This window comes from Limnohabitans sp. Rim8 (assembly GCF_943326455.1).
Classification (GTDB): domain Bacteria; phylum Pseudomonadota; class Gammaproteobacteria; order Burkholderiales; family Burkholderiaceae_C; genus Limnohabitans_A.
Window position 1 is genome coordinate 1 of sequence record NZ_CALPTI020000005.1, and the last position, 113,727, is coordinate 113,727.

108 protein-coding genes and 2 tRNA genes (1 of these 110 only partly in view) are annotated in these 113,727 nt (G+C 56.2%); 35 read left to right on the plus strand and 75 right to left on the minus strand.

The window, feature by feature from the left end:
• Nucleotides 1–106: 106 nt before the first annotated feature.
• The 3 genes from Q1M54_RS04785 to recD are packed head-to-tail and all read left to right on the plus strand — an operon-like array spanning nt 107 to nt 6,824.
• Nucleotides 107–1,078 (plus strand): hypothetical protein, encoded by a 972-nt coding sequence (locus tag Q1M54_RS04785; RefSeq protein ID WP_300554591.1) that lies wholly within the window; start codon nt 107–109, stop codon nt 1,076–1,078.
• Nucleotides 1,075–4,752: an exodeoxyribonuclease V subunit beta gene (gene recB / locus Q1M54_RS04790; protein ID WP_300554593.1), complete on the plus strand. Its 3,678-nt coding sequence runs from the start codon at nt 1,075–1,077 to the stop codon at nt 4,750–4,752. The genes Q1M54_RS04785 and recB overlap by 4 nt, the downstream gene beginning before the upstream one ends.
• The gene (gene recD, locus Q1M54_RS04795; protein WP_300554595.1) at nt 4,752–6,824 is read left to right on the plus strand and encodes an exodeoxyribonuclease V subunit alpha; all 2,073 of its coding nucleotides are present in this window, start codon (nt 4,752–4,754) and stop codon (nt 6,822–6,824) included. Before recB ends, recD begins: the two co-directional genes overlap by 1 nt.
• Nucleotides 6,825–6,863: 39 nt before the next feature.
• Here recD and Q1M54_RS04800 read toward each other — a convergent pair whose 3' ends face one another.
• Entirely contained in the window at nt 6,864–7,130 is a 267-nt protein-coding gene (locus tag Q1M54_RS04800; protein ID WP_300554597.1) for a hypothetical protein, read from the minus strand.
• 134 nt (nt 7,131–7,264) lie between these two features.
• Here Q1M54_RS04800 and Q1M54_RS04805 point away from each other — a divergent pair, with 134 nt between their 5' ends.
• Both Q1M54_RS04805 and Q1M54_RS04810 read left to right on the plus strand, forming a co-directional pair.
• Entirely contained in the window at nt 7,265–8,461 is a 1,197-nt protein-coding gene (locus tag Q1M54_RS04805; protein ID WP_300554600.1) for a pyridoxal phosphate-dependent aminotransferase, read from the plus strand.
• Nucleotides 8,462–8,560: 99 nt separating this feature from the next.
• Entirely contained in the window at nt 8,561–9,760 is a 1,200-nt protein-coding gene (locus tag Q1M54_RS04810) for an ABC transporter substrate-binding protein (RefSeq protein WP_300554603.1), read from the plus strand.
• A gap of 4 nt (nt 9,761–9,764) precedes the next feature.
• Here Q1M54_RS04810 and Q1M54_RS04815 read toward each other — a convergent pair whose 3' ends face one another.
• The 3 genes from Q1M54_RS04815 to Q1M54_RS04825 all read right to left on the minus strand — a co-directional run bounded on the left by Q1M54_RS04815 (nt 9,765) and on the right by Q1M54_RS04825 (nt 12,954).
• Nucleotides 9,765–11,378: an FMN-binding glutamate synthase family protein gene (locus Q1M54_RS04815; RefSeq protein WP_300554605.1), complete on the minus strand. Its 1,614-nt coding sequence runs from the start codon at nt 11,376–11,378 to the stop codon at nt 9,765–9,767.
• An 82-nt stretch (nt 11,379–11,460) separates the two neighbouring features.
• Nucleotides 11,461–12,642, minus strand: coding sequence for an FAD-dependent 5-carboxymethylaminomethyl-2-thiouridine(34) oxidoreductase MnmC (gene mnmC, locus Q1M54_RS04820; RefSeq protein ID WP_300554607.1), 1,182 nt, complete (start codon nt 12,640–12,642; stop codon nt 11,461–11,463).
• A gap of 36 nt (nt 12,643–12,678) precedes the next feature.
• Nucleotides 12,679–12,954, minus strand: coding sequence for an oxidative damage protection protein (locus Q1M54_RS04825; RefSeq protein WP_300554610.1), 276 nt, complete (start codon nt 12,952–12,954; stop codon nt 12,679–12,681).
• 200 nt (nt 12,955–13,154) lie between these two features.
• Between Q1M54_RS04825 and Q1M54_RS04830 the strand changes: the two genes are divergently transcribed.
• A complete protein-coding gene (locus Q1M54_RS04830; RefSeq protein ID WP_300554613.1) occupies nt 13,155–13,931 on the plus strand; it encodes a ferredoxin--NADP reductase in 777 nt (258 codons plus the stop codon).
• Nucleotides 13,932–14,016: 85 nt separating this feature from the next.
• On the plus strand, nt 14,017–14,514 hold the full coding sequence (locus tag Q1M54_RS04835) for a disulfide bond formation protein B (RefSeq protein ID WP_300554616.1): 498 nt from the start codon (nt 14,017–14,019) through the stop codon (nt 14,512–14,514).
• Between the two features lies 1 nt (nt 14,515).
• Here the strand turns inward: Q1M54_RS04835 and argA are convergent, their stop codons facing one another.
• Nucleotides 14,516–15,862: an amino-acid N-acetyltransferase gene (argA, locus tag Q1M54_RS04840; protein ID WP_300554619.1), complete on the minus strand. Its 1,347-nt coding sequence runs from the start codon at nt 15,860–15,862 to the stop codon at nt 14,516–14,518.
• Between the two features lie 89 nt (nt 15,863–15,951).
• Between argA and hrpA the strand changes: the two genes are divergently transcribed.
• On the plus strand, nt 15,952–19,911 hold the full coding sequence (gene hrpA / locus Q1M54_RS04845; protein WP_300554620.1) for an ATP-dependent RNA helicase HrpA: 3,960 nt from the start codon (nt 15,952–15,954) through the stop codon (nt 19,909–19,911).
• A 70-nt stretch (nt 19,912–19,981) separates the two neighbouring features.
• On the opposite strand, the gene Q1M54_RS04850 is transcribed toward hrpA, so the two are convergent.
• Together Q1M54_RS04850 and Q1M54_RS04855 are read right to left on the minus strand one after the other, a co-directional pair.
• On the minus strand, nt 19,982–20,287 hold the full coding sequence (locus Q1M54_RS04850) for an addiction module antidote protein (protein ID WP_300554623.1): 306 nt from the start codon (nt 20,285–20,287) through the stop codon (nt 19,982–19,984).
• A 6-nt stretch (nt 20,288–20,293) separates the two neighbouring features.
• On the minus strand, nt 20,294–20,590 hold the full coding sequence (locus Q1M54_RS04855; protein WP_300554626.1) for a type II toxin-antitoxin system RelE/ParE family toxin: 297 nt from the start codon (nt 20,588–20,590) through the stop codon (nt 20,294–20,296).
• Nucleotides 20,591–20,827: 237 nt separating this feature from the next.
• Here Q1M54_RS04855 and Q1M54_RS04860 point away from each other — a divergent pair, with 237 nt between their 5' ends.
• Nucleotides 20,828–23,038 (plus strand): OsmC domain/YcaO domain-containing protein, encoded by a 2,211-nt coding sequence (locus Q1M54_RS04860; protein WP_300554628.1) that lies wholly within the window; start codon nt 20,828–20,830, stop codon nt 23,036–23,038.
• 64 nt (nt 23,039–23,102) lie between these two features.
• Here Q1M54_RS04860 and Q1M54_RS04865 read toward each other — a convergent pair whose 3' ends face one another.
• The 5 genes from Q1M54_RS04865 to pobA form a co-directional block, all read right to left on the minus strand.
• A complete protein-coding gene (locus Q1M54_RS04865; RefSeq protein WP_300554631.1) occupies nt 23,103–23,654 on the minus strand; it encodes a hypothetical protein in 552 nt (183 codons plus the stop codon).
• A 140-nt stretch (nt 23,655–23,794) separates the two neighbouring features.
• A complete protein-coding gene (locus Q1M54_RS04870; RefSeq protein WP_300554634.1) occupies nt 23,795–24,331 on the minus strand; it encodes a DUF1003 domain-containing protein in 537 nt (178 codons plus the stop codon).
• Between the two features lie 70 nt (nt 24,332–24,401).
• Nucleotides 24,402–26,522: an alpha/beta hydrolase domain-containing protein gene (locus Q1M54_RS04875; RefSeq protein ID WP_300554638.1), complete on the minus strand. Its 2,121-nt coding sequence runs from the start codon at nt 26,520–26,522 to the stop codon at nt 24,402–24,404.
• A 147-nt stretch (nt 26,523–26,669) separates the two neighbouring features.
• Nucleotides 26,670–27,539: a CoA transferase gene (locus Q1M54_RS04880; RefSeq protein WP_300554641.1), complete on the minus strand. Its 870-nt coding sequence runs from the start codon at nt 27,537–27,539 to the stop codon at nt 26,670–26,672.
• A gap of 100 nt (nt 27,540–27,639) precedes the next feature.
• Nucleotides 27,640–28,833 carry a 4-hydroxybenzoate 3-monooxygenase gene (gene pobA, locus Q1M54_RS04885; protein ID WP_300554644.1) on the minus strand — a complete coding sequence of 398 codons (1,194 nt, stop codon included), beginning with the start codon at nt 28,831–28,833 and terminating at the stop codon, nt 27,640–27,642.
• Nucleotides 28,834–29,017: 184 nt separating this feature from the next.
• On the opposite strand from pobA, the gene Q1M54_RS04890 reads away from it, so the two are divergent.
• Nucleotides 29,018–29,788: an IclR family transcriptional regulator C-terminal domain-containing protein gene (locus tag Q1M54_RS04890; RefSeq protein WP_300554647.1), complete on the plus strand. Its 771-nt coding sequence runs from the start codon at nt 29,018–29,020 to the stop codon at nt 29,786–29,788.
• 6 nt (nt 29,789–29,794) lie between these two features.
• Here Q1M54_RS04890 and Q1M54_RS04895 read toward each other — a convergent pair whose 3' ends face one another.
• From Q1M54_RS04895 to Q1M54_RS04960, 14 genes are all read right to left on the minus strand, one after another.
• Complete coding sequence (locus Q1M54_RS04895; protein ID WP_300554650.1) at nt 29,795–30,508, minus strand: ABC transporter ATP-binding protein; 714 nt, start codon at nt 30,506–30,508, stop codon at nt 29,795–29,797.
• Nucleotide 30,509: 1 nt separating this feature from the next.
• The gene (locus tag Q1M54_RS04900; RefSeq protein WP_300554653.1) at nt 30,510–31,277 is read right to left on the minus strand and encodes an ABC transporter ATP-binding protein; all 768 of its coding nucleotides are present in this window, start codon (nt 31,275–31,277) and stop codon (nt 30,510–30,512) included.
• Nucleotides 31,270–32,283, minus strand: a complete 1,014-nt coding sequence (locus Q1M54_RS04905; RefSeq protein ID WP_300554656.1) for a branched-chain amino acid ABC transporter permease — start codon at nt 32,281–32,283, stop codon at nt 31,270–31,272. Before Q1M54_RS04905 ends, Q1M54_RS04900 begins: the two co-directional genes overlap by 8 nt.
• 16 nt (nt 32,284–32,299) lie before the next feature.
• Complete coding sequence (locus Q1M54_RS04910; protein ID WP_300554659.1) at nt 32,300–33,163, minus strand: branched-chain amino acid ABC transporter permease; 864 nt, start codon at nt 33,161–33,163, stop codon at nt 32,300–32,302.
• Nucleotides 33,164–33,271: 108 nt separating this feature from the next.
• Complete coding sequence (locus Q1M54_RS04915; RefSeq protein WP_300554662.1) at nt 33,272–34,465, minus strand: ABC transporter substrate-binding protein; 1,194 nt, start codon at nt 34,463–34,465, stop codon at nt 33,272–33,274.
• 132 nt (nt 34,466–34,597) lie between these two features.
• On the minus strand, nt 34,598–35,047 hold the full coding sequence (locus Q1M54_RS04920; RefSeq protein ID WP_300554665.1) for a flagellar FliJ family protein: 450 nt from the start codon (nt 35,045–35,047) through the stop codon (nt 34,598–34,600).
• Between the two features lie 17 nt (nt 35,048–35,064).
• Complete coding sequence (locus Q1M54_RS04925) at nt 35,065–36,384, minus strand: FliI/YscN family ATPase (RefSeq protein ID WP_300554668.1); 1,320 nt, start codon at nt 36,382–36,384, stop codon at nt 35,065–35,067.
• Complete coding sequence (locus tag Q1M54_RS04930) at nt 36,381–37,313, minus strand: FliH/SctL family protein (RefSeq protein WP_300554671.1); 933 nt, start codon at nt 37,311–37,313, stop codon at nt 36,381–36,383. Before Q1M54_RS04930 ends, Q1M54_RS04925 begins: the two co-directional genes overlap by 4 nt.
• Nucleotides 37,300–38,391, minus strand: coding sequence for a flagellar motor switch protein FliG (gene fliG, locus Q1M54_RS04935; RefSeq protein ID WP_300554674.1), 1,092 nt, complete (start codon nt 38,389–38,391; stop codon nt 37,300–37,302). The genes Q1M54_RS04930 and fliG overlap by 14 nt, the downstream gene beginning before the upstream one ends.
• Before the next feature lie 20 nt (nt 38,392–38,411).
• A complete protein-coding gene (gene fliF / locus Q1M54_RS04940; protein ID WP_300554677.1) occupies nt 38,412–40,268 on the minus strand; it encodes a flagellar basal-body MS-ring/collar protein FliF in 1,857 nt (618 codons plus the stop codon).
• A 21-nt stretch (nt 40,269–40,289) separates the two neighbouring features.
• Nucleotides 40,290–40,634 (minus strand): flagellar hook-basal body complex protein FliE, encoded by a 345-nt coding sequence (gene fliE / locus Q1M54_RS04945; RefSeq protein ID WP_019426021.1) that lies wholly within the window; start codon nt 40,632–40,634, stop codon nt 40,290–40,292.
• 11 nt (nt 40,635–40,645) lie between these two features.
• A complete protein-coding gene (locus Q1M54_RS04950; protein ID WP_300554681.1) occupies nt 40,646–42,109 on the minus strand; it encodes a sigma-54 dependent transcriptional regulator in 1,464 nt (487 codons plus the stop codon).
• A gap of 172 nt (nt 42,110–42,281) precedes the next feature.
• The gene (locus tag Q1M54_RS04955; RefSeq protein ID WP_300554684.1) at nt 42,282–42,560 is read right to left on the minus strand and encodes a hypothetical protein; all 279 of its coding nucleotides are present in this window, start codon (nt 42,558–42,560) and stop codon (nt 42,282–42,284) included.
• Between the two features lie 167 nt (nt 42,561–42,727).
• Nucleotides 42,728–44,791, minus strand: coding sequence for a flagellin (locus Q1M54_RS04960; RefSeq protein WP_366146250.1), 2,064 nt, complete (start codon nt 44,789–44,791; stop codon nt 42,728–42,730).
• Between the two features lie 625 nt (nt 44,792–45,416).
• Between Q1M54_RS04960 and pseB the strand changes: the two genes are divergently transcribed.
• The 12 genes from pseB to Q1M54_RS05020 all read left to right on the plus strand — a co-directional run bounded on the left by pseB (nt 45,417) and on the right by Q1M54_RS05020 (nt 56,514).
• Nucleotides 45,417–46,415 (plus strand): UDP-N-acetylglucosamine 4,6-dehydratase (inverting), encoded by a 999-nt coding sequence (pseB, locus tag Q1M54_RS04965; RefSeq protein ID WP_300554689.1) that lies wholly within the window; start codon nt 45,417–45,419, stop codon nt 46,413–46,415.
• A 3-nt stretch (nt 46,416–46,418) separates the two neighbouring features.
• Entirely contained in the window at nt 46,419–47,579 is a 1,161-nt protein-coding gene (pseC, locus tag Q1M54_RS04970; protein WP_300554692.1) for a UDP-4-amino-4,6-dideoxy-N-acetyl-beta-L-altrosamine transaminase, read from the plus strand.
• Nucleotides 47,576–48,262, plus strand: a complete 687-nt coding sequence (gene pseF, locus Q1M54_RS04975; RefSeq protein WP_300554695.1) for a pseudaminic acid cytidylyltransferase — start codon at nt 47,576–47,578, stop codon at nt 48,260–48,262. The genes pseC and pseF overlap by 4 nt, the downstream gene beginning before the upstream one ends.
• A 24-nt stretch (nt 48,263–48,286) precedes the next feature.
• Nucleotides 48,287–48,898 (plus strand): pseudaminic acid biosynthesis-associated methylase, encoded by a 612-nt coding sequence (locus tag Q1M54_RS04980; protein ID WP_300554698.1) that lies wholly within the window; start codon nt 48,287–48,289, stop codon nt 48,896–48,898.
• A 14-nt stretch (nt 48,899–48,912) separates the two neighbouring features.
• Complete coding sequence (gene pseG, locus Q1M54_RS04985) at nt 48,913–50,004, plus strand: UDP-2,4-diacetamido-2,4,6-trideoxy-beta-L-altropyranose hydrolase (RefSeq protein WP_300554701.1); 1,092 nt, start codon at nt 48,913–48,915, stop codon at nt 50,002–50,004.
• Nucleotides 49,997–50,536 carry a UDP-4-amino-4,6-dideoxy-N-acetyl-beta-L-altrosamine N-acetyltransferase gene (gene pseH, locus Q1M54_RS04990; protein WP_300554704.1) on the plus strand — a complete coding sequence of 180 codons (540 nt, stop codon included), beginning with the start codon at nt 49,997–49,999 and terminating at the stop codon, nt 50,534–50,536. The genes pseG and pseH overlap by 8 nt, the downstream gene beginning before the upstream one ends.
• Nucleotides 50,523–51,569 (plus strand): pseudaminic acid synthase, encoded by a 1,047-nt coding sequence (gene pseI, locus Q1M54_RS04995; RefSeq protein ID WP_300554707.1) that lies wholly within the window; start codon nt 50,523–50,525, stop codon nt 51,567–51,569. Before pseH ends, pseI begins: the two co-directional genes overlap by 14 nt.
• A gap of 173 nt (nt 51,570–51,742) precedes the next feature.
• Complete coding sequence (locus Q1M54_RS05000; protein WP_300554710.1) at nt 51,743–52,753, plus strand: class I SAM-dependent methyltransferase; 1,011 nt, start codon at nt 51,743–51,745, stop codon at nt 52,751–52,753.
• Nucleotides 52,754–52,765: 12 nt separating this feature from the next.
• Nucleotides 52,766–53,893 (plus strand): N-acetyl sugar amidotransferase, encoded by a 1,128-nt coding sequence (locus Q1M54_RS05005; RefSeq protein WP_300554713.1) that lies wholly within the window; start codon nt 52,766–52,768, stop codon nt 53,891–53,893.
• Nucleotides 53,890–54,510 (plus strand): imidazole glycerol phosphate synthase subunit HisH, encoded by a 621-nt coding sequence (gene hisH, locus Q1M54_RS05010; RefSeq protein ID WP_300554715.1) that lies wholly within the window; start codon nt 53,890–53,892, stop codon nt 54,508–54,510. The genes Q1M54_RS05005 and hisH overlap by 4 nt, the downstream gene beginning before the upstream one ends.
• Nucleotides 54,503–55,273 (plus strand): HisA/HisF-related TIM barrel protein, encoded by a 771-nt coding sequence (locus Q1M54_RS05015; protein ID WP_300554717.1) that lies wholly within the window; start codon nt 54,503–54,505, stop codon nt 55,271–55,273. The genes hisH and Q1M54_RS05015 overlap by 8 nt, the downstream gene beginning before the upstream one ends.
• A gap of 2 nt (nt 55,274–55,275) precedes the next feature.
• Nucleotides 55,276–56,514: an N-acetyl sugar amidotransferase gene (locus Q1M54_RS05020; RefSeq protein ID WP_300554719.1), complete on the plus strand. Its 1,239-nt coding sequence runs from the start codon at nt 55,276–55,278 to the stop codon at nt 56,512–56,514.
• A 213-nt stretch (nt 56,515–56,727) separates the two neighbouring features.
• On the opposite strand, the gene Q1M54_RS05025 is transcribed toward Q1M54_RS05020, so the two are convergent.
• The 16 genes from Q1M54_RS05025 to Q1M54_RS05100 form a co-directional block, all read right to left on the minus strand.
• The gene (locus Q1M54_RS05025; protein ID WP_300554722.1) at nt 56,728–58,359 is read right to left on the minus strand and encodes a tetratricopeptide repeat protein; all 1,632 of its coding nucleotides are present in this window, start codon (nt 58,357–58,359) and stop codon (nt 56,728–56,730) included.
• Nucleotides 58,360–58,496: 137 nt separating this feature from the next.
• Nucleotides 58,497–60,560 (minus strand): flagellin, encoded by a 2,064-nt coding sequence (locus tag Q1M54_RS05030; RefSeq protein ID WP_300554724.1) that lies wholly within the window; start codon nt 60,558–60,560, stop codon nt 58,497–58,499.
• Nucleotides 60,561–61,037: 477 nt separating this feature from the next.
• Nucleotides 61,038–61,445, minus strand: coding sequence for a flagellar protein FlaG (locus Q1M54_RS05035; RefSeq protein ID WP_300554727.1), 408 nt, complete (start codon nt 61,443–61,445; stop codon nt 61,038–61,040).
• 102 nt (nt 61,446–61,547) lie between these two features.
• Entirely contained in the window at nt 61,548–62,981 is a 1,434-nt protein-coding gene (gene fliD, locus Q1M54_RS05040) for a flagellar filament capping protein FliD (RefSeq protein ID WP_300554730.1), read from the minus strand.
• An 80-nt stretch (nt 62,982–63,061) separates the two neighbouring features.
• On the minus strand, nt 63,062–63,976 hold the full coding sequence (gene flgL / locus Q1M54_RS05045) for a flagellar hook-associated protein FlgL (protein WP_300554733.1): 915 nt from the start codon (nt 63,974–63,976) through the stop codon (nt 63,062–63,064).
• An 11-nt stretch (nt 63,977–63,987) separates the two neighbouring features.
• Nucleotides 63,988–66,498, minus strand: coding sequence for a flagellar hook-associated protein FlgK (gene flgK, locus Q1M54_RS05050; protein WP_300554736.1), 2,511 nt, complete (start codon nt 66,496–66,498; stop codon nt 63,988–63,990).
• The gene (locus Q1M54_RS05055; protein WP_300554739.1) at nt 66,495–66,959 is read right to left on the minus strand and encodes a rod-binding protein; all 465 of its coding nucleotides are present in this window, start codon (nt 66,957–66,959) and stop codon (nt 66,495–66,497) included. Before Q1M54_RS05055 ends, flgK begins: the two co-directional genes overlap by 4 nt.
• Before the next feature lie 18 nt (nt 66,960–66,977).
• Complete coding sequence (locus Q1M54_RS05060; protein WP_300554742.1) at nt 66,978–68,102, minus strand: flagellar basal body P-ring protein FlgI; 1,125 nt, start codon at nt 68,100–68,102, stop codon at nt 66,978–66,980.
• Between the two features lie 15 nt (nt 68,103–68,117).
• Nucleotides 68,118–68,840 (minus strand): flagellar basal body L-ring protein FlgH, encoded by a 723-nt coding sequence (locus Q1M54_RS05065; protein ID WP_300554745.1) that lies wholly within the window; start codon nt 68,838–68,840, stop codon nt 68,118–68,120.
• A gap of 8 nt (nt 68,841–68,848) precedes the next feature.
• Nucleotides 68,849–69,634, minus strand: coding sequence for a flagellar basal-body rod protein FlgG (gene flgG, locus Q1M54_RS05070; RefSeq protein ID WP_300554748.1), 786 nt, complete (start codon nt 69,632–69,634; stop codon nt 68,849–68,851).
• A 25-nt stretch (nt 69,635–69,659) separates the two neighbouring features.
• Nucleotides 69,660–70,421, minus strand: a complete 762-nt coding sequence (locus tag Q1M54_RS05075; RefSeq protein WP_300554750.1) for a flagellar basal body rod C-terminal domain-containing protein — start codon at nt 70,419–70,421, stop codon at nt 69,660–69,662.
• A gap of 41 nt (nt 70,422–70,462) precedes the next feature.
• Nucleotides 70,463–72,793 carry a flagellar hook-basal body complex protein gene (locus Q1M54_RS05080; RefSeq protein ID WP_300554753.1) on the minus strand — a complete coding sequence of 777 codons (2,331 nt, stop codon included), beginning with the start codon at nt 72,791–72,793 and terminating at the stop codon, nt 70,463–70,465.
• Nucleotides 72,794–72,871: 78 nt separating this feature from the next.
• Nucleotides 72,872–73,561: a flagellar hook capping FlgD N-terminal domain-containing protein gene (locus Q1M54_RS05085; protein WP_300554756.1), complete on the minus strand. Its 690-nt coding sequence runs from the start codon at nt 73,559–73,561 to the stop codon at nt 72,872–72,874.
• Between the two features lie 14 nt (nt 73,562–73,575).
• Nucleotides 73,576–74,001 carry a flagellar basal body rod protein FlgC gene (gene flgC, locus Q1M54_RS05090; protein WP_300554757.1) on the minus strand — a complete coding sequence of 142 codons (426 nt, stop codon included), beginning with the start codon at nt 73,999–74,001 and terminating at the stop codon, nt 73,576–73,578.
• A 2-nt stretch (nt 74,002–74,003) separates the two neighbouring features.
• The gene (gene flgB, locus Q1M54_RS05095; RefSeq protein ID WP_300554759.1) at nt 74,004–74,390 is read right to left on the minus strand and encodes a flagellar basal body rod protein FlgB; all 387 of its coding nucleotides are present in this window, start codon (nt 74,388–74,390) and stop codon (nt 74,004–74,006) included.
• A gap of 210 nt (nt 74,391–74,600) precedes the next feature.
• Nucleotides 74,601–75,728: a hypothetical protein gene (locus Q1M54_RS05100; RefSeq protein ID WP_300554760.1), complete on the minus strand. Its 1,128-nt coding sequence runs from the start codon at nt 75,726–75,728 to the stop codon at nt 74,601–74,603.
• A 74-nt stretch (nt 75,729–75,802) separates the two neighbouring features.
• Here Q1M54_RS05100 and flgA point away from each other — a divergent pair, with 74 nt between their 5' ends.
• From flgA to Q1M54_RS05115, 3 genes are all read left to right on the plus strand, one after another.
• Nucleotides 75,803–76,651, plus strand: coding sequence for a flagellar basal body P-ring formation chaperone FlgA (gene flgA / locus Q1M54_RS05105; protein WP_300554761.1), 849 nt, complete (start codon nt 75,803–75,805; stop codon nt 76,649–76,651).
• A 125-nt stretch (nt 76,652–76,776) separates the two neighbouring features.
• A complete protein-coding gene (gene flgM, locus Q1M54_RS05110; RefSeq protein ID WP_300554762.1) occupies nt 76,777–77,079 on the plus strand; it encodes a flagellar biosynthesis anti-sigma factor FlgM in 303 nt (100 codons plus the stop codon).
• 16 nt (nt 77,080–77,095) lie between these two features.
• The gene (locus Q1M54_RS05115; RefSeq protein ID WP_300554764.1) at nt 77,096–77,524 is read left to right on the plus strand and encodes a flagellar protein FlgN; all 429 of its coding nucleotides are present in this window, start codon (nt 77,096–77,098) and stop codon (nt 77,522–77,524) included.
• An 82-nt stretch (nt 77,525–77,606) separates the two neighbouring features.
• Here Q1M54_RS05115 and Q1M54_RS05120 read toward each other — a convergent pair whose 3' ends face one another.
• From Q1M54_RS05120 to Q1M54_RS05140, 5 genes are read right to left on the minus strand one after another with little or no spacing between them, the layout of a single operon-like run.
• Nucleotides 77,607–77,888: an EscU/YscU/HrcU family type III secretion system export apparatus switch protein gene (locus Q1M54_RS05120; RefSeq protein ID WP_300554766.1), complete on the minus strand. Its 282-nt coding sequence runs from the start codon at nt 77,886–77,888 to the stop codon at nt 77,607–77,609.
• Nucleotides 77,885–79,003: a hypothetical protein gene (locus Q1M54_RS05125; protein ID WP_300554768.1), complete on the minus strand. Its 1,119-nt coding sequence runs from the start codon at nt 79,001–79,003 to the stop codon at nt 77,885–77,887. Before Q1M54_RS05125 ends, Q1M54_RS05120 begins: the two co-directional genes overlap by 4 nt.
• A gap of 19 nt (nt 79,004–79,022) precedes the next feature.
• Nucleotides 79,023–79,529, minus strand: a complete 507-nt coding sequence (locus tag Q1M54_RS05130) for a hypothetical protein (RefSeq protein WP_300554770.1) — start codon at nt 79,527–79,529, stop codon at nt 79,023–79,025.
• Nucleotides 79,530–79,560: 31 nt separating this feature from the next.
• Nucleotides 79,561–80,841, minus strand: coding sequence for a hypothetical protein (locus Q1M54_RS05135; RefSeq protein ID WP_300554772.1), 1,281 nt, complete (start codon nt 80,839–80,841; stop codon nt 79,561–79,563).
• Between the two features lie 34 nt (nt 80,842–80,875).
• A complete protein-coding gene (locus Q1M54_RS05140) occupies nt 80,876–81,370 on the minus strand; it encodes an LPP20 family lipoprotein (protein ID WP_300554774.1) in 495 nt (164 codons plus the stop codon).
• Between the two features lie 328 nt (nt 81,371–81,698).
• Between Q1M54_RS05140 and Q1M54_RS05145 the strand changes: the two genes are divergently transcribed.
• Nucleotides 81,699–82,970 carry a sigma-54 dependent transcriptional regulator gene (locus Q1M54_RS05145; protein ID WP_300554776.1) on the plus strand — a complete coding sequence of 424 codons (1,272 nt, stop codon included), beginning with the start codon at nt 81,699–81,701 and terminating at the stop codon, nt 82,968–82,970.
• A 34-nt stretch (nt 82,971–83,004) separates the two neighbouring features.
• On the opposite strand, the gene Q1M54_RS05150 is transcribed toward Q1M54_RS05145, so the two are convergent.
• From Q1M54_RS05150 to Q1M54_RS05165, 4 genes are all read right to left on the minus strand, one after another.
• A complete protein-coding gene (locus tag Q1M54_RS05150; RefSeq protein WP_300554778.1) occupies nt 83,005–83,508 on the minus strand; it encodes a hypothetical protein in 504 nt (167 codons plus the stop codon).
• A gap of 82 nt (nt 83,509–83,590) precedes the next feature.
• A complete protein-coding gene (locus Q1M54_RS05155) occupies nt 83,591–84,580 on the minus strand; it encodes a flagellar motor protein MotB (RefSeq protein WP_300554780.1) in 990 nt (329 codons plus the stop codon).
• Complete coding sequence (motA, locus tag Q1M54_RS05160) at nt 84,580–85,443, minus strand: flagellar motor stator protein MotA (RefSeq protein ID WP_019428380.1); 864 nt, start codon at nt 85,441–85,443, stop codon at nt 84,580–84,582. Before motA ends, Q1M54_RS05155 begins: the two co-directional genes overlap by 1 nt.
• Before the next feature lie 15 nt (nt 85,444–85,458).
• Entirely contained in the window at nt 85,459–85,641 is a 183-nt protein-coding gene (locus tag Q1M54_RS05165; RefSeq protein WP_300554784.1) for a hypothetical protein, read from the minus strand.
• Between the two features lie 86 nt (nt 85,642–85,727).
• Between Q1M54_RS05165 and Q1M54_RS05170 the strand changes: the two genes are divergently transcribed.
• Together Q1M54_RS05170 and Q1M54_RS05175 are read left to right on the plus strand one after the other, a co-directional pair.
• Nucleotides 85,728–86,654: a GNAT family N-acetyltransferase gene (locus Q1M54_RS05170; protein ID WP_300554786.1), complete on the plus strand. Its 927-nt coding sequence runs from the start codon at nt 85,728–85,730 to the stop codon at nt 86,652–86,654.
• A gap of 8 nt (nt 86,655–86,662) precedes the next feature.
• The gene (locus Q1M54_RS05175) at nt 86,663–87,073 is read left to right on the plus strand and encodes a surface-adhesin E family protein (RefSeq protein ID WP_300554787.1); all 411 of its coding nucleotides are present in this window, start codon (nt 86,663–86,665) and stop codon (nt 87,071–87,073) included.
• Nucleotides 87,074–87,097: 24 nt separating this feature from the next.
• Here Q1M54_RS05175 and Q1M54_RS05180 read toward each other — a convergent pair whose 3' ends face one another.
• Genes Q1M54_RS05180 through Q1M54_RS05235 form a run of 12 tightly spaced genes read right to left on the minus strand, consistent with a single transcriptional unit; the run spans nt 87,098 to nt 96,425 of the window.
• On the minus strand, nt 87,098–88,057 hold the full coding sequence (locus Q1M54_RS05180; protein WP_300554790.1) for a hypothetical protein: 960 nt from the start codon (nt 88,055–88,057) through the stop codon (nt 87,098–87,100).
• Nucleotides 88,054–88,557 carry a hypothetical protein gene (locus Q1M54_RS05185; protein WP_300554792.1) on the minus strand — a complete coding sequence of 168 codons (504 nt, stop codon included), beginning with the start codon at nt 88,555–88,557 and terminating at the stop codon, nt 88,054–88,056. The genes Q1M54_RS05180 and Q1M54_RS05185 overlap by 4 nt, the downstream gene beginning before the upstream one ends.
• 17 nt (nt 88,558–88,574) lie before the next feature.
• Complete coding sequence (locus tag Q1M54_RS05190; RefSeq protein WP_300554795.1) at nt 88,575–89,600, minus strand: hypothetical protein; 1,026 nt, start codon at nt 89,598–89,600, stop codon at nt 88,575–88,577.
• Nucleotides 89,597–90,757 carry a flagellar biosynthesis protein FlhB gene (gene flhB, locus Q1M54_RS05195; protein ID WP_300554797.1) on the minus strand — a complete coding sequence of 387 codons (1,161 nt, stop codon included), beginning with the start codon at nt 90,755–90,757 and terminating at the stop codon, nt 89,597–89,599. Before flhB ends, Q1M54_RS05190 begins: the two co-directional genes overlap by 4 nt.
• Nucleotides 90,750–91,526 (minus strand): flagellar biosynthetic protein FliR, encoded by a 777-nt coding sequence (gene fliR, locus Q1M54_RS05200; RefSeq protein ID WP_300554800.1) that lies wholly within the window; start codon nt 91,524–91,526, stop codon nt 90,750–90,752. The genes flhB and fliR overlap by 8 nt, the downstream gene beginning before the upstream one ends.
• A gap of 19 nt (nt 91,527–91,545) precedes the next feature.
• Nucleotides 91,546–91,815 carry a flagellar biosynthesis protein FliQ gene (gene fliQ / locus Q1M54_RS05205; RefSeq protein ID WP_300554803.1) on the minus strand — a complete coding sequence of 90 codons (270 nt, stop codon included), beginning with the start codon at nt 91,813–91,815 and terminating at the stop codon, nt 91,546–91,548.
• 12 nt (nt 91,816–91,827) lie between these two features.
• Complete coding sequence (gene fliP, locus Q1M54_RS05210; protein WP_300554806.1) at nt 91,828–92,580, minus strand: flagellar type III secretion system pore protein FliP; 753 nt, start codon at nt 92,578–92,580, stop codon at nt 91,828–91,830.
• Nucleotides 92,577–92,888: a flagellar biosynthetic protein FliO gene (gene fliO / locus Q1M54_RS05215; RefSeq protein WP_300554809.1), complete on the minus strand. Its 312-nt coding sequence runs from the start codon at nt 92,886–92,888 to the stop codon at nt 92,577–92,579. The genes fliP and fliO overlap by 4 nt, the downstream gene beginning before the upstream one ends.
• A 19-nt stretch (nt 92,889–92,907) precedes the next feature.
• Nucleotides 92,908–93,219, minus strand: a complete 312-nt coding sequence (gene fliN, locus Q1M54_RS05220; protein ID WP_300554812.1) for a flagellar motor switch protein FliN — start codon at nt 93,217–93,219, stop codon at nt 92,908–92,910.
• Nucleotides 93,220–93,240: 21 nt separating this feature from the next.
• A complete protein-coding gene (gene fliM, locus Q1M54_RS05225; protein ID WP_300554814.1) occupies nt 93,241–94,239 on the minus strand; it encodes a flagellar motor switch protein FliM in 999 nt (332 codons plus the stop codon).
• A 30-nt stretch (nt 94,240–94,269) separates the two neighbouring features.
• Nucleotides 94,270–94,851: a flagellar basal body-associated FliL family protein gene (locus tag Q1M54_RS05230; RefSeq protein WP_300554817.1), complete on the minus strand. Its 582-nt coding sequence runs from the start codon at nt 94,849–94,851 to the stop codon at nt 94,270–94,272.
• A 23-nt stretch (nt 94,852–94,874) separates the two neighbouring features.
• Nucleotides 94,875–96,425, minus strand: a complete 1,551-nt coding sequence (locus Q1M54_RS05235; protein WP_300554820.1) for a flagellar hook-length control protein FliK — start codon at nt 96,423–96,425, stop codon at nt 94,875–94,877.
• A 222-nt stretch (nt 96,426–96,647) separates the two neighbouring features.
• Here Q1M54_RS05235 and flhA point away from each other — a divergent pair, with 222 nt between their 5' ends.
• The 7 genes from flhA to fliS all read left to right on the plus strand — a co-directional run bounded on the left by flhA (nt 96,648) and on the right by fliS (nt 103,553).
• Nucleotides 96,648–98,765: a flagellar biosynthesis protein FlhA gene (flhA, locus tag Q1M54_RS05240; protein ID WP_300554823.1), complete on the plus strand. Its 2,118-nt coding sequence runs from the start codon at nt 96,648–96,650 to the stop codon at nt 98,763–98,765.
• A 6-nt stretch (nt 98,766–98,771) separates the two neighbouring features.
• Nucleotides 98,772–100,274, plus strand: coding sequence for a hypothetical protein (locus Q1M54_RS05245; RefSeq protein ID WP_300554825.1), 1,503 nt, complete (start codon nt 98,772–98,774; stop codon nt 100,272–100,274).
• A gap of 11 nt (nt 100,275–100,285) precedes the next feature.
• Nucleotides 100,286–101,110 carry a MinD/ParA family protein gene (locus Q1M54_RS05250; protein WP_300554828.1) on the plus strand — a complete coding sequence of 275 codons (825 nt, stop codon included), beginning with the start codon at nt 100,286–100,288 and terminating at the stop codon, nt 101,108–101,110.
• 2 nt (nt 101,111–101,112) lie between these two features.
• Complete coding sequence (gene fliA / locus Q1M54_RS05255; RefSeq protein ID WP_300554831.1) at nt 101,113–101,823, plus strand: RNA polymerase sigma factor FliA; 711 nt, start codon at nt 101,113–101,115, stop codon at nt 101,821–101,823.
• Between the two features lie 92 nt (nt 101,824–101,915).
• Nucleotides 101,916–102,392: a hypothetical protein gene (locus Q1M54_RS05260; RefSeq protein WP_300554834.1), complete on the plus strand. Its 477-nt coding sequence runs from the start codon at nt 101,916–101,918 to the stop codon at nt 102,390–102,392.
• Between the two features lie 4 nt (nt 102,393–102,396).
• Nucleotides 102,397–102,993, plus strand: coding sequence for a hypothetical protein (locus tag Q1M54_RS05265; RefSeq protein WP_300554837.1), 597 nt, complete (start codon nt 102,397–102,399; stop codon nt 102,991–102,993).
• A 137-nt stretch (nt 102,994–103,130) separates the two neighbouring features.
• On the plus strand, nt 103,131–103,553 hold the full coding sequence (gene fliS, locus Q1M54_RS05270; protein WP_300554839.1) for a flagellar export chaperone FliS: 423 nt from the start codon (nt 103,131–103,133) through the stop codon (nt 103,551–103,553).
• Between the two features lie 60 nt (nt 103,554–103,613).
• On the opposite strand, the gene Q1M54_RS05275 is transcribed toward fliS, so the two are convergent.
• The 12 genes from Q1M54_RS05275 to Q1M54_RS05330 form a co-directional block, all read right to left on the minus strand.
• Nucleotides 103,614–103,690, minus strand: a tRNA-Arg gene (locus tag Q1M54_RS05275).
• Nucleotides 103,691–103,768: 78 nt separating this feature from the next.
• Nucleotides 103,769–103,845, minus strand: a tRNA-Pro gene (locus Q1M54_RS05280).
• Between the two features lie 120 nt (nt 103,846–103,965).
• Nucleotides 103,966–105,225, minus strand: coding sequence for an acyl-CoA dehydrogenase family protein (locus Q1M54_RS05285; RefSeq protein ID WP_300554842.1), 1,260 nt, complete (start codon nt 105,223–105,225; stop codon nt 103,966–103,968).
• 44 nt (nt 105,226–105,269) lie between these two features.
• On the minus strand, nt 105,270–106,355 hold the full coding sequence (locus tag Q1M54_RS05290; protein ID WP_300554845.1) for a phosphotransferase: 1,086 nt from the start codon (nt 106,353–106,355) through the stop codon (nt 105,270–105,272).
• Nucleotides 106,356–106,419: 64 nt separating this feature from the next.
• Nucleotides 106,420–107,139 (minus strand): Crp/Fnr family transcriptional regulator, encoded by a 720-nt coding sequence (locus Q1M54_RS05295; protein WP_026039823.1) that lies wholly within the window; start codon nt 107,137–107,139, stop codon nt 106,420–106,422.
• A 57-nt stretch (nt 107,140–107,196) separates the two neighbouring features.
• On the minus strand, nt 107,197–107,976 hold the full coding sequence (locus tag Q1M54_RS05300; protein ID WP_300554853.1) for an oxepin-CoA hydrolase, alternative type: 780 nt from the start codon (nt 107,974–107,976) through the stop codon (nt 107,197–107,199).
• 92 nt (nt 107,977–108,068) lie between these two features.
• Nucleotides 108,069–109,589, minus strand: coding sequence for a 3-hydroxyacyl-CoA dehydrogenase (locus tag Q1M54_RS05305; RefSeq protein WP_300554856.1), 1,521 nt, complete (start codon nt 109,587–109,589; stop codon nt 108,069–108,071).
• 109 nt (nt 109,590–109,698) lie between these two features.
• Nucleotides 109,699–110,706 carry a D-2-hydroxyacid dehydrogenase family protein gene (locus Q1M54_RS05310; protein WP_300554859.1) on the minus strand — a complete coding sequence of 336 codons (1,008 nt, stop codon included), beginning with the start codon at nt 110,704–110,706 and terminating at the stop codon, nt 109,699–109,701.
• Nucleotides 110,707–111,208: 502 nt separating this feature from the next.
• The gene (lexA, locus tag Q1M54_RS05315; RefSeq protein ID WP_300554862.1) at nt 111,209–111,880 is read right to left on the minus strand and encodes a transcriptional repressor LexA; all 672 of its coding nucleotides are present in this window, start codon (nt 111,878–111,880) and stop codon (nt 111,209–111,211) included.
• 194 nt (nt 111,881–112,074) lie between these two features.
• The gene (gene adk, locus Q1M54_RS05320) at nt 112,075–112,731 is read right to left on the minus strand and encodes an adenylate kinase (RefSeq protein WP_300554864.1); all 657 of its coding nucleotides are present in this window, start codon (nt 112,729–112,731) and stop codon (nt 112,075–112,077) included.
• A 140-nt stretch (nt 112,732–112,871) separates the two neighbouring features.
• On the minus strand, nt 112,872–113,648 hold the full coding sequence (gene kdsB, locus Q1M54_RS05325; protein WP_300554867.1) for a 3-deoxy-manno-octulosonate cytidylyltransferase: 777 nt from the start codon (nt 113,646–113,648) through the stop codon (nt 112,872–112,874).
• A gap of 9 nt (nt 113,649–113,657) precedes the next feature.
• A protein-coding gene (locus Q1M54_RS05330) for a Trm112 family protein (protein ID WP_300554870.1) crosses the window boundary here: on the minus strand, nt 113,658–113,727 show its 3' end. The gene runs 137 nt beyond the window's last position; 70 of the gene's 207 nt are visible here — the last part of the coding sequence; the start codon falls outside the window, past its right edge; it ends in the stop codon at nt 113,658–113,660.

Genomic DNA, 113,727 nt, shown 5'->3' on the forward strand with positions numbered 1-113,727 from the left:
AGCGGTCTCCGACCGCTATGGATCACCCGAAACATAATCGCGGTCGGAGACCGCTTCTACCGGGTCATCGGTTGCCTTGTTGCCGCCGCTGGAATCCGCTAATGGCGTGCCGGTCATCACGCTCGCCCAACTCGCCCGCTTTTTGCGCAAACCTGTGGGCGCGTTTTTCCGCGAACGCCTGCAAGTGCATCTGGAGGGCGAGCGCAGCGAACTGCACGACGAGGAACTGTTTGGACTGGCGGGCCTGGATCTGTATCAACTGATCGACCACGAACTGGCGCACGTCCCCATCGCGCTGAACGCTGACACCTTGCCCGCGCATGTGCAGAAGGTGGTTAAGCGCCTGCGCCAGGCCGGCGCCTTGCCACTGGCGGGCGTGGGGGCACTCGCCGCAGAAAATCTGAGAGACCGCCTGCAGGCCATGCTGGGCGCAGCGCTGCACGAGCGGCAGGCTTACCCCCATGCAGCCGAACGCCTTTTGGTGGACATGTCGCATTCCCAAGTGGCCTTGCAAGACGCGCTGGGTGATGTGCTGGAAGGCGAGGGAAGTCAGATGTCCTTGCACCTGCGCGCCAGCGATCTGGCCAGCTTCAAGACCCAAAAGCCACAGGCCCACCCAGAAAAGCTGATCGACATTTGGCTGCTGTCGCTGGCCGCAGCCGCCATGGACCAGCCCTTGAAGTGCGTGGTGGTGGGCCGCAACGCCGTGCTGCGCATGGCCGAGCAAGATCCACAAGCCGCCCGTGTCCAATTGACCGAGCTGTTGGCCGTTTGGGCCGAAGGCATGCGTTGGCCGCTGCCGTTGCCGCCCGGTGTGGCGCTGCAGTGGCTCAAAGACAAAGACAACATCAACGCGCTGGCCGATGCCTATGAGGGCATTGACTTCAAACGCGCCGAAAAAGACAAAGACCCGGCACTGGCCCGTACCTATGCCACGGTAGAGGACTTGCTGGCCACGGGCAAGTTCGATTGCCTTGTCCAAACCGTTTACGCCCCCTTGAAGGCCTGGGCCGAGCAAGCCGAGATCGAGGCCTTGCCGGATGTGGCCCAAGACAGCGAAGAGGGAGAGCTGGCATGAGCATCCCCCACGCCCTCAATGCGCACACCTTTCCCCTGCGCGGCAGCCACCTGATCGAGGCCAGCGCTGGCACAGGCAAGACCTGGACCATTGCCGCTTTGTATGTGCGCTTGGTGCTGGGCCACGGCCAAGACGGTACCGCACCTGTTCGCCCCATGCTGCCGCAAGACGTGCTGGTGATGACCTTCACCCGCGCCGCTACCCGTGAGCTGTCTGACCGCATCCGCGCCCGATTGACCGAGGCCGCGCAGGTGTTCCGGGGCATGGCCGAAACCGACGATGACTTCTTGCGACAACTGAAGGACGAATACCCCGAAGGAGAGCCCCGCGAACAAGCCGCCCACCGCTTGGCGCTGGCGGCGCAGGCCATGGACGATGCGGCCGTGTACACCATCGACGCCTGGTGCCAGCGCATGCTGCGCGAACACGCGTTCGACAGCGGCAGTCTGTTTGAAGAAAACCTGGTCGGCGACGAAGCCGCGCTGCGCCTCGAAGCGGTGCAGGACTACTGGCGTCAGCAGCTATACCCCATGGGTACAGCCCTGGTGACAAAGGTGCTGAACGTGTGGCGCGATGTGCCCGCGCTTGAACAAGACATGCGCGCCCTGATGGCCGTGCCGCTGGACGATGCCGCACCCGGCACGCTGGCGCAGGTGTTCGGCGCGGCCATGGCCGAGCGCGACGCACAACTGCAGGCGCTCAAACAGGGCTGGAACGAGAAGTCCGACAATTTATTGGGTTGGATCGAGGCGCAGTTGGCGCATCACAAGTCGAGCTGGGATGGCCGGAAACTGACATACAAAAAATGTGCCGAGTGGCTGGCCGTGCTCAAAGAGTGGGCGCAAGGGCCAGAAGACGGTAAGCGCTTGGAAAAAACCATGAAAGCCGGCTGGGCACGCTTCACGCCTCAAGGCCTGGTCGAATGCCGTAAGCCTGGTGAAGCGCCTGTGGATTTGCCCCCCGAAAGCCAGGCGTACGCCGACCTGCAAGCGGCTTTGAATGCCTTACCCGAACCGGCCCAAGTCGCCCGCCTGCACGCCCGCACCCATGTGCTGCAGCGCATGGCCGAGCTCAAGCGGCGCGGCGGGCTGTTTGGCTTTGCCGACATGCTGCAGCGGCTGGATGTTGCACTGGCCGACCCCGAATCGGGCGAGCGCTTGGCGCAGCGTCTGCGCGAGCAGTTTCCGGTGGCGATGATCGACGAGTTCCAAGACACCTCGCCGCTGCAGTTCCGCATCTTTGACCGGATCTACCGCACGGCCGACAACCTGCCAGACATCGCGCTGCTGCTCATTGGTGACCCCAAGCAATCCATCTATGGTTTTCGGGGTGCGGATATCCACAGCTACTTGGCTGCACGCCGCGCCACCGCTGGCCGCCACCATGTGCTGGGCACCAACTTCCGCTCCACCCAAGCGGTGGTGGCTGTGATCAACCGCTGGTTCGACATTTCGCCAGACGCCTTTGGCTACAAGCTAGACGATCAAGATCCGTTGCCGTTCCAGCCGGTGGGGGCGAAGGGCCGCCCTGAAGTGTTCAGGACGAGCGCGGGCGATGTGCAAGCCATGACCGTGGTGCACGACGCCATTTTGCGCAGCCAACGCGATGCGCAGGCGCACCTGTCGGCCTTGTGCGCCGAGCAAATCGTGGCCTGGCTGAGCGATTCACACGCGCGTTTTGCGGATGCACAAAACGGCGACAAACCCTTGCAACCCAAAGACATCGCTGTGCTGGTGCGCACCGGCAAAGAGGCCGCGGCCGTGCGCGATGCGCTGCGTGTGCGCGGTGTGGCTTCGGTGTATTTGTCGGACCGCGACTCGGTGTTCGCCAGCGACGAGGCGCAAGACCTTTGTCTGTGGCTGCGCGGCGTGGCCGAGCCACAAGACATGCGCCGACTGCGCGCTGCATTGGGCACCCGCACGGTGGGCCTGTCGCTGACCGAGCTTTATGACTTGGCCACGCAAGACGAATTGTTGGACATGCGCGCTGAGCAAATGCGCGAGCTGCACCAGACCTGGCTAAGCCAGGGCGTGCTGGCCATGCTGCGCCAGTCGCTGCATGTGCTGCAGCTGGCGGGGCGCTGGCGCGGTGAGCCCGACGGCGAGCGGCGTCTGACCAATGTGCTGCACCTGGCTGAATTGTTGCAAACGGCCAGCGGCCAGATCGAAGGCGAGCAGGCCTTGATCCGTTGGTTGGCCCAGCAGATGGAAGAAGCGCAGTCGGGCCATGCCAGCGGTGGCGAAGAGCAAACCGTGCGGCTCGAAAGCGACGAGGATCTGGTCAAGGTCATCACCATCCACGCCAGCAAGGGCCTGGAGTACCCGGTGGTGTGCTTGCCCTTTGCGCACAGCCACCGCGTGGTCACGGCCGACAAAGCCGCCGTGCTGCAGTTGGCGGGTGGTGAGGGCGAGGGTGAACGCCACTGGACGCTGGACTTTGACAAGGACGACTCCAAACTCGCGGACCAAGATCGCCTGCGTGAAGACCTGCGCCTGTGGTACGTGGCGCTCACGCGGGCACGTCACGCGCTGTGGGTGGGTTGGAGCGCGGTCAAAATGGGAAACAGTGACAAGTGCCGCAACCACTTCAGTGCGTCTGGTCATTTGCTCGGAAACGGTCAGTCGCTTGAACCCGCCGATTGGCTGGCGAAGCTGCAAGCGCTGAAAACCGATGGGGCAGGCAAGGCCTTGTTTGTGCAACTAGAGCTTGCTCCTGAAGTGGTGCCGTTGACGCTGTGGCACAAGCCCCTGCAGACCACCGCACTGCGAGAAGCGCTGGTTTGCACCGCCCGCATCGACAAGTCGTGGACCATCGCGAGTTTTTCTCGCTTGACGCGCGACCTGTCTTCGCAAACCCTGGCGCCTTTGGTGCTGCACCTGAACCCGCCGCGTCCCGCAGACGACGAACCCCTTGAAGATGCGGCCCCCCCCACGGCCTGGGTGGCCAGCCCTGGTGCTTTGGCTCCGTGGCACGGTTTTGCCAAAGGCCCTACGGCGGGCAATTTTTTACATGACCAACTCGAATGGCTTGCGGCCGATGGCTATGCTATCGATGCAGCCAAGGCCGAGCGCTTGAAATACCGCTGCGAAAACGCCGGTTACCCGGCCCAAGCCGACGACGTGCTGCAGTGGCTCAGCCGTGTGGTGGCTCAGCCTTTGCGCGGGCCGAACGCGCCGCTGAACGCGCTGGGTGATCTGTTGCCCGAGATGGAGTTCTGGCTGCCCGCCGAGCGCCTGCATGCACGCCAAGTCGATGCCTTGTGCCAGCAGCACCTGTTGCTCGGCGTGAGCCGCCCACAGCTGCCCGACGCGCAGCTGCACGGTATGCTGATGGGCTTTGCCGATCTGGTGTTCGAGCACCAAGGCCGTTACTGGGTGCTCGACTACAAATCGAATCATTTGGGGCCTGATGACGCTGCCTACACAGCACAGGCCTTGGATGCGGCCATGGCCCAGCACCGTTACGATGTCCAAGCTGCGCTGTACATGCTGGCGTTGCACAGACTGTTGCGCGCCCGCCTAGGTGATGCCTACGACCCGGCGCAGCAGTTGGGCGGCGCGGTGTACTTGTTTTTGCGCGGCATCGACGGGCCTGCGGGTGGCTGCTGCACCTTGCCTGCGCCTTTGGCGCTGCTCGACGGTCTGGACGCCATGTTGAATGCCGAGGTGGCGTGATGAACTTGAAAAAAATCTCACGCACCGCGCCCGTGCCCGCCTCCGCCTCGCAAATGGATTGGCTCAAGGACTTGCCTGCCCAAGGCCTGACCGCTGCGCAGACCTTGCAGTGGTTGAACCTGTGGACCGGCCAAGGCCTGCTGCGCCACATCGACAGCGCTTTCGCCGCGCAAGTGATTCGCCTAGATACCGGTGTATCTGCGCCTTTGCTGGTGGCTGCGGCCGTGCTCGCCCAGATGGAAGGGCGTGGCCACACCTGCCTGGCCTTGGCCGATTTGTGCCAGCCGCCCGTGGCCTTGCTGGGCTGGCCTGCGGCTGCGGTGGACGGTGCGCAGGGCCTGAAGGCTTTGTGGGCGCACCTGCCTGCCACGCTGGCCGATTGGCGGCAGGTTTTACAGGCTCAACCACCCAGCGCCTGTGTGCGCTTGGCCGATGCCCCCGACCATGGCCAGCCGCTGGTGTTGGGCGGATCTGCCGATGCGCCACTTTTGTATTTGCGCCGTTATGCGGGCTATGAGCAGCGCGTGGGCCAGAGCCTGCTGCAGCGTGCCAGCGAGTCATGGCCCGTTCACGAAGCAGCGGCACGCGAATGGCTGGACCGCTTCTTTGCGCCCAAGCCCGAAGAGTCCGCCGCCATCGACTGGCAGAAAGCGGCTTGTGCCGTGGCACTGCGCGCGCGGCTGTCGGTCATCACGGGTGGGCCTGGCACCGGCAAGACCTACACCGCCGCCCGTTTTCTGGCGCTGCTGCTGGCGCTGCACCCCGATGGCAGCCCGCTGCGTGTGGCGCTGGCCGCGCCCACCGGCAAGGCGGCGGCGCGCCTGAAGCAATCGATCGACGATGCCTTGACCCGCTTGACCATGCCTAAGGATTCGGGACTGGACTTGGCTGCACTGATCGCCCGCATGGGTCCGGCGCGAACGCTGCATTCGCTGCTGGGCGCACGGCCCGACACACGCCAGTTTCGCCACCACGCGGCCAACCCGCTCGACGTGGATGTGCTGATCGTGGATGAAGCCTCGATGGTGCATTTGGAAATGATGGACGCTCTGTTGAAGGCCTTGCCATCCACGGCGCGCTTGGTGCTGTTGGGCGACAAGGATCAGCTCGCCTCGGTCGAAGCCGGTGCGGTGCTGGGCGATTTGTGCCAAGACGCTGCAGCGGGCCGCTACAGCGCGGCCACGGCGCAGTTTGTGCAGCGCGTAGCGGGTCAGACGCTGGCATCCCAATTTGTGGTGACCGATCTGGCCCCCGTGCTGGCCCAGCAAACCGTGATGCTGCGCCAAAGCCGTCGTTTCAAAGGCGCGATTGGCCAGCTGGCGCTGGCGGTGAACCGGGGCGATGCGGCGGCGGCACGCGCCTGCTTGGGTGGCTCAGACAACTCGGCAGCCTCGCCGGTGCTGGCTCTCCAGCCGGGCAGCCCCCAAGCTGTGTGGGCCTTGGCGCTGGGCGCAGCGGGCAAGCCTTCTTACGCCAACTATTTGCACCTCATGCAAACCGGACCGGCAGGGCAGGGGGCTGAAGCGCACGCCAGCTGGGTCAGCAGTGTGCTCAAGGCCTTTGAGCGGTTTCGCATTTTGTGCGCCGTGCACCAAGGCGACTGGGGCACGCAAGCGCTGAATGTGGCGGTACAAAAAGCCTTGGCCGATGCGGGCTTGCTGCGCATCCAGGGCGAGTGGTACGAGGGGCGGCCTGTCATGGTCACGCGCAACGACGCGCAGCTGGGCGTCTTCAATGGCGACGTGGGCGTGGTGTTGCCGAACACCGAAGGCAAGCCCAAGGTCTGGTTTTTGGACGGTGAAGCCTTGCGCTCGGTGAGCGTCATGCGCTTGGCCCAGGTTGACACCGCGTTTGCCATGACCGTGCACAAAAGCCAGGGCTCGGAGTTTGAGCACACCGCGTTGGTGCTGCCCCCGGGCGGCGCCGAGGTGCTCAGTCGAGAGTTGGTCTACACCGGCATCACTCGGGCCCGCCAGCAGTTCACTTTGGTCGAGGCCGAGGCCGGTTTGCTCGAAGCAGCCATTGAGCGCCCCAGCGTGCGCGCCAGTGGCTTGGCGCATTGGTGGGTCTAGTCCATCGCGGGCAGCGCTGAAAAAAGGTCCTTGACGCCTTCAGCTGGCATAGCCTTCGCACGCCCCAGCATTGGGTCGGCCCCGGCATTCGCGAATCAGGCGTTTTTCGCGCTCAGACTTGTTTTCTGCCGAACCTTTGTGGGTGGGCGGCTTGGGGGCTTTGGCTTGTTTCGGTTTTTTGGCGGGTTTGTCTGTGGCGCTCACGGCTGTGAAGTTGTCCGTTGCCCAGCTGGCTGGCAAGGTCGCCAGCAATCCAAGACCTAAACACACGCTGGTGAGCGTCGACGCTAAATGCCGAGTCTTCATGCTGTTCTCCCTGACTTGTGTTGTCCTACGCATCATAGGCAAGCCTGGCACATCTGCAAGCACCTGCGCCGTCAAGATGGAATCATGTGCAAGAGGTGACTCGTTCAGAATGCGTCAAGCATTAGGATGCTGGCATGAGCAAAAACACCGCCCCATTCATGCGCCAGGCTGTCATGGACCTGGAAGAGTCCCGCATCCGCGAGGTCGCCAATGCGGGCATGGGCCGCCCCGATGTACTGGCCTTTTGGTTTGGCGAATCTGACGAAGTGACGCCCGACATCGTGCGCCAAGCCGCCATCGATTCCATGCAAAAAGGCGAGACCTTTTACTCGCACAACCTGGGTTTGCCCGAGTTGCGTCAGGCCGTGTCCGATTACATGTCGGCCCTGCACGGACCCATTGGCGTGGAGCGTCTCGCCATCACCTCGGGCGGCGTGAATGCCTTGATGTTGGCCGCGCAAGCCCTGATTGACGCGGGCGATGAAGTGGTTGCCGTGACACCCGTTTGGCCCAACCTCACGGCGCAAGCGCTGGTGATGGGCGCCAATTTGAAGTGCGTGTCGCTGCGCCCTGTGAATGGGCAATGGCAGCTCGACATGGCCGTGCTCAAGGCTGCGATCACGCCAGCCACCCGACTGCTCATCGTCAACTCGCCCAACAACCCCACGGGCTGGACACTCAGCCGCGCAGAGCAAGCTGAGATGCTGGCGCATTGCCGCAGCACCGGCACCTGGGTGCTGGCCGACGAGGTGTACGAGCGCTTGTATTACGAAACCGACACCGCCAACGGCTGTGCCCCGTCGTTTTTGGATGTGGCCGAACCCGAGGACCGTTTGGTGGTGGTGCACAGCTTTTCCAAGAGCTTTTTGATGACCGGCTGGCGTCTGGGCTGGCTGGTCATGCCTGCTGCCATGACCCCGCACATGGGCAAGCTGATCGAGTTCAACACTTCGTGCGCATCGGTGTTCACCCAAAAGGCGGGGGTGGTGGCGCTGCAAAACACCGCCGACATCACGCCACGCGTGGTGGCCCACCTCAAAACCTGTCGCGACACCCTGGTGCCCCTCTTGCTAGCCGTGCCTGGCGTGCAAGTCGCGCCCGCCCGGGGCGGCATGTACGCATTTTTCAGGCTTGAAGGGCATCCCGATTCGGTCCAGACTGCCAAACGCTTGGTGGCCGAAGCTGGGCTGGGCCTGGCTCCCGGCGAGGCTTTTGCCTCCGAAGCCGCAGGTTGGCTGCGTTGGTGCTTCGCATCCAAAGACTTGGCGCGTTTACAGCAGGGCGTTGAGCGCTTGGCGATTTGGTTGGCCAATAACCCAGCACCCCGATAAAAGGGCCGTGATCCAAGGTGGGGGCTTATGTCCCCCAAGCGACAAGTTTTTGGGGCGCTGGTACAGTCAGTATTTTTCTCTTGAGCCTTGGAAATCCCCATGAATCGCCTCATTGCCCTCGGTTTGTTGTTCGCCGCTGCTGCTGCGCCCGTTGTGGCCCAAACACCCATCAAGATTGGTGAAATCAACAGTTACTCGTCCATGCCCCAATTCACTCAGCCCTATCGGCAAGGCTGGCAGTTGGCGGTAGAAGAAATCAATGCACAGGGCGGCTTACTGGGGCGCAAGGTCGAAGTGATCGCCCGTGACGATGCTGGCAAGCCTGACGAAGCACTGCGCCATGCGATTGAACTGACGTCAAAAGAAAAGGTCGATATTTTGGCGGGTGGCTTTTTGTCCAACGTAGGCTTGGCATTGGCCGACCATGCGGTCAAAAACAAGCGATTGTTCATCGCCAGCGAGCCTTTGACCGACGCCATCGTTTGGGAAAAAGGCAACCGCTACACCTTCCGCCTGCGTGCCAGCACCTACATGCAAGCGGCCATGCTGGTTGAAGAGGCTGCCAAGTTGCCTGCCAAGCGTTGGGCCACGATCGCACCCAATTACGAATATGGCCAAAGTTCGGTGGCCAGCTTCAAAGAGCTGCTCAAGGCCAAGCGCCCCGATGTCGAGTTTGTGAGCGAGCAATGGCCTGCGCTGGGCAAAATCGATGCGGGCAGCACGTTGACCGCCACCATGGCCGCCAAGCCCGATGCGGTCTTCAACGTCACTTTTGGCGCCGACTTGGCCAGGTTGGTGCGCGAAGGCAACCAGCGCAATGTTTTCCCCAAGACACCGGTGGTGTCCATGCTCTCGGGTGAGCCCGAGTACCTGGAAGTGCTGAAAGACGAAACCCCCAAGGGCTGGATCGTGACCGGCTACCCTTGGGACCAGATTGACACCCGTGAACACGCCAGCTTTGCTGCCAACTATTACCGCAAGTTCAGCGAGAACCCCAAATTGGGTTCGGTGGTCGGTTACGCCACCATGCAGGCGATTTTTGCGGGCATCAAAAAAGCCGGCAGCTTGGACAACGAAAAATTGGTCATCGCCATGCGCGGCCTCAAATTCAGCACGCCTTTCGGCCCGGCTGAATTCCGCGCGATTGACCAGCAGTCCACCATGGGGGCTTACGTGGGCAAGCTCGATTTGCGGGGTGGCAAGGGCACCATGGTGCAGTGGCGCTATGCCGATGGCAAAAACCACTTGCCCACAGATGCTTACGTGCGTTCGCGCCGACCTGCAGAAGCCATGAAGTAAAACTTCAGGCTGGAGACACGCCCCAGTGATTGGCTGAGCTGGTGGGCCAAAACTCAGCAAAAAGGTTGGGCAATGTGTCGGCCGTGTTGTTGGGGTTTTCGGATGACAACAACGCGCCGGCCCCCAGCGTCTCAATGCTGGCAGCCAGCGATTTCGCATTGCCATGGGGGTGTCGCACCATCAGGTGGTGCGGCGTGATGTCGCCGGGTCGTTTCAAACCCGCAGCGCCAACCAAGTCTGCCAGCGCATGCATCGTGTTGGCATGGAAATAAAACACCCGTTCTGCTTTGTCTGTCACCACAATGGCGCGCTGACGCACCGGGTCTTGTGTGGCGACGCCCGTGGGGCAATGGTCGGTATGGCAACTGCGTGACTGAATACAGCCCAGTGCAAACATGAAGCCCCGCGCCGAATTGCACCAATCGGCTCCCAGCGCCAAGCAGCGTGCAATGTCAAAAGCCGAGATCACTTTGCCCGAAGCACCAATCTTGATGCGCTCCCGCAGACCCGCGCCCACCAAGCTGTTGTGAACCAAGCGCAGCCCGTCTCGCAGCGGCATGCCCACATGGTCGGCAAACTCAATCGGGGCCGCGCCAGTACCGCCTTCAGCCCCATCGACCACAATGAAATCGGGTGTTTGACCCGTGACCAGCATGGCTTTGACGATAGAGAACCATTCGGCTGGATGGCCCACACACAGCTTGATGCCCACCGGTTTTCCGCCAGACAGCTGGCGCAATTGGGTGACGAAATTCAACAATTCGATGGGGGTCGAAAAGGCCGAGTGGCGGGCCGGCGACACGCAGTCTTGGCCCATAGGCACGCCTCGGGCCTCGGCAATCTCTGGGCTGACTTTGGCCTTGGGCAGTACGCCGCCGTGGCCGGGTTTGGCCCCTTGCGACAGCTTGACTTCGATCATCTTGACCTGCGGCGATTGGGCCTGCTGCGTAAAGCGCTCGGGGTCAAAATGCCCGTCTGGCGTGCGGCAACCAAAGTAACCCGAGGCGATTTGCCAGATCAGATCGCCGCCGTGTTCGCGGTGGTGGCTAGAGATGCTGCCTTCGCCCGTGTCGTGCGCAAAGCCGCCCAGGGCGGCACCCCGGTTCAGGGCTTTCACGGCGTTGGGCGACAGTGCTCCAAAGCTCATGCCTGAGATGTTGAACAGAGACAAGTCATAGGCTTGCGTGCATTGGCCTTCGCCGACCCTCACCCTGAATGTGGCCGGGTCGGGTTGCACGGGCTGTAAAGAATGGGCAATCCACTCGGTGCCAGGGCTGTACATGTCTTTGATGCTGCCAAAACCGCGTTTGTCGTTTTCGACTTTGGAACGGGCGTATACCATGGCCCTTTGGTTGCGCGAAAACGGGAGCTTTTCCTCATCGTTTTCCAAAAAATACTGTCGCAACTCGGGCCGGATGTATTCCAGTGCGTAACGCAGGCGACCTGTCAGGGGGTAGTTGCGGCGCACGGCCTGTTTGGTTTGCCTGAAGTCCAGCCAACCCAAAACAAACAACACGCCGAAAACTGCGCTGGCCCAAGGCGATAGGGGCCAAACCATCAAGGTCAACGGGGCAGTGACTAACCATGGCAAGTAGCGGGAGAGAGATTGACGGGCCATGAGCGGCTCTCCTGGTTGAAACCACCACCACAAAAGGTGCTGGAAAGTTCCATCCTAGTAGTTTTTGGTGATTTTGTTAAATCTAGCCCATCGCGTACCGCTCTGCCGCCAAATGCTTGACCAAGCCCGGAGGCAATGGCAAAGGCTCGTGACTCATCCAAGTGGCCGTGAGTTCACCGCACAGCACAGCCAAACTGATGCCGCGCGCGCCCATGCCAGCGCTGATCCAAAGCCCCGGCAGGCGCAGTGGGTCAATGGGCCCCACCGCAGGCAGGCGGTTGGGCAAGGTGCAGCGCAGACCGGCCCAGCCCATCACCCGATCCGGCCCAAATTGACCGGCCATGGCTTGACCCAAGTTGGGCAGCAGGGTGGCCAAACGCTCTTGGTTGGCAGCATGGTCTTCGGTGCGCACAGGGGCTTGCTCGCAGTTGCGCTCAAAGGTTGAACCGATGTACCAGCCAAGCAGGCCCTTTGGCGTGGGCACACCGCTGATGAAGCTGCCGTGGCCGTTGACAGGGAAAGGCGGCAAGGCAGATGGGGCGTGAACTGGGTTGGAGTAAGCGCCCAAGTCGGCCTTTAAATCGGACATCAGCCCGTAGCTGATCTGTCCGCGCAAAGGGTTGAGTGGCACCGCAAAGCCGGGCAGGGGCCGCAGCAAAGCCAAACTGTCAAAGGCGCTGGCCACCACCAAAAAACGGGATTGAGCCAGAGTTTGGCCTTGGGCATCGGTCACGGTCCACAACTCGCCTTCACGCTCGATGGCGTGCACATCTTGGCCCCAGCGCACATGCACACCCGTTGTTTCCAGTTGCGCGGCCACCAGTCGTCGGGGCCGAATCCAGCCCGCATGTGCATGCCAAATGGCGGGAGTGCCCGGGGACAGTCCTGCTGCGGCAATTTGGGCGGCGCTGGCCGGACTGCTGTGGTGATCAGATGCGTTGGTAGGCAAGCGGCGTTTGCCCGCCAGGCTGTGCTCTAAAACACCCGTCATGGCCCAGTCGGTGCCAGCTTTCAGCAGCGTTTGGACGCGCTGCAATGTGGCCTCGACACCTGCGCGCGTGATGCGTGACAAGACGTTGTCATCGGGCGAGACGTGGGGCGCCGCCAAACCCACAGGCAAGCCCGAAGCGCCAGCCCCAAGGCCTGAGGCCCGATCGAGTACCGTGACCGACCAGCCCCTTTGGGCCAAGCTGTAGGCCACCGCAGAGCCGGACAAGCCTGCACCGATGACCAGTGCTTGGCGAGCTTCGGCTGGGCGGTTCAAAGGTTCAAAATTGAAAGTGAGAAGACCGGGAAATGATCAACTGGCTGCTGGGGGGACGTAGCCTTGGGCAGCATCGGCGCCATCGCCAAAAAAGTGGTTTTCCATCTGGCGGGCCAGGTACTGGCGAGCACGCAGATCGGCCAGGTTCAGGCGGTTTTCATTGACCAGCATGGTCTGGTGCTTGAGCCAGTCGGCCCAAGCTTGTTTGCTCACGCCCTCCCAAATGCGCTTGCCCAAATCGCCGGGATAGGGCGGAAAATCCAGACCCTCAGCTTCTTTGCCGAGTTTGATGCATTGAACGGTGCGTGCCATGGTGTTGTCGAGCCTTGATCTGTCTAAAGAAGCGCTGGTTATACGGATATAGAATTTCAGTATTTCCAGTTGAAAGCCGATCACACGACAATGCGGCCTGTTGCGCTTTTCGTGTGGTCTTGCAGGCCGTAAATGTAGCAAGCTTTCAGCATCCCCCCGGGGCTTTGGGTCTCTTGTCTCCCAACACACAACAATACCAAATGAGTGCTTTTCTTGAAGAACGCGTTTTGAGTGTCCACCACTGGACCGACCGCCTGTTCAGTTTCACCACCACCCGCGACCAGGCCCTGCGCTTTTCAAACGGCCACTTCACCATGATTGGCCTGCGCGGCGACAACGGCAAACCGCTGCTGCGTGCTTACTCGATTGCCAGCGCCAACTATGAAGAGCATCTAGAGTTTTTGAGCATCAAGGTGCCTGACGGCCCCTTGACCTCCAAGTTGCAGCACATCCAGGTGGGCGACACCATCATCGTGGGCCGCAAACCCACCGGCACTTTGCTCATTGATTACTTGCTGCCCGGTAAAAACCTGTACCTGATGGGCACAGGCACGGGTTTGGCCCCCTTCATGAGCATCATCCGCGACCCGGAGACTTATGACCGTTTTGAAAAAGTCATCCTGGTCCATGGTGTGCGCCAGGTCAATGAACTGGCTTACCACGACTACATCACCCAAGTCCTGCCCGCCCATGAGTTCTTGGGCGAGATGGTCAGCCAGCAGCTGCTGTACTACCCCACCGTGACCCGCGAGCCCTACAAAAACCAAGGCCGCGTGACCGATCTCATCGAAAACGGCAAGTTGTTTGGTGACTTGGGTCTGCCCACCCTCAACCCAGAGACCGACCGCGTGATGATTTGCGGATCGCCCGAAATGCTCAAAGACCTCAAACGCATTTGCGAAGAGCGTGGCCTCAAAGAAGGCAACACCAGCACGCCCGGTGCTTTCGTCATTGAGCGGGCATTTGCCGAATCCTGAGTCCTTCGGGGCTTTGTCTGCCAGCGCTCCAAGCTATTCATGAAAACAGGGGCAAAATGCCCCTGTTGTTATTCAAAAAGTACCCATGAACCTGCCTTCTGTAACCCCTCAGCGCTGGATGTTGCTGATCGCTTTGTCGGGCATCGGTATGCTGGTGTTTGGCCTGTATTTGCAGCATGTTGTGGGGCTGAACCCTTGCCCCATGTGCATAGTGCAGCGTTACGCCTTGATCGGGGTGGTACTGCTGGCCTTGGTGGGTTGGCGCTTGCGCGGCAGGGGGCTGGCTGTGTCTGGCGTTTTGCTGGCGCTGGCAGCGGGCTTTGGCGGATTCACCGCTGCTCGCCAAAGTTGGTTGCAGTGGTACCCGCCCGAGGTGGTCAACTGCGGACGCGACTTTTACGGCATGGTTGAAAACTTTCCCCTCAACCGTGCCATTCCCATGATCTTCAAAGGCAGCGGAGACTGCAGCAAGATCGACTGGACTTTCTTGGGCGGCTCGATCGCCAACTGGTCATTCGCGGCTTTCGTGGTGTTTGCACTGGCCGCTTTGTGGATCGCCGTTCAAACGCTTCGCCATCGCTGAATCAAAGCTTTTTGACCAACACCTGACTTTTGCGGTCCCAGTTGTATTTGCGTTTGCGCGCCTCAGGCAACCAGTCAGGGTCCACCTGAGCGAAGCCGCGTTTGATGAACCAGTGCATGGTTCGGGTGGTCAGCACAAAAATGCTTTTGACCCCCATGGCGCGGGCGCGTTGCTCGATGCGCTTGAGCACCTTCTCGCCATCGCCCTGACCTTGTGACTGGGGTGACACAGTGAGTGCCGCCATCTCGGCCGTTTTGGCCTCGGGGTAGGGGTAAAGAGCGGCACAGGCAAAGATCACGCCATCGTGGTCAAGGATGGTGTAGTGGTCAATGTCACGTTCGATCTCGGTGCGGTCGCGTTTGACCAGGGTGCCGTCTTTCTCAAACGGCTCGATCAGTTGCAAGATACCGCCCACATCGTCCGAAGTGGCTTCGCGCAGTTCTTCCAGTTTTTCATCGATCACCATGGTGCCGATGCCGTCGTGGACATACACCTCCAGCAGCAAAGCGCCGTCCACCGCAAAGGGCAGGATGTGGGAGCGCTCCACGCCTTCTTCGCAAGCCTTCACGCAGTGTTGCAAATAGAAGCCGATGTCGGTCGGCTCGGTAGGCTGGGGCAGCGAGGCCAGCAACTGCTTGGCAGCGGCCAGCGGCAGTTCGGTGTCAATGGGGTTGTCGTCGCTGGCGGGGGCGTGCGGCTCAATGCGAATGCCTGGCACTTCGGTCACAAAAATCAGCTTGTCGGCCTGCAACTCGGCCGCTACGCTGGTGGCCACTTCTTCCATGGCCAGGTTGAAGGCCTCGCCCGTGGGCGAAAACCCAAATGGCGAGAGCAAAACCATGGCACCCATGTCCAGTGTGCGCATGATGCCGTCTACGTCCACCTTGCGCACCAGGCCCGAGTGGATGAAATCCACGCCGTCCACAATGCCCACGGGCCGGGCGGTGATGAAGTTGCCTGACAACACCCGCACGGTGGAGCCCGCCATGGGCGTGTTGGGCAGGCCCTGGCTGAAAGCGGCTTCAATTTCGTAGCGCAACTGGCCTGCTGCCTCTTGGGCGCAGTCCAAAGCGACGCTGTCGGTGATGCGGATGCCATGCGAGTATTGGGGTGTGTGGCCCTTGGCCGCCAGCTGTTCATTCACCTGCGGACGAAAGCCGTGGACCAGCACGATTTTCACGCCCATGCTCTGGATCAGCGCCAAGTCTTGCGCCAGGTTTTGCAGCTTGCCCGCCGCAATGGCCTCGCCCGCGATGCCCACCACAAAGGTCTTGCCCCGGTGCATGTGGATGTAAGGCGCCACCGACCGGAACCAGGGCACGAAGGTGAAGTTGAAAACTGTGGACATGGGCAATCAGGTACGGCGAATGGGGCAGAGTGCCGGGCCGGGGATAATCCCGGGCTGTTCTTGGCTTGATTTTCACAGAAGTTTCCGCTTTGTCTGACACCCCCCTCCAAATCGACTTCCCCGAAGGCCTGCCGGTCTCGGCCCGCCGTGACGAAATCATGGCTGCCATGGACCAGCACCAGGTCATCATCGTCTGCGGTGAAACTGGTTCGGGCAAGACCACGCAGCTGCCCAAGATTGCACTGATGCTGGGGCGCGGTAAGTTGAACGCCAAGCCTGGCGAGCGGGCGCGCATGATCGGACACACCCAGCCCCGGCGCATTGCGGCCAGCTCGGTGGCCAAACGGATTGCCGAAGAACTCAAGACGCCGCTGGGCGATGTGGTGGGTTTCAAGGTGCGGTTTCAGGACCGTTTGAGCAAAAACGCCTCGGTCAAGCTCATGACCGACGGCATCTTGCTGGCCGAAACCCAGACCGATCCGCTGCTGCAGGCCTATGACACGATCATCATCGACGAGGCGCACGAACGCAGCCTGAACATCGACTTCTTGCTGGGCTACCTGCGCCAGATCCTGCCGCGCCGCCCAGACCTCAAAATCGTGGTGACCTCAGCCACGATTGACGCCGACCGCTTTGCCAAACACTTTGCGTCGCGCAACGGCCCGGCCCCGGTCATCATGGTGTCAGGCCGCACCTTTCCGGTGGAGCAGCGCTACCGTCCGTTTGAAGAGACCCGGGACTATGGCCTGAACGAGGCCATGGCCGATGCCGTGGACGAACTCTGGCAAGGCGGGGCAGGGGGCGATATCCTGATCTTTTTGCCCGGCGAGCGCGAGATCCGCGAAGCCGCCGACCACCTGCGTAAGCACTTGGCGCATCAACCCCTGACGCGAGGCGCCGAGGTTCTGCCGCTGTTTGCGCGTTTGTCGCAGGCCGAGCAAGACCAGATTTTTGAAGCATCGAATGGCCGCCGCATCGTACTGGCCACCAACGTGGCTGAAACGTCACTCACGGTGCCCGGCATCCGTTACGTGATCGATGCCGGCACCGCCCGCGTCAAGCGCTACAGCCTGCGCAGCAAGGTCGAGCAACTGATGGTCGAACCCATCAGCCAAGCGGCGGCCAACCAACGTGCGGGTCGCTGCGGCCGGGTGGCCAATGGCATTTGCATCCGCCTGTACGACGACAAAGACTTTGCAGGCCGCCCGCGCTTCACCGACCCCGAAATCTTGCGATCGTCCTTGGCCGGCGTGATCTTGCGCATGAAGAGCCTGCATCTGGGCATTGTGGAAGACTTTCCGTTCATTGAAGCGCCGTCCAAGCGTGCCATCACCGACGGCTACCAATTGCTGGCCGAGCTGGGCGCGGTCAATGACGACAACGAACTCACCCCGATTGGCCAAGAGCTGGCCCGCCTGCCGCTGGACCCGCGGGTGGGCCGCATGATTTTGGAAGCGCGCCACCGCAACGCGCTCGACGAAGTGCTGGTGATCGCCAGCGCCATGAGCGTGCAAGACGTGCGAGACCGCCCCATGGACGCGCAAGCCCAGGCCGACCAGCAACACGCCAAATTTGACGATGACAAAAGCGAGTTCACCGGCTACCTGAAACTGTGGAAGTGGATTCACGACGCCCGAGGCGGCCCCACGAAATCAATTGGGGTCAGATCCCAATTAAATTCGCCTGCGCAAGAAGCGCCGCAGCACAAGTTGAGCAACCGCCAATATGAGCAACTGCTGCGCCAGAACTTCATCAACATTCGCCGCGTGCGCGAATGGCGTGACACGCACACCCAACTGCTCACGGTGGTGACTGAGCACAAGTGGCGCATCAACACGCAGCCTGCGAGCTATGAGCAACTGCATCTGTCCATGTTGTCGGGTTTGTTGGGCAACGTGGGCTACAAACTCGAAGACGAAGAAGCCTATCTGGGCGCACGCGGCATCAAGTTTCACAAACACCCCGGTGCGCACCTGAGCAAAAAGCCAGGCCGTTGGATTGTGGTGGCCGAACTGGTGGAAACCACGCGCCTGTTTGGCCGGGGCATTGCCGCGATCGAGCCGCAGTGGCTGGAGCAAGTCGGCGCGCATTTGCTCAAGAAGCAAGTGCTCGACCCGCATTGGGAAAAGAAGTCCGCCGAAGTGGTGGCGCTGGAGCGCGCCACGCTCTATGGCCTGATGGTCTACAGCGGGCGGCGTACGGCCTACAGCCGGGTGGACCTGCACGGCGCACGCGAGATTTTCATCCGCGAAGCCTTGGTGGGCGACCAGTGGGAGACCAAGCTGCCCTTCCTGGCCGCCAACCACAAGATGATCGCCAAGGTCGAAGAGCTGGAGCACAAGTCGCGCCGCCAAGACGTGCTGGTGGACGACGAACTGATCTACGCTTTTTACGACCAGCAGATTCCGCCCGAAGTGTGCAGCGGCCGCCTGCTGGAAGACTGGTACCGGGCCGTGAGCGCCAAGCAGCCGCGCTTGCTGCTGTTGACCCGCGAAGAGCTGATGCGCCACGAGGCGGCAGGCATCACCACGCAGGCTTTTCCCAAACAAATTCGTTTGGGCGGCACCGATTGCACGGCGGTGTACCTTCACCAGCCGGGCGACGCCCGAGACGGCGTCACCGTCACCGTGCCCTTGTTCGTGCTGAACCAAGTGAGCGAGGACCGCTGCGAGTGGTTGGTGCCCGGTCTGCTCAAGGACAAAATTCAGGCCCTGCTCAAAAGTCTGCCCCAGCGCCCCCGCAGCCGTTTTGTGCCGCTGCCCGAATCGGCCACGCGCCTGGCCGCCGAGCTGTCCGTGCCCGAGCTGTTTGGTGCCGGGTCCCTGACCGACGTGCTGCTCAAAAAAGTGCGCGATGAAACCAGCCTGGACATCAAGCGCACCGACTTCAAACACGAGATGCTCAGCCCGCACCTGTTCATGAACCTGCTGGTGGTGGACGAGCACGGCCGCCAGCTGGGCATGGGCCGCAACCTGGGCGCGCTCAAAGGCGAGCTGGGTGCCAAAGCGCGTGGCGCGTTTCAGGCGCTGGCGCAGCTCAAAGTGGCGGCAGCGCATGCAGCAGGGCCTCAATCCACCCAAAGCACGGAGTCAAAAAAATTGGAAAAATTGGGGTCAGACCCCAATTTGTCCAAGTCGGATGCAAGTGGGCGCGACAATCAACTGCGTGGTGAAAAGCCAACCGCTTCCAAGCCTTTGGCCCCCCAGCGTTACACCACCTGGACCTTCGGCGAACTCCCCGAGTTGATGGAAATCAGCAAAGGCGGCCAGACCCTGATTGGCTTCCCTGCGCTGGTGGACGTGCAAGACGCCGTCACCATCGAAGTCTTTGACGAGCCCGACGTGGCCGCCAGTAAAAACCGAGCAGGCCTGCGCCGCCTGTTTGCGCTGCAAATCAAAGACGCGCTCAAGTACCTTGAGAAAAACATCCCCGACCTGCAAAAGATGGCCGTGGCCTACATGCCGCTGGGCACCGCCGACGAGCTGAAAACCCAAATCATCGATGTGGCGCTGGATCGGGCCTTTTTGTTGGACCCGCTGCCCAACGACGAAACCACCTTCAAGCGCCGCATCGAAGAAGGCCGTGGGCGCCTGACCTTGATTGCCAACGAAGTGGCCCGGCTGGCGGGCACCATCTTGCTGGAGTTTGGCGCGGCCACCCGCAAGATCAAGGACACCAAAAATGCGCCGGATGCCACCGCAGACTGCACCCAGCAACTGCAACGTCTGATGCCTAAAAATTTCATGGCTGTCACCTCGTGGCTGCAGCTGCAGCACTGCGCCCGCTACCTCAAGGCCATCACCTTGCGCCTCGATAAATACCGCGCCGATCCCGCCCGTGACGCCCAGCGTCTCGCAGAGCTGAAACCGCAAGAGCAACGCTACTGGCGCCTTGTGGCCGAACGCAAAGGCGCACAAGACGCCCGCATGCTGGAGTTTCGCTGGCTATTGGAAGAACTGCGCGTGAGCTTCTTCGCACAAGAGTTGCGCACCCCGCAGCCGGTCAGTATCAAAAGGCTTGATAAGGCTTGGGGGCAGTTGAATCATTGAAGCGAGTTTGTGATGACGTCCGTCAATGAAAAAGCACCCGAAGGTGCCTGGGCGTTTGGTGTGTCGCGACTCAAGCCTGCATCGGCTGCGCCACCAGCTTCACCCCCAGCGCGGTGCACACGCGGGCAATCGTGTCAAAGCGTGGGTGCGATGTGGGGCGTAGGGCTTTGTAGAGTGCCTCGCGCGTCAGGCCTGAGGCTCGGGCCACTTCGGTCATGCCGCGTGCGCGGGCAATGGTGCCCAGCGCGTGGGTCAGCTCGGCTGGATCGTTTTCTTCCAGCACCAGCGTTAAGTAGTTGGCCACGTCCTCATCGGTCTTGAGGTATTCGGCCATGTCGAAGTCGGGCAGGTCAGCGGCTTTGATTTTTGGGGTCATGTTCAATTACTCCGTGATGGTTCGGCTCAATTCAATGGCGCGGGTGATGTCGTCAGACTGCGTGGACTTGTCTCCACCGCCCAGCATCACGATCAGCATGCCGTCTCGCTCGACGTAATACATGCGCCAGCCGGGCCCAAAGAACTCCCGTATTTCACTGACGCCTTCGCCTACTGGTGCCACATCGCCTAACAAACCCCGCTGGACTTTTTCGAGCCGTCGGGTCAGTCGAATGCGTGTCACGCCATCCCTCAGGCTGGCCAGCCACTCATCAAACTCGGGCATACGTTTGATCGTGTACATGTGATTGTAATCAGTTGTTCACACTCTGCAAGTGTGGCGGATGCGTTAGTAACCTAAGAGTAGTCACTGATTGATCTGAAGAAATAGATTATTTGGTAATAATTTTTCAATTATTTAGGCGGGTTTAATTTGAGTAAAAACCGCTCGGGTGCCACGCTCAGGCAAACTACCCACCGTTATTCACCTTCCCAGCCGCTTATCTTTCGCTGGGGCGCACCTATTCCCCGGAACCTCAGCATGGAAATCAAAGTCAACTTTCTCGACAAACTGCGCCTGGAGGCCAAGTTTGACGACTTCACCGTGCTGGCCGATCAGCCGATTCGCTACAAAGGCGATGGCTCGGCGCCGGGGCCGTTCGATTATTTCTTGGCGTCTTCGGCCTTGTGTGCGGCGTATTTTGTAAAGCTGTATTGCGAAACGCGCGGCATCTCTACCGAACACATTCGCCTGTCGCAAAACAACATCGTGGACCCCGACAACCGCTACCTGCAGACCATCAAGATTCAGGTGGAATTGCCAGCCGACATGTCCGACAAAGACCGCTTGGGCATTTTGCGGTCGATTGACCGCTGCACGGTCAAAAAGGCGATCCAAGCGGGCCCGACTTTCATCGTTGAAGCGGTGGACAACCTGGACGCCGACGCGCAGGCCTTGCTCTCCCTGAGCCCTGATGCGCAGTCGCAGACCCGCATTGCAGGCAAGGACTTGCCGCTGGAGCAAACCATCGCCAACATGACGGCGGTGTTGGCCAATCTGGGCATCAAGATCGAGATCGCGTCGTGGCGCAACCTGGTGCCCAATGTGTGGTCGCTGCACATCCGCGATGCGCATTCGCCCATGTGTTTCACCAACGGCAAGGGTTCAACCAAAGAGAGCGCCTTGGCCTCGGCGCTGGGCGAATACATCGAGCGGCTGAACAACAACCACTTTTACGCGGGCGTGTTTTTTGGCGAAGACATCGCGCAGGCCGACTTCGTGCACGACCCCCGCGAGCGCTGGTTCCAGCCGGGCAAGCGCGACGCGCTGCCCAAAGGTCTGTTGGACGCGCATTCCTTGAGCATCTACAACCCCGATGGCGAGCTCAAGGCCTCTCACCTGTTCGACACCAACTCGGGCAACCCCTCGCGCGGCATTTGTGCGCTGCCCTATGTGCGCCAGTCCGATGGTGAGGTGATCTACTTTCCATCCAACCTGGTGGAAAACCTGTTCGTGAGCAACGGCATGAGCGCGGGCAACACCCTGGCCGAAGCGCAGGTGCAGTGCCTGTCGGAAATTTTTGAGCGGGCTGTCAAGCGCGAGATCATCGAAGGTGAAATGGCCTTGCCCGACGTGCCGCCGGAAGTGCTCGCCAAGTACCCCGGCATCGTGGCCGGCATTGAGGCCTTGGAAGCGCAGGGCTTTCCGGTCTTGGTCAAAGACGCGTCGCTCGGCGGTGTGTACCCGGTGATGTGCGTGACCCTGATGAACCCGCGCACGGGCGGTGTGTTCGCGTCCTTTGGTGCACACCCTTGTCTTGAAGTGGCTTTGGAGCGCAGCCTGACCGAGTTGCTGCAGGGCCGCAGTTTTGAAGGGCTCAACGACTTGCCCGCGCCCACTTTCATCAGTAACGCGGTGACCGAGCCCAACAACTTTGTGGAGCACTTCATCGACTCCAGCGGCATCGTGTCGTGGCGGTTTTTCAGCGCGCAATCGGAATATGAATTTGTGGAGTGGGACTTAGCCGGCAAGGGCGAAAATGCCACCGCCCAAGAGGCCGCCACGCTGTTCGGCATCTTGCAGGCCATGGGCAAAGAGGCTTATGTGACGGTGCATGACCAACTCGGCGCCACCGCTTGCCGCATCTTGGTGCCCGGCTATTCCGAGGTCTACCCGGTCGACGACCTGATTTGGGACAACACCAACAAGGCCTTGCTGTTCCGCGCCGATGTGCTGAACCTGCACCGCTTGGACGACGAAGCCTTGGCGGCATTGCAGGGCCGCTTGGAGAACAACGAGCTGGACGACTACCTCGACATCGCCACGCTGATCGGTATCGAGTTCGACGACAACACGGTGTGGGGCCAGTTGACGGTGATGGAGCTCAAGCTGCTGATTCACCTGGCTTTGCAGCAGTGTGAAGAAGCCCATGAGTTGGTGGGCGCTTTCCTGCAATACAACGACAACACCTTAGAGCGCCGCTTGTTTTACCAAGCCTTGAACGTGGTGCTGGAAGTGACGCTTGGCGAGGATTTAGCCCTAGAAGACTACGTGGTGAACTTCCGTCGCATGTTTGGCCAAGAGCGCATGGATGCGGCCATTGGTTCGGTGAACGGTAGTGTGCGCTTTCATGGCCTCACGCCCACGAGCCTCAAGCTCGAAACGCTGGACCGGCACCAGCGCTTGCTCGACAGCTACAAAAAACTACACGCGGCGCGGGCGCGTGTGGCGGCGAATCAGGCAATGGTTTAAATCCACCAAGCGCTTGCCCATCAAAAACGGCGCTTTTCAGCGCCGTTTTGTCTTTGTTAAAAGATCAGTTTTTACCGAATGTTACTTTGGCCGCGGCTACGCAACTGGTCTTGGTGTCGCCTGCCAAGGCGTTGCATTTTTCAAGGGCCACTTTGTAATCGGCCTCCAGCTTTTCTGAAGCCGCCTTATTTTTGGCTTGACCCATGTGTTGGCCCATACCGATATCGGCCAAGGCTTTTTTCTCGACCGCTTTCGCTTCTTTCACGCACACATCTTTGGCGTTGCCTGCCAAGTCGTCGCAGCGCTCTTTGGCGACCAAGTAGGCCGCCTTGGCTTGGGTCACCATGACATGGTTGCGGTCAGCCGCTTTGCCGCTGTGTTGATGGGCCATTTCGGCGCGAGCCACTTTTTCTTTGCCCTTGGCTTCCTGCTCACAAATGTCTTTGGCGTTGCCGGCGTGTGCATGGCAAGCCTCTTTGTCGGCTTTGTATTCCTCGCTGATGCGTGCTTTGTGGGTCTTGAGTTCGCCTTTGCTCATGCCTTGGGCATAGGCCGAAGACAAGGGGATCAAGCTGGCGCACAAAACGGCCGCAGCGAAGAGTTTGATTTTTTGCATGAATGGTTCCTAGGGAAATAAAGAGAACCTATTGACGCACGAACCGCCCTTGGGTTTCAGTGCCTCACCGCACCAAGTCCGCAGTTTCAAACTCAGATGGCGCCAATTCGAGGTTGCCCTTGAGCCTCACCGCGGCAGCGTCATGCGCGGGCCGTCAACAAGCGCACTTGTGCCGAAAGTTCTCGCACCGCTTCGGTCAGGGCCAGCAGTTCTTGTTCTTTGATGAGATCAATTTTTTCGTGCAGCAGCTCAATTTCCAGCTCGGCTTTGACATTGATTTCGTAGTCAGTTTGTGCGTGTTTGCGGTCCAGCTCAGATTGGCGATTTTGGCTCATCATGATCGCGGGCGCCGTGTAAGCCGCTTGGAAAGAGAGCAGCAAGTTCAGCAAGATGAAGGGGTAGGGGTCCCATGCGTTTGCGCCCACCAGCACGTTGCCGGTGATCCAAATGGCGATGGCCGAGCTTTGGATGAGGATGAAGCGCCAAGAGCCGATGGTTCTGGCCACTTGGTCGGCTAAGCGCTGCCCCCGCCGCAAGGGTGGACTGTCCAGGGGTTCTGTGTGCGCCAACGAGCCCAGTGCTTGACCGCGTTGTGCGCGGCGGTGTTGACGCAGCAGCTCCAGCTGCTGCATTTCATGGGGCGAGTGCGTCACATGGGCTTGGGTTTTGATGGACACGTTGACCTCCAGTCTTGGAGGCTTTAGGGTAACAGGCCCAAGTCTGCGCAAGCTTCACAAACGCAGCGCGTTAGCGCAGTACCGCACTTTTGCGGGCAACTTCAATCAGCGCTTGGGCATCGTCCTTCAACAGAAAACCTGCTTGCATGGCGCGCTCAGTGGCTTTCACAACGGCTTGCACATAGCCCTCGTGCGAGCCATAGCGCTCTTGCAGCGACAAGCGCGTGTCGCCATTGGCTTGCCGTTCTGCCGCCGTTTTGGCAAAGGGCACCATGCCACCCACGTAGTTGCATATCTCGTGTTTGTGGAAAGGTCTTGCACCGTCTGCGGTCACGTTCCAGCCCAAATAAGTGCCCAGGGGCGCGTCCAGCAACACCACCGGCAAACCGCCCAATTCGTTGCCATCGGCATCGACCTTGGGGGCGTACATGGGCAGCACTTGTTTGATTTTGGGCGGTGCGTTGCTGGGTATGCCAGAGCCGTCAACGGCTCTAAAGCCGGGGCCCCAGTCGTAGTCGTGCACCGGCATGATGAAGTCCCGCTCAGGCACGGTCGGGCGCAGACCGGGCAGCGTGGGGTAGCCCAGCGCTGATTTTTCGGCCAGGGCCAATTGGTTTTTGGCCAAAGTTGGGTACTGGCTGGCCGGTGGCTCGGTGCCTTTCATGACCCAGTTGCGAAAGTGAACGCGCAGAGCGTTGACGGTTTCGCGGTGTGGCACGGGGTTGGCCGGCAAGACAGCTTGGCCAAAATTATTGCCCGGACACATGGGGCCCTCTTTGGGCAGTGCCACACCGGGCAGACTGGTGTCAAAGCCACCCACGCCACCGCCGTGGGTGCTGCTGGCGATGTAGTAGCGCTTCACATGGGGCGGCAGTGGCAAGTCTTGCTTGGCATCGGTGCCAATCCACTCGGGCGTGAGTTTCAACGCCCAGACTTCGGCCGAGCCAAAGTGCTCCATGATCTTGGGACAGGTGCGGCTTTGGGTGCAGCGGTCCAAAATGCCAGCGGTTGGAATGCCGCGAACGGTGTCGGGATGCGGCAGCCACCACTGGGGGCCTTCGCTGCCCGCTTGGTAAAGTTCCAGCACACCATCGGGCTGCGCCCAACGGAAGTTCAGCGCAATGCGGCGGCCCGCGATGATGGGCCACAGGCCGTCATGAACAGCCTTGCCGGTTTCGTCTTGGTTAAAGCCCAAGTGCAGCCAACCCCGCAGGAAGTTACCCGATTGCGAAATTCCCCGCGCAATGCTGTGGGTGACCGTGCTGGCCACGGGGTTGGGCGTGCCCGCATCGTCGACTTTGGCGTGTTTGAAAAACACCGCCACATCACGCCATGCTGCAAAGCCCAGACCTAAAACATAGGGGTCTTGCGCGGTGAACACGACTTGGTAAAGCCGTTTGGCGTCAAAGCCGTTTTTCAGGCAAATCTGCGTGGGGTCTGGACTGCCGGGAAAGGGGTTTTGTGCATCGCATTTGGCCCAGGCCCATTCGGTGGGGGCGATGGCCTGTTCATCAAACACTTCGCCATTCATGTTTTCGCGGCCACGCGAGACCAAGCTGGCTTGGCGCGTGTCCAGGCTCATGGGCTGGTAAGGCACGGGGTTGGTTTGCACCATCAGTGGCTGCGAAGCAGGTCCCGAGCGGTTCACGATGCGGGCAAAGACTTGCCCCGTGACCTTGGAGCCGTCTGGATTTTGGGCCACTGGGAGCTGCAAGAACTGCAGACCGTTGATGCTGGCCTTGGACTTCACACTTGTGGCCCCCACGTTGTCGCCTTGCCAGGCGCTGGCCAACCCGATGTCGCCGTTGGCGAACTCTTGTTCAGCATACGGATAAACGCGCCCCCGGTTGGGTACGTCGTGCCACATCAGGCCGCTGGCTTCTTTGAGGTTGACGGGTTTGTAGATGACAAAGGACGCCATGTAGCGAACCTTGCCGTCGGCATCTTTGGCCAGCTCAATGTCTTGAACAATGGCGTTTTGTGCGAGTTTGGGGTCCAACTCTCCAAAGGCGCGACCAGCCACTTGTTCATAGGCAATGCCCGCTGGTTTGCCCGGAACCGCTGCCACAGGGCGTGTGTCGTCGATGACGATGCGGGTGACGCGCGCATGGGTGCTGGTGTTCACCAGGGTCAGCAAGGCCAAGGCCCAAAGGCCTCGATAAGTTGTAAGGGTCATGGCTTTCCTGTTCATGGCGTTGCTCCAAACGAGTGACTTCATTGAACAAGAAAAGCCTTGAATATTCAAGGGAAAAGCCGATCGAAAACAACGCTACCCAACCATTTGAGCCGCCTGGGCGACAGCTGCTGACAAAGAGGCACTGTTTTCAGTGCCAGGCGCTCAGCGCGGCAACGTGAGCAGCGGGATGTCTTTGGCCGTGGCCAGTTTGTCCAGTTGGGCGCGGGTTTGACTGCCCATAAAGTTTTCGATCGCTTGGCGCGTGGCGGGCTTGAACAGGTCTTTGACCGGGTGTACCAGCGCAATGCCAGCGGCTTCGCACAGGCGCATGGCAAAGTGCGGCTCCAGAGCTGCCACGGCCACGCGGCCGTTTTTACAGGCATACACGCGGTAGCCCGCATGTGCGCCGCCTACCGCCCCATCGGGCGTGGTCAGGCCCAGTTGGCGTGGCAGGGCGAGCCAAGCAGCAGCTTCAGACAGAGCCACTTCATGGTGCGACCCTTTGCCCGTGGTTTTGAGGGTGATGACGGCTTTGAGCGTGGCTTCGCTGGCCATCACGGCGCCGCCCATGTCGGCAAACAAACTGGGCGGCAAGTCCATTCCGTTGACCAGGCCAACCTCGGCTTGGTAGGTCAAGTCGTGGCCAGGAATTTCGGCCAATGGGCCGGGTGCACCCACCACTTCGATCAAGCTCAGGGCAGGGTATTGCTGGTGCAGAGCCTTCCAGTCCAAGCCCAATTTGGCCAGTGCAGAAGGGCGAAACGAGGTGAGCAGCACATCGGTCTTGGGCAGCAGCTTGTGCAGCGCAGCTTGGCCGGCTTCGGTTTTGAGGTCCAGCGTTTTGTGCTTGACACCCGCGTGCAACAAATCGTAGCCACGGGTGTTGTAGTGCTGCATCGGGTCGCCTGAGGGCGGGTTGACCTTGGTGCATTGGGCGCCCATTTGGGCCAGACGCATCAACGCGGCGGGGCCCGGCAGATTGAGGGCCAGGCTCAAAACGCGCAGACCGCGCAGGGGTTTGACAGAAGACATGCGTGCACCTTGGTATTGAAGCGAAGCCGCGCTGTGCGGCTTCTAAGATGCTCGCATTATCGGATGAGCGCTGAGCCGGGGTTGTCGCCCTTGCGGGCTTTTATTCGCCAAAGTTCAGCGGCAAGCCCACATAGTTTTCGGCCATGGTGCGTGAGCCGGCTTCGCTGTGGATCAGATAGTCCAGCTCGGCGTCTTGGAACTTCTGCCCCATGTCACCGTTTTCTGGAAAGTGGTGCATCAAGCTGGTGAACCACCAGCTGAAGCGTTCGGCACGCCAAACGCGGCGCAAGCAGCGCTCAGAATAAGCATCGATACCGGCATCGGTCTTGTCGGCATAAAACTCAATGATGGCGGTGGACAAATACTTGACGTCAGTCGCAGCCAAGTTCAGGCCCTTGGCGCCTGTGGGCGGCACGATGTGGGCGGCGTCGCCGGCCAAGAACATCCGGCCAAAACGCATGGGTTCGGTCACAAAGCTGCGCAGCGGGGCGATGCTTTTTTCGATGCTGGGGCCTGTGACCAGATGCTCACGGGCTTCGGGGTCCAGGCGATGGCGCAGCTCGGCCCAAAAGGCGTCGTCCGACCATTGCTCGACCTTGTCGGTGGTGGGCACTTGCAAATAGTAACGGCTGCGCGTGGCGCTGCGCTGAGAGCACAGGGCAAAGCCACGGGTGCTGTTGGCGTAGATCAGTTCATGGTGCACCGGCGGGGTGTCAGACAGCACCCCCAGCCAGCCAAAGGGATAGACCTTTTCGTATTCTTTGATGGCGCTCTTGGGAGCGCTGGCGCGGCATACGCCGTGAAAACCGTCGCAGCCGGCGATGAAGTCGCATTCAATGGTGTGCAGTTGGCCATTTTTTTCGTAAGTCACTCGGGGTTTTTGGCTGTCGAATTCGTGCACCTGCACATTCTCTGCCTCGTAAATTGTGGGCAAACCCTCGGCTTGGCGGGTGTCCATCAGGTCGCGGGTGACTTCGGTTTGGCCGTACACGATGACTTTTTTGCCGCCAGTGAGTTTGTGCATGTCCACGCGGTGGCGAGCGCCTTTGAACAGCAGATCAAAACCTGTGTGCACCAAACCCTCTTTGTGCATGCGGTGGCCCACGCCTGCTTCGTCCAGCAAGTCCATGGTCACTTGTTCCAGCACGCCCGCGCGAATGCGCGAGAGCACATAGTCGCCGCTTTGGCGCTCAACGATGATGGCGTCAATGCCTGCCTTGAAAAGCAGTTGGCCCAGCAGCAGGCCCGATGGGCCTGCGCCGACGATGGCGACTTGGGTGCGTGTGGTGCTCATGGCGTGTTCAAGTGCAAAAAGGTAATCCCAAAGCTTATGTGGCTGCTGAATGGAGCGCTTGCAAGCGTGATGATGATTGCGCGGTGATGAGTCATTTTGTGCGATGATCGCGCAAAATGACCAAAATCAATACCATATTCAGTTGCCGCGGCTGGTGCCGCAATTTGTTTTTAGATGGTGCCCCATGACCCTGGCGAAAGCCGATTACATCGAAGGCCTGGCCAAAGGTTTGGCTGTGCTCGAGGCTTTTGACACCGAGCGCCAACGCCTGAACGCCACACTGGCCGCGCAGCGCACGGGCATCACGCGGGCTGCGGCCCGGCGACATTTGCTCACGCTGGCCGAGTTGGGTTATCTGGAAACCGATGGTTCCCACTATTGGTTGTCGGCGCGGGTGCTGCGCTTGGCGGGCAGTTACATGGCCACATCGCGCCTGCCGCGCACCCTGCAACCCACGCTCAACCGGCTTGCCGCACAAACGCAGGCGGCCTTCAGTGCGGTGGTGCGTGATGGTGACGAATGCGTCATCGTGGCACGCAGTGCCGGGGTGGCCGAGCCAGTGCGCCACTTGGCCTATGGCTTGCATTTGGGCGCGCGCTTGCCAGCGCACGCCACTTCTACCGGGCGGGTGTTGCTGGCCAGTCTGCCCAAGGCCGACTTTGCTGCCTGGCTCAAAGGCCGAGAGTTGGCCCGCATCACCCCTCAAACCGAAGTGGTTCCGGCCAAATTCAAGGCGCTGGTTGATCAGGTGCGGCAGGACGACCATTGCCTGGCCCGCGATGGTCACGAGCTGGGCATCCACGCACTGGCGGTGCCCCTGCGCAACATGCAAGGCCAAACGCTGGCCGCGCTGAATGTGGTGGGCACGGCAGACCAATTGAGCGATGGGGCGGTGCAGCGCAAGTGGCTGCCCTTGCTGCTGGAGGCGGCCAGAGAATTGCGCCCTTTGCTGTGAAGGTCCTCAGACCCCCAGATGCTGCTCCAGAACGCCCGGGTCGGCCAGCAAAACGGGTGACGAGCCTTCAAACACCACCTGGCCTTTGACCAGGATGATGTTGCGGTCGGTGATCTGGGTGACGTGCTTCCAGTTTTTGTCCACGATGATCGAGCTGATGCCGCTTTCTTTGATCAGGCTGCAGATGCGCCAGATATCGCGGGCGATCAGCGGGGCCAGGCCTTCGGTGGCCTCGTCCAGAATCAAAACGTCGGGGTTGGTCATCAGTGCCCGGCCGATGGTCAGCATTTGTTGCTCTCCGCCTGACAGTTGCTGGCCGCCGTGGCCCAGGCGCTCTTTCAAGCGAGGGAAGGTCTCCAGCACCCGCTCGTAAGTCCAGTCGCGCTGGCCCTTCGTGCCCGGTCGGGCGGCCATTTTCAGGTTCTCCACCACGCTCAGGTTGCCAAAGATGCCGCGGCCCTCAGGCACATAGGCGATGCCCTGCTGTGCGACTTCAAAAGTGGGGCGGCCGTTCATGCGCTGGCCCTTGATGTCCACGGTGCCTGTGCGCGGCGGTACGATGCCCATGAGTGTTTTGAGCAAGGTGCTTTTGCCCATGCCGTTGCGGCCCATCAGGCCAATCGTCTCGCCCCGGCCCACAGAAAAGTTCACGCCGCGCAAGATGTGACTGGCGCCGTAGAAGGTGTTCAGGTCTTGGGCCTGGATCAACAAATCGCTCATCTCAATGTTCCTCGCCCAAGTAGGCCGCCTGCACGCCCGCATCGGTCCGCACGGCTGCGGGCGTGTCGCTGGCGATCACTTGCCCGTTGACCATGACCGTGAGGTGGTCGGCCAGCGTGAACACCGCGTCCATGTCGTGCTCGACCAGCAAGATGGCATGTTCATTTTTAAGACGCAACAGCAACTGCACCATGCGCTCGGCTTCTGCTTGGCCCATGCCCGCCAATGGCTCGTCCATCAACAAGACTTGGGGTTCGGTGGCCAAGGTCATGGCGATTTCCAACTGGCGTTGTTCGCCGTGGCTGGTGGCGCCTGCTTGGGCGTGGCGGCGGTCTTGCAGCCCGGCCAATTCGATGGCGCGTTCGGCGCGTTGGTTAACCGCCTGCATCCTGGCCGCAGCCTGGAGCCACCCCAAAGGGTTGAAGGGGGAGGGCTGCGCACGCGATTGCGCCGACAACCGCACGTTGTCCCAAACCGTGAAGGTGCTGAAAATATTGGTCTTTTGGTAACTGCGCCCCAGGCCGTGGCGGGAGATTTTTTCAGGGGTCCAGCCGGTGATGTCGGTGCCCGACATCGTCATTCGCCCACTGGTGGGCGGTAAATCGCCCGAGAGCAGGTTGGCCAAGGTGGACTTGCCCGCGCCATTGGGACCAATCACGGCATGAATGTGCCCGCGCCACAGTTCCAGTGACACATCGTTGACAGCTGCCAAGCCGCCAAAGCGTTTGGTCAGGCCACTGGCCGACATCAAGGTCTTGCGCTCAGTCATGGCCTGCCTCCTTGCCGACAGCAGCTTTGCTGCCCACAAAGCGGTTGACCAGACCCAAAATGCCTTTGGGCGCAAAAATGATCAGGGCCACGATGAACAGGCCCATCCACATTTGCCAGTGTTTGCCAGTTTTGAAGCCGCCAATATCGGGCAAGTCCTTGAAGACGTGCAACAAATACTCAAAGCTGAAGGCCCCCACAATCGCCCCCGCAAAATTGCCCATGCCGCCCAAAATCACCATCATGATGGCGTGTGCGCTGAGGTGAAAGCCCATGAGTTCGGGGTTCACAAAACCGGTTTGCGCCGCAAACAAGTAACCGGCCAAACCCGCCAAAGCCCCGGCCAGCGTGAAGGCCGCCAGCTTGTGGCTGAAGGTGTTGAAGCCCAAGGCCCGCATGCGGTGCTCATTCACCCGAATGCCCGACAGCGCACGGCCAAAAGGACTCCAGAGGAGGCGGCGCAAAAACACATAAACCGCCACCAAGCAGGCCAGCGTGAAGTAATAAAACACCCGCTTGTTTTCCAGGTCGATCACACCCGCATCAGGCCGGAAGTTGAGGAACAAACCGTCCGAGCCGCCCAGCGCTTTGTTGTCAAAGAAGATGAAGAAAATCATCTGCGCAAAAGCCATGGTGACCATGATGAAGTAAATGCCATGTGTGCGCACCACCAAAAAGCCAATCACCAGAGCGGCCAGAGCGGACCCGCCTACGGCCAGCGGCAAGCTGGTGTACAGGCTGATGGCTTCGTTTTGAGGGGTAATAAAAGCCAGCACATAGCCGGCCAAGCCAAAGTAGGCGGCATGGCCCAGCGACACCAATCCGGTCACGCCTTGCAGCAAGTCAAGGCTCATGGCCAAGATGGCCAGGATCATCATGCGCACGACCATGGCCGTGTAAAAGTCAGACCCGACAAAGGGAAAGGCGGCGAGCGCCAAAAAGCCCAGCACCATCACCAGCTGGATGCTGCGAGGCAGGGTTTCGAGGTGAATTTGGGGCGAGCTCATGGTGTTCTTTTCGGATTCATTGCTTGAACAGGCCTTCGGGTTTGTACAGCAGCACCAAGGCCATCAGCACATACACCAGCATGCCCGAGGCCTGGGGCAGCAGCACTTTGCCAAAGGTGTCGACCAGACCCACCAGCAAGGCAGCAATCAAAGCACCGCGCACCGAGCCGATGCCGCCAATGACCACCACCACAAAGCACATGATCAAGACCTGTGAGCCCATGTTGGGGTAGACGCTGGACACAGGCGCGGCGATCATGCCGGCGATCGAGGCCAGGCCAATGCCCAAAGCAAACACCACCGAGTGGATGAGCTTGATGTTGACGCCCAAGGATTCGGTCATTTCTCGGTTGAAAGCGCCTGCACGGATCTTCATGCCCAAACGGGTTTTAGAAATCAACAAATACAAGCCCAGTGCCAGGACCAAGCACACGCCCGACATGAACAGCCGGTACACCGGGTACGACAGGTTCTCGGTCAGGGGAATGGACGCTGCCAACAATTGGGGCACAGGCAAGCCGTGCACATCGTCGCCCCAGATGATGGAGCGCAGCTCTTCAAACACATAGATCAGGCCAAAGGTCAGCAGCACTTGGTCGAGGTGGTCGCGGTGATAAAAGTGCCGAAACAACAAACGCTCGATCACCAAGCCAAAGGCCACCGACAAAGCCGTGCCCACGAGGATGGCCAAAGTGAAACTGCCCAACTGCGCGGCCAGCGACCATGCCAGATAAGCGCCCAGCATGTAAAAACTGCCGTGCGCCAAGTTGACCACACCCATGATGCCGAAAATCAGCGTCAGGCCCGCTGCCAGCATGAACAGCAGCAGCCCGTACTGAACGCTGTTGAGCAGCTGGATCAAAAAATTCACAAAATCCATCAGGAATTTCTCTTCAAATGGGTGAGAACGGCAGGGTGATGCACAAAGCCCAAGCGCCAATGAAAACGGCGGACCGAAATCCGCCGTGGCACGGAGGGCCCGCGCAGTTTACATGCGGCAACCTGCGCCGGAGTCGGCCAAAGCCTTGGCGGCAACGCCGATCACTTTGTTCTCTTTGTTGGAGACTTCACGCAAGTAAATGTCTTGCACCGGGTTGTGCGATTTGCTCATGGTCCACTTGCCGCGTGGGCTGTCGATCACGGCGGCTTCCATCGCCTTGATCATGGCGGCTTTTTGGCTCACGTCGCCCTTGACGGCGTTGGCACCTTGCACCAGCAGCAAGCCCGTGTCGTAGCCTTGTACCGCGTACACATCGGGCTGCAGCTTGAAGGTCTTGGCGTAGTTCAGGCGGAACTCCTTGTTGCGCTTGGTCTCGATGCCGTCGCCGTAGTGCAGGGTGGTGAGCACGCCATCGGCCGCAGGGCCAGCAGCGTCCAGCACGCCTTCGGTCAGGAAGCCCGAGCCGTACAGCGGAATCTTGCCCTTGAGGCCAGCGGCTGCATAGTCGCGCAAGAACTTGGCCGCACCACCACCCGCAAAGAAGCAAGCCACAGCGTCGGGCTTGAGGGCGGCGATTTCGGTGAGCAAAGCCTGAAACTCGACGTTGGGGAAGGGCAGGCCGAGTTCTTTGACGATGGTGCCACCGGCTTTGGTGTAGCTGTCGCGGAAACCTTCAAAGGCCTCGTCGCCAGCGGCGTACTTCCAAGTGATCCAAACGGCCTTTTTATGGCCGCGCTTGACCATGGTTTCGCCCAAGGCCATGGTGGGTTGGCTGTTGGAGAAGCTGGTGCGGAACACATTGGGGGCGCACTGGGCGCGGGTGGCCATGTGCACGCCCGCGTTGGGAATCAGGTTGATCACGCCGCTTTCGCGGGCCACGCGGTGAATGCCCATTTGCACACCCGAGTGAACCGTGCCCACCAGCACATCGACCTTGTCGCGCTGCACCAATTTGTTGGCGTTTTCGATGGCTTTGGAAGGCTCGGACTCGTCGTCCACCTTGAACCACTCGATTTCACGGCCACCCAATTTGCCGCCTTGTTCGTTGATGGCCATGCGCAAGCCGTTTTCGATGGCCACACCCAGCTGTGCAAAGGTTCCGGTGTAGGGCAGCATCAGGCCAACGCGGATTTTTCCGGTCTGGGCCAGCGCACTTTGTGGCACCAGCAGGCCCGAAGAAGTAGCGCCCAAAAGGGCGGCGCCTTGTGCCAATACTTGGCGGCGTGAGGAGGGTTGGCTCATGGGGGTCTCCATTAACAAGGAAGAAAAAACGCCAAATCTTGGTGTGGCGCTCAACGATCCTGGTCATTATGGGTCAATTGATTTGCACTTTTGGGTGCGTCAGACCCCGTGAAAACCCTTTGAACTGCGCCCTCAACGCTGCAAGCTCAGGTTGAACTGCCGCACGCCCAACTCGTCCATCAGCTTTTGCTCATGGCGCTGCTGCTCAAGGGCGACGGCCTTGGCATCTTGGGCTTCCATCGACTTCATCTTGTGCAACTCAATCTCAGCCAATGCACGTTTCTTTCGGACTATGGCGACGTGGTCTTTGGCCCTGCTCAGGTCCAACACCACCCGCTGCTGCAAATTGAGCAACTGGGCCATGAATTGCCGTTGGTTCATGCTGGCCTGCATGCCCATCACAGGCACTTGAGCCGTTTGCTCTCTGAGCCGGTACTCGTCGTACAGCCTGCACAGCCTTTCATGGCTGGCCTGCAGTTGGTCAACGCGGGCCATGGCCTGGGCGATTTCGTTTTGGGCGTCGTTCACCGCATCCTGGGCTTTTTTGACCAGGACCGGCCAGCAAGTTCGGGCTTGTCGCATGGGGGCTCCTTGGGGTGTCAGTTCTGCATCAGCACTTGAACTTCGTGGCGGGTGGTCGCCGAGTCTTGGCTGCTGTGCATGTCTTGCTGAAGAAAATGTTCCATCGACGTGCGCAGGCGGATCGCTTGATCCAGGTCCGGATTGCTGCCGGCCTCGTAGGCGCCCACCTGAATCAGGTCTTGGTTTTGTTGGTAAAGCGACCACAAACGCCTGAAGCGGTTGGCCATTTTTTGATCTTCGGGCGAAATCAGGTTTTGCATCACCCTCGACACCGAGCCATTCAGATCAATGGCGGGGTAGTGGGCGGCATCGGCCAGCTTGCGCGATAACATGACCTGCCCGTCGAGCGAAGCACGGGCAATGTCCACGATCGGGTCGTTGGCGTCGTCGCCTTCGGCCAGCACGGTGTAAATGGCGGTGATCGAGCCTACGCCGTGGCGGCCCACACCGGCGCGTTCAATCAAGTTGGGAAGCAAGGCGAACACCGATGGCGGATAACCCTTGGCCGTGGGTGGCTCGCCCACGGCCAGGCCGATTTCGCGCTGCGCATGCGCCACGCGGGTCAGACTGTCCACCAGCATCAACACGTTTTTGCCTTGGTCCCTGAAGTACTCTGCAATCACGTGTGTCAGGTGCGTGGCTTTGAGACGCAACACCGGCGATTCGTTGGCGGGTGCCGCCACCAGCACCGACTTGGCCAGGCCCACAGGCCCCAGCGACTCTTCAATGAAAGCCTGAACTTCGCGTCCGCGCTCGCCAATCAGGCCAATCACCACCACATCGGCTTCGGTGAAACGGGTCATCATCCCGAGCAACACACTTTTGCCCACACCAGAACCGGCGATCAGTCCCAAGCGTTGGCCCCGGCCAATTGTCAGCATGCCGTTGATGGCTTTGACACCCACGTCCAAAATTTCGTTGATTGGACCGCGCTCCATCGGGTTGATGGGACGGCCTTGCAGGCTCAGCACATCTCGGCAATCCGGGGCAGGTTTGCCATCCAAAGGTTGGCCGCGTCCGTCAATGATGCGCCCCAGCAAGTCAGGGCCTAAAGCCACTTGGGATGTGTGACTGAGTACCCGCACCCGAGCGCCCGGACCAATGCCTTGAGGTTCGGTGAATGGCAACAAAAACAAGGTCTCGTCGTTGAAACCCACCACCTCGGCTTCGACCCGGTGGCCCAACTGCCCAACGATTTCGCAGCAAGCGCCCAAGGGTGCCATCAGGCCCCGCGTCTCCAGCCGCATCCCCACCAAGCGCACCAGCGTGCCGTTGCGTTGCGGCTCCGGTGCATGCAACGAACCGATCAACTGGTTGACTTCATGGTCAAAGTTCATTCGGGTTCGCCATCGTTTGGAGTTGACGGTTTCACGTCGGTGTCTTGCACGTCAATCACTTGTCTATTCCAATCCCTTTTGGGTGTGGACTCGGGCAAAGCCTCAGCACGGTCTTGCACCAAGCTGGAGTTCTGCATCCAAGCTTCTGGCTCGGGCAACAAACGCCGTGCCAATGGTTCTAGCCTGTTTTCAATCAAGTCTTGCACCACACTGTCTTGCACGCGCACGCGCACGCTGCCCGGCCGCAAGTGGACATCGGGCTCCAATTGCATATGGGCAGTGACTGCTTCCCCCATGGCTTGCAGGCGCTTGAGATCCTCCGGGTTCAGGCTGACATGAACCGGTGGTGTGGGGTGGTCAAGTTGCTGGATGCAAGACTGAACCAAGCCATGGATGGCTTGGCCAGAAATTTTCAGCTCTGCCCTCACCAACTGCTCGGCCAAATGCAATGACAAGCGCTTAAGGGGTTCAAAAAAGCGTTGCGGATCCTGGCTGATGCTGCGCAGCTCTAATCCCAAACGCTGGATCAACTCTCGCTCTTCCGAGCGCTCGGTGTGGGTTTCTGCCAGCAGTTGGGCACGGCCTTCGGCCACACCAGCCTGAAAGGCCTCGTCGCGCAGCTGCTCCAAGGCTTTTTCCGAGACTGTGGTTTGGGTTGATGCTTCATCGGTGTCTGACGGCTCCGCAGCCAGTGCCAAGGCGCTGGTATCGATCAAGTCAGGTGCCAGGTTGCCCTCATCCTCTAAGGCCGATGGCCCATCCGGTTTGGATGGCAAAGCGGTTTGGACAGGAATTGGCCAAGACCCGAAGGATCGCGATTGAACCGCATCCCATTCGGTCCGTGCAAAGGTGTGCACCACCGTGGCTTTGCTCAGCAATGCGTCCGAATTCCAAACACTGTCGTAAGTGCCCATCTTAGACAAAGCCATCGCCACCGCCCGCTAAAACCAGTTCGCCGGCATCGGACAGCTTGCGGGCCAAGCGCATGATTTTCTTTTGCGCTTCTTCCACTTCGGTGATGCGCAGCGGACCTTTGGATTCCATGTCGTCCACAAACATGACCCTTGCGCGGGCTGACATGTTGCCCAGAAATTTGTCCTTGACGAAATCGGGTGCACCCTTGAGGGCCACCATCAGCAGATCGGGCTCGGCCGTGCGCATGATGGCCTGAATGCCTTTGTTGTCCACGCCGACCAAGTTTTCAAAGGTGAACATGTTGTCCTGAATTTTTTGCATCAGGTCTGCATCCAGTTGGGACAAGCCAGCCATGATGGACGACTCCAATTCCACTTTGACCGAATTCATGATTTTTGCAGCCGCTTTGACCCCCCCAAAGCTGGAGGACTTGGACGACGAGTTGGTGGCAAATTGCTTCATCATGATTTGCTCGAGCTCTTCCATGGCCGAGGGCTGGACCGTCTCCAGGCTGGCAATCCTTTGCATGATCTCGGGCCTGGATTCGCTGGGCAAGAAATTCATCACATCGGCCGCGACGGTGTATTCCAGGACCGACAAAATGATGGCCACGACCTGCGGGTGTTCGCCGCGGATCATTTCAGCGATGGAGCGAGCGTCCATCCATTTCAAAATCTCCAAACCCTTGCTGCCTTGCCCCGGCATGATGCGGCTGAGCACCGAAGCCGCTTTGTCGTCGCCCAAAGCGCGTTTCAGCACTTTTTCAACATAGTCGCCCGTGCCCAGTCCCAGACTGGTTTGCTTTTTGAGCATGGTGACAAATTCGTCCAGCACGATGTTGACCGCTTCTTGAGACAAATCAGACACCGACACCATGGCGGCGCCCAGAGCCTGTACCTCTTTGGGGTTCATGAAGCGGATGATTTCAGAAGCCTGCTGTTCCCCCAGCAAAAGCATCAAAACAGCTGCGCGCTGGGTGCTGGTCAGATCAGCCAACTCCTGCGTCAACTCCTGGGTCATCGAGATCTCAGGCGTATCGGCAGTTGTTGCGGGTGATTTGGCGTCTTTGTCGTCGGGTTTTTTGGTGGCCATGGTTTCTTACCTCGACTTGTTCAATTGACTTTGACCATGCTCTTGAGCACATTGGCCACGCGGCCCGAATCCTCGGCCACCAACATGCGAATGAGGGCAACTTTGTCATCATAGGTGTTGGCGGTGTCCAGCATGTCCATGGAGATGCTCGATTTCTTCGGTTTCAGCTTGGCCTTGATTTCTTCCAGGCTTTCGCCTTCACCGATCTGGATCATTCGCATGTCGTCCGCGCTCAATTCGCCATCTGCCAGGGCGGCTATTGCGCTGGCTTCAGCTTCAGCTTTCGTGTCGTAGAGGTTGCGCATGACTGGGCGCACCACGATCATCATGAACGCGATGAAACTGATGGCGATCAAGGCACTGGTGATACCGGACTGGACCATGTCCTCCAGGTACCAAGGAATCGTTTCCAGCGGGGCAGGGGCCTCAAACTTGGCGGGCACCACGCTCACGATGTCGCCTCGCGTTGGGTCAAATCCCACCACGCCGCGCACCACTTGCTGCATTTGATCCAGCTCTTGTGGTGTGAACGGCACGCTTTTGGGGGCCTTGGGGTCGGTCGATTTTTCGGCCACGGGGCGCTCGTTCACCAGCACCGCTACGCTCACCTTCATGACCCCACCGCTGGCACTGCGCACATGGCGCACCGTGCGGTCGATTTCAAAATTTCGGGTCGAGCGGCTGCTGAGCTTGCCCGTTGAGTCGGCTTGCCCTTTGGCCGCATCGGCTTGGGTGTTGTTGGTGGTGGTGGGGTCGGGCGGCGGTGTATTGGACAAAGCGCCAGGAATACCCTCGGCCGACTTGCTGGCCGAGCGGTCTTCGGCCAATACCTCAGAGCGGGTGCGAGGCCCTTTTTCGCGGTTGTCAAAGTCTTCGGTGGTGCTCTCGGTTTGGGTGAAATCCAGTGTCAGGTTCACTTGCGAGCGCACATTGCCTTCACCCAGCATGGGCGACAGGATTTGCATGATCCGGTTGCGGTAAACCTCTTCCAGGTGCTGTTTGTGCTGCTCCTGCGCCGAAGTCAAACCCAGCTTTTGCTCGGTGGCCGACTCGGTCATCAGTTTGCCCACCGTGTCCACCACGGTCACATGGTCAGGTGCCAAGTAAGGCACGCTGGACGACACCAAATGAACAATCGCCTGAACTTGTGAGGCCGACACCGCTCGGCCCGGGTAGGGCGCCAGCACCACCGAAGCTTTGGGCGGCGTGCGGTCGCGGACAAAAACGCTTTGCTTGGGCGTGGCCAGGTGTACGCGTGCGCTTTGTACCGTGCCAATTTGCATGATGCTGCGGGCCAGCTCTTGCTCCAAAGCGGTGTTGATCTTGACTTGCTCCATCAACTGACTCGTCGTCATGGACGACTGGTCTTTCAAACCCTCCATGCCCGTGGTGCCGGCTTTGGGCAAGCCCTGCGAGGCCAACAAAATGCGCGCCTCGTGAAAGCGGTTGCTAGGTACCGTCAGCTGGCCAGTGGCAGGGTCAATTTTGGGTTTGAAGTCGGCCGTTTTGAGCGATTCAAAGGCGGCTTGTTGGTCAGCTTCTTGCAAACCGGGCATCACAGGGCGGTAGGGCGTGGATTGCATCCATGCATAAGCCAACAAAAACACCACCAACACGGCCAACATCAAAATCAGTGGCAACACTTTGCGCACTGAGGGTTGGTTCATCACTTTGCTGAAGGTGTCTGACAGTCCAATGTTCTGCCAAACATTCAGGCCAGTGTTTGCACTGGCGGTGGTGTCTGCGCCCGGCGCTGTGGTCAAGGCCATGCTGCCGCTGGCGTTGTTGCCAGCATTGTTGGCCGTGGCCGGGGCGATTTCAGACCCGGTGGGCATGGTCATCATGCCGGTGTTCATCGATGCGGTCGCTGTAGCCATGGTGTGTTCTCTTTACTTCTGTCAGACCGGCATGTTCAAAATGTCTTCGTAGGCTTTCAACACTTTGTTGCGCACCTGCAAAGTGGCTTCAAAAGCCAAAGACGACTTTTGCATGCCCAGCACCACATCGGTCAGGGCAATGTCTTCGCCCCGGTCGTAGGCCGCCCGCATGTTGGACGACTGCACCTGCACCTCGTTGACCTGGCTGAGCGCCCCCGAAACGAAGCTCCCAAAACCGGGTTTGCCGACCTCATTCGACGGATTTTTGGCTTCAGCGCCCTGCAACGACGAGGCCTGCGCCTGGTGGGTGCGCAGGGTTTGCAACATCGACTGGATGCTGGCGGGGGAGATGGCTTTTTCAATCATCGGTTGTTCCTTCAGCAGGCTGCGGCCATGTTCATGCCGTGTTCACGCAGTTGCGCCATCTTGTAGCGCAGGGTGCGGGGGCTGATGCCCAAGCGCTTGGCAGCCTCTGTTTTGCTGGGCGTGCTGGCCAGCGTGGCCATGATCACTTGGTGTTCATTCAGGCGTACCGCACTTTGCAAATCGGTAGGCTGCTCCGGCGTCACTGCCGAATAGACGACCTCAGAAACAGCACTTGCGTGGCTTGTTTCTTCCGTCTTCGCCAATGAAGCTGCACTTACTTCGAGGCCCAAGGGTTCTGATGGCGCATGTTCTTTCAGCGACGGATGGCTGTGTGTCAACCAATCGTCAAACATCAAATGAGCGGGTGTGATGTGGTTGTCTGTGCACAAGACGACCGCACGGCGTATCACGTTTTCGAGCTCACGCACATTGCCTGGCCAAGGGTATTGCAGCAGCATTTGCTGGGCTTGGGGGTGCATGTGCCAAGGCTGGACAGCTTGTTGCAGCAAGATTTGCATGGCCAGCGGAATGATGTCGCCTGGACGCTCACGAAGAGGTAACAAGCGCATGCGGAAGGTGGCAATGCGGTAATACAAATCTTCGCGAAACTCGCGCTCTGTGATGGCCTGCTTCAAATCTTTGTTGGTGGCGGCCACGATGCGCACATTCAACTGGATCACGCTTTGGCCACCCAGACGCGTCAATTGGCGTTCTTGCAACACGCGCAACAATTTGCTTTGCAGGTGCATCGGCATTTCGCCGATTTCATCCAAGAACAAAGTTCCGCCTTGGGCTTGTTCAAACAATCCCTTTTGCTCACGGTGCGCTCCTGTGAAGGCGCCTTTTTCGTGGCCAAACAACATGTCTTCAATCAAATTTTCGGGCATAGCCGCGCAGTTGAGCGCGACAAATGGCCCCAGGGCGCGGTTGGAGGCCTCGTGTAAAACCCGCGCCAAGACTTCTTTGCCCGAGCCAGTAGGCCCCACCAGCAAAGCCGTCACATCGGCTTGAGCCACTTTGCGTGCCAAGGCCAACAGGTGCTGACTTGATGGGTCAACAAACACCACTTGACGCACTGGCGTTGGTGCGATGCGACTGACTGCGGGTTTGAACAGGGTGTGCACCCGAAGCCAAGAAGTTGTGCGCACATCGTCGGCAGCCAGTACGGTCAGAGCGCCAGATTGCGATGCCTCAACGGCCAAGTCCAGCTCGTGGCGGTCGACTCGGCAAACCAAAGGTGTGTTGAGCCCAGCATCTTGCAGCAGTTGCTGAACGGCCTTCAGTCGTGTGACATCGGATGTCAAGTGCAAGACCACCAAGGCCGCATCGGCGGCGTGGGCCAACAATTCATCCAAGGTGTGAATTGCTGCAGTTGCCCAGCCTGCGGCGTGCAGTGCTTGGCTGTGCTCGGCACTCAAGCTGGATTCTGGGTCTAACCAAAGAGCAAGTGGGGTGGAAACAGGGTGTGACTTCACGGCGGTGACCTCTTGTACAGTTACAAACTGTTAAGCAACCCTCGTGCCAGTTTTTATTGAATATCTAAATAACTTATTTAAAAATAAAAGTTTACTTAGTATTTATATTAAATTCATCTCAACTATTAACTCTGTCAGAACTTTGACAGCCCCAAAGTTTGGGGAAGATCGATCAGCGCGAAATCGTTGTGGCTTTGGCCAAAAAAAGTTTGCAAAACTGACCATCCGCTCGCAGCACCTCCAGTGCGGGCAGCACCCGCGACTGAAAACCCATGGCCCGGCAAGCGTAGGGCGTGGACGGCACATGGCTGACCGCAAAGTGCTGACATTGCCAGCAGTTGGGGCCTTTGGTGGGTTCTGTCAAAGTGGTCATGAGAAAAGCAAGGGCGCCAAAGTGCCACAAGCGACCTGGCGCTTGGAACAAGCGTGGCGTGTCAAGAATGCCCTCCATGGCTTGGCCTTGAGTGCTTTAACAGCGCACTTGGGGGCCATGATGCCAATGCCTCTGTGATCAAAAAATATGGGGCTTATCTTTCTGGCACTTGGTTTTAAAACCATTCGCTGAAAAATCCCTCCAGCACAGCAAAGAACGAGGCTCAAAACATCATGTCTGCTGCATCAGTTCTGTAAGAGTTGCATCACAGTTTGCGGGTCTTGATTGGCCTGTGCCAGCATGGCTGTAGCCGCTTGCTGAATGATTTGAGTCCGTGCCAATTCGCTGCTGGCCTTGGCGTAGTCGGTATCTTGGATACGGCTGCGTGACGCCTCCGTGTTGGTCACCACGTTGGCCAGGTTGTCCATCGTGCTGTTCAAACGGTTTTGTATGGCACCTAATTTGCTGCGAATCTCGCTCACGGTTTGAATGGCATTGTCAATGGTCGTCAATGCAGCAGTTGCAGCTTTATCGGTGCTGACATTCATGCCCGATAAACTGCTGCCAGAGGCAACCCCGAGGCTAGCTGCGTTGACCATGAAGTCGGCGGCGCCCACATTGGATTCCAAGAAACCATGCGCACCAATTGCTGTTGCGGCGTCACCCAATTCAATGCTAATCGGGCTATTCGATACGGAGTCCAAACGAATCGAAGCAAAAGAAGTGCCTGCTACAAAGCTAGTCATTACTCCAGTTGCGGTGCCTCCAATTGTCAGGGTTTGAACGTTTGAACCTGTCAAACGCACGCCGCTTGTGGTTCTTTCTGCTGTGATGCCGGTATTGGTTGTTTGAGCATTAATTGCTGTGATGACATCGGCGACTGATCCAGTGGCCCCTTTTGTAAAGACAGTTGTTCCGTTGAAGGATAGAGTTGCACCAGTTGCAGCCGATGCAACTTGGGTGTCTGTCAGGGTGAGACTTTGATCAATGTATGCAGAAGCAATAACACCCGTTTCATTGGAGAAATTATTGATTGCGTCCAATTTTCTTTGGAATGTATTGGTCACGATATCGGCATCATGAATGGCAATTCCGTTGATTTTGATATCGGTAGCACCCCATGGGGCGGCAACACCAGCGGCATCGAGTCCAGAACCTGTGACCGTATAAGCGTCAGATGCCTTACCCACCTCAGAAGTCGTTGGGCGAAACCCCAAACTAGCCAGGTCGGCCAGTGTACCCAGGGGGCCTTTGTCGATGCGAACAGGATTGCCATCATCAGACTCCAGTTTCAAGAAGCCTTTGAAGTCAGTTGAAGTGGATGAAAAACCTGAACCACCCTCAAATCCAGTCCCTGACGTATCCACCACGGTAATGGTTGCACCGGTGTTGTTGCTCAAAACCAGCTTGCCTTCAGTGTTGATGCTGGCTTCAACCGTAGCGCCAGCTTCTTTGTTGATGTTGGACACTAACTCGCTCATGTTGGCTGACGCGGAAATGCTGTATGTTGTGGTCGCACTCGCACCCAACGCCCGCACAGACAGTTGGAGCTGACCATCCGTGGTGGCACCGGTGCCAGTCTGCTTGGCCACCACCACGTTGAAGCCGCTGGCCGTCACGTTGTCTACGCTGTTGTTGATGTTGTTGATCACGTCTTCCAAATCGTCGAGCGTAGTACCCCCAGGAGTAATGGCGCCAAGGGCTTGGTCATTGATCATGATGTCGCCGGCATCGACTGCAGCCAAGTTTGTGCGTGCACCCACCATGGTGTTGGCTGGGCCAGCAGTGCCCCCCATGCCCAGATCTTTGATGCGGATCGAATCGATCCCCAGACTCAAGCTTTGGTTGGCTTTGTCACCGATTTGCAGGGTCTTGTTCTTGAAAGACCCGTCCAAAAGTTTTTGGTTGTTGAACTCGGTGGTGGTGGCGATGCGCTCGATTTCGGCCTTCAGTTGTTGAACTTCGTCGTTCAGTGCGGCGCGGTCTGAAGCATTGTTGGTGCCGTTGACCGATTGAATGGCCAATTCGCGCATGCGCTGCAAGATGTCGGTGACTTCGTTCATGGCGCCTTCACCTGTTTGCATCAGGGAGATGCCGTCGTTGGCGTTGCGTATGGCCATGTTCAGGCCACGTGTCTGAGCTTCCATACGGGTCGAGATGGCCAAGCCAGCAGCGTCGTCTTTGGCGCTGTTGATGCGCTTGCCAGTGGACAACTGCTGCATGGCAACCGAAAGATCGCGGCTATTTTTGGCCATCGCATTTTGAGAGACCAAAGACTTGATGTTGGTGTTGATAACGCTCATGATCATTTTTCCTTAAATATTCGTTTGTAGAAGAGGTTCAGAATTCAATTCGCTGGTGATTCAGGCCGAGTTTTATGTCGGCTTCTTGGGTTTTCGGCACAGTTTTGAAAGGGAACAGAGTTGAGTTCCCCTGAAAAAACCACACCTTCAGACCGAGTGGATAACCCTGAAGTGGCACTCATACAGCTGCGTTTTGATGAAAACCTCATGAACATGTCCTCGGTGATTGGTCAATAAACCGGCAAAATTTTTTGCTGGAATTTCCTAGTTTGGTCTCAAGCAATAGTTGTGCCTGAATTTGTTTTCTTTGCAGATTGGCCCACCTGGACCCTGCAAAAGCCTAAAAAGTCTGTCTTGGACAGCTTGAGTTGTGGTGATAAAGCAAGTTGTTTGCCAATACATCGTCGGTGTTTGGCCTTGTTGCTGCGTCTAAGCGGCGACTGGACAGGGAATGGCATTGCAATTTTTTGCCACATGCGGCCAAAAATGACCGCTTCTTGTTTTTTTACCGGCTACTCAGCTGCAAAGTCCGCCAATTCAAAGTGGTGCGTGCAATTTGGCGTCGATTATTCGACAGCTTGACTTTTAAGTTGGCTCAGATTTTGCTTGATTGGTCAAACTGGAGTTGACTATGTTTACAAATCAAACTGTTTTGGTGACTGGGGGTACAGGCTCATTTGGCAACACGTTCGTGCCCATGACCCTTGAAAAGTACAACCCCAAAAAAATCATTGTTTTTTCCAGAGATGAGATGAAGCAATGGGATATGGCTAAGAAGTTTGAGGGTGACTCGCGGGTTCGCTTCTTCATTGGCGATGTCCGCGACAAAGATCGACTCCACCGCGCCTTGGATGGCGTTGATTTTGTGGTTCATGCTGCGGCAACCAAAATTGTGCCCACTGCGGAGTACAACCCATTCGAGTGTGTCAAAACCAATGTGATGGGAGCCATGAATTTGATTGACGCTTGCATTGATAAAGGCGTCAAGAGGGTAGTTGCACTGTCCACCGACAAAGCCAGCAGCCCGATCAACTTGTACGGTGCCACCAAATTGGCTTCTGATAAGTTGTTTGTGGCGAGTAACGCCTATTCTGGTGATAAGAGTACGCGCTTCTCAGTCGTCCGATACGGCAATGTCATGGGCTCTAGAGGCTCGGTGATCCCATTTTTTATGTCTGTCAAGGACAAGGGGGTCCTGCCCATCACCGACGAGAGAATGACGCGTTTCATGATTTCGCTGGAGGAGGGCGTGGAATTGGTCTGGCATGCTTTTGAAGACATGGTGGGTGGTGAAATCTATGTCAAAAAAATTCCCTCCATGAAAGTGACCGATCTGGCGCGCGTGCTGGCACCAGAGGCTCGCCAGGAGGTGGTCGGCATTCGCCCAGGCGAAAAACTCCATGAGCAAATGATCAGCTCAGAAGACGCGCATTACACCTACGAATACCCCGAGCACTTCAAAATTTTGCCCACCATCAACGGATGGGCCAATTGCCCTAAGCGCATCAAAACCGGGGTCAAAGTGCCTGAGGGTTTTGTGTATGCCAGTGACAACAATGCAGAATGGCTTACCGACATGCAGTTGCAGGACTGGATCCGTATGAACAAAGACAAGATTGGGAGTATCTGAGCCATGATCCGGTATGGCCAGCAGGATATTACGCAAGAGGACATTGACGCCGTCGTCGCCGTCCTGAAATCCGTGAACCTGACGCAAGGTCCGGCCATCACGCAGTTTGAAGAACGCGTTTCCGGTCACACCGGTGCCAAACACGCTATCGCTGTCAGCAACGCCACGGCCGCTTTGCACATCGCTTGCCTGGCCCTCGACCTTGGCCCCGGTGATTGGCTCTGGACCACGCCCAATACATTTGTTGCATCTGCCAACTGCGCTTTGTATTGCGGCGCTCAAGTTGACTTTGTCGACATTGACCCGCGCACCTACAACCTGTGTCCCCAAAAGTTGGAAGCCAAGCTCATTGCGGCTCAAAAAGCCAGCAAGCTGCCCAAGGTGGTCGTGCCCGTTCATTTTGCTGGACAGCCCTGCGACATGGCCGCCATCCATGCCTTGGGCCAAAAGTTTGGCTTCAAGATCATCGAAGACGCATCACACGCCATTGGCGGCCAATACAAAGGTGAGCCCATTGGTAACGGCCGCTATAGCGACATCACCGTCTTCAGCTTCCATCCCGTCAAGATCATCACCACGGGTGAGGGCGGTATGGCCCTGACCAACAGCGACGAACTGGCTACTAAGCTAAGCCTGTTGCGCAGCCACGGCATCACCCGCGACCCAGCCCTGATGACCCAGCCGATGGAAGGACCCTGGTACTACCAGCAAGTGGCGCTGGGCTTCAACTACCGCATGACCGACATGCAAGCCGCATTAGGTGCCAGCCAAATGACACGGCTGGCCGGCTACGTTCAGCGCCGCCACCAGATGTCCCAGCGTTACAACGAACTCTTGTCAGATCTGCCACTCACCCTGCCTTGGCAACAACCAGACAGTTATAGCGCCTATCACTTGTATGTGATTCGCCTGCAACTCGACCGCATTGCGCTCAGCCATCGCCAAGTTTTTGAAGCTCTGCGCACCAAAGACATCATGGTCAACTTGCACTACATCCCAGTGCATACCCAGCCGTACTACCAAAACATGGGCTTCAAGCTCGGCGACTATCCGGAGGCTGAGCAGTATTACTGTGAAGCTATCAGTATCCCTATGCACGTCAACTTAAGCGATGCTGAGCAGCAATTTATCGTCAACAGCCTCCGAGAGGCTATGGGCGTATGAAACTGGCAATCATTCCTGCGCGTGGAGGCAGTAAACGCATACCCCGCAAGAACATCAGGCTCTTTGCTGGCAAACCCATGATCGCTCATGCCATCGCGGCGGCACGCGGTTCGGACTTGTTCGATCACGTCATCGTTTCGACGGACGATGAGGAAATAGCTCAGATTGCCCGCGAGTGGGGAGCTAAGACCCCGTTTGTCAGGCCTGTTGAACTGGCAGATGATCACACCCCGACTGTGCCAGTCGTCGCCCACGCCATCCAGGCTTGCGAAGAAATACTAGGCTCTCAAATTGATCATGTGTGTTGCATCTATGCCTGTGTGCCATTTTTAGAGATTGTTGATCTCAAGGAATCATGGGCTTTCTTGAATCGCTCGGATGCCGATTATTGCTTCCCAGTCGCCGAATTCCCTTCTGCCATACAGAGGGCTATGAAGCGGGATGAACATGGCCGAACCTTGCCTTTTTATCCCGAATATGAAGTTGTCCGAACTCAAGATCTCGAGAAGGCATATCACGATGCAGGTCAGTTTTATTGGGGCTCTAAACGGGCATGGCTGACCAATCCACGTGTTCACAGCAGCGCCATTGGTTACCAGATTCCGGGCTGGCGCGTGGTGGATATCGACACAGAGGATGACTGGAAGCGTGCTGAGCGCATCCACCTGGCATCTTCCAATTAATTTTAAATATTCCTTGGAGTAGATATGAACGAGCAGCAAAAATTCTGGGCCAATACCTATGCCGATGAATACATTAAAAAGAACAGCCAATTCGACCGGGAAAAGGGAGTCGCTGCTTGGAAACTGATGCTGGAGAAGGTGGCGCCTATTAACTCCATACTGGAGTGCGGTTGCAACATCGGCAGAAATATCGATTTTCTAAATGCGTTGCTGCCCAGCGCTAGCAAATCGATCATCGAAATCAGTCAGCCTGCATTCGAGTTTGTCACTAGCCGGCATGATTTTGCGCAAGCCTTCAATGGCGCAATCGAGGATGCGAATTTCCAAGAAGTAAGCTTCGATCTGGTATTCACGATTGGCGTATTGATCCATATCCATCCGGACAACCTGCTGAAAAATATGGAGAGAATGTATAAGCTGTCATCCGGGTACATTTTGATGGGCGAGTACTTCAATCGCACTCCGATCATGCTCGAGTACCAAGGACAAAAGGATAAACTTTTTAAGCGGGACTTCGGCAAGCTTTTCATCGAAAACTTCCCCGTTGAACTTGTGGATCATGGATTTCTATGGGGGCATCTTTACGACAACGCTGGCTTTGATGATGTCACGTGGTGGCTTTTCAAGAAGAAATAACCCGTAATTGAGCCGTGAAAACAGTCTTCCGTACTGATGCTTCGCATGACATTGGCACAGGGCACGTCATGCGCTGCCTGACGCTGGCCGATGCCCTGCGCGAATGCGGTGCGCAATGCACCTTCATTTGTCGCTCGCACGCTGGTCACTTACTGGATCTTATCCACCAACGCGGACACAGTGTCATAGCACTGCCTCCAGCTGACGTTTTACTCACCGCCCCCGCATACCCAACACACGCCAAATGGCTGGGCACCGACTGGGCAACCGATGCTTTGCAAACGCAGCAAGCTCTGGACGATCAAGTGGTTGACTGGCTGGTGGTGGATCATTACGCGCTCGACCGCCATTGGGAACAAGCCCTGCGTCCAAAGACTCGGCGCATCATGGTCATTGACGACTTGGCCGATCGCCCGCACGACTGCGACCTGCTGCTGGATCAAAACTTGGGTCGCCAAGCCCAAGACTACCTTGGAATGATTAGCTGTCATACGCAAACCCTGATTGGCCCGGCATATGCATTGCTCCGGGCTGAATTTGCGCAATGGCGCGAACACAGTCTGAAGCGTCGCGAAAGCCTGCAGCTGAAAAACCTGCTCATCACCATGGGCGGCGTTGACCAGACAAACGCCACGAGTCAAGTTCTGGACGCACTGACCCGCTCCAAATTGCCCAACGATCTGCGAATAACCGTGGTTATGGGACCAAACGCCCCCTGGATGGCCCAAGTGCAAGCCCGCGCAGCAGCCATGCCCCGGTCAACACAAGTGCTGGTGGGTGTGAGCAACATGGCGCAACTGATGGCTGAAAGTGATTTGTGCATAGGTGCGGCTGGTGGCAGTGCATGGGAAAGATGTGTTGTGGGCTTGCCCACATTCGTTTTGATCTTGGCCGCAAATCAACACAGTGGTGCGATGGCATTGCAGTCGCATGACGCCGCTTGGGTAGCGGCTGATGCGGAGCAACTCAGGACCCAAATATCTGCACTATTTGACAAAACCACGCAAACAGCAGCGCTCCAAAAAATGAGCCAAGCTTCAGCAAAACTGGCAGCGTGTAACGGCGTATCCCAAGTGGTTGAATTACTTTTAGAGCCCCATGTCTGACGCTTGCACCGTTCGCGCATTGACCGATGCCGACTTGCGCATGGTCCTGGATTGGCGCAACCATCCTGCTGTGCGCAGCTGCATGCTGACGCAGCATGAAATCAGCCTGGAAGAGCACCGCAACTGGTTTGTGCGTGTGAAGGAAGACAAGACCCGGCAACAGCTGATCGTGTTGGATGGCGCTCATACTCTTGGCTTTGTTCAATTCAAACAAGTTTGCCAAGGCGGCATTGCCGACTGGGGGTTTTATGTACGGCCAGATGCCCCCAAAGGCAGCGGCAAAAAACTTGGCCAAGCTGCTTTGGCATACGCCTTCAACGCCTTGGGGCTGCACAAGGTGTGCGGACAAGCCATTGAAACCAATGTGGCGTCCGTCGCGTTCCATCGAAAGTTGAGCTTTGCAGAAGAAGGCCGCCTGCGAGAACAACAATGCATTGCCAATCAGTACTACACCCTTATTTGCTTTGGTCTGCTGGCCAAAGACTGGCAAGAAAGCCAACTAAAACAGGATCAACCCAATGCCTCAAATTGAAATCGCAGGCCGGCCCATCGGTCCCGAGCATTCCCCTTATGTGATTGCTGAACTCTCGGCCAACCACAACGGCAAACTCGAAACCGCGCTACGTATCATTGAAGAAGCCAAAAAGGCCGGCGCAGACGCTGTCAAGCTTCAAACCTACAAGCCAGACACCATCACCCTCAACTGCGACAGCGAAGACTTCAAGATTCGCGGCGGACTTTGGGACGGTCGTTCGCTGTATGAGTTGTATGAAGAAGCACACATGCCTTGGGACTGGCACAAACTCCTGTTTGAACACGCGCGCAAATTTGGCATCACCATCTTCAGTTCGCCCTTTGACAACACCGCTATCGACCTGCTGGAAGACCTGAACGCCCCGGCTTACAAGATTGCATCGTTTGAAGCAGTGGACCTGCCGCTGATCAAATACGCCGCCAGCACGGGCAAGCCAATGATCATTTCGACCGGCATGGCCGATGCCGATGAGATTCAGGAAGCCATTGACGCTGCCCGCGAAGGTGGCTGCAAACATCTGGCCATCTTGCACTGCGTGAGCGGTTATCCCGCACCTGCGCAAGACTACAACTTGCGTACCATTCCCGACATGATCGAAAGGTTTGGCTTGGTTACGGGCTTATCTGACCACACCCTGGACAACACCACCGCCATTACCAGCGTGGCTATGGGTGCCAGCATCATTGAAAAGCACTTCACGCTGAACAGAAGCGGTGGTGGGCCAGACGACAGCTTCTCCTTGGAACCAGCAGATTTAGAAGCGCTGTGTCGCGGTGCAAAAACCGCTTGGTCAGCGTTGGGTCGGGTGGATTACGGTCGCAAATCAAGCGAAGAAGGCAACGTTAAATTTCGCCGCTCGCTTTACTTTGTGCAGGACACAAAGGCGGGTGAAAAAATTACACCGGAAAAAGTGAAGAGCATTCGCCCTGGGTTCGGCCTTGCGCCTAAAAATCTTGATCGGATTATCGGGGCGACACTCTCAGTTGACGTCGCCTGGGGGACTCCGGTGCGGCAGGATTGCTTGAAGTGATGTCTAAGCGAACCTCGTGTCAAAACTTCAAGCATTGCACGGCCGCTGCAGAAATATCGCTTGTGTATTCGATAACGATAGGCCTGCAGATGCCTCGCCATTCAAAAATGCCGGAGTTTTTCATGCTGTGGCGATTTAATTTGCATATTATTTAATGATGGATGGAGATTAAGGTGAGTACATTTTCGGAAAAGGAAATTCGGCCCGTGCAATTGATGGCCAATCAAAGAATTGCAGCATTGACAGATGTCGGCAGAATGCTATCCCGTTATGGTGAGTTTGTTCATGTGGACTGCCCCGCTTGTGGGGCTAATGCACACGCACCGAAATTCGAAAAAAATGGAATAAATTACGTGGAGTGTAAAGAGTGCAACACTTTTTACGTTAACCCACGCCCTCCTTTAGATGTGCTGGAGTGGTTTTATCGCGGTTCTCCTAATTATGCCTATTGGAATGAGGTGATTTTTCCTGCTTCTGAGTCTGTTAGGCGTGAGAGAATTTTTGTGCCTAGAGTTGATCGCTTGTTGGAGCTTTGTCGTAAGTACGAAATTCATACGGGCTCAATACTGGAAGTGGGGGCGGGTTTTGGGACGTTTTGCGGAGAAGTTAAAAAGCGCGACGTCTTCACCCGCGTGGTTGCTGTGGAGCCAACACCAGATCTGGCAAAAACATGCAGGGACAAGGGGCTTGAAGTTTTAGAAGTGCCTGTTGAATCGATTCAATTAGAGGCTGCAGAGTTATTCGATGTAGTGGCCAGTTTTGAAGTAATCGAACATTTGTTTGCACCGATTGATTTTGTTGGGCATATGACACGCTTGTTGAGGCCGGGAGGAATTATAATGTTAACCTGTCCAAACGGGCAGGGCTTCGATATTGAGACCTTGGGCACGACGAGTAATACCGTTGATCATGAACATTTAAATTATTTCAATCCGAAATCATTGGCTCAGTTGTTGACCAGTTGTGGGTTGGAAATACTTGAAAGTTTTACCCCAGGTAAGCTGGATGCCGATTTGGTTAGAAACAAGATTATCTCTGGTGAATTCGATGTGTCGAATCAACCTTTTTTGAAAAAAGTTTTGGTGGATGACTGGGAGCGACTCGGAGCGGCGTTCCAAGAGTTCTTGATACATCAAGGGCTGTCGTCTAACATGTGGATCGTTGCGCGAAAGCCGCAAGACTGATTTGGATAACGCATGAAGTATTGCAATCGTTGTCTTCAACCGGATACCCGACCCAACACCGTCTTTTCGACGGATGGGGTATGTCCTGCATGCAATTATTTTGAAGCGCTTCAGCATGTGGATTGGCATGAGCGTTTTGAGATTCTTCAAGATCTGCTGGCAAGTCATCCCAGGAAGAAAGGCCAATACCATGATTGCATCATTGGCGTAAGCGGAGGCAAGGATAGTACACGTCAAGCATTGTTTCTACGCGACAAACTGGGTATCAATCCGCTGCTAGTTTGTTTGAGTTACCCGCCGGAGCAGGTGACCGAGCGTGGTGTGAACAACCTTTCAAACTTGATAGAACTTGGTTTTGATGTCGTAGTCAGTGCGCCAGCGCCACAAACCTGGAAAAAATTAAAACGCGAAGGTTTTCGGGAGTTTACTAATTCCTTCCGTTCGACAGAAATGGCGCTTTTTGCTTCAGTGCCCCAGATCGCTATCAAGTATGGCATCAAGTTGATATTTTGGGGCGAAAATCCAGGTTTACAGTTGGGTGATATGAAAACACTTGGGCGGACTGGATATGATGGTAACAGTTTGCGCTATATGAATACGCTTTCGAGTGGCCTAGACTGGATGCTGGATTGCGGATTTTCTAAGGCTGATCTGGTTTCATATGTGTATCCAGAAACTAAAGAATTTGAGAAGCATGATCTTCAGATCGTCTACCTTGGATGGTTCCTTGGTGATTGGTCTTTGGTTAATAATGCAGCCTACTCCTGTGCAAATGGTCTTGAGATACGTGTTGATGGCGTTGAGAAGACCGGTGATCTTTATGGGGTTACGGCATTGGATGAAGATTTCACACCGGTCAACCAGTTGATAAAATACTACAAGTTCGGTTTCGGTCGAGTGACAGATTATGTCAACGAGGAAATTCGTTTAGGGCGTATCAGTCGTGAAGCCGCTATAAAAATCGTCGAAAGATTTGACGATGCTCAGGATCAAAAATACATCAAAGACTACTGTGATTATCTAGGAATATCTGTAGCGGACTTTTGGGAAAAAGTTAAAGCATCGGTTAACAAGACCTTGTTCACGGTGGAATCCGATGGATCGATTCACCCGAAATTCAAGGTCGGGGTGGGGCTGTGAAGCGGCTTACCATCGGTATCGTTGATTACGGCGTGGGTAATCTGGCTTCTGTTCGGCATGCGTTGCATACGATGGGCTATCGGTGTCGAATCGCTGGCAACAGCGAGACGCTGGCTCAGTCGGATTTACTGCTGCTTCCTGGTGTGGGTGCGTTCCCGGCGGCCATGCAGGCGCTGCACGCCAGTGATCTGGCTGACATTCTTTGTCAGCAGGCCCTGGGTGGCAAGCCCGTGGTTGGCATTTGTCTTGGAATGCAACTGCTCGCGGACAGTTCCAGTGAACTGGGGCTTACAGCAGGACTGGGTCTGATCCCGGGCAAAGTCATGGCACTGGAACAATCACGCTGGCACATAGGCTGGAACAGCATCGAGGTGGTCAAGGATGAGCCGCTGTTCATGAACAGCGATGGGCAGGCCATGTACTTCAATCATTCCTATGTTTTCGATGCGCCGGCCCAATATCAGATGGCAGTTGCAAGGATGGATGAGTTCAGCGAGCCATTCACGGTGGGGGTGCATCGCAACAATGTGGTGGGGCTTCAGTTTCATCCGGAAAAAAGTCAGTCGGCAGGGAGAGCCATGCTGGCTTCAGTGATTGAAGGGTTGTGCCGTGCTTAAGAAACGTCTTGTCGGTGTCATCACGGTGAAAAATGGCTGGGCGGTGCAGTCCTTTGGCTATCGCCGTCATCTGCCCCTGGGCAAGCCCGAAATCTTGGCGGAGAACCTCGATCGATGGGGCGCGGATGAAATCATTTTGCAATCCGTCGACCGCTCGGCTCAGCAAATGGGGCCGGACTTTAGCTTGCTCGACCGGGTAGCCAAAATGGGTCTGGGGACGCCGATCATTTTTTCCGGAGGCATACGCACCGTCGAGGAGGGTATTCGTGTCATTCAATCCGGCGCAGACCGTTTGTGCATCGATGCGTTGCTGCGCGATGCGCCCGAGGTCGCGAGGGGGCTATCGGACCGATTGGGTGCGCAGGCACTGATTGCGGCTTTGCCGTTGTCGATGGAATCGGGTCGGTTATGCTGGCTCGACTATCGCCGCAGCACACATGCCCCGCTTAATGAAAAGGTGGTGGCGCTTCTGCGTGAGAAAGTGGTGTCGGAAGCGCTCATCATTGACTGGAAAAACGAAGGGCACGATCGTGGATTTGACTTTGAGCTGCTGAAACAATTTCCGTTGCACGATTTGCCCCTGATCGCATTTGGCGGACTCAGTGAGGCTTCAGTTTTGCGCCGTGTGCTGGATGTCCGACAGGTGACCGCAGCCGCGATTGGAAATGCCCTGAATTATCGCGAAAACGCCATTGGCGCATTTAAACACCAGCTTGCAGATCTTCCTTTGCGGGCGCCATCTGTAGAGATCGAGTCAAACTGAATATGCAACTGATTCAAACCTGCAAACGATGCCTTTATCCTGCATCGCATCCACTTGGCCTTACGCTGGATGAGGAAGGGATTTGTTCGGGCTGCCGCATCCATGAAGAAAAGGATAGCCTTGATTGGGATGGGCGGTGGAAGAAGCTGGAGGATTTGGTTCGCCCTTATCGCAGCATTGGTGGACAGACTTACGACTGCATCGTTCCGGTTACTGGAGGAAACGACTCGTACTTCATTGTCCATTTGGTCAAGGAGAAATTGGGTCTCAATCCTTTGCTCGTTACTTACAACAAGTACTTCAATACTTCGCTGGGAATCTGGAATCTGGCGAATCTTCGCATCCGATTCAACTGCGATATTTTGGTACAAAACGTGAATCCTAACTCGGTGAAGAAAATCACACGCACGACCTTGCGTGAGTTTGGCAGCATCTATTGGCCTTGCCTTGCCGGCCAGACAGTATTTCCTGTCCAGACGGCAGTTCGCTATGGCGTGCCACTGATTATCTGGGGTGCGCATCAGGGGCTCGAGCAGGTCGGCATGTTTTCCCATGAACATGAAGTCGAGATGACCCGTCGCTACCGCAAGGACCATGACTTGATGGGCAAAGAGGCTGACGACCTTCTGTCCATCTTCGATACGTTGACCGAAGACGATGTCTGGCAATACAGATACCCGTCAGATCACGATCTGGACCGGGTGGGTGTGAGGGGCATCTATTTGGGTAACTATGTGCGCTGGGACCCCAAGGCTCAGCACGAGGAGATGATGCGCCAGCATGAATACCGCACGGCAAGTTTCGCACGGACATTCGACTGCTATGACCATGTGGACTGCTTCAACTTCATGGATGTGCATGACCGGCTAAAAAGTTACAAGCATGGTTTTTCTAAGGTGACAGACCATGCGACACGCGAAATTCGGCATGGCCGCCTGACGCGTGATGACGCACTGGCTTTGGTCCGGCGCTATGAGCATGCGCCGCTCCAGCATACGGACAAATTTTGCGACTGGTTGGGCGTCAATATTAGGGCGCTCAATTTCATGCTGGATCAGCATCGAAACCCCCGTTTCTGGAAACAGACAGATCCCGGCGTTTGGGCATTCTCGCCAATCGAGCAGGGGGAAGCCCCTTATGGCGACGAGCGCGTTTTTAGTGGTGGTGGCTTCATTGCAAACAGCCAGTTGGCCGATGCCGATCAGAATAAGTACATCACCGTTGGCAAAGGGTGGCCGTGATGACTTTAAAGACCGCGATAACGGGTTTGGCGGATCATCGTGGCTAATGACCCTGTCATAACATAGTCATATTACTATTGTTAAAATTTATATTTATAAACGGGGCTTTTTTTCAGGCATCTAACTCAGTTTTTACCGTAAAAACAAATTAAACATTAAATTTCTTTTATAAAATTGTTTATTGAAATAAAATTTTTAATAAGGGCCATTAAATCATAAATTATTTAAACGTTTTATAACATTTGGTATGATACTTATTAGCTCATCTCTTCCTGATGGCGAAAAAGCTTCAACACATGGTGACCATGGGTATTTTTCTTGTCCTAAAAAGTCCCAGCCTCTTGGTCCAAACATTATTGTTTTCTTGCCTAGAGCCATTGAGAGTGCCATTACAGCAGTCCCAGCTGTAACAACTACATCCAAACAACTTATGAGTGCTGCTAATTGTTCTTGATCATTTTTCAGATCAACATCGTTCCAACGTAAAATTTTGATATTTAATTTATTTTCTATTCTGGTTAGTTCATCTTCACAATCACCATACTGAAGATTTACAAATGTACAATCCTCTAATTTGACTACATCTGTTAAATCGTCAATTGAAAGATAGTTTAAATTTCTATTGGTGTTAAGTTTTCCACTGCGCCAGCATAATCCTACTAATTTTTTTCCACTGAATTGATTTAGCCTGCTCGCGAACTCGGTAACCAGAAGAGGGTTGGGTTTGATATATGGTTTAAGTTTCTCGAAATCTTTGATGCTGTTGCAAAATAAACCCATGAGTGAGCCGACTGGGATATGCACATCAAATTCTTTTGAATATGTGAGATCTATAGAATTTAAGTTGGTGGCCTTTATCTTTAAATTCGGAAATGATCGCTCAAACAAGCTTACCAACCTTGGCTCGCACTCAACTATGATACTCTTGCAGTGATTTTGAACTTCATTAAGAAGGCCAAAAAATATAATTTCATCACCCAACCCTTGCTCCCCCCATATCAGAAGACGCTTGTCACCCAGTGGTTCTCCGTGCCACTGGGGCTCCTGAAATTGTCGCTTTGGAGTACGACTCCCACGATCTGTTGGCAAAAATCCGAGGTCATACCTTCGCCAACCTTCTTTGAGGTCGCCAGTTGCCAGGTGAGAAAAGCTTGATCGGTAGATCACTTCTTTTGCAAAATTTGTGTCAGGTTCTAAATTTTTTATTAAATTGTTATACAAAGTCACTGCAGACTCATAATTGCCGCGTTGATGCGCCAATGTTGCTAAATTTGATAATGCATCAACATTATTTTTATCGAGTAACAATGCTGTTTCAAAAGCCTGTTCTCCCTCTTCCATTTTGTTGACACCCAACAAGGTGGCCCCCAAGTTGTTGTAGGCGTTGGGGTTGGTTGGTTCCAAAGAAAGGGCCTGGGTGGCATAAAACATCGCTTCAACATATTGTTGAGACTTCCCAGCGGCCGCTGACAAGCTCGTCCATGCATCAAAGTCATTGGGTTTCGACTTGACGTAACGGCTCAAAAATTGGGTGGCGATCTCAAAAGCACCTACTGCTGTGTAAGCGACGCCACAGTGTTTGAGGATGACCAAATCTTCGGGGTCTTGTTCGTGCAACTGGTGAAACAATCTGGCCGCTTCAAGCTGACGGCCCATATGAAAAAGAGCCACGGGTTTGCTGCGCTTGGCCAGCCGGTGCTCTGGTTGTTTTTTCAGAATTGAATCCAAAAGCATAAGAGCTTCATGGTATTTTTTTTTGTTGATCAGATCAGCGGCTTTTTGATACTTCACATCGAGTAATCGAGCGGCAGAACTGTTGTTAATTTTGTTTACTTTAAAATTCATTGATAAACCTCTTGGAATCCTCCTCATCTTAAGCAATTTTTACGCCAAAAAAAGCCCGACACCTTGTGGGTGTCGGGCTTTTGAGTCAACCAGAGAGACTTGAAGGTAAAGATGCCTCAAATCCCTCAGTTAGTGAATTACTGGAGCAAAGACAACACTGACTGTGGTTGCTGGTTGGCTTGGGCCAACATGGCTGTAGCAGCTTGCTGAATGATCTGTGATTTCGCCAAAGCAGTGGTCTCTGTGGCGTAGTCGGTATCTTGGATACGGCTACGCGCTGCTTCTGTGTTGGTGACCACATTGGACAAGTTGTCGACTGTACTGTTCAATCGGTTCTGCATAGCACCCAATTTACTGCGCATATCGCTCACAGTGCCCATGGCCTTGTCGATGGTTCCCAATGCAGCGGATGCAGAACTTGCGGTAGCAATGCTCAAACCCGACAAACTGCTGCCAGTTGAGACGCCAAGGTTCGCTCCGTTGACCATGTAGTCTGCGGCGCCCACATTGGATTCAAAGAAACCATGCGCACCAATTGTCGTAGCGTTATCACCCAATTCAATGCTGATTGGGCTGTTCGATACAGAGTCCAAACGAATCGAAGCAAAAGAAACCCCTGATACAAAGCTTGCCATTGCAGACGTTGCTGTACCGCCAATTGTGAGGGTTTGGACGTTTGAGCCTGTCAAGCGCACGCCGTTTGTGGTTCTTTCGGCTGTGATACCGGTGTTGGTTTTTTGAGCGTTAATTGCTGTGATGACATCAGCGACCGATGTATTTGCCGCTCCTGTAAATACAGTTGTCCCGTTGAAGGAAAGAATTGAACCTGTTCCAGCCGATGCAACTTGCGCGTCTGTCAGGGTGAGAGTTTGATCCAAGTATGCAGATGCAATCACACCCGTTTCGTTGGAGAAGTTATTGATCGCGTCCAATTTGCGTTGGAATGTATCGGTAACGATATCGGCATCATGAATGGCAATTCCGTTGATTTTGATATCGGTTGCACCCCATGCTGCGGCAATACCAGCACTTGTGAGTCCGGAGCCAGTCACCGTGTATGCGTCAGATGACTTGCTGAAATCGGAGGTCGTTGGGCGGAAACCCAGTGTTTCCAAGTCAGCAAGTGTGCCTTGCGCTCCTTTGTCAATGCGAACAGGACTGCCATCGTCAGATTCCAATTTCAAGAAACCTGCAAAAGACGTAAACCCGGTAGCAGTTGTGGCGGAAAAACCCGAAGCAGTTTCAAAAGAGCCTACTGTTGAAGCAGAAGTATCGACAACGCCGATCGTTGCACCGGTTGTATTGCTCAGAACCAACTTGCCGCCTTCTGAAACACTGGCTTGCACAGCGGCCCCAACTTCGTTGTTGATGTTGGACACCAACTCGTTCATGTTCGCTGAAGCAGAAATGCTGTAAGTGGTAGCCGCACTTGCGCCCAAGGCACGGACAGAAATTTTGAGCTGACCATCGGTGGTGACACCGGTACCGATTTGCTTTGCAACAGCGGTGTTGAAGCCGCTGGCGGTCACGTTGTCCACGTTGTTGTTGATGTTGTTGATCACATCTTCCAAATCGTCGGCAGCAACGATGGCGCCAATGGCTTGGTCGTTGATCATGATGTCGCCAGCATCGACTGCACCAAGGCTTGTGCGACCACTCACCATCGCATTTGCACCGCCGCCAGTGCTGCCCAAGCCCAGATCCTTGAGTTTCAAAGAGCCAATGTCAATCTTCAGCGTTTGGTTTGCCTTATCACCGATTTGCAATGTTTTGCCTGTGAACGAACCATCCAAGAGTTTTTGGCTGTTGAATTCGGTGGTGGTGGCGATGCGCTCGATTTCAGCCTTCAGTTGTTTGACTTCGTCGTTCAGTGCGTTGCGGTCCGATGCGTTGTTGGTGCCGTTGACCGATTGCACGGCCAATTCACGCATGCGCTGCAAGATGTCGGTGACTTCGTTCATGGCGCCTTCACCGGTTTGCATCAAAGAGATGCCGTCGTTGGCGTTGCGAATGGCCATGTTCAGGCCGCGTGTCTGAGCTTCCATGCGGGTCGAGATGGCCAAGCCAGCAGCGTCGTCTTTGGCGCTGTTGATGCGCTTGCCCGAAGACAAGCGCTCCATGGCCGTTGTCAATGCACGGCTGTTTTCTTGAATGGCTTTTTGCGCGGTCAATGCTTTGACGTTGGTATTGATAACTGACATGATGTTTCTCCTTTAAGGCAGATCACAAATGGACGGCAGGTTGTCACTGAAGTGGGCCTGCCTTAACGATGGACAACATGTTGTGACATGCTGTTGATTGATGAATCGGGTCGTTTGTCAAGAACTTGAGCCTCATGAACAAAAAATTAAGAAGTTATTTGATCCCGACCCCCGGCTCAGTAGGGCAGCTGAATAGGAGCGCACATCACACTTGTCGTGGTGATGTCTTTTCCAGGACGCGATACGGGACCATCGCCTAAGGTACCGCGTTACTCGAGATAAATGGATGGGGGCTTGATTGACTGATGCTATGAAGCCGCGCATGCGGCCCGCTCAAGGCTGAGCATTCAGATGAACTATTTTCATGACCAAGATATGCCTGAGCGACGCATCCGGTGCCCAGCGTATTGGTCGGTATGCTTGACTTTAGGGTGGTGGGTGTACAGAGTTAAAGAAGGTACACCCAGGAAGAACGGATCAAAGGAATTCGTTGAACAGCAAGCCTTTGCCTTCTTCGATGCTGTGAGCCATGCGAACGACTTCTTCATTTGGAATTTGACGTACAACTTCACCGGTGTGTATGTTCCGGACGGTGATGATGGGGCGATTGATCGTCTCGTCCATCTGGAAACTCAAACCACGGCCGTTGTCTTTAAGCTGTTGGTTCAGGTTTTCAATGGCTTGTTGAATGCTTTTGCGCATTTCTTCCGAGTTGTAACCTAAGTCCACCTTTTCAGGGGCTTTCAATTCAACCTTTGAAATGACCAAAGCGCTTTGATCAGGCTGCAAATCCAGTGTGGGCCTGATGGTGTCTATTGATGCGGCAGCCTTTTTGGCCGCACTGCTTGCCACGGGCGCATGACCGCTGATGGACTGGATATTCATGGTGGACTCCTTGACGGAACGGCCCGAAATGGGCTTATCGTTAAGGTGAGTCGGCGCAAAAGCGGCAAACTTTAGCCGCTTTGTTGAAAAAATGGCGGTTTTTTATTTTTTGTAAAAGTTAGCCAGGCCTTCGAATGTGCCTTTAAGACTTTCGCGCATGCTGATGCTGCTGCCCACAATGGATTCCATCGCGCTGAATTGGCGTGTGTAGCGTTCCAATAACTTTTTCATCTGATCCTCTAGACGCAAAAGTTCGGTCTTGAAGCGTTCGACCTGTTTGGTGGCATTGTTGGTTTGTTGTGCTATTGACCCTGTACTTCGCATCATCTTGTCAAGTTTGCTGACCGCATCACCAGCCACCCCACCAGGCGTTGTACTGAACACGCTTTTGTTGTTGGTGTTGGCGCTGAACATTTTGGTGACATCTTCAAAATTGTTCTGCAGATGTGTTGAAAGTTTGGCTTTGTCAAATTGCAAAACGCCGTAACGGTCAAAGCTCAAACCTATGTCTCTGGGTGCAGTAACCTTTGTTCCGGGTGTGCTGGAGGGGGTCGTCAGCATGGCGCGGACCTGCGTGCGGATGTTTTGCATCAAGGTGTCACCAGCAAGAGACCCCCCAAATTCATCGACCTCGCTGTCTCGATCCCCCAATATGACAAGGTTTTCTTCAAAGCTTTTATAGGCAGTCACCAAATTTTCAACTTTGGTGGTGATGCCACTGGTATCACGCGTTAAGTCAATACGGGCATTGACGCCAACTGTTGTCGTGGTGGCTATGTTGAAAGTGACCCCATTGACCACGTCGCTGACAGTGTTGCTGCTTCGTTCAATGGGCAGGCTGTTGACCGTCAACTTGGCGTTCTGAGCGGTTTGTAATTGATTCAGAACACCTGGTTTATTTAAATCAAGATTTAAATTCAAGGTGTTTCCACCATCGTCAACTGAATTCAGCGTGAAGGCGTTGTTTGCACCTTCTTGACCCGTCACCACGATTCTCCACGGCGTGGACCCACTGGTTTGTATGAGTTGGGCGGACAGACCTCGTTTGGCTGCATTGATGGCAGAAACCACGCCCTCAGGGGTGTCATCTTCGACATCAATGGGCGGTAATGAGGGCGTGCCATTGATTGCCAAAGCCAGGTTAAAGCCTTGCCCACCATTGAGTTTGGTGTTTATTTTTTCAAAACCATTGCTCGCGCTGCGCTGCGCTTGGGCTACTTGTGTGACTTCTATTTGATAACTTCCGACAGCCGCCGTGGGGCTGGTCACAATGCTCAAAGCGGAGGGTTGTGTGTTGGCTGTTTGCAAAGATGAGAAATCACTCAGATCGTTCAGACCTTCAAATGCGGTTTTGAGCTCTCCCAAAGAATATTTGATGACACCGTAGCCAGATATGCGCGCCTCGGATTTGCTGATTTTTTCTTCAATGATGGCTTTTCGAGGTTCTCGCGTGGCCTCCATCAAATCCTTCGCCAAGGTTTTGGTGTCGATTCCAGAGCCGGCGCCGAGTGTGTTGACAATGTTGCTGGTGGCCATGGTTGTGGTTCGGGAATGTGAAGATTCAGTTCAGGATTCGGTCAAAGTACTTATGACTTTATTGGTGTGTGGCTGGTCTATCAGCCGCGAATGTAATCAAAAAGAGTCAATCCGGAGATCTTGGCAAAACTGCCCATGGCGGCCTCAAGACCCATCATTTCTTTGTTCATGCGGGTCATGGCTTCGGCGTAGTCCAAGTCTTCGATGTCGGACAGGGTTGATTTGATTCGCAGCGCTGTTTCGTCCAACACGTCCAATTGAGACTGAACCACAATTTGGTCAGAGCCATTTTGAGCTTGTGCCAAGGTCAGGTTGATGTGCATTTGGCCGAGGTCGGTAATGCCTTGCTGGATCTTGTTGGTTTGGTGGTTTTCCATCCCGGCAATCATTTGGTCGATGGCGGTGAAAAAACCAACACCTTTGCCATCGTCGCGGACCACTCGGCTGAACACATCGGTGCCGGCTCGGGTGAATTGGACGCTGCGTTCGACGCCAGCCGGGATGCGAGTTTGGGTTTGGTCACCCTGGTAAACAACAGCACCATTGGCATCTTCTGCAAAAGCAGGTGTGTTGACGCGGGTGCCAGAAAAAAGGTAGTTCCCGCTGTCATCGCGCGTGTTGCCCAAGCTCAGCAGTTGGTCGCGCAAGGCCCGAATTTCCACTGCGATGCTCTTGCGGTCGTCTGGGTTCATCGTGTCGTTGGCGGCTTGAATACCCAATTCCTTCATCCTGATCAGGATGTCGTTGGATGCGGACAAGGCGGTTTCTTCGGCGGTGTATCGGCGCATGGCGACATCGAGCGTGCTCATGTGGCTCTCTTGCCGCTGTACTTCGCTTTTGAGCCGTTGAATGGCCGCGGCCTGGTCGGGCGCAGCACTGGGCGACAAAATTTGTTTACCTACGGCCATTTGGGCTTGGGTGGTAGCCAGTTTGTTCTGGATGGTGCTCATGCGCTCGGTGGCGCGGTCAAACAAGAACGAGGTGGAAATTTTCATGAGACCTTCCCTCAGCGAATTTGCAGAATGCTGTCAAACAGTGCCATGGCCGTTTGCATGACTTTGGCGTTGGCTTGGTAGGCCTGTTGAAAGCGAACCAGGGCAGAAGCTTCCTCATCCAAGCTGACGCCACTGATGGTGTCACGGGCTTCTTGGGCCTGCTTGTAAACGACTTCGAGCGCTTGCTCGGAAATGGCGGCTTGTCGAGCCACATTGCCCACCTGGTTGACGCGTTCGATGTAGGCCTCGGTGATGGTCAAGCCACCGGGCATGAGGCGTTCACTTTCCAAGGCCACCAGCGCCAGCATGGTTTCGTTGTTGCCGATGCCATCGCGGTTGTTATCAATGGTGAACTCGTCCCCTTTCTTGGGGGCAGTTGAAAACTCCAATTTCAGGCCTCGGTAGCTCAAGCCGGGCGGGGCCGACAGGGGGTCGAGCACCAAGGTTCTTTCTGCCAAGACCGACTGGGTGCGGGTGTCGATGATTTGGTATTGGGTGTCGCTGCTGAAGCTGATCTTGAGCGGTGAGGCCCGCAGGGCTTGCTTCATATCGCCCGCAATGTCGGTGAACTGAGCCATGACGCTGGCAGTGCTGCTGGTCGCGTTGGTGGGGATGGCGGTGTCTGTGACAAAGACCAACAGGTCGTCTGGCGTTGTGCCTTCGATGCTGAGCGTGGTGTCAAAACCCAGTCGCTTCAAGTCTGCGGGGGTGCCGTTGGGGCCCAGTCCCAAACGGATGTCTTGTGTGGTGTTGCTGGTCGGGCGGCTGAGTACCAGTTTGCCATCTTGGATGGATGCGCTGATGCGACTGGCCACCGGGTCATTCGCGGTGGCGGTGTTCAGCCAGTTGACGACCGAGGCCAAAGTCAATGGTCCGCTCAGTGCCGGTAAGTTTTGACCATTCAACTGAAAGGTGTTGGCTGCAATGGGGTCATCGGCGCCCACAAAGGTCTTGCCCGTCAGCTTGGCGGACACTGCCAGCGGCGCCTGAGCTTCGCCTGTGGTGGCATTGAACTGCTGAATCAAGCTGACGCTGGCTTTGGCACCCATGAAGATGTCCATGTCCAAATAGCTGTCAGGCGCTGTGCGGTTGAGGGTTTGGGTGCTGTAGGTGGCCCCGACCTCCATGCCATTGCTGGTTTTGAGCATCAGACCCTGTTGCGTGTCGTTGAGAGCGCTGCCAACCAGGTGGCGGCCATCCCGAGTCAGCACCTGCAGGGTTTGGCCCGATCCGGGTGTTTGCAGAGTCAGTGCCAGATTTTGTGTGCCGATCGGGATCAGGCCCAGACTCGTGAAGCCTTGGCTGGCTTCAATGCTGACGCTGGGCAGGGTGGCAATTTGGGGTGCTTTGGCCAACGCGAGGTCACCGCGCAATTGAGTGGGGCCCTGAAACTGCGGCGGCGTATAGACCACTCGGGCTTGTGCCGTGCCGCTGTTGAGCGGGTTGTCAATGACCCTGAACTGTCCCGCAGCAGCCACCCGGTTGGCGTCTTGAACCACAAGGTTCATGCCCGAGGCTTTGCCTGATTTTTCTGTGGCAAAGCCAAACAGGTCACCGCCCAATTGGCCTTCGGCGTCAACCCCATCGCGGTGGACCCGATTGACTTCGCGCACCAGGGCGGAGGCCAAGTTGTCCAGAGAGTCGCTGGCTGGGTTGAGCACCTGGTCACGAAAGCTCATCACCCCGCCAATTTTGCCGCTGGCAATGCCGGGCATGGGCTCAGGAACACCATAGGCGTCGATCAAGAACTCGAGCTTGCCCGTGTCGATTTGGGAGCTGTTGACGGAGAGGGCGCGTGAGGTGTTGTTTTGGACCAAGATGCCTTGGTCCAAGGTGTCGCCCACACTGACGATGACAGCGCCATTGACTTCAAACTTGGTTTTGACCGCGATCAAAGTCGACAACTCCCGCAGCAACAAATCGCGTTGGTCCAGCAACTCTGAGGGCTGGCTGGCCTCAGAGCTGTGTTTTGTCAGTTGTTTGTTCATCTGGGCCAGTTGAGAGGTCAAGGCGTTGATCTGCCCGACGTCGGTGTCGACCGATTGGCGTGTCTCATTTTCGAGCAATTCAAATTGACCAGCCAATTGACGGAAGCGCGCAGCCAAGCCGTCGGCATCGCGCACAAAAATGCTGCGCGAGACCAGGGCGGCTGGGTCGCTGGCCAAATCCCTTGCGGATTCGAAAAAGCGGTTCATGGCCGTGGTCAGGCCAATGCTCTCGTCGCCCATCACGTCGATCAGGCGGTTGACATAGGACAGCAGTGGTTTTTGGCTTTGCAAGTCGCTGTTGCTGTTGCGAAGATTGGACTCGACAAATGCGTCGTATTGGCGCTGCACCGCATCGAACCTGGCACCTGTGCCCAGATAGCTGTTGCCGATTTCACGTGGCTGGTTGGCAGTGAGCGAGACGTCTTGACGGGTGTAACCGTCGGTGTTGACGTTGGCGATGTTGTTGGACACCGTGGCCAAGGCCCGCTGGTAGGCCGTGACACCCGAGCTGCCAATGCTGAGCATGTCACTCATGGCCGGCCTTTGAGCTTGTAGCCGCTTTGACGTTCAAGCTGATAGGCCTCAATGGCCGCGGGCTTGAGCGACATGGGGTCACGGGTCGGGTTGAGTGGCAGGTGCGGGGCCACAGCTGGCTGGCGCATCTGCAAAGCGTCTTGTGTGCTGAGCGCTTGGGCCTGGTGCATTTGGCGCTCGAGCATGTCGGCCATGCCCATGCCACCGCGTTTGGCCATGCTCAGGGACACTTCCTTGTCCATCAGGTCTTGGTACATGTCCATGTTGCCGCCATCGACCAAATCGCTTTTTTCGATGGATTCGCGCATGGTTTTCATCATCTGCTGGATGAAATAGGCCTCGAACTGTTCGGCTGTTTTGCGGATGGCTTTGCTGGGGTCGCGTGCGGCATCACCCTTCAACTGTGCCAAGGCACTGAAGTCCAGATACGTGCTGGACGTGGTGGAGGTGATGTCGTTCATGGTCGTGACAAAAAGTGATCAGATGATGATCAATTCGGCCCGCAAACTGCCGGTGCTTTTGAGGGCTTCAAGGATCGCGATCAGGGCAGATGGGGTGGCGCCCACTTGGTTGACGGCGTCGACCACCTGGCGCAAATCCACACCGGGCTGGAACAAGAACATCGGGTTCTTGGGTTCGGTCACCGTGATGTTGGCGTTTTGAACGGCCGCCGTTTGGCCCTGGCTGAGGGGGTTGGGCTGAGAGACCTCGTTGGTGGCGGCAATGGCCACTGAAATGGTGCCGTGGGCTACCGCAGAGGCGGTGACCCGCACGTTGCGGCTGATCACCACAGTGCCAGTGCGTGAGTTGACGACCACTCGAGCGGGTGGTTCACCAGGTACGACATCTAAATTTTCGACCATGCTCATGAAGGCCACGCGTTGCGACACATTGGTCGGCGCCCGAATAGCCAGTGACATGCCGTCGATGGCCCGTGCAGTGGCATCGCCAAAGTTTTTGTTGATGGCGTTGACGATGGCCGTGGTGGTGGTGAAGTCCGACTCTCGCACATTCATCACCACGTACTCAGAGGTCTCAAAGGGGTTTTCTACGATGCGCTCGACGGTACCGCCGTTAGGGATGCGGCCTGAAGTGGGTACGCCGATGCTGACTTTAGAACCCGCAGCACTGCTGTCGATGTCGGTGGTGTTCAGCGCACCCTGGGCCATGCCATAGACTTCGCCGTCCACGCCTCTCAGGCTGGTCATCAGCAAGTTGCCACCACGCAGGCTGGTGGCACGGCCGATTGCCGACACGTTGATGTCGATTTTTTGGCCGGGCTTGGCAAAGCCAGGCAACTCAGCGGTGATCATGACCGCTGCGGCGTTGCGGATGTCCAGACGGCCACTGGTGCCGCCTTGCTCAAAGTCAGACAAGGGGCCGTCGATGTTGACACCCAATCGGCTGAGCATGGATTTCATGCTTTGGGTGGTGAAGGACACGGTAGCGCCGTCGCCGGTGCCTTGCAAGCCCACCACCAGACCGTATCCGATCAATTGGTTGCTGCGGCCAGCGGCCACAGAAGCCAAGTCTTTGACGCGGTCAGCCCAAGCGGAGCCACACAGTCCGAGCAGCAGCAAGAATGAAAAAATTCGGGATGTCATGTTGTGCTTTGAAACTTAAAACGGCCACAGTTTGAGCAAGGCGCTGGTGCCCCAGCCGGCTTTGGAGGCGTTGGCCATATCGCCCGTGCCACGGTAAGAAATTTGCGCATTGGCCAGGCGGCGTGACTGGACCATGTTGTTGGGCGAAACATCGTTGGGGCGCAAGATGCCACTGATTTGGATGACTTCAGAGCCTTCGGTGAATGCGAGTTGTTTCTCGCCGCGCACCATCAGGTTGCCATTGGCCAACACTTCGACCACTGTGACCGAGACCGCGCCGTTCAAAGAGGCCTCTTGGTTCGCTAAGCCCGTGTTGGTGTTGTCGATTTTGGCGGCGTTGAGGTTCAGACCGTCCAGTGCCCCAATGCCGTTAGAGCCCAAAACTTTCTCAGGGATTCGCAGGACTTTGGCTGTCAAGCCATTGGGCACCACGTTGTTGGACGATTCACGGGAGATATTCCCATCTTGTTTGCGGTTGGCTTGCGTGGATTCGTTGAGCAAAACGGTGATCAGGTCACCCACGCGGTAGTTGCGGCTGCGGCCAAAAAAATTGTCATTTTGGCGGCTGTTGTAAATAGAGCCGGTGGTTTCGCGGGGTCGTTCGGCCACGACGGGCAAGACCGGCGCAAATTCTGGTGAGTGCTTCAAGGCGACAGGGGCTGTGGCGCAAGCGCTCAAGCCCAAGACCATGCCGACCATGAGCAGCCGTTGAAAAGGGCGAATCAGTGTGTGGGTCATGTTCAGGATCACATGTTGTTGTTCAAGAAGCGCAGCATGCCGTCCACGGCCGAGATGGCTTTGGAGTTGATTTCGTAGGCGCGTTGGGTCTCGATCATGTTGACCATTTCTTCGACCACATTGACGTTGGAGGCTTCCAAGGCCCCTTGCATCAATTGGCCTGCGCCCTCTAGTCCGGGCTGTCCAACAACTGGGGCGCCACTGGCTGCAGTCTGTTTGAGCAGGTTTTGCCCGATGGATTGCAGGCCTGCAGGGTTAGGGAAGCGGGCGATCTGCAGTTGACCCAAAACCTCGGCACCGCCACCGGCGGCGGTCTCGACAGACACCGTGCCGTCTTGCCCAATTGAAATGCTGGCCACGTTGGGGGGAATGGTGATTCCGGGCTGGAGCAGAGAGCCGTTTGCAGTGACCAATTGCCCCGTGGCGGAGAGCTTGAAGCTGCCGTCTCGCGTGTAAGCGATGGTGCCGTCGGTCTGGGCGATTTGGAAAAACCCCGAGCCTTGCACCGCGATGTCCAGGGCGTTCTTGGTGCTCACCATGCTGCCTTGGGTGTGGGTTTTTTCGGTGGACACGATGCGCACGCCGGTGCCCAGCATCAGGCCCGTGGGCACTTGGGTTTCGGCGCCCGCTTGGGAGCCGGGCTGACGCAGGTTTTGGTACAGCATGTCTTCGAAGCTGGCCCGGTCGCGCTTGAAGCCGGTGGTGTTCACGTTGGCCAAGTTGTTGGAGATGACCGACATGCGCGTTTGTTGTGCGTCCAGGCCGGTTTTGGCAATCCACATTGAGGCATCCATGGGGAGGTTCCTGTCTTATTGAGGCTTAAGCGGGTTTCATCATGGAAGAGCCAGACTCGTCGAGCGACTTGGTTTCCTTGATGATCTTGATTTGGGTTTCGAAACTGCGCGATTGGTCCATCAAGCGCGTCATGGCTTCAATGGCGCTGACGTTGCTGCTTTCCAAGGCTTGGGGAATCACCCTGAGCTCTAGGCCGCTGACCTCGATGTCCGTGCCATCGGGCTTTTGAGAGATCTTGAACAAGCCGTCTTGTCGGCGGGCCAAACTGACAGCCGAGGCATCGCGCAAACGCAGCCGGTCGATCAGCACATCCGCTGCGGCCCCTTCTTGGGCAGGGTTACGAGCAAAAATACTGCCGTCCACGTTCACGTTGATCATCAGGCCAGGTGGTATGGTGATGGGGCCGTTTTCGCCCAGAACCAAATGTCCAGAGCCATTTTCGAGTTGCCCTTGGATGTTGACCTTGAGGTCGCCGCGGCGCGTGAACGCCAAACCGCCGTCTGGGCTTTGCACCGTCAGCACGGCCGCATCGGCCATCGCGATATCCAAAGGGCGACCGGTGGCCATTACGGGTCCTGCGTCTATGCGAATCAGGTCCCGCGAGAGGGTTTGGGCTTGGTATCGGGTGTCAAAACCCGCACCTTGCACTTTGATCGACTGCAGGGCCACGTCGTAGCTGCTTTTGAAGCCCACGGTGGAGACGTTGGCCAGGTCGTTGACCAGCACCTGGCGTGCAACCGCATGCTCTTTGATGGTGGCGTTCGAGGTGAAAACGAGGCGGTCCATGGCGTGTGTTTCTTACTTTGGCGTTTGGGCTTTTCAGTGCATCAAGAACGGATGTTGATGATGGCGCTGGTCATGGTGGAGCTGGTCTCGATGGCCTTGGCGTTGGCCTGGAAGTTTCGCTGCGCGGTGATCAGGTCAACCAGTTCTTGGGTCAAGTCCACGTTGGCACGCTCTGTGGCACCGGCACGGACCGAGCCGAAACCGGCCGATCCCGCTTCACCGATCTTGGCCATGCCCGACGAGGCAGAGGATAAGTAGCTGGCATCACCCACCTGACGCAAGCCAGAGGGGCTGGAGAAGTTGGCCAGCACGATCTTGCCCAAGGACACTTGAGAGCCGTTGGAGTAGGTGGCATTGACCAAGCCGTCGGGGTTGATGTTCAGACCCATCAGCTCACCCTCAGGTGCGCCGTCTTGGGACTGTGACAACACCGCGAAGGCGCTGGAGTATTGGGTGGACTTGGTGAAATCGATTGACATGGTCAATGCGCCCTTGCCGCCTTGCAAGAAGGCGGTTTCAAAGGGCATACCGGTCAAGGGGGAAATAGGTTTACCGGTCAAGTCAAAACTCAGCTCTCCCCGATCCAGATAAACGGGCCACCATTCGGTCTTGGTGGACAGTCCTTCTGCATCCTCGGTCTGAATGCCGTTCTTGACAAACTGCAAGGCACCGTTCTCGGTGAATTGGGCCAATTTTTTCCACTCGGAGGTGGCACCAAACTGCATCTCTGTATTGGCCAGGCCCCAGTCGGCGGCACCTGAAACCTGGATGGAGGCGTTGTCGCCGGTGGTAGCGGTCGTGAACGTCAGTTGTTTTGTTTTGGTGTCAAAGCCCACGGTCACACCCGACACTTTGCGCCCGGTGTCCACGTCGACGATCTTGTTGATCTCCGCTTGCAAGGCATCCGTGAAGGCTTTGATATTGGCGTGAGGGGTAGGAGATGGCATTTCTACCTTTTTAACAATACCATCTACCGAGACTAAGAAATCCTTGTTGTTTGAGGTGACCAAGATGGTCTTGGTGGGGTTGATGGTGGGCAGAGCCTCTCCCCGCAAAACAGCGGGTTCGCTGACTTTGCCTCGAACCGCTTCATCCTTCGAAGCCTCCACGCTGAGCACGGCACCAGTGCCGCCCAAGCCGATCAAGCTGCTGGTGGCGGCACTCACTGCGCTGATTTCAATGCTGGAGTTGTCGCCGGTGGTGCCTGATGCGAAGGCGAATCGGGGTCCGCTGAGGTCGAAGTTAACCGAGATGCCATACCGGGCATTTTTAATGGCAGGGGTGCCAGTATCGGGCAGTGATCCCATTTCGTTGTTGATGGCGATTTCCAAATTGCGGGCCAGTGATTCCGGATTCGAATCTCCATTTTTTAGCGTGTAAGTGATGGGTGTGGCGGTGGCTGAACCGTCGACCTTGATGCTGAAGGCCAGTGTGCTGCCGGTGGTGGCGCCGACCAGGGCCCCGGTGGTGACATTGAAATTGGCAGCCGTCAACGGACTTCCCACAGCGGTTGCAGGGGAGGATTGGCGGGTGTCTGTGAGTTGATCCAGTGAGAACATCTCTGTGGTGCCGGAACTGGGAATAACCCGTGGATCACTTTTTGGCAAGACATCGCCATATTTGTTCACGAACAATTCGGCTCCGACCACATCGGTGGCTTGCTGCAATGCAGGTTTGACTTGGGTGTCGCCCACAAAGAAGTAGGTCTGCCATTTTGAGAACGGGCTTTCCTGGCTGGCGTTTTGGGTCTTGGCGTAATAAACGGTGGCCAAATAACCGTTGCCACCGCTGTCGTACACGGTCAGGGCTGTGCTTTTGTTGTAAGTGCTGGCGTTGCTGCGGTCAAAGTCGGCCGTGATCACGGCCGAGTCAGCAGGCAAGTTCAGGCCCAGCTGGATCTGGGTGGTTTCGATCGCCTCTCCAGAGGTCTTTGGGGGGATGGTCAGGGCGTTGAGATCGGTCAAGTCGGCTTTGCCGGATGAGTCGACCGACGCGGCCATGAGGCGTTGCCCTGTGGAGTTGACCACGTTGTTTTGGTCGTTGAGGGTGAATGAGCCGTTGCGGGTGTAGATGTCTTGCAGACCGTCTGCCGTTTTGAGGGCGAAAAAGCCGTCACCCGTGATGGCCAGGTCCAGTGAGTTGCCCGATGTGGAAATGTTGCCCTGGCTGAATTCTTGGCTCACTTGTTTGAGCGAGACGCCCTGGCCGATGTTGCTGGACGATTTTTGCAGGGGCGAGGTCGAGAAAATGTCACCAAAGTCAGCGCGTGAGCGCTTGAAACCCGAGGTGCCCACGTTGGCGATGTTGTTGGAGGTGACGGCCAATTGGGCGGTGGCTGAGTTCAGTCCGGTGAGCGAGGTGTAGAACGACATGCTGGAGAGCTCCTGTGATGCGTTATGTCAGATGAATGAAGGGATAACTTTGTGAGTCGAATGGCGTGGGGCGGGTGGTCAGAGACCCACCCGCTTGACGTCGGTGAGCAGCATGGTTTTGCCGCCGTCGACTTCGACACTCACGCTGCCGTCGGCCGGGTTGGTGGCAATCGAGCGCACGGTAGACAGGGTGTTGACAGGGACCTTGCTGGTTTGGCCATTGACCACGGCTGTGGCGCTCAGGCGGTACAGGCCGGGTGGGGCAGGTGTGTTGGCGGCGTCTTTGCCATCCCAAACAATGGGCATGCTGCCTGGCATTTGAGGGCCGGCGATCAGTTCTTGCACCAAGCGGCCTTGTGCATCAAACACGCTGACCTGAACGCCGCTGGCGCCTGTGGGCAGGTCGATGTTGCCAGTGATGCTCCCTGCGCTGTTCAACTGGGTGGGGGTGTCCGCGACAGAGACTTTTTTGCCGATCAAGGAGGCGCTATTGAGCATGCGCTCGCCTGACATGGAGGTCACGAATTTGTCCAGTGAGCCCTGCATGTTGGTCAGCGCTTCGAGCTGCGAGAACTGCGCCAGTTGGGCGACAAAGGCTTCGTTCTTGACCGGCTCCAGAGGGTTTTGGTTTTGCAATTGGGCCGTGAAGAGGGTCAGGAATTCCTGTTTGCCCATTTCTTCCTTGGTTTTTTTGGCAGCCTCTTTGACGTCCTCGTACCGAGAGACGTTTTTGAGCAGGCTAGACGATGTCATATTGGGGGTGGCCATGAGGTGCTTTCGGATCAGGCTTTGGAGATGTCCAGCGTGCGCATCATGAGTTGACGTGCCGTGTTGATGACTTCCACGTTGTTCTGGTAAGAACGGGCAGCGGCCATCATTTCGACCATCTCGGTGACTTCGCTCACGTTGGACTGGTAGACATAACCGTCTTTGTCGGCCAACGGGTTTTGGGGGTCTGATACGCGGCGCGGAGGCGCAGTGTCGTCCGCCATGCGGTCGACCTTGACGCCGCCTTGGTAAGCGGCACCTGGGTTGGTCATCTCTTCGCTGATCAAGGCTTTGAACACCGGGCGTTTGGCCCTGAAGGCATCTTGCTCGGTGGTGGAGACGGTGCCGGCATTGGCCAGGTTCGAAGCGGTCGAGTTCATGCGCGTCAACTGCGCGTTGAGTGCCGTGCCGGCGATGCCGAAAATTTTGTCCATGCTCATGATCAATCGCCTCTCAAAGCTTTGCGCAGACCGCTGACCCGGCTTTCCAGAAAGTTCAGGGTGGCTTGGTAATCGGCAGCGGCTTTACCGTACTGGGCTTGCTCCACGCTCATCTCCACCGTGTTGCCGTCAAATGAGGTGTTGAAAGGTGTTCTGAAGCGCATGCCATCGGCATCCAGTCCTTGCCCCTGAGAAAAGTGACCTTGGTTGGTTGATTTCATGTCGTTGTCTTGTTGCGTGGCAGACATGACTGCCTTGAAATCGATGTCACGCGCTTTGTAGTGAGGGGTGTCTGCGTTGGCAATGTTTTGAGACAGCACTTCAAGTCGTCGGCTTTTGACGTTCAATGCGCGTTCGTGCACGCCGAGTGCGTTGTTCAACAAGTTCATACCGACTCCTGTGCTGGTGACTGGGTTGCTGCGTACCGTTCCGTCAATCTTTTGACGTCAAGCCCTCAAGAAAGGCTTTGCTCAGTCGATATACGCAAAAGCTGTGCCAACCGATTTGGGGCGATTTGCAGGGTTCGCCATCGCAGCTGTCCATGCAAAGCGGCCATTTCTCGCCCTCCTTGCCGCTGGGCGGCAAGGCATTGCCGTCCTTCAGCGCTGAGCGCTGGATTGGGTTTGCGCCACTTCGTCATAAAGGCGCGCCAGATGGACTTTGTGGGGCTGCGGCGTGTGGGACCCTTGGGCCAACTGGGGCATGTGGCCCAAAAGGTTTTGGGTCAGTTGGTGCAAACCAGACAAGATGGAGTTGCGCGTGATGGGGTTGCGCGTGTCTTGGCCGGTGTGCAGATAACGCGCTTGAGGCCCAGCAATCGCCAGCGGCGCGTCGGGGCGGGTTTCTTGCCGAGCCGCAGGCGTGAGCACAGTCAGGTACAGGTCATCCAGTCCGACCGGCGGACCCTTGACGCGCAAGCCCGCCTGCCCAAAGTAGCGGTCGACCAAGTCAAGTTGCTGAAGCAAACCCATGCCCAATATGGCGCGCGGGTTGTCTTTAAAACCTACGGATGCTGCCCCGCGATTCGGTCCGTCGCAGAACTGGATGATGCCGTGGCAATTGCCGTTACTGGCTTGCGGGTTCATGCCACCGCTTTCCATCAGGGTCAGGCGTGCAAAGTCATCGGGCTGGAAGTTGTAGCGTTCTGCCAAAGCCAATATTTTGCTTTTGACCGCGGGCACCTCGCTGGCTTGGACAAAGCCTTTGTCCACCGCGCGGCTGAGCGTGCGGTCCAGCACTGGATGAGGTTCTGTGCCAGAGCCGTTGCTGGGCCATTGGATAGGTCTGGCCGCCAGGGCGTTGGCCGTCATGCTGGCGCTGTGCGGGGGTTGGTTCAGTTGCCAGATTTGCTGGGCAACCCGAGCGTTCAAGTCCAAGGACCCCCGAGGCGATTGCGCAAGGGGGGGGCTTTTCAGGTCACGCAGTTGAATGTGTTGGCCTGCGAGGATCAGGTCGGGGTTGTCGATGCCGTTGCGGGCGGCGACTTGTTGTGCCAGGCGCAGGGCTTGCGCATCGGACAAGGGCTGCGGGCCTGCTTTGTAATGGGTTTTGACCAAACCGATCAAGGTGTCGCCTTCTTGCGCCTGCACGGTCGTGTGCTGGGTGGCCTGCGCCATCGCGTGTTGAAACCCAGCCGACTTGCCCGTGGTGGGTCCAGCGCCGATCCCGATGGGGTCGGAGACGGCCAAAGGGGCCAAGCTGGACAAAGGGGGGATGAAGGTGCTCATGGCAAAGGGGCGGCTGCGGGTTTTGGAGGCTGTTGTTTGGACCTGGTCTCTTTTTTGCTTGGTGTGTAGAGATCATGAACACTGTCAAAACTTCCACACTTGAATGCATCACCATGCAAATGCTGTGCCGACTCTCACAAGTCAGCCCGGGCAGAGGTTTGCGGTTATGGATGGGGTGCTGCCTGGGCATGCTGTCTCTGAGCTTGCTGGCGGCCCCTCCCGCGCCATCGCCCCAGGCGGTTTTACAAAAGTCTGTGGTCGATTGGGTGGCCAAAGAACAGGCGGTTTCGCCTGATTCGGTGATCTTGGCGCCCCTGGACCCGCGCATGCAGATCAAGGCCTGCGAAAAACCATTGGCGATGGATTTGCCTTTTGGAAGTTTTGAAAAACTGCGGGTGCGCTGCGCTCAACCCGCTTGGCAGATTTATGTGCGGGTCGCGTCGCAAGGTCGGCCAATGAGCAAAGGGCCTTCACCAGGCCCATCGGCCCCGACAGGGGCCACAGCGGGGTCAGAGGCTAAAGCCCCAGCCGCGCCTGAAAAACGACAGGTTTTGGTGGCCAACGTGCCTTTGTACAAAGGACAGTTTTTGAACGAGTCTCATGTTCGGCTGGTTGAGGTCGATTCCAAAGGATTGAATGGTCAGATTTTGGAGAGCGTGACCCAGGTCATGCATGCTGAATTGATTCGCGATGTTCGACCCGATGCGCCATTGCGCAGTCAAGACATTCGGCCCATGGTGTTGGTCAAAAGAGGTCAAATGGTGTTGATCTCGGTGGGTCAAGCCCAAGGCTTTCAAATATCAGCCCGGGTAGAGGCTCTGCAAGATGGACGCTTTGGTGATCAGATCAAGCTTAAAAACAAAGAATCTGGCCGTATTTTGACGGGGCAGGTCAAAGGGCCTAACTTGGTGGAAGGTCTTTAAAACATGACCCATCTGGCCCAATCCATTTATTTTCATTCGGGGGCTCAAGTTTTAGAATCTGCTGTCGATTCAAAGTACGAGCGAGGCTTCAGCTCTTCACACAGAGGCCAGAAAAGAGAATCACCATGACCGATCCCATATCCAGTTTCCGCCGGATTGCCCAAATGGACACGCCCAGTCGACCTGCGGCGGCCAAGGTGTCTGAGCGCGCATCGGACTCGTCTTCGGAAACGGCTGTCAATCCACCACCCTTGCGAACGGACGAGGTCCAATTGAGCGAAGTGGCTCAAAAGGCCATGCAAGAACCTCAATTTGACCGTGCAAAGGTCGAATCGATCAAATCCGCCATCCAACAAGGCTTGTATCCCGTTGATTCTCGTCGAATCGCTGAGAATTTCGTGGCCATCGAGAAGATGATCAAAGGCTAATATTTTGATGTCTGAGATGAACTTAGTCCCAATGTCCTCCGATGATGCTTTGTGGTCGGAGATGTCGATCAAGGCCACCCAAGAGGATGCTTTTCGGCTGGGGGCTTTGTTGAATTTGGAGTTTGAGGCCCTGAAGAGCCGTGACTTGTCAGCGTTTGATGCCTTACAACAGGAACGTGGTGAGGTTTTGAACAGACTTTCCCAGGTGGCTGACGTCGCCAGTGCACAGGTGCCTGTGCCCTTCTGGTGGGAAGCTTTGTTGCCGGGCCTTGCCCAGTGTAAGCAAGACCATTTGCGCAATATTCAGTTGCTTCAGCGTCAGTTGCAGGCGGTCAAAGGAGCTTTACAGACACTGCAGGGAGAAACAGCTGTCTCTGTGGACTTGTACGACCGACTGGGTCAGGTGTCACGCCGTCATGGGGCTGGGGCCTATTTGGCGGCCTGATTCAACAAAGTTGTTTGCTGGTTTTGGGGCCTCATGTTGAGGCCTTTTGCGTTTTTGCAGCGCGGCCGAAACAGTTTCTCCTTCAGTTGCTTGATTTTTCGTCTCCTGGGCGCATGCCCTTCAGCCAGTAAACCCACGACAAAATGACCGCGACTGCCGTGAAAAGCTCCGGTGGGATTTCTTTGTCAATGTCGATGCGGCTCAAGAGGGCCAATAACTGGGGGTCTTCGGCCACGTAGACCCCGTGCCTTTGGGCTTCTTCGATGATTTTTTGTGCCAGTTCTGCGTCGCCTTTGGCGGTGACCACGGGGGTGGTGTTTTTGCCGTATTCAAGCGCAATGGCCTCTTTGATGACTTGTCTCATGTCTGGATGTCAATCAGGCTGCCCTGTTGCGGTGCTTGCCAGGGTATGGGCTCGGTCGGGCCGGGCCCGTGCACGATGAGCAGACGGGTCATGTGCAGCCCGGCACTGTCCAGTTCGTGCTCCAGGTTGACCGTCTGCTCTTTGGCCCGTTTGACGACGTCTTCGCGCAAGGCCCACATGATCATGTCGACATCGGTGTCATTGCTGATTCGGGTTTGGAGCCAAACCTCGCCCAGGTCCCGGTTGCGGGTGTGCAAATGGATGATGAAGGGGGCTTTTTCTTCGCCGGGTTGACGGCGTTGTCGCACAAACCGCATGGCGACGGGTTCTGCGTCGACAAAGGGCAGCATCATGGAGAACATCACCTCGCGGCCCATCAAAGATTCTGCCGCTGTCAGTTGTCTGGATTCGATATCATCGATCGCGTCTTGCACGCTGCTGGCCTCTTGTGCATCCATGCTTTGCAACAAGAGCAAGAGCTGGCGCAAGGTGGTTTTGAGGTCCACCGGCCCCTCGCCTTGGCCTTTGGACAACAAGTTTTCGTTGAACCACCCGCTGCGCAACATCCATTGGCTGAGTTTTTCTGGACTCAGGTGCGCCATGCTGGGCCGAGACCTTTGCCAGTTTTGTAAATTCAGGAGCTCTGGGGCGGCAGGGTTGAGGCTTCGCAACAAGCTGTCGAAGCCCCCTGGCCGCAACAGCAAGGCCAGGGCATTCATGTCCGAGGGCCTGAAAAGCAGTTGCTGCAGGCGATTGGGCAGTTGTGCTTGCACAAGGGGCTGACCCAGTATTGGAGCGGCTTGCGTTTGCAAGGGCCGCAACACGATGGAGCCGTCGTTTTGCAATTGCACGCGAAAAAGGGCGGTGTCGCCAGCCGCCAGGCGCAAGCCGGCAGGCAGTTCTTTGGGCAGGTCGATGTGTTTGCCGAGGAAGGCCGAGTCTTGAAGGTTCAGGCGAATGCGCTCCGGCCGGGACTCCACCGTGGCTTGGATGACTTGCCCATCTTTCAGGCCCAAATCGGCAGCCGTGCGCTCGACCACCAAGGGGAGCTTTCCCTCCAGGTAAATGGTTGGAATTTTGGGGGTGAGGTGAGCGGTTTCAGCCCCGGTGATCATGGCAATGCCCGTCGCGTCTTTATGGGAAGCGCACCCAGTGGCGTTTGGACTGTTGAGGCGCTTGCTCAGCCGATGGGGTGGCTTCGACCACTTGAAACAAAGGCACTGTTTCGGGGTGCTGGCTCATCAGCATGCTGCGCAACTCATCGGTTGTCGGGACCTGCAAGGTGGTGCCTGTGCGCATGGCATGCGCAGCCCCTTTGGGGAAAACCTGCGGGTTCACGCTGACAAAGGCTTGGCGTAAAAAATCAGGGTGCAGCGGCAAGCCTGGTAGGGCGCGACGAACGGCCCGGTCCAAGGTTTCGCCCCGCATCACGGTGATGGTTCGGCGATGGCTGCTGTTGGCGGCGTTGACCGCAGCTGTGGGTGAGGCTTGTTGGGTGGGTTCGGCAGAACCGAGCAAGACGCGCAAGGCAGCGTTGGAGGGGTCTGAGGCCCAGCCGACTTGGGTGCACAGCACCAAGACCATGGGGACTGTCACGGCCTTCAGACAACGACTGAAGTGAAAGCGATTGTTTTGGGCCATGTGCATGCCTTGGAGTGATGAAGGGTGCGTCTCAAAGGGGCAGGGCCAGCCATGCGCCTTGTGGCGCCAGACGAGGACCGGCCAGTTGCAGCAGTTCAGAGCGGTGGTGACCCACTTTGACCACTTGGGCCAGCGCCAAGTGCTGGGCAACGCCTGCTTCGAGCATTCGGCTGGGAATGTGGGCAGGGTCGATCAGCAAGACTCTGTCGCCAGGCCGCAAGCCGCTGCCTGCGCCAGCCTGGAGCAGAAAACTTTCGGTGCCCTCGCGGACCACCTGGAACTGAACCGGTTCGCATTCGGTGCGCTTTTCCAGTTGTGACACCCATTGATTCACCTTGGCTTGGATTTCTGTTTGCAATTGCTGCTGCCAAAGGCCAGGACGGTTGGCCATTTGGCTGGGGTCGATGGTGAAGGTGTGTTCCGCTTGCCAAAGGCTTGGTCTGGGACCCGCTTGAGCGGGATCTTGTCCCAAGCTGAGTGTGAGCGTCCAGCGCCAAGCTGGGGGTTTGTCTTGGAGATTCAAGCGGTCCGACCAGGTGCTTGGCGTAGAAGACCCATGGGGTTTGAGTGACATATCGGCCACCCAAGTACTGCGGGCTTCTTCGCTGGCGCTCAAGGCCCGAAGGTAGCTGTTCGCCGAACTCACCGTGGCGGCTTGGACGCGCCACCTGGGTGACTGCTGCATGCGCTGATGCCATAGGTCGTTGGCCAAGTTGAGCAGCATTTGGCTGGCAAAAATTTGCGGACCGCTGAACCCTTCAGCCGTGTGTGTGCGAGTCAGCAAGGGAAGCCGCCAAGCACGCGGTGTGGGGCTGCAGGTTTTGTCGGTCTGGTGGGGCCGGTAGCCCCATGGCAGCACATCCGCGCTGATTTGGGCGGGTGACTCGTCACCCGGCAGGTACGACAGGACACGGATGCCGCTGACTTTGGCCTCAGAGTGGAAGTGAGCTGACTCATGCAAAGCGCCTTGTTGATCGACCCATGCGGTGCTGATCACGCGGGTGGGTCTGTCCAGAGTGGCATTCAAAATCGCCTGGCGAATGGCGGCCAAATGCGCTTCGTGCTCGTTCACCGACTTGGCCGTGCTGGCGGGGCTGGCGCTGGCTGGCGCCGTGATGGCAGCACGCACTGCAGGGGCTGACATGGCCCTGGCGGCCAATTCTGCAGGGCTTAGGCTTTGCGCCAAAAGAGGCCCGTGAAGCATGCAGGCCAAAACCAAGGCCAATGTGAACAAGACACTGGCACCCCAACCCAAGCCAGCCTCTGAAGAGGTCTGTGTCGGCATGGCTCGAAATGAAGGCTGCTTGTGCATGGTCAGGCCCGAGGGGTGTCTGCTTCAGATGGGGTCAACGGCGCTTGGCGGCCATTTGCCCCAAATACAAGGTGCGCAGGTCACGCACGACGTGCTGGTCCAAGGACAAAGTCGTTTCGTAGGTGTCATCGCCTACCGGGGTGATGCTGACCAGCACCGCGCCATAGATCACGCCCTCCACCTTGGCTCTGAAGGTGTCACTCATGATGGTCATGTCGGCCACCGTGGTGGTGGCATCCAACTGCTGGCCATAAACCTGCTCGGTCAATGAGCGGTAGGCGTCAAGCTTGGATGCCCGGATGGCAAGCAAGCGTTGCTGCGCAGGATTTTTGTGGTTTTGAATGCTCACCACGGCGTAGCCCGTGGCCACCAGCGTCTCTCTTTTTTCGACCAACGGCGTGATCATGGAGGCGGGAGTCGAGGGAGGCGGTGTTTTGTCTTGTGCAACAGGGTTCAGAGGAACAGAAACGCACCCCGACAGCATCCATGAAGTGATCAATGCTGCGGTCAATGTTTTTGTGGTGGTCATTTCAAGTCTCCGGAAGCTGATGACAACGCAGCAAATGTGCTGCGCATCTGATATTTACTCCTCTTGTATCGTCAGCTGAACCAACGACTTGAGATGGCGCCCATAAAAATGACCAGCAAGGGTTCATGTGCGGTCTATATACCTCAATTAACGCGATCTATTTTTACAAAAAAATTGATTTAATTCAATAACATCGATAGTATCAATAAACTATTGCATAGATTTCATCGTTGCCACTTTTGTGGTTTGCGCACCTTGAAGCGCCACTTTTTGCCATTTTCAACCCGATGTTTCTACCGACAGCCCACGTTCTTAACTGGTCAAGCAGATGAAAGTCAGTGCCAAAACCCAAATCATTGGTCACAGCCAAGCGACCCAATTTTTGCGGGATTTGATCAAAACTTTGGCGGCATCTTCGTCGACAGCGTTGGTGACCGGCGAGAGTGGCACGGGCAAAGAGTTGGTGGCGCAGGCTTTGCATGCCCAAGGCCCCCGAGCGGCCAGTCCGTTTGTCCCGATCAACTGTGGAGCCATTCCGCGTGAATTGATTGAGAGCGAGTTGTTCGGCCACCGAAAGGGCACTTTCACAGGTGCTGTGTCTGATCGTTTGGGCAGGTTTGAGTTGGCCCACGGCGGCACCCTGTTTTTGGATGAGATCGGTGACTTGCCCATGGACATGCAAGTCAAGCTTTTGCGTGTTTTGCAAGAGCGTTGTATTTTGCCGGTGGGCGCCTCGCGTGAGGTCAACATCGATGTGCGCGTCGTCGCCGCGACCCATAAAAATCTTGAAAACGAAGTGGCTGAAGGCCGGTTCAGGGAGGATCTTTATTACAGGATCAATGTCCTGCCCATCACCACCACGCCCTTGCGTGAACGTCCAGAAGACATTGCGGCTTTGTTGCAGTTCTATGCCGACAAACACGCTTTGCCCGGTTCGCGTTCACTGAGGTTTGCCCCGGACATGCTGCAGATGTTGCAGGCCTACGCTTGGCCAGGCAATGTGCGTGAGTTGTCCAATCTGGTCGACCGTTTTTCAACATTGTTCCCATCACAAGCCTTGCATGTTCAGACGGTGCCGGCTTGCATGATGCCGTCGGGTTTGGCGGCACTCCAAGCTGGACTTTTGGCGAAAATGCCAGCCAAGGCAATTGAAAATCCCAACGGTTTTCTGAAGGGAGCTGAGTTGGGCGCACAAGCAGAGCCGGGCAGTGCCATCACGCCTTTGGCCGATGTGGAGAACGCCTTACCGGATGTGTCCTCTGGCCCGTGGAGCCAGTCGGATCCCTTGGCGCATTTGTTTTCATCCGATGAGGAATCCGGATCCTTGGCCATGACCCGGAGTGTGCCCGCAGCCTTGTCGGCTTCCAACGATGAGATGAACGACGTGGAGGAGGTGATTTTGCTGGCGCAGGGGATTCAAACGCTGCCACCGGACGGCATCTCTTTGAAGCAGCATTTGATTGAAGTGGAACGCAATTTCATCGAACAGGCGTTGACTCGAACCCAAGGCAATGTGTCGCAGACCGCCAAGTTGCTTCAATTGCAAAGAACCACACTGATTGAAAAGATCAACAAATACGATTTGCGCGGCGTAGGTTGAAGAGCTGCATCCGTCAAGGGTGCAAGCGTGGCGATCAAAATGGGGGTTTGGTGACCTGGGCGCAGGTACCTGTGATGAGTGAAACCACTTGGCCGTCAGACAAGGTGAGGCTCTGCACAAAACGGCCTGTTTTGCGGTCGATCACAAAATCTTCACCAGAGATCATCACCCCAAAACGCTGGAACATGGCAGGGCGAGTGACTTTGAGCCGTGTGCCCATGGTCTGAAGCGTGCCTGAACGGCTCTCCGAAATGGCAATCTTGCCTTGGTACCAACCTGAGTTTTTCTCGAAGTCAATTTGCGCCATGGTGATGCGCGAGGGCTCCTTGTCGGTGATGCCCAATTTGAGTTGACCGTTCAAGTCAAGTTCAAGTTCGCAGATCAAGTCCATGACGCCTTTGTTGGCGCCAGGTGTCAAGGTCGTCATTTGGCTGTCGGCGGATGGCCCACTGGGCTCGCCCATCACATGCACCAACCCCCAAACGCCGCCCATGACCAAAGCTCCCAAACTGGCACCGATCGCGATGAATTTCAGCATGAACTAACCTTTCGCTTGAACTGCACTGCGTTCACTGTACCCCAATCGATGAGGAGGGAACTGGAAGCAAGCCAACACCGGATCATTGGTTGAGCACCGTGATGCTGACGCGGCGGTTTCGGGGGTCGGCCGGGTTGTCAGGCACCTTGGGATTGGTGTCAGCCACCCCCTCAATGCGGGAGAAACGGTTGGCGTTGATGCCTTGGCTTTGCATGAACTGACGCGTCGCGTCTGCCCGTTCGGTCGACAAGGTCCAGTTGTTGCGCATGCTGTCGGGTGCGAAGCCGAGGCTGTCGGTGTGGCCGCGAATCGCCAATTTGTTGGGCAAGGGTTTGATCGATTTGGCGACCTCGGACATGAGGGCTGCCGCTTTGCCGCCCATGTTGGACGTACCCGACGCGTACATGGCAAAGTCTGCTTTGTCGATGACTTCGATACGCAAACCGTCTTTCTCGCGGGTGATGCTGACCTGGTCTTTGATGTTGTCAAACTGTTTGCTCTCGGACAATTTTTGCTTGATGTCCTTTTCCAACTTTTCGAAATTTTCTTTGTCTTGTTTTTGGCTGGGCGTACCAGCGCCTTGATTGCCCGGATCTTGGTCAGAGGGACCATCCTTGTTGTTTTCTTCTTTGGATGAACCAAAACTCTCAGCCGGGCCGCCTTGGGCCTGAGGCGTTAGCCGCTCCAGCATGGCCGTTTGTTTGGCGGTGAAAGGAAAGCCGTCCGTGTCGATGATGGACTTGCCCCCGAACAAGCCGTTGGAGCCGGCCATTTCGCCAAACACGATTTGGCTGTGAGACGCAGGCCGAAAATAGTCGGCCACGCTCTTGCGCTTGTCTTCGTTACTGGCACCCAACAGCCACATTAACAAGAAAAAGGCCATCATGGCCGTCATCATGTCGGCCAGGGCAATTTTCCATGCGCCGCCGTGTGCACCCGCATGACCATCTTCAACGATGATTTTGCGGATGATGGGCCGCATGGCCTCCGCAGCCGCTGCCGCTTCTGCAGCGGCGGCCGCTGCGGCGGCTTCGTCGGCCTTGGCATCGGCTGGGGTTTTTTCCTCGGCCATCAACTGCCTCGCATGCCGTCAAAGACTTCAGAGAAGCTCGGTTGACAGTGGTGTGCCAAACAGGCTCGGGCCGATTCGATGACCAATGGTTGTGGATGGCCCTTGAGGTTGCCCACGATCATCTCGCGGATCACATCGTAGGCTTGTGCGTCTTCGTTGATGATTTGTGTGAGTCGACCAGAAAAGGGTTCGAACATGCCGTAAGCCAAAAACACACCCATCAGTGTGCCTACCAGGGCAGAGCCAATCAGGGCGCCCAAAACCGGTGGCGGCTGGTCGATCGAACCCATGGTTTTGACCACACCCAACACGCAAGCCACAATACCCAATGCGGGCAGACCGCCGGCGATGCCTGCCAAAGCGCCAGGCGCCAACAGGGCTTCGTGGTGGTGGACCTTGATGGCCTTCTTCATCAAATCGTCTAAGGCGTCGGCATCCAAATTGCCCTGTGAGATGACCATCAAACGCAGGGGATCGCATATCATTTGAACAATGGAGTGGTCTTTGGCCAATTTGGGAAATTCGCCAAAAATAGGGCTGGCGTCTGGGTTTTCCACGTGGGATTCCAAAGCCACAATGCCTTCTTTTTTCATGACCCCTTGTAGTTTGCCGATCAACAGCATCAGCGCCAAATAATCGGCTTGGTGCCATTTGGGTCCCTTGATGCAGGTGCCGATACCGGCCATGGCGGCTTTGAAAACTGGAAAGCTGTTGGCCACCAGCGAGGCACCAATGGCCGAGCCACCGATGATCAAAAACTCAAAAGGCGCAGCCTTGATGATGGGGGCCATCTTGCCGCCAGCAATCACGTAGCCCCCAAAGACGGCTCCAAAAACAACGGCTAAACCGATAAAGAAAAACATGATGGCCCTTTTGTTTTAGACGATGCACCAAACACCGATGCACCAACCCAACGCCCATTGAAAGAAAAAATCCAGCAAATTACCCAACACCAAGACGGGAAGACCCAAGTAAAGTGCCAACCAAGCCCAACCTGAGGGAGTCAGTCGCGACTTTGGAATGTCGTGTCCGTTGATGACGTTCTTGGATTTGGAAATCATCGTTTTTCGAGGCGATTCGACACTTTTAAATCGACCCAAGTCGAACGTTCTTGAGAGAATTTAAAAAATTTGTCTATTATGACAATATGAACATTGACTGGAAGTTTGCGTCCCCCGACATTTGGGCCCAATTCCACAGTGACCATCGGGGTGCTTTGCAGCAGTCTTGGGCCTATGGCGAGGCCTTGATGTCTTTGGGGATTCGGGTCGAGCGCGCGGTGATTTGGGATGAGGGACGCCTGTTGGGCATGGCCCAATTCATGTGCCGACGGTTTTTGGGCTATGTGTCCATGGCCTCTTGCACGCGTGGGCCTGTGTGGCATCCCGATGTGACGCCGGCTGAGCGTGCACAGATTTACCAGTTGCTCAAGCGGTCCTTGCCTTTGGCCCCTTTTCGGGTCATGCTGATCTCTCCTGATGAGACGGCTGCGCAGTTGGCACCCGAAGCCCTGAAAGGCTTCTCGCGTGTGATGACAGGATATGCCACGGCCTACCTGGATCTGAGCTTGCCGCTTGAGGTTTTGAAGTCCAACATGGACGGCAAGTGGCGCAACCGGCTCAATAAGGTTTTGACCCATGAAAAACTCCAGGTCCATGCGGTACCGAGTTTGAAGCGCAGCAATTGGCTGCTGGGCAAAGAGGCTGACCAACGGGAGGCTCGCCGATTCCATGGACTTCCGACAGACTTTGTGCCCGCATACATCGCTAAAAGCACCACCGCCAAAGATGCCTTTGTGGTGGTGTATGCCGAACTGGGCAAAGAGACGGTTGCGGGAATGCTTTTCTTGATCCATGGACAGGTGGCCAGTTACCATATGGGATGGGCCGATGACCAAGGCCGTGCTTTGAATGCCCACAATGCGCTGCTTTGGAAAGCCATGGCTCATTTGAAAGCACAGGGCGTCAGCCGATTGGATTTGGGCGGTGTCAACACCCATGACTTGCCCGGCATTTCGCGATTTAAATTGGGTGCTGGGGGACATGTCGTGACCCTTGCTGGAACTTTTTTTTGAGATGGAACATGAACATGTTGGGCTTTTCAAAAAGATCACACCTTCGAATGGCTTGGATGGCCTTGCTGAGCTTGTCCGCCTTGGGGCCGCAGGTGGCCCATGCTTGGACGCGCATTGGCGAAACCCCCGAGGTGGCTCTTTTTGTCAACCGCAACAGCATCGAAAAAGCCGACCGAATTCGCAAAGTGTGGGAAATGCAAGATCTGAAAACGGCGGATGCCGATGGGGTCAGATCGCGTCGTTACCTGAATGAATACGACTGCGAATACAAAATGCACCGCATGGGTCAAATGACCAGTTATGCGGGCCCCAAAATGACGGGCCAGGTGGTGGCCACGGTCAATGAAATGGGTTATTGGCGAAAGATTCCACCGGACGGCGTGTTTGTTTTGACTTACATCGCTGTGTGTATCCAATGAAGCATCGGCCAGATTTTTCATGGTTTATTTGGGTCCAGTAGAACTGCTTTGAGGACCTGCGGCTGGCGCTGAATCGGCTGGCTTGGCTGGGGCAACGCGGGGAAACTGAACCGCTTTTTCACGTGATTGTGTGCTGTTATTTTTCTGCAGCGTCTCCAGGTAGCGCTCTTTTTGCAATGTCACCAAGGCTTCGACATCGCGGTTCAATTTGTCGACGTTGCCCACGGCACCTTTCAACGCTTTGACCTCAGTGCCCAGCGCTTGAACGGCACCGGCTTGGGTCTGTAATTTGCTGTTGATGCCTTGCACTTGTTTGAGCAAGTTGTCGCTGGTGGCAGCCACTTGTTTGGCAGTTTCTCCTGGCACGCCCTGCACCAGGGTCTCAGATTTTTTCAGGGCTTCGTTGATGCGGGTTTCCAGTTGCCCTTGGGTTTTGGCCTGCTCAGCTTGTTGAGCTGTCAGTGATTCGATGCTTTTGTTGATCACATCGAGTGATTCCAGTCCGGCATTGAGGTCCACCACCCGCTTGCCGACGGCCAGCATCATGCTGTCGAGTTGGTTGATGCGGCTGTTCATGCGAACACCCATGGTCAAAAAGAAAATCAGGCAAATGATCAGCAAGCCGCCTGTTGCGCCCAAAAGAATCAAGGCTTTTTTGTGACCGGTTTCGGTCAATGTCCGGAACTCACCGGTTGCTGCATGCATGTCGCGGCTGGCCGCTGCAGCTGCTGTAGCCGATTTGGTCGCGATGTGGGCTGAATCGAGCACCACCTGGGCCAGTGCTTGGTACTGCTGGTAAGCCCGTTCATCCACGGCGCTGGCTGTTTGTGCCGTGGGCCCTGCCGCAGCTTCTGCCTTGGGGGGGACTTTGGCTGCAGTTGCAACGGGTTTGTCCATCTGCACAGACTCAGAAGGCTCAGCGGGCTCGGTGATGGGGGAATCCACCAAAACGGGCTCAGTGGGGGTGAAGTTGGCTTCGCTCATGGCGTGGCTCCTCGCATGGTTCGTGTGGTGGGAAGACGCTGAAGTTGTTCTGACAACTGCGCATTGAGGGCTTGAAGTTCTTCAATGCGGGCTTTGACGGGGTTGTCTTGTTCCCAAATGGGCAAGACGGGCGCAGCAGGCAAAGGGGCTTGCATCGGCTCAGGGGTCTTGACAGCGCTTGTCTTTCGCAGTTTGGGTGCGGCTGTTTTGGGTGCCGGTTTGCGTTTGGCTTGGGGTGGTTTGGCAACCGCAGGGGCTTGGGGTGCAGCAGGCACTGGCGTGGGTGCTGGGGCTGTAAGCGCCTTGGATGTTGAGGCTTTTCGTGGCTTGGCCGCTTTGACTTCAGGGGCTTTTTGAGGGTTTTTCAGTGGCTCGGGTGCTTTGGGTGTCTCAGGCGTGCTCGTTTTTTTGGCAGTTGACTTTCTTTGGGCAACGCTGGAGCCTTCTGTCACTTGGACGGCGTGCGGCTTATCGCTTCGGATCAAAGTTGATTTTTTCATGGTGTACCAAGCCTTTGTCAGCGAGAAGCGGACGGTGTGGGTGAACCGGATGTGGACGGGGCCGGCTTGTCAGACGGGTTGGCAGTTGGTGCCAAATCGCTTGCCGGTTCGGGACGGGTGGGTGCGGTCACTGTGGCTTTGGTGTTGTGCATCGCTTTGGATTGGCCGATCCCAAAAGCCTCTGGCTGTATCCACAGCATGACCAAGGCTGCGGCCGAGAAAATGGCTGCCAGCGCCAAGGCCATTCTCAGGTGTTTGCGGTTCAGTTGGCCCAAGGCTTGGCGAGTGGATTGGATGGCCCTCAGACCATGCTGGTAGAAGCCATCCATGCGTGAAAGGGCCTCAGACTTGGGCGACTTTGGAGACGCCACAGACTGCTTGATGGGTGCCGAGGTGGCGAAATCGTCGGGTGTTATGACGCTGGATGAGGCTGCCTCAGACCACTGCCTGGTTTGGATGCGCCTGATCAGTTGTTGAACGGGTGTGATGCGACCCTCTGCGCGGGCCAGTTCGAGTGCGGCTTGGCTTTGCTCTGCGTTGGGGGCTTCAATTTCCCAGCGCAAAATTTTTCGGCCAAAAGAAGCCAAACTGTGGTGTGACCCGCGTTCACCTGTCATGAGCAAAATGGCCCGGATGTTGGCGCCAGGAAAGTTCTGGATGAGCCGAGCCAGTAGCTGGATTTCCGTCTCGGGCAGTGCTTGTGCGTCATGCACCACCCAAATTTGCGCCTGGCTTGAGGCTTCGGGTGTTTGCGTAGCCTGCGCCAGGGATTGGCGAGCCAAGGCGTCGTTGAAGCGTGCCAGCAGGGCGTCTGCATTGGTGGGGAAATAGACCTCGATGCTGTGCTCGGGCGCTTGTTGCCTGAGGCGTGCCAACAGCAGTCCCAGATAGTGGTCAATCAGGGCTTCGTGTTCGCATTGCAAGGCCAGGCTCAGGCCTTCCCTGGCGATGGCATTGGTGCAACCGTCGATGCGCATGCGATCGGCCGATCGAAACACAAAATCGTTCAACGGGGTGGCAGCGGTTGTGATCGGGATGTTCATGCGGCGGCTTTCTCGGCGCTGGCGCGCAGGCCTTCAGGGCTGAATTCCATGTTGCTTGGTACTTTGACCGTGGGTCGGGGACGCGGTGGGTTCATCGGCGATGCTGCTTCCAGGCTGAAGACATAGGCAATGACCTGCGCCACAGCGTGGTAAAGGTCTTCTGGAACTTGTTGTTCCACTTCAGTGGTGAAGTAAATGGCTCGAGCCAGCGGCGCTGCCTCAAAAATATGGACCCCATGCGCTGTGGCCTCGGCGCGGATCAATGCCGCCATGTGGTCTGAACCTTTGGCCACCATGATGGGGGCACCCTCGCCAGTGGGGTCGTATTCCAGGGCCACGGCAAAGTGTTCTGGGTTGGTGATCACCACGTCGGCGTCTTTGACGCGTTCCATCATGCGGGCATTGGACATCTCGCGTTGGCGACGGCGAATTTGCGCCTTGATTTCGGGACTGCCTTCCATTTGCTTGAATTCGTCTTTGATTTCTTGCATCGACATTTTCATGCGCTTGTTGAAGGCGTATTTTTGATAAGGCACATCGATCATGGCGATGACCGCCAGGCTCAAGGCCACCCACAGACCTGACTCGATGATCATGAAACCTGCAGCGCTGAGGGCGGGCTCCAAGTCCATCCGGCCAATTTGAACCAGAGTGTCCATGTGGGCCAGCAAAGACCACCAGAGCACACCGGCCACCAAAAGAAATTTGAGAATGGCTTTGCACAGCTCGACGATGGCATGGGTGCCGAAAATGCGCTTGAAACCGCCAATCGGGTCGATCTTGGAGCCTTTGGGCATGACCGCTTTGAATGAAAACACAAAGCCGCCCGTCATGACCGAGGCGGTGATGGCGGCCACCACCGTGAAAGCAATGATGGGCAGCAACAGCACGAATGCGGCCAACAAGTGTTCGCCAAAGTGGGCGGGCAGTAGGAGGGGTTTTTCGATCAGTTGCCGATCGAACACAAAGCCTTGTGCAAACACGGTGGTCAAGCGTTTAACCAGCCAGCCGCCGGTTAGCATCAGCAGCAAAAAAACGCCGATGACAATGACTGCCGCTGGCAATTCGATGGAGCGGGGAACCTCACCGTCTTCGCGCGCTTTGTTGAGCTTATGCGCCGTGGGTTCTTCGGTTTTTTCTTGGGCACTCTCAGACACGTGAAACTCCTAAGACTTCACGCACGACTGAAAACCCTTGCACCCAAAGCCAGTTGATGCGCCCACCAATGCTGTCCATGGAGATGATCAAAATCACAAAGCCGGCCATGATCATGGCGGGAAAGCCCACAGCAAAAATGTTCAAACTGGGTGCAGCGCGGGTGACGACACCCAAGCCCACGTTGATGAACAAGAGTGCCACCATGACGGGCAGCGCCATGAGCACAGCGCCCAAAAAGACCATGGAACTCCATTGCAAAACGCGGCCATAGACCGCCTGGTTCATGATGGAGGTGCCGATGGGCAGGCTGTGGAAGGATTCCAAAATCAAGCCGAGCATGATGGCGTGACCCCCAAAACCCACAAAAATCAGGGTGGACAGCACGATCAGCAACTGTGAGATTGTGGGCACGTTGCCCATGTTGGGGTCGATCATGTTGGCCATGGACAAACCCATCGCGGCGGCAATGCTTTGGCCTGCCACCACCACAGCGCCAACCACCACTTGCAAAATCAGACCCATGGTGGCGCCGATCATGATCTGGTTGAAAACTTCCACCAAACCTTGTGCCGATGTGGGGTCGACCACGGGCCAAGTGTGCAAGGGGTACACCAACCAGGTCAAGACCAAAGCCAGCAGGATCCGCAAACGGGTGTTGAAAGCGCTGAGGGAAAAAATAGGGGCCGTGATCATGAGGGCCGAGACGCGCAGCATGGGCCATAAAAAGGTGTAAAACCTTTCCACGACGTCGGCTGCTAAAAAGTTCATGGCGACACCCTAGAGCGGATCAAAGGAACAGAGTTGGAATGCGCTGAAAAATATTGCGCGTGAAATCGACCAACGTGTTGATCATCCAACCGCCAAACAACAGCAACGCCACAGCCTCGGCAATGAGTTTGGGGATGAAGCTCAGCGTCATTTCGTTGATGGAGGTGGCTGCTTGGATGATGCCGATGATCAAGCCCACGGCCAAGGCCACCAGCAAGAGTGGGGCACTGACCAAGGCAATGGTCCACAAGGCGTGGCGGCTCAGATCGATGACGGTAGAGGTGTCCATGGTGTTTGTCTATTAGGGCATGGCAAAGCTGCCAGCGAGCGATCCCATGATCAGGCTCCAGCCGTCCACCAGCACAAACAGCATCAGCTTGAAGGGCATGGAGATCATCATGGGTGACAACATCATCATGCCCATGGACATGAGCACGCTGGCGACGATGAGGTCGATGACCACGAAGGGGATGTAGATCAGAAAGCCAATGGTGAAGGCGCTTTTGAGTTCGGAGGTCAGGAATGCCGGCACCAAAGTGGTGAAAGGGACATCTTGCGGACTGGTGAAATTGGTGTTTCGTGCGATCTCCATGAACATGGCGATGTCGTCTTCACGGGTTTGCAGCAGCATGAATGCCCGAATGGGTTTTTCGGCGGCGGCCAGTGCTTTGTCAAAACTCAAGCCTTGGTTCATATAAGGCAGCAAAGCGGTTTGGTAGACCTCGGTCAATACTGGGGTCATGACAAACAGGGTCAAGAACAGGGACAAGCCCACGATGACCATGTTGGGTGGCGTTTGGCCGGTGCCCAAGGCTTGGCGCAGCAAGGACATCACGATCACGATGCGCACAAAAGCGGTCATCATCAACAACAAAGATGGCAAGACCGACAAGGTCGTCATCAAGGCCAACAGCTGCAGTGTCAGGCTGTACTGCGTGCCGCGAGCGGTGTTGGTGGCGGTGATGGCGGGCAGCTCGGGTGCAGCTTGCGCCAGGATGGGCAAGAGACCAAATACCAAGGTCAGGATCAGCCCAAGGCTGAGGTGGCGCTTCATGGCGGGGTTTCTTTGGAGAGGTCAGTTGGCATGGCCATGGAGCCAGGCCAAGGGGAAAGGGCGGTCATTTGGTGCGCTGTCACACCCACCAACACGTCTTGACCATCCACTTGAATGAGCAAGATTTTTTGCCGAGGGCCTACTGAAAGGGTTTCAACCGTGTGCATGCGTTGGCTTTTTTTGCGCAACATGGTCGAGCCGTTTTGCATTTTTCGCAAAGTCCAAAGCAAGGCCAGCAGCAAACCAATGACCAAGGCGAAGCTGAGTGCATATTGCAGCCAGTCGAAAAATGTCCATCCGGTGTTCATGTTGGGCAGGTGATCAAGATCAGAGGTTGTCTAAACGCTCAGAGGCAGGAACAACCCGCGTCAAACGGATGCCATAGCGGTCATTGACCAAAACCACTTCGCCTTGAGCGACGACGGTGTTGTTGACCAAGAGATCCAGGGGTTCACCCGCAATGCGATCGAGTTCGACCACGCTGCCTTGTGTCAATCGCATCAAATCTCTGATTTTGATCTGTGCACGCCCGACTTCAATCGACAAGGTGACCGGTATGTTTTGCAAGACATCGGTGTGTATCTGGCCCTTGTCGCTGGCGTCAAGCTGGGGTTCGTTTTGATCGGTGATTTCGCTCATGGGAGGTCCTTGAAATGGAGATCAGGCCGGTGTGTTGGGGCTGACGGCGTTGACAATTTTGACGGCCACTTGGCTGCCCATGGCACCGATTTCGACGTCGTAGACCGGCATGTCTTCGATCATGGCGCGGGCAAAGTCGGACTTTTTGAAGGGCAGGATGTCACCCGGTTGCATGGACTGAAGCTGGCTGAGTGAAACGCTGAGTTTGCCCAGCAGGATTTGTATTTCCAATTCGGCGTCATGCACGGCATCCGTGAGTTGTTCACGCCAGACTTTGTCTGAATCCTCGTTGCCATCGCCGGTTTGAACGCGGCTGCGCAACAGATCGCGCACGGGTTTAAGGGCCACATAAGGAATGACCATGTCGACAAAGCCGGAGCCTTGCGAAGTGATTTCGGATTCAAAGCGGCACAAAATCACCAAATCGTTTTCATCCACGATTTGTGCAAATTGGGGATTGATCTCTGAGCTGACGTGCTCAAAATCCACAGGGGTCAGCGGTGCCCATGCTTCTTTGTAAGAACGAAAGAAAACCTGCAAGATGATCTTGATGATGCGGCTTTCAGTCGGGGTAAATAGTCGCCCCGCAGGCAGTTGACCTACGCCACGCCCGAAGCCACCAAAAAAGCTGTCCAGAGAACTGAACACCACAGTCGGTTCAATGACCACCATGGCATAGCCACGGAAGGGGCTCATGCGAACAATGTTCACTGACAAGGGCGCTTTGAGTTCTTTGACATAGTCCCCAAAGCGAACCATTTGGGTTCGGGTGGGGTTCATGCGGGGGCTGGTGCGCAGCACCTCCAGCATGCCCAAACGGAACATGCGAATGAACCGCTCATTGATCATGTCCAATGAGGCGACGTTCACGCCCAAACTGCTGTCTTCGGCAGCCAAGTCGTGCTTGCGAACTTGGACATCCACGTTGTAGCCGGGTTGGCTGTCCAGTGTGCCGTCACTGAGGCTCGCCGACAAAGCGGCCAATTCTTCAGGGGACAACAGGGGTTGGGTATCAGACATGGTCAATGCACTGCTTTAACTTCTAGGTGTTCACTGAACCACAAAGCTGGTGAAATAGACTTCTTCAATGCCGCCGAAGTCTTCGTACTTCTGAAGAATACCGTTCATCTCTTCGCGGATTTTGGCTGCCAGATCTTTGCGAAATTCGGGTTTGGCCAGGTCGGCCTCAGTCATTTGGCGCATGACATCCAATGCCACCGAGCGCAGAGCAAACTCATGTTTTTTGGCGTTCTTGAAAACCCGTTCGTCGTAGTGGGTCATGATGGCCAGGTTGAGCTGGATCACCTTGCGGGTATTGGTCAGGTTGGAAACCAGTGGCTTTTCCAGCTCCATGTAGCTGTTTTCAAAGCGCTGGAGCTCGGGTGATTCTTTGGCCACTTTTTGTGGGGCCGCATCTGCAGCAGAGGCGCCTGCCTTGTTGGCCGCACCGCTTTCGAGGTTTTTCAGGGCTTCTTCGGCTGCAACGGTGTCTTTTTTGTCAAAAAACCCGGTCACAAACAAGGTGCCGACCACGGTGCCTACCAGCAACAAGATGGCCACCAAGGCAATCACGATGATCTTGATGAGAGGAGATTTCTTTTTGCCTTCGACTTCAATTTCTTCATCAGCCATGTTGATTCCTTCTTGAATATTGCTTACACCAGCACATCCCAGCCATCGGTGCCCATTTTGTTTTTGGATACAACGGTTGGTGACACTGGCGCATCCGCCGATTCGGTGGGTGCATTGTCCTTGAGTTGGGCTTGCCGTTCAGGTGTCGACTCTCCGCCACGTTGACGGCTTTGCCCATCGTCTACTTTGAGTGAAGCAACATCCATGCCCATTTGATTCAGGGTGTCTTTGAGTTTGGACATACCTTCATTCAGTAGTTCGCGGGTCAAGGCCTGTGGCGCGGTGAATACGGCATCCATTTCACCACTGCGCATGCGCATTTCTACTTCAATATGGCCCAGTGTGGCCGGACGAAGTGACAGTTTGAGGTGCCATTGCCCACGTTCAAGCTCGGACAAAATCCGTTGTCCCACGGCTTGGCCCATTTTCTCGGCCAGGGTGCTGATGTTTTCGCGTCTTTGGGCGCTGTCTTGCTCGGTCAAGCTTGACGGGTTGGTTATGGCTTCGGTGCGAGGGGCAGGGTTGGAGTCTGCTCTGCCGTTATGGCTGCCTTGTCCTTGAGGGTTTGACTCTTGGCCTGAAGCAAAACTGTCCATGGCCATTAATTCCAGAGTCCCTTGCATGTCTGCTTGTACAAGCGCACCCAAGTCCAAAGTTGTGGAGGATGAATCTGTTTTGATGAAGCCATTTGTTTTGATCCCATTGACCGCGAGGGTGTTGCCCAACAGCCAATCTGAAGCGCTGGTCACACCAGCTGCCAATGCCGATGAAGCAGTCAGCTGTTCCACCGAGGGGTGAAGCTTCAATTGGGTGTGTGTTATTTGAGCAACTTCTTCTGGAAAATTTATTTCTAAAGAATTTATTTCATTGGCAGTGCTTTGTACCGCGCTCAGGTTCTGACTCGGGATTGATCCTGTATCGGTCCTCAACTGTGGTGATAAGGAGGACAGCAACTCTTGGGTACTGATGGCCTTGTTGGATCCTGTCAGGTCTCCAGACAAGGGGTTAGCCATGCCGGCTGGTGCGCCAGATATGACGCCAGTTGCGACGCCAGATACGACACCCGTTGCGACGCCAGCTGGGACGTCACCCATGATTCCAGCAGTGCCAGCAGCAGCCAAATCTGCAGAGCCAGTGCTCGTGGTCATGGTGGTCATGGATGTGCGCATCAACCACTGCAGAGCCGCCTCATCGAGGCCTTGGGAGCGTGCGAAAACCTCCAAACTTTGGCCTTCTGGTGCGGCCGTTTGTGGCGTGATGACTTGCAAATGTGGCCCGAGATGGGTGGCTGTCAGCAGCATGGCCTCACCTGCATGGCCCGTCGATGGCGTCAGGTTCAGCATGTCGGTCAGGGCCTGTTCAGTCAAAGTATCCGAGGTGGTCAGATAGGGCGTGACAGACTCTTCGGTCGAGCTTGTTGGTTCGGTGCCGGATTGACGATTTTGAAGCGTGTTCATGACAAAACCGAATTCATGGGTACTATTTTTGGAAGATTGTTCGGGGCCACTCGGGTTGTTTTCGAGCGTGCTGCTTCTTTGCGAGGGCGTAGAAATTTCAATGGGTGTCAGGATCATGGGATTCACACTTCAACGGGTAGGTAAGGGTGGTTTTGTACTTTCTGGGTAGCGGCAATGCATTGCCGCTGAACGCCTTCGTTACAGACACAGCAATTTGCGCACCAGTTTTGTGGGCAGCATGTCAAAAGTCTGTGATCAAGGCAGGGCAATGTGGCACGCGACTTGCTTGAAGGTGTTGAAAAACCCACACCTTTTCGCCTTGTTTGATTCCATCACTTCATGAACACTTTGAGCCTGTCAGCGATTCGGCAGAACCTTTCCAGCTTTCAATTGGCAGGCTTGGGCTTGCCGGCTTTGGTCTTGTTGATCATGGCCATGTTGGTGGTGCCTTTGCCGCCGTTGCTGCTGGACATTTTGTTCACGTTCAACATCATGATTGGCTTGGTCGTCATCATGATTGCCATTGGAACGCGAAAGCCTTTGGAGTTTTCATCCTTTCCCTCCGTTTTGTTGTTTGCCACGATGCTGCGTTTGGCTTTGAACGTGGCGTCCACTCGAGTGGTGTTGGTCAGCGGTCATGAAGGTCCAGAGTCAGCCGGAAAAGTGATTGCCGCTTTCGGTGAGTTTGTGATCGGCGGCAACTATGTCGTGGGTTTCATCATCTTCGTGATCTTGATGATTGTTAACTTTTTCGTGGTGACAAAAGGCGCTGGTCGGGTCTCAGAGGTCAACGCCCGATTCACCTTGGATGCGATGCCAGGCAAGCAAATGTCGATCGATGCGGACTTGAACGCAGGCGTCATCGATCAAGAAACCGCCAAAAAACGCAGAGAAGAATTGGCGCAGGAATCCGACTTTTTTGGCTCCATGGATGGTGCTTCAAAGTTTGTGAGCGGTGATGCTTTGGCCGGCTTGTTGATTTTGATCATCAACATTGTGGGCGGCTTGGCGATTGGTATCGGCCAGCATGATCTGCCTGTGGGTGAAGCAAGCCGTATCTATGTGTTGCTGACCATTGGCGATGGCCTGGTGGCTCAAATTCCAGCCTTGTTCATGTCCTTGGCCACGGCGATCATTGTGACGCGGGTGACCACATCCGAGTCGATGACTGAACAGGCCAGCACTCAACTGTCCAACGTTCCCGCCTTGTTCATCTCCTCTGGTATTTTGATGGTGATGGGCTTGGTTCCGGGCATGCCGCACATGGTTTTTTTGACCTTGGCAGCGGCCACCGCTGGCGTTGGCTTCATGGTGATGCGCAAGCAAATACTGTTGGAGCAGGGGGTAGCTGCGCCACCTGCAGCGCTCAATACGGCGCCTAAAGAGCTCGATTGGGACGATGTGGAGCAGGTCGATTTGATCGGTCTAGAAATCGGCTACGGTCTGATTCCGCTGGTCAACGTGGAGTCGGGCGGGCAGTTGATGACCCGTGTGAAGGGTGTGCGCAAAAAACTCTCGGCTGAGTTAGGTTTCTTGGTTCAGCCCGTGCGCATTCGGGATGCACTGAACCTGGAGCCCGATGCTTATCACATCGTTCTCAACGGTGTGGTGCGTGGCCGGGGCGAGGTCAAAGTCGGCCGAGAGTTGGCCATCAACCCTGGCAAAGTTTACGGCAAGGTGGAGGGGCAAGCGACCAAAGAGCCCGCGTTCGGTTTAGAGGCCGTCTGGATTGAGCCTGCATGGCGGGATCAGGCCCGTGCACTGGGGTACACCGTTGTTGACCCCAGTACCGCCATTGCCACGCACATGAACAAAGTTTTGAGAGAAAACGCTTCCGAATTGCTCAGCCATGATGAGGCGCAAAAATTGCTCGATAAATTGGCCCTGAAATCTCCCAAATTGGTCGAAGAACTGGTGCCGGGAAAGCTCTCATTGGGCGTAGTGACCAGGACTTTACAAAACCTTTTGCAAGAGTCTGTCCCTATCCGTGACATGCGCAGCGTGGTGGAGGCTTTGACCGAGGTCTGCGGTCGCACGCAAGATCCAGATCAATTGGCGCAACTGATTCGCCCAAAGATGGGCCGGATGATTGTGCAAGGCCTGTTGGAGAGTCGGGATACCCTGTCTGTCTTGACATTGGATCCGCAATTAGAGCAACTTTTGCACAATGTCTTGCAGCAGAACAACGGTTCTGCAGGCATGGTGTTGGAGCCGGCTTTGGCAGAAAGCCTGTTTGCCGCATTGCGCGACAGCACACGAACCACCGAGGAGCAGGGCCTGCCTGCCGTTTTGGTGGTTTCGCCGGCCATACGTCCTTGGATGTCCAAGGCCGTGCGTTATCGGGTGAGCGATTTGACGGTGCTGTCCTACAGCGAAATCCCAGATGACCAGCCCGTCAAGGTGATCAACACCGTGCACGCCGACCCTAGAAACAACCCCTCAGCGAACAAGGCTTGATAGACCATGGAACTCAAACGCATTTTGGCTCGTGACAGCCGTTCGGCCAACGAAAAAGCCATTCAGTTGTATGGCAGTGACGTTCTCATCATTTCGAGCCAACGGTTGGACAATCAAATCGAGTTGATCGTCGCCACCGATGTCGATCCTGCGGTGTCGCCTGATGCCGTCCCGTCTTTGCCGACCACTGAATCTTCATCGACATCCAAAGCTCAGATGCCCTTTGTGCCGTTTTCCCAATTGCTCGACGAAGTCAATTTGGAGCAGGAGATCGGTGTATCGGAAGACGGGTTGCCAGAACTCAAAACAAATCAGACAAGCTCAACGGCTGTGTCAGCCTTGCCACCTGTCACAAATGGCGAACGCTTGAACAGCGCCCACGAGAGCCAGAGAAGTTTGGAGATTGTGGACATGTTGCGGCAAGAGATGGCGTCATTGCGCAAAGAGTTCACTTTGTCGCGTCAAATGCAGCCTTGGCAAGATGGCTTGAGACTCTCGCCAGAAATTCAGACCATACTCTTGGCCATGAATGAAGCGGGCGTTCCCGCTGCATTGAGGGCGCTGTTGACCGACAGCATTCAGACCTTGGACAGCAAGGATGAGGCCATGGTGGTCATGCAGCGGCTATTGACCACCTCTTTAAAACGTCCGGATTATGAGTTGCAGCCTGCGGTAGCACACGCTTTGTGTGGACCTTCCGGATCTGGCAAAACATCCATGGTGGGTCGTCTGGCTTTGGCCTCGGCCCAAAGGGCTGGCCCAGAAAAACAGGCCATGGTGAGCTTTGCTGACCACCGTCCCGGTGCTTGGGCTCAGATGCAGTTGTTGGCTTCGCAATCGGGCGTTGACTGCTTCCGTGTGGCAGACGCCGCCATGCTCAATACATTGTTGGAGGATTTGCAGGGCAAAACAGTGTGGATCGATACTTGCGGAGCAGATTTCGGAACACAAGCCGCACTCTTGCAGTTGAATTGCCCGCAAGTGTTTCGCCATGCTGTTTTACCCGTTGATGCGACAGTGAGCAGCGTGCATAAAATCTTACAAAAATCCGTGACATCGTGGACTTCATTGATGCTGAGTAAGATGGACGAAGCAGCTCACCCATGGGCTTTGTTGCAAGGTTTGACTGAAAACAATCTGCCCGTCTCCTCGGTGGCGGGAGACAGTCGAATTTCTATACCAGCGCAGTGTTTTGAGCCCTCACAATTGGTGGCCTTGGCGTTGTCACCCATTGCTCCGATGTTGGGTGTGAACCCGATGACTGAGTCTGTTCCAGCGGTTTTAGCGGACACGCCTAAACGTGCTGTGACGCGCAAAAAAACGGTTGTTCCTGCGGCTTATACTGCTCCAACCAGTGAAGAGGTCGCCGTTTTGGATGGCAAGCCCAAAGTGAAGGCCAAGGTCAAAGCCAAACCAGTGGTTTCCGATGATATTGAAATCCCTACGCTGATGGGCTCAGGTCTCTCGGCTCGATCACGTATCCGATCCAATCCAACACCATCAGCATAGGAAGCGGCAACATGGATTTCAAGTTTCCTCAAGTGATTGGCGTCGCAAGTGGCAAGGGTGGGGCAGGCAAAACCACCGTTGCCATCAACATGGCCGTGGCCTTGTGCATGCGTGGTCACAAAGTGATGTTGATGGATGGTGACTTGGGAATGGCCAATGCGCAGATTGCATTGGGTGCTCATGCGCCTTTCAACATCAGCCATGTTTTGACGGGCGAAAAGTCACTGGAAGAAGTCATTGTGACCACCAAGCAGGGCGTTCGTTTGGTGCCAGGTGCTTCAGGTTTGCGCGACATCGCCGCACTGGATTCGATCCAAATCGCCAACATGGTCCGTGCTTTTGACAGCCTGCAAGAGCCTGTTGATTATTTGGTGGTGGATGTGGCGGCCGGTATCGCGCCAGCTGTTTTGGAATTCATGGCGGCATGCCAGCGCCGATTTGTGGTGGTGTGCAACCAGCCCTCGTCCATTGCAGACGCCTATGGTTTGATCAAGGTGATGGCCACAGAGCAATCCCTCGATGAAATTTACCTGATCCCCAACATGGTCTCTGGTGTCCAGGAAGGACGCCAATTGCACAGACGTCTGAATGACGTGTGCAACCGGTTTCTGGGTGTGTCGGTCAAATTTCTGCAATCGATTGAGGCCGATGAAATGGTGTTGCAATCACTCCGTAAATACACTTCAGTGATGGAATTTGCGCCGGGCTGTGCCGCTTCACGTGATTTCCGGGGATTGGCCGAGGCCATTGACGCCCTGCCACCCGCGGATGGCCCGTCCGGACGGATGCAGTTTTTCTCCGAACGCATCCTGCGCGTCTCGCAGCCAAGGGGGTGACAGTGGCCCATACCATTTCTCATTACCAACAGGCCGAAAATCGCCATGAGTCCCTGATCTTGGACCACATGGCCATGGTCAAGCGGGTGGCGGTTCATTTGAAAGCCCGACTCCCACCCTTCATGGAGCTCGATGAGCTGGTTCAGGTAGGCATGGTGGGCCTGATTGAGGCGGCACGCTCGTTTGACCCCACCAAGGGTTTTGAATTTGAGCACTTTGCCCTGAGCAGGGTCCGTGGCGCTATTTTGGACGAAGTCAGACGTCAGTCTTTTTTGCCCAGATCGGCAGTGGCTTTCAACAAAAGTGAAAACGAAGCGGTACACGTGTTGGCGGCAGAGCTGGGACGTGCACCTTCTCAGTCCGAATTGGCTTTGTTCATGGGCAAAGACATCGAAGAGTTTCACCGGGAACGCGGACAAGCCAAGCGCTTTGAAACCTTTTCCATGGAAGTGGTGACGGATGAGGTCATGAGCATGCCAGCGGACTCATCCATGCAACCAGAGGTCATGGTCGAAGAAGCTGAGTTCATGGAGGCGGTGGTTCTGGCCATTGACCAATTACCCGAGCGGGAGCGCTTGGTGATGTCACTTTATTACGTTGAGGAATTGAACCTCAAGGAAATCGGTGAAGTTCTGGGGGTCAGTGAATCCAGAATAAGTCAAATTCTTTCTGCGGTTGTTAAGAAATTACGGCAAAATCTGCAAATCTCATAGATTTAAAAATATCAATTAATATGCTCGGTTTTTTTAACAAAAACAATCCCGCTGAAGAAATGAAGCGGGCGGTTGCAGCATATGAAAAAGTTGTGAGTCTGAAGTCCGACACGCACGATGCACGGATTGTGCGCATGCGAATGGGCATGCTTTGCCGGGCGCATTTGGATAAAACCTTCATTGCGGGCGCCGAACAAACCGCCCGTTGGCAAGAGCAGGCCAATTTGGCTTTGATGGACGGTAAACCCGCTCCCGATTTGCCACTGCCTTCAAAATTTCAAAAAATACGCGCTGGCGAAGCCGATATTTACGTGTACTTGCCCGAAGAACACGCTGTAGAGGCTTTTGGACTCGGTGCGCGTTACCAAAAAATGGAATTGACAGCAGACAAAGCCATTGAGGCCATGCAGGCCTTGGCCAACCAGATCAGTTACTACGATCTGCGTCTCAAAGAACCCTTTCAGGTGATGGCCTTTTTGAGGGAAGAATTGGCATCGCAAGAAGCACTGGAGTCGGGAGAAGAAGGCTCGCTGAGTTCACCGACAGATCCCGAGGTAGACGTTCGCTGACGCCATGGACGCTTTGATGAACGCACTCATGGCCATTGGTTTATTGGTCATCTTGGTTTTGGTGATTTACCTGATTGACAGGGTCAACACCATCGAAAAAGAGACGCGTCAAGTCCTTTCTAACGTCCAACAACAAAGCACGGCGCCTCTTACTCCATTGCCATTTTTGGGACTTTCATCTAAAAAACTTTGGGACTCCATGACAGGACGTTCAGACACAAGCTTAGACCCTCTTGCCTTGTTTGATCTGCAGGGTCCATACCAAGTGGTTTTGTCCAAACATGTCGAAGCCTTGTACAGAGAAGGTTTTAAAGACAGTCAGCGCGGCATGGCAGGCGAGCCTAAAAACACACGTCAAATCACAACATCGGCCGGCACTGTTGAGTCGTGGATTCCGCCCGCCCAAGCCAGCGCCATTTACCAGTGTGGTGTACAAGCCGCTCAAACGCCCGAGGCCAATTGGGGTCCCCTGAGAAATGCTTTGGATGAGGCGGGTCATTATCTTTATTCCAAAGCTCAGCTGGACATCTCCAGTCCTTTGTCAGAGTGGCTCATGCCCGATGATTCAGGGCTCAAGGCTGATGCCACGGGCACAGTCTGACGACGACTGTTTGAGTCTTGGTTGCAGGAACCATTGAAAATGGTTCTTCGCAGGCTCCTTTACCCCACAATTTTCCGCTCAAGTTTCTTCCTGCCGGGTCGATTCTCTTAGTACTGAAGTTGTTAAGGGTTTTTTCCATGCGTGCTTATTCCAAATTTGCTGAAAGCTACGGCTCTGTTCAAGTGGTCACTGGGGTCGCCACTGCAGACAACATCCAACTCATTCAAATGTTGTTTGATGGTTTGACAGAGAGTCTCGCGTCTGCAAAGGGCCATATTCAGAACAATGCCATAGAGGAAAAATCCAAGGCCTTGTCGCGGGCTGGTCGAATCGTGGTGGGCTTGCAAGGCGCGCTCGATTTTGAGCGTGGTGGTGAATTGGCTCAAAACCTCAATGAGCTTTACGCTTATGTCACCCGCAGGTTGTTTCACGTCAACGCTTACAACGATTTGTCGGTTCTGGAAGAAGTTCAAAGCTTGATACAAGATATCGCTCAGGCTTGGCAAACTTTGCCCAGTTTGTTGAGTCAAACCCAGCCCGTCAGAAGCTACGCCAACTGATGTCAACATGCCGCGTAACGAAAGCCCCTTGATGGGGCTTTTTTTATGTGCAAGAAGAATTGGTCTGCCCGACAGGGATCGAACCTGTGACCCACAGCTTAGAAGGCTGTTGCTCTATCCAACTGAGCTACGGGCAGTTAAAACACAAAAGGCCCTAGAGTGGGCCTTTATTGTTGAATCAACGGTGTCAATGCGCTGGTTGGGCATTGAATAAATGGTCGGAGCGGCGGGATTCGAACTCGCGACCCTCTGCTCCCAAAGCAGATGCGCTACCAGGCTGCGCTACGCTCCGACTTCGATATTCTAACCCCCAAACGCAGGTTTTTCGTGACCTTCGTCGCAAAAATCTAGACCCCGCCTTGCAACAGGCCTCTAACAGGTTAGCGGCCATCACAAGGTGGGCCTACATGCTTCAACTGCCTCGGGTGATGGGCATGCCCATGTCGCCGGGAACCGCCAACTGCTTGGCCAGTTCCAGCTTGGCCAGCGAGTTGCGGTGCACCTCGTCTGGGCCATCGGCCAAGCGCAAAGTGCGCTGATGAGCGTAGGCATAGGCCAGAGGGAAGTCTTGTGACACACCACCCCCACCGTGGGCCTGAATGGCCCAGTCGATGATCTGGCAGGCCATGTTGGGCGCCACGATCTTGATCATGGCAATCTCGGCCTTGGCAACTTTGTTACCTACGGTGTCCATCATGTAAGCGGCCTTGAGGGTCAGCAGGCGGGCCTGCTCGATCATGCAACGCGACTCCGCGATGCGCTCTTGCCACACGGTCTGACGAGCCACTTCGCGGCCAAATGCCACGCGTTCATTCAGGCGTTTGCACATCAACTCCAAGGCGCGCTCGGCAATGCCGATGGTGCGCATGCAGTGGTGGATCCGGCCTGGCCCCAGGCGACCCTGCGCAATTTCAAAGCCACGACCTTCGCCGAGCAAGATGTTCTCGGCAGGTACGCGGACGTTCTTGAGCAAGACCTCCATGTGGCCGTGCGGCGCATCGTCGTAACCAAACACCGACAAAGCGCGCACGACAGTAATGCCTTTGCTGTTGGCGGGCACCACAATCATGGACTGCTGCTCGTGACGGCCAGCATCGGGGTTGGTTTTGCCCATCACAATGTACACCGCGCAACGTGGGTCGCCCGCACCGGACGACCACCATTTGCGACCATTGATCACGTATTCGTTGCCCTCACGGCGAATTTCGCACTCGATGTTGGTGGCATCAGAAGAGGCCACATCGGGTTCTGTCATCAAAAAGGCTGAGCGGATCTCGCCGCGCAGCAGGGGTTCGAGCCACTCGTCTTTCAGCGATTCGCTGGCGTAACGCTCCAGCGTTTCCATGTTGCCAGTGTCTGGCGCTGAACAGTTGAACACTTCTGCGGCAAACGGCACACGGCCCATGATTTCACACAGCGGCGCGTATTCCAAATTAGACAGTCCCTGAGGGGCGCGGGTCGATTTGGGCAAAAACAGGTTCCACAAACCAGCGGCCAAGGCTTTGGGTTTGAGTTCCTCGACGATTTTGGTAGGCACCCAGGCATTGCCTTTGGCACGGTTCTCGGCGATTTCAGCAAAGAAGCGGGCTTCGTTGGGGTAGATGTGTTCGTCCATGAAGGCCAGCAAGCGCGCTTGCATGTCTTTGACCTTGGGGGTGTACTGGAAATCCATGGTCTCTCTCCTGAGGGTTGGGGTTGCGGTTTTGTAAAAAGAAATCAGGCTTGGCAGGCAAATCGCCAAGCCAATTCGGCCATGGGCCGTGCGCCTGCACCTGAGGTTTTGGCTTGCTCGCTGGAAGCGGTACCGTCTTCGACGCGTTTGGCAATACCCTGCAAGATGGCCGCAATTCGGAACATGTTGTAGGCCAGGTAGAAGTTCCAGTCTTTCGCCAATGCCTCGGGCGTTGTGAATCCGGTGCGCTCACAGTAGCGGCGAATGTATTCGGCCTCAGACGGAATGCCCAGTCCGGCCAAGTCGAGCCCGCCAATCCCTCGGAAAGTGCCCGGTCTGATGTGCCAAGCCATGCAGTGGTAACTGAAATCGGCCAAAGGGTGACCCAATGTGGACAGCTCCCAGTCAAGCACGGCCAGAACGCGGGCTTCAGTGGGGTGGAACATCAGGTTATCGAGCCGGTAGTCACCGTGCACAATGCCCACCAAAGATTCGTCTTTGGCACTGTCAGGAATGTTTTTCGGCAACCATTCAATCAGCTGATCCATCTCGGGAATGGGCTGAGTGATGGACGCTGCGTATTGCTTACTCCAGCGGCCAATCTGGCGCTCAATGTAGTTGCCAGGTTTGCCGTAGCTGGCCAAGCCTTGTTTGGCCACATCAACCTTGTGCAGCGCCGCCAGCACGCGGTTCATCTCGTCGTAAATCGCACCACGCTCAGAGGGCGTCATGCCCGGCAGTGATTGGTCCCAGAGCACACGGCCGGGCACAAAATCCATGACATAAAACGCACGGCCAATGATGGACTCGTCGTCGCACAGCACATGCATCTGGGCCACTGGCACATCGGTGCCATGAAGGCCCTGCATGACAGCAAATTCGCGCTCGATGGCGTGAGCCGAGGGCAGCAGCTTGGCCACCGGGCCGGGCTTGGCCCGCATCACGTATTGGCGCGATGGGGTGATGAGCTTGTAGGTGGGATTGGACTGACCACCCTTGAACATTTCCACGCTCAAGGGGCCCGTAAAGCCGGGGAGTTTTGCGCTGAGCCAAGCCTCTAAGGCAGGGATATCAAAGGCGTGAGAACCCGTGACAGGCCGGGTCCCCACAAAATGGTCAAAATCACTCATGGGTTGACCCGTTCTAAGTCTGTTGCCGCTGTTGGGAGCGGAAATTTTGAATGGTCTGACTGGATCAGTGGTCCGCATTCACGATCAGCAGGAGTGCGTCGCGGTCCAGCACCACCAAGCCACCGGGCTCGATGCGGATGATTTGTTCGCGCTCCATCTGCTTGAGTTCTTGGTTGACGCGTTGGCGCGATGCACCCAACAACTGTGCGAGCTCTTCCTGGGCCAACTGCAAGCTGATGCGGATCGCCTTGGCGTCTGACAAACTCGGCACGCCGTAGCTGCGTAACAGATGGTTGAGCTGTTTGGCCAGCCGGGCCCGCAAGGGCAGGGTGTTGAGGTCCTCGACCAAGCCGTAGAGTTGGCGAATGCGACGTGCATGCAAACGAAGCATGGCATCGTAAAACTCCACGTGCTGCGACAGGATCTTCTTGAAGTCGGCCTTGGCCACGTTCAAGGTGGTGGTGTCTCCGTGTGCATAACAGTCGTGTGTGCGCCGGTCTCCGTCGAAGATCGACACATCGCCAAACCAGATGCCCGGCTCCACATAGGTCAGTGTGATCTGTTTGCCCGACACCGATGTTGAACTCACGCGCACTGCGCCCTTGGCACAGGCAAACCACTGCTCGGGTGGATCGCCGCGTGCTGCCAGCATGTCGCCGTCTTTGTGGCGTTTGACGTAAGCGCATCGAAGTATGTCGTGACGAAGTGAGGGAGAAAGGGTGGAGAACCAACGACCATTGTTGATCGCTTCTCTTTCCTCCATTGTCAGAATCGGTTCGTCCATGCTCTGTCCTTTGAGTGACTGGTGATCGAATTTTTGTCGCCTGGGGGACCAGTCGACTCAGTTGTATTGAGGTTTTTGCTTGTTTAAAAAAGCAGAAATGCCGATGCCGGCATTGGCATGGTGCAGATTTTTGACAAAGTGGTCGCGCTCGCGTGCCAGCTGGGCATTCAAACTGCTTCCATCCGCATCCGACATCAATTCTTTGATGCTGGCCAGGGCATTGGGCGCGCGCGCATTGATGTGCTGGCACAGGTCCAAAGCCTGCTGCATGGCTTGGCCCGCATCGGCCAAACGGTTGACCACGCCCAGTTGTTGCAGGCGCTCGGCCCCGATGCGTTCACCGCACATCAGCAACTCAGTGGCCAACTGCCTCGGCATGGCGCGAGACAAGCTCCAACTGCCACCACCATCGGGCGACAAGGCAATCGAGCTGTAGGCCATCACAAACACGCTGTTGCGGTCGGCCACGATCATGTCGCAAGCCAGCGCCAAAGAAAAACCTGCACCCGCAGCAGGCCCTTCAACAGCCGCGATCACGGGCTTGGGGAAGGTGCGAATGGCTTCTATCCAGTTGTGCAGGCCTTCTATGCTTTGTGCTTGGTGCTCGGGCGGCAACTGCCGGTTGTTTTGCAGGCGCTGCAAATTGCCGCCTGCACTGAAAACGCCATTGGCACCCGTGATCACAACGCTGCGCACATCGGCGCTGGATTCGGCCACGCTCAGGGCTTCGACGCCTGCGGCATACATCTCTGGGCCGAGGGCGTTGCGAAACTCGGGGTTGCTGAGGGTCAGGATCAGTGTCTGGCCTTCGCTGGTGCTGAGCAATTGGGCGGTCATCTTGTTTCTTAATCAGTTCGGGACAGAGCTAAAGATCTGTCCCGCAAAGTCATCAGATTAGGACAGAGCTAAAGATCTGTCCCGCAAAGTTATCAGTCTTCTGTGTGCATTAAGGACAGCCCAATCGCCCCACGGCGGCGCAACCAAGGGCTGGGGCGATAGCGTGGGTCTCCATAAACAGTTTGGAGGTTGAACAAGACTTCAAGGATGCTGTCAGGCCCCAAGCGGTTGCCCATGGCCAGTGGACCCATGGGGTAAGCCAGGCCCAGCGTGACGGCGGTTTCCAAGTCTTGCGGGCTGCAGATGCGTTGCTGACAGATGTCGGACGCGATGTTGACAATGGTTGCCACAACGCGCTGAGTCACAAAGCCACCGCTGTCGCGGATCACGGAGACCGCTTTGCCGTCGCGAGCGAACAAAGCATGGGCGGCGTCGCGCATATCGGCACGGGTAGCGGGGTTGGTGGCCAGCACGCGGCGCTTGGTCGCGCCATCGTCAAACAACATGTCAATGCCCACGGTGCGGGCCGGATCCAGGCGCTCCACCACGGCCACGGTGGTGATGTCAAAGCCCAAAGGTGCGACGATCGTGAGGGCCTCTGGGGAGGGCGAGGCACCGGTTTCGATTTTTGCGCCGAGGTTTTTCAAGATCTGCAGCAATTCCATGCGGCGTGCAGCACGGGGAGAGACCCAGACCGGAGGCATATCCTCTATCACAGGCACCGGTGGTTCGGCGGGCACTTGCGCGGCACCATCCACGTATTTGTAAAAGCCTTCGCCCACTTTTTTACCGACCACGCCACCGGCCAAGCGTTGGGCGGTGATGACATTGGGGCGGTAGCGAGGTTCTTCGTAATACTGGTGATAGATCGCTTCAATCACATGGTGCGAGACATCTAGCGCCGTCAAATCAAACAGTTCGAAGGGGCCGAGTTTGAACCCCACCTGGTCGCGCAAGATGCGGTCGATGGTGGCGAAATCGGCCACACCTTCGCTGACAATGCGAAGCGCCTCAGTGCCGTAACCTCTGCCTGCGTGGTTGACGATGAAGCCGGGAGTATCTTGAGCCTGCACGGGCGTGTGGCCCATTTGGCGGGCAAACTCGGTCAGGCGCTCGCACACAGCCGGATCGGTTTTGAGGCCTGCAATCACCTCAACCACTTTCATGAGCGGCACGGGATTGAAGAAGTGGTAACCCGCAAATTGTGCTGGGCGTTGCAAAGCCGCAGCAATGGCTGTGACCGACAGCGATGAAGTGTTCGTCACCAAGACTGCCGCGGGCGTCAGCACTTTTTCCAGATCGGTGAACAGACTTTTCTTGATCTCAAGCTTTTCGACAATGGCTTCGACCACCAAGTCACATTCGGCCAAATCTTGCAAGCTGCTGGCACCCAAGAGACGGCTTTTGTGGCCCGCCACGGCTTCGGCCGACAGACGCCCCTTTTCTTGCAGCTTGTCCCACTGCAGAAAAACTGCGTCGCGGGCTTTGGCAATCGCTTCGGGTTGGGTGTCGTACAGCCAAACCAAGCTACCCGCTTGTGCTGCAATTTGGGCAATGCCCCGGCCCATGGCCCCTGCGCCGATCACGGCGACTTTTTGAAATGAAACGGTCATTTTGTGTAGCAGGGCCGAGAGCCCTGATCTGGGTCGTTCTTGTGTACTGGGGGTGGACAGGCTGAAGAATCAGTCAAAAATTCAATAACAGCCAATTATGAAGCCGCTTTCAGCGACGAACTTGCAAAGCACCCGGGTTGACAATGTTGGTGGGCGTGCCTTTGATGTAGTTCACGACATTGTCAAAAGCCGTGCCAAAGTAAAGCTCATAGCTGTCTTTCTCAACGTAACCAATGTGCGGTGTGCAGATGCAGTTCTCCAGCCTGAGAAGGGCCGATCCCTGCAAAATAGGTTCTGACTCAAAAACATCGATCGCTGCCAAGCCAGGACGACCGCGGTTCAAGCCACCAATCAGTGCATGGGGTTCAATCAGTTCAGCGCGTGAGGTGTTAACCAAGAGCGCCGTGGGTTTCATTCGGCCCAAGTCCTCGGCAGTCACGATGCCTGTGGTCACCTCGTTCAAGCGCAAGTGAAGGGACAAAACATCTGCACTTTCAAAAAATGATTCTCTGCTGCTGGCAGCGGTCAAACCGTCTTTGACGGCGCGAATTCGAGATTCATCACTGCCCCAGACTTGGACATTCATGCCGAAAGCACGTCCATAGCCGGCCACCATTTGGCCAATTTTTCCGTAACCCCAGATGCCCAGTGTTTTGCCTTTCAAAACTGTACCCATGCCAAAGTTGGTCGGCATGGCGCTGGACTTAAGACCTGATTGTTGCCAAGCGCCATGTTTCAGGTTGCTGATGTACTGAGGCAGCCTGCGGGCAGCAGCCATGATCAAAGCCCATGTCAACTCAGCCGGTGCAACGGGTGAGCCAACGCCCTCTGCCACGGCCACGCCCCGCTCGGTACAGGCGGCCAAGTCAATGTGACCACCCACACGACCCGTCTGTGCAATCAATTTGAGGCGGGGCAACTTCTCGATCAAGGCCTTGTTCAGAGCGGTTCGCTCGCGAATCAGAACAATCACATCAGCGTCTTTTAGCCTGACAGACAGTTGTCCGATGCCCTTGATCGTGTTGGTGTAGACCTTGGCGGAATAGTTCTCGAGTTTGGAGGCGCACTCAAGTTTGCGGACGACATCTTGGTAGTCGTCAAGGATCACAATGTTCATGCCCGACATTGTGCCTTGTGAATCAAGGGATTTGAACGGCTGACAAGACAATGGCGCTGCCATTGTCTTGTGAATCAATGGCTTAATTGACGCATTTCGAGTGCTGCCAGCCGATCCAGTTCGGCGCAGACGTCGGCCATGCGGCCAGAGATCACCATTCGCCCTGAGGTTTGTGGTCCATCACCGGATTCACGGACCCTCAATACCTTGAGGCATGGGGTTTTGGGCACAGATGGCGTGACTTGGGTGACTGATGTGGGGCAACTGGCTGTTCTCGTGGCCCAACTGGGGTGAAGACGCCCCGATGACCGGGGCTTGGGTGACGATTTTGGGTGCTTAAAACCAGAGAAAGCCTTGAAAAAACCAGAAAGAGCAAGCAGAGCGATTCCCATGTGAAACCTTTCAAAAGCATGGAGGTTGGACACAGACAGGATTTCACAAGAGAGTCTTCGCGTTCAGGGCTGATCAACAGCGCCCGCCACCTGTACGCAAGACAAAATCTTTACATCAAGGCGCTGTTCCGGATCAAGCCCACTGCCAAGCCCTCGATGTCAAAGGGTTCACCCGGGTGAACATGGATCGTGGGGTAGTCGGGGTTTTCAGGGAGAAGCTCAATGCCACTGGCGGTTTTGTTGAGGCGTTTGACGGTGACTTCATCGCCCAACCGGGCAACCACAATTTGACCGCTGCGAACTTCTTTGGTGGATTTGACCGCCAAAAGATCACCGTCCATGATGCCGGCATCGCGCATGGACATGCCGCGTACTCGAAGCAGGTAGTCGGGTTGGGTCGAAAACAAGCTGCTCTCGATTTGGTAAGAACGGTCAACGTGCTCTTGGGCCAAGATGGGCGAACCCGCTGCAACCCGGCCCACCAAAGGCAGACAAAGTTGGCCCAACCCGGGCAAACTCAGGCTGAAAAGGTCGCTGTTGGCCCGTTGACTGCTGCGGTTGCTGCCTTTGAGACGAATACCGCGAGAAGTGCCGCTGACCAGTTCAATCGCACCTTTTCTGGCCAAGGCCTTGAGGTGTTCTTCGGCTGCATTGGCTGACTTGAAACCCAGAATGTTGGAGATTTCCGCACGCGTAGGAGGTGCGCCGGTATTGGCAATGGTGTTCTGGATGAGTTCCAGTATTTCTTGTTGCCGTGCGGTCAGTTTGGGGCTGTCAGTCATGGTGTTTCCTTGAATAGCTGTTTTTTCATCCAGTGACTGTATTTTTAACCAGCTTTTTGATGAATGCAAGCACTTTCAACAAAAAATTTCCATTGAGAGTCGACAGGCGGCACAAAACACCAAAGCCCCTGAACGGGGCTTTGAAGACAGGGTGCTGCGGCAGTTGCCGCATATCGCATATCGTGCAAGTCGGTTCAGGCCGCCAGCGCCCCGAAAACACGAGCGGTGATGTCTTCCACACTGCCGGTGCCGCTGATGGCACGGTATTTGGGCGCGATGCCTGTGTCGCTTCGTGCCCAAGTGGCGTAATAGTCCACCAAAGGGCGGGTCTGGGCGCTGTAAACATCCAAGCGTTTTTTGACCGTCTCTTCTTGGTCATCCGCACGTTGAACCAGAGGTTCACCCGTCACATCGTCCATGCCAGCCACTTTGGGCGGGTTGAACTTGACATGGTAAGTGCGGCCAGATGCTGGGTGTGAGCGTCGGCCGCTCATGCGTTCAATGATGGCGTCAAAAGGCACATCAATTTCAAGCACATAGTCCAGCTTCACGCCGGCGGCTTTCATGGCATCGGCCTGTGGAATGGTGCGGGGAAAACCGTCAAACAAAAAACCGTTGGCGCAGTCGCTTTGCGCGATGCGTTCTTTCACCAAGTTGATGATCAGGTCGTCGCTGACCAAACCACCGGATTCCATCACGGATTTGGCTTCCAAGCCCAATGGCGTTCCCGCTTTGACCGCAGCCCGTAGCATGTCACCGGTGGAAATTTGAGGGATGTTGAACTTCTGGCAAATGAATGTGGCTTGTGTGCCTTTGCCGGCGCCGGGTGCACCCAACAGAATCAGTCTCATGGGGAGGTCCTTGTCGTTTGTGGTTATTTTGGTCGGTCCGGCCAAAAGACCAGATCTATCTCTTTTTAAGAATATCACGCAATCCTCAAAGCTTGCTTACGAGCCGCTTCGGGTTCTGGGCTTGCAAAAACACCCGCCCATCAGCTCAGCAGTTGCCTGACGCGCTCGAGATCTTCTGGCGTATCGACACCGGGGCCGGGGGCTTGATCGGTCAAATGAACCGCAATGCCGTGGCCGTGCCACAGAGCGCGGAGCTGTTCCAGGGACTCCATGGTTTCCAAGGGTGCAGGCAGCAAATTTGGGAAAAGTGACAAAAAGCCTGACCGATAAGCGTAGATCCCGATGTGCCTCAAAGGGGCAGGGTGGGGCAAAGTTTGCATTGAACCGTCGGAGCTGCCATCTCGCCACCAGGGAATCGGTGCTCGGCTGAAATAAAGCGCCATCTGGCGGGCGTCCATCACCAACTTGACCACATTCGGGTTCATGAATTCTTGCAGCGAACCGATGGTGTGAGCCGCTGTGCTCATGCTTGCCTCAGGGCGTTGCGTCAGCAAAAAGGCGACTTCGTCGATCAGTTCTGGGCGGATCAATGGTTCATCGCCTTGCACATTGACCACCACATCGTCTGAACCCAGCCCCAGCAGTTGACAGGCCTCGGCCAATCGGTCGCTGCCGCTCAAGTGGTCTTGGCGTGTCAACAAAGCAGTCACCCCGTGCAACTGGCAGGCCTGCACGATGCGTGCATCGTCAGCAGCCACCACCACTTGTTTGGCTTGTGATTGGGCAGCGCGTTGCGCGACCCGAACCACCATGGGCAAGCCCGCAATGTCGGCCAACGGTTTGTTGGGCAGGCGACTCGAAGCCATGCGAGCCGGAATCACCACTGTGAAGGGCGACGTTGTTGGGCTTTTTTGCATGCTGATGCCTCAAAGCGGTGGGCGCAGGGCGGCCAATTTGTCGATTTCTTCGTCGCTCAAAGTGCGCGCTTCGTTTTCG

Excerpts from the sequence above, each read along its gene's own strand:
- recB (WP_300554593.1), top strand. The coding sequence starts at position 1,075 with ATGAGCATCCCCCACGCCCTCAATGCGCACACCTTTCCCCTGCGCGGC.
- recD (WP_300554595.1), top strand. The coding sequence starts at position 4,752 with ATGAACTTGAAAAAAATCTCACGCACCGCGCCCGTGCCCGCCTCCGCC.
- Q1M54_RS04800 (WP_300554597.1), bottom strand. The coding sequence starts at position 7,130 with ATGAAGACTCGGCATTTAGCGTCGACGCTCACCAGCGTGTGTTTAGGT.
- Q1M54_RS04805 (WP_300554600.1), top strand. The coding sequence starts at position 7,265 with ATGAGCAAAAACACCGCCCCATTCATGCGCCAGGCTGTCATGGACCTG.
- Q1M54_RS04810 (WP_300554603.1), top strand. The coding sequence starts at position 8,561 with ATGAATCGCCTCATTGCCCTCGGTTTGTTGTTCGCCGCTGCTGCTGCG.
- Q1M54_RS04815 (WP_300554605.1), bottom strand. The coding sequence starts at position 11,378 with ATGGCCCGTCAATCTCTCTCCCGCTACTTGCCATGGTTAGTCACTGCC.
- Q1M54_RS04825 (WP_300554610.1), bottom strand. The coding sequence starts at position 12,954 with ATGGCACGCACCGTTCAATGCATCAAACTCGGCAAAGAAGCTGAGGGT.
- Q1M54_RS04830 (WP_300554613.1), top strand. The coding sequence starts at position 13,155 with ATGAGTGCTTTTCTTGAAGAACGCGTTTTGAGTGTCCACCACTGGACC.
- Q1M54_RS04835 (WP_300554616.1), top strand. The coding sequence starts at position 14,017 with ATGAACCTGCCTTCTGTAACCCCTCAGCGCTGGATGTTGCTGATCGCT.
- argA (WP_300554619.1), bottom strand. The coding sequence starts at position 15,862 with ATGTCCACAGTTTTCAACTTCACCTTCGTGCCCTGGTTCCGGTCGGTG.
- Q1M54_RS04850 (WP_300554623.1), bottom strand. The coding sequence starts at position 20,287 with ATGACCCCAAAAATCAAAGCCGCTGACCTGCCCGACTTCGACATGGCC.
- Q1M54_RS04855 (WP_300554626.1), bottom strand. The coding sequence starts at position 20,590 with ATGTACACGATCAAACGTATGCCCGAGTTTGATGAGTGGCTGGCCAGC.
- Q1M54_RS04860 (WP_300554628.1), top strand. The coding sequence starts at position 20,828 with ATGGAAATCAAAGTCAACTTTCTCGACAAACTGCGCCTGGAGGCCAAG.
- Q1M54_RS04865 (WP_300554631.1), bottom strand. The coding sequence starts at position 23,654 with ATGCAAAAAATCAAACTCTTCGCTGCGGCCGTTTTGTGCGCCAGCTTG.
- Q1M54_RS04875 (WP_300554638.1), bottom strand. The coding sequence starts at position 26,522 with ATGAACAGGAAAGCCATGACCCTTACAACTTATCGAGGCCTTTGGGCC.
- Q1M54_RS04880 (WP_300554641.1), bottom strand. The coding sequence starts at position 27,539 with ATGTCTTCTGTCAAACCCCTGCGCGGTCTGCGCGTTTTGAGCCTGGCC.
- pobA (WP_300554644.1), bottom strand. The coding sequence starts at position 28,833 with ATGAGCACCACACGCACCCAAGTCGCCATCGTCGGCGCAGGCCCATCG.
- Q1M54_RS04890 (WP_300554647.1), top strand. The coding sequence starts at position 29,018 with ATGACCCTGGCGAAAGCCGATTACATCGAAGGCCTGGCCAAAGGTTTG.
- Q1M54_RS04895 (WP_300554650.1), bottom strand. The coding sequence starts at position 30,508 with ATGAGCGATTTGTTGATCCAGGCCCAAGACCTGAACACCTTCTACGGC.
- Q1M54_RS04900 (WP_300554653.1), bottom strand. The coding sequence starts at position 31,277 with ATGACTGAGCGCAAGACCTTGATGTCGGCCAGTGGCCTGACCAAACGC.
- Q1M54_RS04905 (WP_300554656.1), bottom strand. The coding sequence starts at position 32,283 with ATGAGCTCGCCCCAAATTCACCTCGAAACCCTGCCTCGCAGCATCCAG.
- Q1M54_RS04910 (WP_300554659.1), bottom strand. The coding sequence starts at position 33,163 with ATGGATTTTGTGAATTTTTTGATCCAGCTGCTCAACAGCGTTCAGTAC.
- Q1M54_RS04915 (WP_300554662.1), bottom strand. The coding sequence starts at position 34,465 with ATGAGCCAACCCTCCTCACGCCGCCAAGTATTGGCACAAGGCGCCGCC.
- Q1M54_RS04920 (WP_300554665.1), bottom strand. The coding sequence starts at position 35,047 with ATGCGACAAGCCCGAACTTGCTGGCCGGTCCTGGTCAAAAAAGCCCAG.
- Q1M54_RS04925 (WP_300554668.1), bottom strand. The coding sequence starts at position 36,384 with ATGAACTTTGACCATGAAGTCAACCAGTTGATCGGTTCGTTGCATGCA.
- Q1M54_RS04930 (WP_300554671.1), bottom strand. The coding sequence starts at position 37,313 with ATGGCTTTGTCTAAGATGGGCACTTACGACAGTGTTTGGAATTCGGAC.
- fliG (WP_300554674.1), bottom strand. The coding sequence starts at position 38,391 with ATGGCCACCAAAAAACCCGACGACAAAGACGCCAAATCACCCGCAACA.
- fliF (WP_300554677.1), bottom strand. The coding sequence starts at position 40,268 with ATGGCTACAGCGACCGCATCGATGAACACCGGCATGATGACCATGCCC.
- fliE (WP_019426021.1), bottom strand. The coding sequence starts at position 40,634 with ATGATTGAAAAAGCCATCTCCCCCGCCAGCATCCAGTCGATGTTGCAA.
- Q1M54_RS04955 (WP_300554684.1), bottom strand. The coding sequence starts at position 42,560 with ATGGAGGGCATTCTTGACACGCCACGCTTGTTCCAAGCGCCAGGTCGC.
- Q1M54_RS04960 (WP_366146250.1), bottom strand. The coding sequence starts at position 44,791 with ATGATCATGAGCGTTATCAACACCAACATCAAGTCTTTGGTCTCTCAA.
- pseB (WP_300554689.1), top strand. The coding sequence starts at position 45,417 with ATGTTTACAAATCAAACTGTTTTGGTGACTGGGGGTACAGGCTCATTT.
- pseC (WP_300554692.1), top strand. The coding sequence starts at position 46,419 with ATGATCCGGTATGGCCAGCAGGATATTACGCAAGAGGACATTGACGCC.
- pseF (WP_300554695.1), top strand. The coding sequence starts at position 47,576 with ATGAAACTGGCAATCATTCCTGCGCGTGGAGGCAGTAAACGCATACCC.
- Q1M54_RS04980 (WP_300554698.1), top strand. The coding sequence starts at position 48,287 with ATGAACGAGCAGCAAAAATTCTGGGCCAATACCTATGCCGATGAATAC.
- pseH (WP_300554704.1), top strand. The coding sequence starts at position 49,997 with ATGTCTGACGCTTGCACCGTTCGCGCATTGACCGATGCCGACTTGCGC.
- pseI (WP_300554707.1), top strand. The coding sequence starts at position 50,523 with ATGCCTCAAATTGAAATCGCAGGCCGGCCCATCGGTCCCGAGCATTCC.
- Q1M54_RS05005 (WP_300554713.1), top strand. The coding sequence starts at position 52,766 with ATGAAGTATTGCAATCGTTGTCTTCAACCGGATACCCGACCCAACACC.
- Q1M54_RS05020 (WP_300554719.1), top strand. The coding sequence starts at position 55,276 with ATGCAACTGATTCAAACCTGCAAACGATGCCTTTATCCTGCATCGCAT.
- Q1M54_RS05025 (WP_300554722.1), bottom strand. The coding sequence starts at position 58,359 with ATGAATTTTAAAGTAAACAAAATTAACAACAGTTCTGCCGCTCGATTA.
- Q1M54_RS05030 (WP_300554724.1), bottom strand. The coding sequence starts at position 60,560 with ATGTCAGTTATCAATACCAACGTCAAAGCATTGACCGCGCAAAAAGCC.
- Q1M54_RS05035 (WP_300554727.1), bottom strand. The coding sequence starts at position 61,445 with ATGAATATCCAGTCCATCAGCGGTCATGCGCCCGTGGCAAGCAGTGCG.
- fliD (WP_300554730.1), bottom strand. The coding sequence starts at position 62,981 with ATGGCCACCAGCAACATTGTCAACACACTCGGCGCCGGCTCTGGAATC.
- flgL (WP_300554733.1), bottom strand. The coding sequence starts at position 63,976 with ATGAAAATTTCCACCTCGTTCTTGTTTGACCGCGCCACCGAGCGCATG.
- flgK (WP_300554736.1), bottom strand. The coding sequence starts at position 66,498 with ATGAGTGACATGCTCAGCATTGGCAGCTCGGGTGTCACGGCCTACCAG.
- Q1M54_RS05055 (WP_300554739.1), bottom strand. The coding sequence starts at position 66,959 with ATGAACGACATCACCTCCACCACGTCCAGCACGTATCTGGACTTCAGT.
- Q1M54_RS05060 (WP_300554742.1), bottom strand. The coding sequence starts at position 68,102 with ATGACATCCCGAATTTTTTCATTCTTGCTGCTGCTCGGACTGTGTGGC.
- Q1M54_RS05065 (WP_300554745.1), bottom strand. The coding sequence starts at position 68,840 with ATGACCCACACACTGATTCGCCCTTTTCAACGGCTGCTCATGGTCGGC.
- flgG (WP_300554748.1), bottom strand. The coding sequence starts at position 69,634 with ATGGATGCCTCAATGTGGATTGCCAAAACCGGCCTGGACGCACAACAA.
- Q1M54_RS05075 (WP_300554750.1), bottom strand. The coding sequence starts at position 70,421 with ATGGACCGCCTCGTTTTCACCTCGAACGCCACCATCAAAGAGCATGCG.
- Q1M54_RS05080 (WP_300554753.1), bottom strand. The coding sequence starts at position 72,793 with ATGTCGTTCTACACCTCGCTCACCGGACTGAACTCAGCCACCGCCCAA.
- Q1M54_RS05085 (WP_300554756.1), bottom strand. The coding sequence starts at position 73,561 with ATGGCCACCCCCAATATGACATCGTCTAGCCTGCTCAAAAACGTCTCT.
- flgC (WP_300554757.1), bottom strand. The coding sequence starts at position 74,001 with ATGAGCATGGACAAAATTTTCGGCATCGCCGGCACGGCACTCAACGCG.
- flgB (WP_300554759.1), bottom strand. The coding sequence starts at position 74,390 with ATGAACTTGTTGAACAACGCACTCGGCGTGCACGAACGCGCATTGAAC.
- Q1M54_RS05100 (WP_300554760.1), bottom strand. The coding sequence starts at position 75,728 with ATGAGCACCTTCATCCCCCCTTTGTCCAGCTTGGCCCCTTTGGCCGTC.
- flgA (WP_300554761.1), top strand. The coding sequence starts at position 75,803 with ATGAACACTGTCAAAACTTCCACACTTGAATGCATCACCATGCAAATG.
- flgM (WP_300554762.1), top strand. The coding sequence starts at position 76,777 with ATGACCGATCCCATATCCAGTTTCCGCCGGATTGCCCAAATGGACACG.
- Q1M54_RS05115 (WP_300554764.1), top strand. The coding sequence starts at position 77,096 with ATGAACTTAGTCCCAATGTCCTCCGATGATGCTTTGTGGTCGGAGATG.
- Q1M54_RS05120 (WP_300554766.1), bottom strand. The coding sequence starts at position 77,888 with ATGAGACAAGTCATCAAAGAGGCCATTGCGCTTGAATACGGCAAAAAC.
- Q1M54_RS05125 (WP_300554768.1), bottom strand. The coding sequence starts at position 79,003 with ATGATCACCGGGGCTGAAACCGCTCACCTCACCCCCAAAATTCCAACC.
- Q1M54_RS05130 (WP_300554770.1), bottom strand. The coding sequence starts at position 79,529 with ATGGCCCAAAACAATCGCTTTCACTTCAGTCGTTGTCTGAAGGCCGTG.
- Q1M54_RS05135 (WP_300554772.1), bottom strand. The coding sequence starts at position 80,841 with ATGCACAAGCAGCCTTCATTTCGAGCCATGCCGACACAGACCTCTTCA.
- Q1M54_RS05140 (WP_300554774.1), bottom strand. The coding sequence starts at position 81,370 with ATGACCACCACAAAAACATTGACCGCAGCATTGATCACTTCATGGATG.
- Q1M54_RS05145 (WP_300554776.1), top strand. The coding sequence starts at position 81,699 with ATGAAAGTCAGTGCCAAAACCCAAATCATTGGTCACAGCCAAGCGACC.
- Q1M54_RS05150 (WP_300554778.1), bottom strand. The coding sequence starts at position 83,508 with ATGCTGAAATTCATCGCGATCGGTGCCAGTTTGGGAGCTTTGGTCATG.
- Q1M54_RS05155 (WP_300554780.1), bottom strand. The coding sequence starts at position 84,580 with ATGGCCGAGGAAAAAACCCCAGCCGATGCCAAGGCCGACGAAGCCGCC.
- motA (WP_019428380.1), bottom strand. The coding sequence starts at position 85,443 with ATGTTTTTCTTTATCGGTTTAGCCGTTGTTTTTGGAGCCGTCTTTGGG.
- Q1M54_RS05165 (WP_300554784.1), bottom strand. The coding sequence starts at position 85,641 with ATGATTTCCAAATCCAAGAACGTCATCAACGGACACGACATTCCAAAG.
- Q1M54_RS05170 (WP_300554786.1), top strand. The coding sequence starts at position 85,728 with ATGAACATTGACTGGAAGTTTGCGTCCCCCGACATTTGGGCCCAATTC.
- Q1M54_RS05175 (WP_300554787.1), top strand. The coding sequence starts at position 86,663 with ATGAACATGTTGGGCTTTTCAAAAAGATCACACCTTCGAATGGCTTGG.
- Q1M54_RS05180 (WP_300554790.1), bottom strand. The coding sequence starts at position 88,057 with ATGAGCGAAGCCAACTTCACCCCCACTGAGCCCGTTTTGGTGGATTCC.
- Q1M54_RS05185 (WP_300554792.1), bottom strand. The coding sequence starts at position 88,557 with ATGAAAAAATCAACTTTGATCCGAAGCGATAAGCCGCACGCCGTCCAA.
- Q1M54_RS05190 (WP_300554795.1), bottom strand. The coding sequence starts at position 89,600 with ATGAACATCCCGATCACAACCGCTGCCACCCCGTTGAACGATTTTGTG.
- fliR (WP_300554800.1), bottom strand. The coding sequence starts at position 91,526 with ATGAACTTTTTAGCAGCCGACGTCGTGGAAAGGTTTTACACCTTTTTA.
- fliQ (WP_300554803.1), bottom strand. The coding sequence starts at position 91,815 with ATGGACACCTCTACCGTCATCGATCTGAGCCGCCACGCCTTGTGGACC.
- fliP (WP_300554806.1), bottom strand. The coding sequence starts at position 92,580 with ATGAAGCGCCACCTCAGCCTTGGGCTGATCCTGACCTTGGTATTTGGT.
- fliO (WP_300554809.1), bottom strand. The coding sequence starts at position 92,888 with ATGAACACCGGATGGACATTTTTCGACTGGCTGCAATATGCACTCAGC.
- fliN (WP_300554812.1), bottom strand. The coding sequence starts at position 93,219 with ATGAGCGAAATCACCGATCAAAACGAACCCCAGCTTGACGCCAGCGAC.
- fliM (WP_300554814.1), bottom strand. The coding sequence starts at position 94,239 with ATGTCTGATACCCAACCCCTGTTGTCCCCTGAAGAATTGGCCGCTTTG.
- Q1M54_RS05230 (WP_300554817.1), bottom strand. The coding sequence starts at position 94,851 with ATGGCTGATGAAGAAATTGAAGTCGAAGGCAAAAAGAAATCTCCTCTC.
- Q1M54_RS05235 (WP_300554820.1), bottom strand. The coding sequence starts at position 96,425 with ATGATCCTGACACCCATTGAAATTTCTACGCCCTCGCAAAGAAGCAGC.
- flhA (WP_300554823.1), top strand. The coding sequence starts at position 96,648 with ATGAACACTTTGAGCCTGTCAGCGATTCGGCAGAACCTTTCCAGCTTT.
- Q1M54_RS05245 (WP_300554825.1), top strand. The coding sequence starts at position 98,772 with ATGGAACTCAAACGCATTTTGGCTCGTGACAGCCGTTCGGCCAACGAA.
- Q1M54_RS05250 (WP_300554828.1), top strand. The coding sequence starts at position 100,286 with ATGGATTTCAAGTTTCCTCAAGTGATTGGCGTCGCAAGTGGCAAGGGT.
- Q1M54_RS05265 (WP_300554837.1), top strand. The coding sequence starts at position 102,397 with ATGGACGCTTTGATGAACGCACTCATGGCCATTGGTTTATTGGTCATC.
- fliS (WP_300554839.1), top strand. The coding sequence starts at position 103,131 with ATGCGTGCTTATTCCAAATTTGCTGAAAGCTACGGCTCTGTTCAAGTG.
- Q1M54_RS05285 (WP_300554842.1), bottom strand. The coding sequence starts at position 105,225 with ATGGATTTCCAGTACACCCCCAAGGTCAAAGACATGCAAGCGCGCTTG.
- Q1M54_RS05290 (WP_300554845.1), bottom strand. The coding sequence starts at position 106,355 with ATGAGTGATTTTGACCATTTTGTGGGGACCCGGCCTGTCACGGGTTCT.
- Q1M54_RS05295 (WP_026039823.1), bottom strand. The coding sequence starts at position 107,139 with ATGGACGAACCGATTCTGACAATGGAGGAAAGAGAAGCGATCAACAAT.
- Q1M54_RS05300 (WP_300554853.1), bottom strand. The coding sequence starts at position 107,976 with ATGACCGCCCAATTGCTCAGCACCAGCGAAGGCCAGACACTGATCCTG.
- Q1M54_RS05305 (WP_300554856.1), bottom strand. The coding sequence starts at position 109,589 with ATGACCGTTTCATTTCAAAAAGTCGCCGTGATCGGCGCAGGGGCCATG.
- Q1M54_RS05310 (WP_300554859.1), bottom strand. The coding sequence starts at position 110,706 with ATGAACATTGTGATCCTTGACGACTACCAAGATGTCGTCCGCAAACTT.
- lexA (WP_300554862.1), bottom strand. The coding sequence starts at position 111,880 with ATGACTGACAGCCCCAAACTGACCGCACGGCAACAAGAAATACTGGAA.
- adk (WP_300554864.1), bottom strand. The coding sequence starts at position 112,731 with ATGAGACTGATTCTGTTGGGTGCACCCGGCGCCGGCAAAGGCACACAA.
- kdsB (WP_300554867.1), bottom strand. The coding sequence starts at position 113,648 with ATGCAAAAAAGCCCAACAACGTCGCCCTTCACAGTGGTGATTCCGGCT.